The 113,527-nt window shown below is 64.4% G+C and carries 105 protein-coding genes, 2 tRNA genes and 1 pseudogene (1 of these 108 only partly in view); 55 read left to right on the forward strand and 53 right to left on the reverse strand.

Going from position 1 to position 113,527, the window contains the following annotated elements:
- Positions 1-124: 124 nt before the first annotated feature.
- Genes QQ977_RS01380 through mch form a run of 3 tightly spaced genes read left to right on the forward strand, consistent with a single transcriptional unit; the run spans position 125 to position 1,691 of the window.
- Positions 125-439 carry an MTH1187 family thiamine-binding protein gene (locus QQ977_RS01380; protein ID WP_285927092.1) on the forward strand — a complete coding sequence of 105 codons (315 nt, stop codon included), beginning with the start codon at positions 125-127 and terminating at the stop codon, positions 437-439.
- 54 nt (positions 440-493) lie between these two features.
- The gene (locus QQ977_RS01385) at positions 494-703 is read left to right on the forward strand and encodes a heavy-metal-associated domain-containing protein (protein ID WP_285927093.1); all 210 of its coding nucleotides are present in this window, start codon (positions 494-496) and stop codon (positions 701-703) included.
- 55 nt (positions 704-758) lie between these two features.
- Positions 759-1,691, forward strand: a complete 933-nt coding sequence (mch, locus tag QQ977_RS01390; protein ID WP_285927094.1) for a methenyltetrahydromethanopterin cyclohydrolase — start codon at positions 759-761, stop codon at positions 1,689-1,691.
- Between the two features lie 16 nt (positions 1,692-1,707).
- Here the strand turns inward: mch and QQ977_RS01395 are convergent, their stop codons facing one another.
- Together QQ977_RS01395 and QQ977_RS01400 are read right to left on the reverse strand one after the other, a co-directional pair.
- The gene (locus QQ977_RS01395) at positions 1,708-3,363 is read right to left on the reverse strand and encodes a GTPBP1 family GTP-binding protein (RefSeq protein WP_285927095.1); all 1,656 of its coding nucleotides are present in this window, start codon (positions 3,361-3,363) and stop codon (positions 1,708-1,710) included.
- Positions 3,364-3,408: 45 nt separating this feature from the next.
- A complete protein-coding gene (locus QQ977_RS01400; RefSeq protein ID WP_285927096.1) occupies positions 3,409-4,926 on the reverse strand; it encodes an amidase in 1,518 nt (505 codons plus the stop codon).
- A 268-nt stretch (positions 4,927-5,194) separates the two neighbouring features.
- Between QQ977_RS01400 and QQ977_RS01405 the strand changes: the two genes are divergently transcribed.
- The 4 genes from QQ977_RS01405 (at position 5,195) to QQ977_RS01420 (ending at position 8,039) form a co-directional block, all read left to right on the forward strand.
- Positions 5,195-6,277, forward strand: coding sequence for a glutamate-cysteine ligase family protein (locus QQ977_RS01405; RefSeq protein ID WP_285927099.1), 1,083 nt, complete (start codon positions 5,195-5,197; stop codon positions 6,275-6,277).
- 99 nt (positions 6,278-6,376) lie between these two features.
- Positions 6,377-6,556: a hypothetical protein gene (locus QQ977_RS01410; RefSeq protein WP_285927100.1), complete on the forward strand. Its 180-nt coding sequence runs from the start codon at positions 6,377-6,379 to the stop codon at positions 6,554-6,556.
- Positions 6,557-6,560: 4 nt separating this feature from the next.
- Positions 6,561-6,812: a hypothetical protein gene (locus QQ977_RS01415; RefSeq protein WP_285927102.1), complete on the forward strand. Its 252-nt coding sequence runs from the start codon at positions 6,561-6,563 to the stop codon at positions 6,810-6,812.
- A 117-nt stretch (positions 6,813-6,929) separates the two neighbouring features.
- Entirely contained in the window at positions 6,930-8,039 is a 1,110-nt protein-coding gene (locus QQ977_RS01420; protein WP_285927103.1) for a nitric oxide synthase oxygenase, read from the forward strand.
- 5 nt (positions 8,040-8,044) lie between these two features.
- On the opposite strand, the gene QQ977_RS01425 is transcribed toward QQ977_RS01420, so the two are convergent.
- The 5 genes from QQ977_RS01425 to QQ977_RS01445 form a co-directional block, all read right to left on the reverse strand.
- Entirely contained in the window at positions 8,045-8,518 is a 474-nt protein-coding gene (locus QQ977_RS01425) for a hypothetical protein (protein WP_285927104.1), read from the reverse strand.
- Between the two features lie 241 nt (positions 8,519-8,759).
- Positions 8,760-9,557 carry an orotidine-5'-phosphate decarboxylase gene (gene pyrF / locus QQ977_RS01430; protein WP_285927105.1) on the reverse strand — a complete coding sequence of 266 codons (798 nt, stop codon included), beginning with the start codon at positions 9,555-9,557 and terminating at the stop codon, positions 8,760-8,762.
- 93 nt (positions 9,558-9,650) lie between these two features.
- Positions 9,651-9,812, reverse strand: coding sequence for a hypothetical protein (locus QQ977_RS01435; RefSeq protein ID WP_285927106.1), 162 nt, complete (start codon positions 9,810-9,812; stop codon positions 9,651-9,653).
- 54 nt (positions 9,813-9,866) lie between these two features.
- Positions 9,867-10,226: a metal-dependent hydrolase gene (locus QQ977_RS01440; protein ID WP_285927108.1), complete on the reverse strand. Its 360-nt coding sequence runs from the start codon at positions 10,224-10,226 to the stop codon at positions 9,867-9,869.
- The gene (locus QQ977_RS01445; RefSeq protein WP_285927109.1) at positions 10,227-11,210 is read right to left on the reverse strand and encodes a DUF1616 domain-containing protein; all 984 of its coding nucleotides are present in this window, start codon (positions 11,208-11,210) and stop codon (positions 10,227-10,229) included.
- Between the two features lie 389 nt (positions 11,211-11,599).
- On the opposite strand from QQ977_RS01445, the gene QQ977_RS01450 reads away from it, so the two are divergent.
- The gene (locus QQ977_RS01450; RefSeq protein ID WP_285927110.1) at positions 11,600-12,190 is read left to right on the forward strand and encodes a DUF7344 domain-containing protein; all 591 of its coding nucleotides are present in this window, start codon (positions 11,600-11,602) and stop codon (positions 12,188-12,190) included.
- 6 nt (positions 12,191-12,196) lie between these two features.
- Here QQ977_RS01450 and QQ977_RS01455 read toward each other — a convergent pair whose 3' ends face one another.
- Both QQ977_RS01455 and QQ977_RS01460 read right to left on the reverse strand, forming a co-directional pair.
- On the reverse strand, positions 12,197-12,559 hold the full coding sequence (locus QQ977_RS01455) for a hypothetical protein (RefSeq protein ID WP_285927111.1): 363 nt from the start codon (positions 12,557-12,559) through the stop codon (positions 12,197-12,199).
- Between the two features lie 398 nt (positions 12,560-12,957).
- Entirely contained in the window at positions 12,958-14,688 is a 1,731-nt protein-coding gene (locus QQ977_RS01460) for an asparagine synthase-related protein (RefSeq protein WP_285927112.1), read from the reverse strand.
- Positions 14,689-14,930: 242 nt separating this feature from the next.
- On the opposite strand from QQ977_RS01460, the gene QQ977_RS01465 reads away from it, so the two are divergent.
- On the forward strand, positions 14,931-16,271 hold the full coding sequence (locus QQ977_RS01465) for a polysaccharide deacetylase family protein (protein WP_285927113.1): 1,341 nt from the start codon (positions 14,931-14,933) through the stop codon (positions 16,269-16,271).
- A gap of 108 nt (positions 16,272-16,379) precedes the next feature.
- Here the strand turns inward: QQ977_RS01465 and QQ977_RS01470 are convergent, their stop codons facing one another.
- The 3 genes from QQ977_RS01470 to QQ977_RS01480 form a co-directional block, all read right to left on the reverse strand.
- The gene (locus QQ977_RS01470) at positions 16,380-17,516 is read right to left on the reverse strand and encodes a sugar-transfer associated ATP-grasp domain-containing protein (protein ID WP_285927114.1); all 1,137 of its coding nucleotides are present in this window, start codon (positions 17,514-17,516) and stop codon (positions 16,380-16,382) included.
- A gap of 75 nt (positions 17,517-17,591) precedes the next feature.
- Positions 17,592-17,837, reverse strand: coding sequence for a PRC-barrel domain-containing protein (locus tag QQ977_RS01475; RefSeq protein ID WP_285927116.1), 246 nt, complete (start codon positions 17,835-17,837; stop codon positions 17,592-17,594).
- 452 nt (positions 17,838-18,289) lie between these two features.
- Positions 18,290-19,297: a glycosyltransferase family 2 protein gene (locus QQ977_RS01480; protein WP_285927118.1), complete on the reverse strand. Its 1,008-nt coding sequence runs from the start codon at positions 19,295-19,297 to the stop codon at positions 18,290-18,292.
- Positions 19,298-19,464: 167 nt separating this feature from the next.
- Between QQ977_RS01480 and QQ977_RS01485 the strand changes: the two genes are divergently transcribed.
- Both QQ977_RS01485 and QQ977_RS01490 read left to right on the forward strand, forming a co-directional pair.
- On the forward strand, positions 19,465-20,742 hold the full coding sequence (locus QQ977_RS01485; RefSeq protein ID WP_285927120.1) for a polysaccharide deacetylase family protein: 1,278 nt from the start codon (positions 19,465-19,467) through the stop codon (positions 20,740-20,742).
- A 67-nt stretch (positions 20,743-20,809) separates the two neighbouring features.
- Positions 20,810-21,868 carry a glycosyltransferase family 2 protein gene (locus QQ977_RS01490; RefSeq protein WP_285927122.1) on the forward strand — a complete coding sequence of 353 codons (1,059 nt, stop codon included), beginning with the start codon at positions 20,810-20,812 and terminating at the stop codon, positions 21,866-21,868.
- Between the two features lie 35 nt (positions 21,869-21,903).
- Here QQ977_RS01490 and QQ977_RS01495 read toward each other — a convergent pair whose 3' ends face one another.
- The gene (locus QQ977_RS01495; RefSeq protein ID WP_285927123.1) at positions 21,904-23,541 is read right to left on the reverse strand and encodes a flippase; all 1,638 of its coding nucleotides are present in this window, start codon (positions 23,539-23,541) and stop codon (positions 21,904-21,906) included.
- Positions 23,542-23,743: 202 nt separating this feature from the next.
- On the opposite strand from QQ977_RS01495, the gene QQ977_RS01500 reads away from it, so the two are divergent.
- The gene (locus QQ977_RS01500; protein WP_285927125.1) at positions 23,744-24,850 is read left to right on the forward strand and encodes a polysaccharide deacetylase family protein; all 1,107 of its coding nucleotides are present in this window, start codon (positions 23,744-23,746) and stop codon (positions 24,848-24,850) included.
- 172 nt (positions 24,851-25,022) lie between these two features.
- Positions 25,023-25,175 carry a hypothetical protein gene (locus QQ977_RS17305; protein ID WP_430540840.1) on the forward strand — a complete coding sequence of 51 codons (153 nt, stop codon included), beginning with the start codon at positions 25,023-25,025 and terminating at the stop codon, positions 25,173-25,175.
- Between the two features lie 192 nt (positions 25,176-25,367).
- On the opposite strand, the gene QQ977_RS01510 is transcribed toward QQ977_RS17305, so the two are convergent.
- The 3 genes from QQ977_RS01510 to QQ977_RS01520 all read right to left on the reverse strand — a co-directional run bounded on the left by QQ977_RS01510 (position 25,368) and on the right by QQ977_RS01520 (position 29,051).
- Entirely contained in the window at positions 25,368-26,027 is a 660-nt protein-coding gene (locus QQ977_RS01510; protein WP_285927127.1) for a helix-turn-helix domain-containing protein, read from the reverse strand.
- Positions 26,028-26,148: 121 nt separating this feature from the next.
- The gene (locus QQ977_RS01515; protein ID WP_285927129.1) at positions 26,149-27,828 is read right to left on the reverse strand and encodes an alkaline phosphatase family protein; all 1,680 of its coding nucleotides are present in this window, start codon (positions 27,826-27,828) and stop codon (positions 26,149-26,151) included.
- Positions 27,829-27,995: 167 nt separating this feature from the next.
- Positions 27,996-29,051: a hypothetical protein gene (locus QQ977_RS01520; RefSeq protein WP_285927130.1), complete on the reverse strand. Its 1,056-nt coding sequence runs from the start codon at positions 29,049-29,051 to the stop codon at positions 27,996-27,998.
- A 105-nt stretch (positions 29,052-29,156) separates the two neighbouring features.
- Between QQ977_RS01520 and aroA the strand changes: the two genes are divergently transcribed.
- From aroA to QQ977_RS01535, 3 genes are all read left to right on the forward strand, one after another.
- A complete protein-coding gene (aroA, locus tag QQ977_RS01525) occupies positions 29,157-30,452 on the forward strand; it encodes a 3-phosphoshikimate 1-carboxyvinyltransferase (RefSeq protein ID WP_285927131.1) in 1,296 nt (431 codons plus the stop codon).
- 87 nt (positions 30,453-30,539) lie between these two features.
- Entirely contained in the window at positions 30,540-31,622 is a 1,083-nt protein-coding gene (locus QQ977_RS01530; protein WP_285927132.1) for an Mrp/NBP35 family ATP-binding protein, read from the forward strand.
- Between the two features lie 47 nt (positions 31,623-31,669).
- Positions 31,670-32,302 carry a uracil-DNA glycosylase gene (locus QQ977_RS01535; RefSeq protein ID WP_285927133.1) on the forward strand — a complete coding sequence of 211 codons (633 nt, stop codon included), beginning with the start codon at positions 31,670-31,672 and terminating at the stop codon, positions 32,300-32,302.
- Between the two features lie 42 nt (positions 32,303-32,344).
- Here QQ977_RS01535 and QQ977_RS01540 read toward each other — a convergent pair whose 3' ends face one another.
- On the reverse strand, positions 32,345-32,566 hold the full coding sequence (locus tag QQ977_RS01540) for a hypothetical protein (RefSeq protein WP_285927134.1): 222 nt from the start codon (positions 32,564-32,566) through the stop codon (positions 32,345-32,347).
- Positions 32,567-32,707: 141 nt separating this feature from the next.
- Between QQ977_RS01540 and QQ977_RS01545 the strand changes: the two genes are divergently transcribed.
- The 5 genes from QQ977_RS01545 (at position 32,708) to QQ977_RS01565 (ending at position 36,539) form a co-directional block, all read left to right on the forward strand.
- Complete coding sequence (locus QQ977_RS01545) at positions 32,708-33,439, forward strand: hypothetical protein (protein ID WP_285927135.1); 732 nt, start codon at positions 32,708-32,710, stop codon at positions 33,437-33,439.
- Between the two features lie 94 nt (positions 33,440-33,533).
- A tRNA-Ser gene (locus tag QQ977_RS01550) sits at positions 33,534-33,617 on the forward strand.
- 213 nt (positions 33,618-33,830) lie between these two features.
- Positions 33,831-34,553: an SDR family oxidoreductase gene (locus QQ977_RS01555; protein ID WP_285927137.1), complete on the forward strand. Its 723-nt coding sequence runs from the start codon at positions 33,831-33,833 to the stop codon at positions 34,551-34,553.
- A 145-nt stretch (positions 34,554-34,698) separates the two neighbouring features.
- Complete coding sequence (locus QQ977_RS01560) at positions 34,699-36,243, forward strand: acyl-CoA carboxylase subunit beta (protein WP_285928730.1); 1,545 nt, start codon at positions 34,699-34,701, stop codon at positions 36,241-36,243.
- A complete protein-coding gene (locus QQ977_RS01565) occupies positions 36,243-36,539 on the forward strand; it encodes a hypothetical protein (protein WP_285927138.1) in 297 nt (98 codons plus the stop codon). The genes QQ977_RS01560 and QQ977_RS01565 overlap by 1 nt, the downstream gene beginning before the upstream one ends.
- A 14-nt stretch (positions 36,540-36,553) precedes the next feature.
- Here QQ977_RS01565 and QQ977_RS01570 read toward each other — a convergent pair whose 3' ends face one another.
- The 5 genes from QQ977_RS01570 to QQ977_RS01590 all read right to left on the reverse strand — a co-directional run bounded on the left by QQ977_RS01570 (position 36,554) and on the right by QQ977_RS01590 (position 44,926).
- The gene (locus QQ977_RS01570; protein WP_285927139.1) at positions 36,554-37,162 is read right to left on the reverse strand and encodes a hypothetical protein; all 609 of its coding nucleotides are present in this window, start codon (positions 37,160-37,162) and stop codon (positions 36,554-36,556) included.
- Positions 37,163-37,238: 76 nt separating this feature from the next.
- Entirely contained in the window at positions 37,239-39,257 is a 2,019-nt protein-coding gene (locus QQ977_RS01575; protein ID WP_285927140.1) for a SpoVR family protein, read from the reverse strand.
- Positions 39,250-40,578: a YeaH/YhbH family protein gene (locus QQ977_RS01580; protein WP_285927141.1), complete on the reverse strand. Its 1,329-nt coding sequence runs from the start codon at positions 40,576-40,578 to the stop codon at positions 39,250-39,252. The genes QQ977_RS01575 and QQ977_RS01580 overlap by 8 nt, the downstream gene beginning before the upstream one ends.
- Positions 40,569-42,854, reverse strand: a complete 2,286-nt coding sequence (locus QQ977_RS01585; RefSeq protein ID WP_285927142.1) for a PrkA family serine protein kinase — start codon at positions 42,852-42,854, stop codon at positions 40,569-40,571. Before QQ977_RS01585 ends, QQ977_RS01580 begins: the two co-directional genes overlap by 10 nt.
- Positions 42,854-44,926 carry a PrkA family serine protein kinase gene (locus tag QQ977_RS01590; RefSeq protein WP_285927143.1) on the reverse strand — a complete coding sequence of 691 codons (2,073 nt, stop codon included), beginning with the start codon at positions 44,924-44,926 and terminating at the stop codon, positions 42,854-42,856. The genes QQ977_RS01585 and QQ977_RS01590 overlap by 1 nt, the downstream gene beginning before the upstream one ends.
- 494 nt (positions 44,927-45,420) lie before the next feature.
- Between QQ977_RS01590 and QQ977_RS01595 the strand changes: the two genes are divergently transcribed.
- Entirely contained in the window at positions 45,421-45,813 is a 393-nt protein-coding gene (locus QQ977_RS01595; RefSeq protein ID WP_285927146.1) for a DUF5820 family protein, read from the forward strand.
- A gap of 56 nt (positions 45,814-45,869) precedes the next feature.
- Positions 45,870-46,316 (forward strand): UPF0179 family protein, encoded by a 447-nt coding sequence (locus QQ977_RS01600; protein ID WP_285927147.1) that lies wholly within the window; start codon positions 45,870-45,872, stop codon positions 46,314-46,316.
- A gap of 61 nt (positions 46,317-46,377) precedes the next feature.
- Here the strand turns inward: QQ977_RS01600 and QQ977_RS01605 are convergent, their stop codons facing one another.
- Positions 46,378-46,926 (reverse strand): hypothetical protein, encoded by a 549-nt coding sequence (locus QQ977_RS01605; RefSeq protein WP_285927148.1) that lies wholly within the window; start codon positions 46,924-46,926, stop codon positions 46,378-46,380.
- 438 nt (positions 46,927-47,364) lie between these two features.
- Here QQ977_RS01605 and QQ977_RS01610 point away from each other — a divergent pair, with 438 nt between their 5' ends.
- The 7 genes from QQ977_RS01610 to QQ977_RS01640 all read left to right on the forward strand — a co-directional run bounded on the left by QQ977_RS01610 (position 47,365) and on the right by QQ977_RS01640 (position 54,676).
- On the forward strand, positions 47,365-48,336 hold the full coding sequence (locus QQ977_RS01610; RefSeq protein WP_285927150.1) for an AIR synthase family protein: 972 nt from the start codon (positions 47,365-47,367) through the stop codon (positions 48,334-48,336).
- Between the two features lie 563 nt (positions 48,337-48,899).
- Positions 48,900-49,571 carry a metal-dependent transcriptional regulator gene (locus tag QQ977_RS01615; protein WP_285927151.1) on the forward strand — a complete coding sequence of 224 codons (672 nt, stop codon included), beginning with the start codon at positions 48,900-48,902 and terminating at the stop codon, positions 49,569-49,571.
- 78 nt (positions 49,572-49,649) lie between these two features.
- Positions 49,650-50,648, forward strand: coding sequence for a metal ABC transporter substrate-binding protein (locus QQ977_RS01620; RefSeq protein ID WP_285927153.1), 999 nt, complete (start codon positions 49,650-49,652; stop codon positions 50,646-50,648).
- Between the two features lie 60 nt (positions 50,649-50,708).
- Positions 50,709-51,461, forward strand: a complete 753-nt coding sequence (locus tag QQ977_RS01625) for a metal ABC transporter ATP-binding protein (RefSeq protein WP_285927155.1) — start codon at positions 50,709-50,711, stop codon at positions 51,459-51,461.
- Position 51,462: 1 nt separating this feature from the next.
- Positions 51,463-52,428, forward strand: a complete 966-nt coding sequence (locus QQ977_RS01630) for a metal ABC transporter permease (protein WP_285927156.1) — start codon at positions 51,463-51,465, stop codon at positions 52,426-52,428.
- Positions 52,429-52,512: 84 nt separating this feature from the next.
- Positions 52,513-54,096: an HTTM domain-containing protein gene (locus tag QQ977_RS01635; RefSeq protein WP_285927158.1), complete on the forward strand. Its 1,584-nt coding sequence runs from the start codon at positions 52,513-52,515 to the stop codon at positions 54,094-54,096.
- A gap of 130 nt (positions 54,097-54,226) precedes the next feature.
- Positions 54,227-54,676, forward strand: coding sequence for a thiol-disulfide oxidoreductase DCC family protein (locus QQ977_RS01640; protein ID WP_285927160.1), 450 nt, complete (start codon positions 54,227-54,229; stop codon positions 54,674-54,676).
- A 23-nt stretch (positions 54,677-54,699) separates the two neighbouring features.
- On the opposite strand, the gene QQ977_RS01645 is transcribed toward QQ977_RS01640, so the two are convergent.
- From QQ977_RS01645 to QQ977_RS01650, 3 genes are all read right to left on the reverse strand, one after another.
- Positions 54,700-55,800, reverse strand: a complete 1,101-nt coding sequence (locus QQ977_RS01645; protein WP_285927161.1) for an ion channel — start codon at positions 55,798-55,800, stop codon at positions 54,700-54,702.
- Positions 55,801-55,877: 77 nt separating this feature from the next.
- Positions 55,878-56,060 (reverse strand): hypothetical protein, encoded by a 183-nt coding sequence (locus QQ977_RS17310; RefSeq protein WP_430540841.1) that lies wholly within the window; start codon positions 56,058-56,060, stop codon positions 55,878-55,880.
- 162 nt (positions 56,061-56,222) lie between these two features.
- On the reverse strand, positions 56,223-56,963 hold the full coding sequence (locus QQ977_RS01650; RefSeq protein WP_285927162.1) for a fumarylacetoacetate hydrolase family protein: 741 nt from the start codon (positions 56,961-56,963) through the stop codon (positions 56,223-56,225).
- A 165-nt stretch (positions 56,964-57,128) separates the two neighbouring features.
- Between QQ977_RS01650 and QQ977_RS01655 the strand changes: the two genes are divergently transcribed.
- Positions 57,129-57,203 (forward strand) — tRNA-Glu (locus QQ977_RS01655).
- 309 nt (positions 57,204-57,512) lie between these two features.
- Positions 57,513-57,977, forward strand: a complete 465-nt coding sequence (locus QQ977_RS01660) for an SPW repeat domain-containing protein (protein WP_285927164.1) — start codon at positions 57,513-57,515, stop codon at positions 57,975-57,977.
- Positions 57,978-57,993: 16 nt separating this feature from the next.
- On the opposite strand, the gene QQ977_RS01665 is transcribed toward QQ977_RS01660, so the two are convergent.
- On the reverse strand, positions 57,994-58,239 hold the full coding sequence (locus QQ977_RS01665) for a hypothetical protein (RefSeq protein WP_285927165.1): 246 nt from the start codon (positions 58,237-58,239) through the stop codon (positions 57,994-57,996).
- A gap of 161 nt (positions 58,240-58,400) precedes the next feature.
- Here QQ977_RS01665 and QQ977_RS01670 point away from each other — a divergent pair, with 161 nt between their 5' ends.
- Together QQ977_RS01670 and QQ977_RS01675 are read left to right on the forward strand one after the other, a co-directional pair.
- A complete protein-coding gene (locus QQ977_RS01670) occupies positions 58,401-58,952 on the forward strand; it encodes a hypothetical protein (protein ID WP_285927166.1) in 552 nt (183 codons plus the stop codon).
- Between the two features lie 56 nt (positions 58,953-59,008).
- The gene (locus tag QQ977_RS01675; protein WP_285927167.1) at positions 59,009-59,401 is read left to right on the forward strand and encodes a nuclear transport factor 2 family protein; all 393 of its coding nucleotides are present in this window, start codon (positions 59,009-59,011) and stop codon (positions 59,399-59,401) included.
- Positions 59,402-59,605: 204 nt separating this feature from the next.
- Here QQ977_RS01675 and QQ977_RS01680 read toward each other — a convergent pair whose 3' ends face one another.
- From QQ977_RS01680 to QQ977_RS01690, 3 genes are all read right to left on the reverse strand, one after another.
- Positions 59,606-59,803: a hypothetical protein gene (locus tag QQ977_RS01680; protein WP_285927168.1), complete on the reverse strand. Its 198-nt coding sequence runs from the start codon at positions 59,801-59,803 to the stop codon at positions 59,606-59,608.
- A 114-nt stretch (positions 59,804-59,917) separates the two neighbouring features.
- A complete protein-coding gene (locus QQ977_RS01685; RefSeq protein WP_285927169.1) occupies positions 59,918-60,874 on the reverse strand; it encodes a zinc-dependent metalloprotease in 957 nt (318 codons plus the stop codon).
- Positions 60,875-60,995: 121 nt separating this feature from the next.
- Complete coding sequence (locus QQ977_RS01690; protein WP_285927170.1) at positions 60,996-61,325, reverse strand: hypothetical protein; 330 nt, start codon at positions 61,323-61,325, stop codon at positions 60,996-60,998.
- Between the two features lie 143 nt (positions 61,326-61,468).
- On the opposite strand from QQ977_RS01690, the gene QQ977_RS01695 reads away from it, so the two are divergent.
- Genes QQ977_RS01695 through QQ977_RS01705 form a run of 3 tightly spaced genes read left to right on the forward strand, consistent with a single transcriptional unit; the run spans position 61,469 to position 62,620 of the window.
- Complete coding sequence (locus QQ977_RS01695) at positions 61,469-61,696, forward strand: LSM domain-containing protein (protein WP_285927171.1); 228 nt, start codon at positions 61,469-61,471, stop codon at positions 61,694-61,696.
- Entirely contained in the window at positions 61,693-61,869 is a 177-nt protein-coding gene (locus tag QQ977_RS01700) for a 50S ribosomal protein L37e (protein WP_285927172.1), read from the forward strand. Before QQ977_RS01695 ends, QQ977_RS01700 begins: the two co-directional genes overlap by 4 nt.
- Positions 61,870-61,921: 52 nt before the next feature.
- Positions 61,922-62,620 (forward strand): MBL fold metallo-hydrolase, encoded by a 699-nt coding sequence (locus tag QQ977_RS01705; RefSeq protein ID WP_285927173.1) that lies wholly within the window; start codon positions 61,922-61,924, stop codon positions 62,618-62,620.
- Between the two features lie 9 nt (positions 62,621-62,629).
- Here QQ977_RS01705 and QQ977_RS01710 read toward each other — a convergent pair whose 3' ends face one another.
- The 3 genes from QQ977_RS01710 to QQ977_RS01720 all read right to left on the reverse strand — a co-directional run bounded on the left by QQ977_RS01710 (position 62,630) and on the right by QQ977_RS01720 (position 66,844).
- Positions 62,630-63,133, reverse strand: coding sequence for a hypothetical protein (locus QQ977_RS01710; RefSeq protein ID WP_285927174.1), 504 nt, complete (start codon positions 63,131-63,133; stop codon positions 62,630-62,632).
- A 75-nt stretch (positions 63,134-63,208) separates the two neighbouring features.
- Positions 63,209-64,300, reverse strand: a complete 1,092-nt coding sequence (locus tag QQ977_RS01715; protein WP_285927175.1) for a DNA topoisomerase IV subunit A — start codon at positions 64,298-64,300, stop codon at positions 63,209-63,211.
- A gap of 102 nt (positions 64,301-64,402) precedes the next feature.
- Complete coding sequence (locus tag QQ977_RS01720) at positions 64,403-66,844, reverse strand: DNA topoisomerase VI subunit B (protein WP_285927176.1); 2,442 nt, start codon at positions 66,842-66,844, stop codon at positions 64,403-64,405.
- 257 nt (positions 66,845-67,101) lie between these two features.
- On the opposite strand from QQ977_RS01720, the gene QQ977_RS01725 reads away from it, so the two are divergent.
- Entirely contained in the window at positions 67,102-67,869 is a 768-nt protein-coding gene (locus QQ977_RS01725) for an RNA methyltransferase (protein ID WP_285927177.1), read from the forward strand.
- A gap of 79 nt (positions 67,870-67,948) precedes the next feature.
- A complete protein-coding gene (locus QQ977_RS01730) occupies positions 67,949-68,263 on the forward strand; it encodes a hypothetical protein (RefSeq protein ID WP_285927178.1) in 315 nt (104 codons plus the stop codon).
- 4 nt (positions 68,264-68,267) lie between these two features.
- On the opposite strand, the gene gatE is transcribed toward QQ977_RS01730, so the two are convergent.
- From gatE to cobN, 6 genes are all read right to left on the reverse strand, one after another.
- The gene (gatE, locus tag QQ977_RS01735) at positions 68,268-70,136 is read right to left on the reverse strand and encodes a Glu-tRNA(Gln) amidotransferase subunit GatE (RefSeq protein ID WP_285927179.1); all 1,869 of its coding nucleotides are present in this window, start codon (positions 70,134-70,136) and stop codon (positions 68,268-68,270) included.
- A gap of 98 nt (positions 70,137-70,234) precedes the next feature.
- The gene (locus QQ977_RS01740) at positions 70,235-70,927 is read right to left on the reverse strand and encodes a cob(I)yrinic acid a,c-diamide adenosyltransferase (RefSeq protein WP_285927181.1); all 693 of its coding nucleotides are present in this window, start codon (positions 70,925-70,927) and stop codon (positions 70,235-70,237) included.
- Between the two features lie 40 nt (positions 70,928-70,967).
- Positions 70,968-72,332, reverse strand: a complete 1,365-nt coding sequence (locus QQ977_RS01745; protein ID WP_285927183.1) for a cobyrinic acid a,c-diamide synthase — start codon at positions 72,330-72,332, stop codon at positions 70,968-70,970.
- Positions 72,329-73,123 carry a cobalt-precorrin-7 (C(5))-methyltransferase gene (locus QQ977_RS01750; protein ID WP_285927185.1) on the reverse strand — a complete coding sequence of 265 codons (795 nt, stop codon included), beginning with the start codon at positions 73,121-73,123 and terminating at the stop codon, positions 72,329-72,331. The genes QQ977_RS01745 and QQ977_RS01750 overlap by 4 nt, the downstream gene beginning before the upstream one ends.
- Positions 73,120-73,872, reverse strand: coding sequence for a precorrin-8X methylmutase (locus tag QQ977_RS01755; protein ID WP_285927186.1), 753 nt, complete (start codon positions 73,870-73,872; stop codon positions 73,120-73,122). The genes QQ977_RS01750 and QQ977_RS01755 overlap by 4 nt, the downstream gene beginning before the upstream one ends.
- Positions 73,865-77,746: a cobaltochelatase subunit CobN gene (gene cobN, locus QQ977_RS01760; protein WP_285927188.1), complete on the reverse strand. Its 3,882-nt coding sequence runs from the start codon at positions 77,744-77,746 to the stop codon at positions 73,865-73,867. The genes QQ977_RS01755 and cobN overlap by 8 nt, the downstream gene beginning before the upstream one ends.
- 48 nt (positions 77,747-77,794) lie before the next feature.
- On the opposite strand from cobN, the gene QQ977_RS01765 reads away from it, so the two are divergent.
- Entirely contained in the window at positions 77,795-79,846 is a 2,052-nt protein-coding gene (locus tag QQ977_RS01765; protein WP_285927189.1) for an ATP-binding protein, read from the forward strand.
- Between the two features lie 19 nt (positions 79,847-79,865).
- On the opposite strand, the gene QQ977_RS01770 is transcribed toward QQ977_RS01765, so the two are convergent.
- Positions 79,866-80,861 (reverse strand): phosphate uptake regulator PhoU, encoded by a 996-nt coding sequence (locus tag QQ977_RS01770; RefSeq protein ID WP_285927190.1) that lies wholly within the window; start codon positions 80,859-80,861, stop codon positions 79,866-79,868.
- A 209-nt stretch (positions 80,862-81,070) separates the two neighbouring features.
- Between QQ977_RS01770 and QQ977_RS01775 the strand changes: the two genes are divergently transcribed.
- The 4 genes from QQ977_RS01775 (at position 81,071) to pstB (ending at position 85,044) form a co-directional block, all read left to right on the forward strand.
- Positions 81,071-82,126, forward strand: a complete 1,056-nt coding sequence (locus QQ977_RS01775) for a PstS family phosphate ABC transporter substrate-binding protein (RefSeq protein WP_285927192.1) — start codon at positions 81,071-81,073, stop codon at positions 82,124-82,126.
- Positions 82,123-83,046, forward strand: a complete 924-nt coding sequence (gene pstC / locus QQ977_RS01780; RefSeq protein ID WP_285927193.1) for a phosphate ABC transporter permease subunit PstC — start codon at positions 82,123-82,125, stop codon at positions 83,044-83,046. The genes QQ977_RS01775 and pstC overlap by 4 nt, the downstream gene beginning before the upstream one ends.
- Positions 83,043-83,951, forward strand: coding sequence for a phosphate ABC transporter permease PstA (gene pstA / locus QQ977_RS01785; RefSeq protein ID WP_285927194.1), 909 nt, complete (start codon positions 83,043-83,045; stop codon positions 83,949-83,951). The genes pstC and pstA overlap by 4 nt, the downstream gene beginning before the upstream one ends.
- Positions 83,952-84,174: 223 nt before the next feature.
- Positions 84,175-85,044: a phosphate ABC transporter ATP-binding protein PstB gene (gene pstB / locus QQ977_RS01790; RefSeq protein ID WP_285927195.1), complete on the forward strand. Its 870-nt coding sequence runs from the start codon at positions 84,175-84,177 to the stop codon at positions 85,042-85,044.
- 136 nt (positions 85,045-85,180) lie between these two features.
- Here the strand turns inward: pstB and QQ977_RS01795 are convergent, their stop codons facing one another.
- Positions 85,181-85,801, reverse strand: coding sequence for a VOC family protein (locus tag QQ977_RS01795; protein WP_285927196.1), 621 nt, complete (start codon positions 85,799-85,801; stop codon positions 85,181-85,183).
- Positions 85,802-85,943: 142 nt separating this feature from the next.
- On the opposite strand from QQ977_RS01795, the gene QQ977_RS01800 reads away from it, so the two are divergent.
- The 5 genes from QQ977_RS01800 (at position 85,944) to QQ977_RS01820 (ending at position 91,939) form a co-directional block, all read left to right on the forward strand.
- Positions 85,944-86,429: a metal-dependent hydrolase gene (locus QQ977_RS01800; RefSeq protein ID WP_285927198.1), complete on the forward strand. Its 486-nt coding sequence runs from the start codon at positions 85,944-85,946 to the stop codon at positions 86,427-86,429.
- Between the two features lie 144 nt (positions 86,430-86,573).
- Positions 86,574-87,305: a GNAT family N-acetyltransferase gene (locus QQ977_RS01805; RefSeq protein ID WP_285927200.1), complete on the forward strand. Its 732-nt coding sequence runs from the start codon at positions 86,574-86,576 to the stop codon at positions 87,303-87,305.
- Positions 87,306-87,522: 217 nt separating this feature from the next.
- Entirely contained in the window at positions 87,523-88,563 is a 1,041-nt protein-coding gene (locus QQ977_RS01810) for a DUF1616 domain-containing protein (protein ID WP_285927201.1), read from the forward strand.
- Positions 88,564-89,273: 710 nt separating this feature from the next.
- Positions 89,274-90,473 (forward strand): DUF6541 family protein, encoded by a 1,200-nt coding sequence (locus tag QQ977_RS01815; protein WP_345783345.1) that lies wholly within the window; start codon positions 89,274-89,276, stop codon positions 90,471-90,473.
- Positions 90,470-91,939, forward strand: a complete 1,470-nt coding sequence (locus tag QQ977_RS01820) for a flippase (RefSeq protein WP_285927203.1) — start codon at positions 90,470-90,472, stop codon at positions 91,937-91,939. Before QQ977_RS01815 ends, QQ977_RS01820 begins: the two co-directional genes overlap by 4 nt.
- Before the next feature lie 35 nt (positions 91,940-91,974).
- Here the strand turns inward: QQ977_RS01820 and QQ977_RS01825 are convergent, their stop codons facing one another.
- The gene (locus tag QQ977_RS01825; RefSeq protein WP_285927206.1) at positions 91,975-92,979 is read right to left on the reverse strand and encodes an FkbM family methyltransferase; all 1,005 of its coding nucleotides are present in this window, start codon (positions 92,977-92,979) and stop codon (positions 91,975-91,977) included.
- Between the two features lie 149 nt (positions 92,980-93,128).
- On the opposite strand from QQ977_RS01825, the gene QQ977_RS01830 reads away from it, so the two are divergent.
- Both QQ977_RS01830 and QQ977_RS01835 read left to right on the forward strand, forming a co-directional pair.
- Positions 93,129-94,412, forward strand: coding sequence for a polysaccharide deacetylase family protein (locus QQ977_RS01830; protein WP_285927207.1), 1,284 nt, complete (start codon positions 93,129-93,131; stop codon positions 94,410-94,412).
- Between the two features lie 416 nt (positions 94,413-94,828).
- Positions 94,829-97,156 carry a right-handed parallel beta-helix repeat-containing protein gene (locus QQ977_RS01835; RefSeq protein ID WP_285927208.1) on the forward strand — a complete coding sequence of 776 codons (2,328 nt, stop codon included), beginning with the start codon at positions 94,829-94,831 and terminating at the stop codon, positions 97,154-97,156.
- Between the two features lie 14 nt (positions 97,157-97,170).
- Here QQ977_RS01835 and QQ977_RS01840 read toward each other — a convergent pair whose 3' ends face one another.
- The 3 genes from QQ977_RS01840 to QQ977_RS01850 all read right to left on the reverse strand — a co-directional run bounded on the left by QQ977_RS01840 (position 97,171) and on the right by QQ977_RS01850 (position 100,272).
- Positions 97,171-98,268: a glycosyltransferase family 4 protein gene (locus tag QQ977_RS01840; protein WP_285927209.1), complete on the reverse strand. Its 1,098-nt coding sequence runs from the start codon at positions 98,266-98,268 to the stop codon at positions 97,171-97,173.
- Between the two features lie 82 nt (positions 98,269-98,350).
- Positions 98,351-99,301, reverse strand: a complete 951-nt coding sequence (locus QQ977_RS01845; RefSeq protein ID WP_285927210.1) for an NAD-dependent epimerase/dehydratase family protein — start codon at positions 99,299-99,301, stop codon at positions 98,351-98,353.
- Between the two features lie 2 nt (positions 99,302-99,303).
- A complete protein-coding gene (locus QQ977_RS01850) occupies positions 99,304-100,272 on the reverse strand; it encodes an NDP-sugar synthase (RefSeq protein WP_285927211.1) in 969 nt (322 codons plus the stop codon).
- Positions 100,273-100,449: 177 nt separating this feature from the next.
- On the opposite strand from QQ977_RS01850, the gene QQ977_RS01855 reads away from it, so the two are divergent.
- A complete protein-coding gene (locus QQ977_RS01855) occupies positions 100,450-101,664 on the forward strand; it encodes a glycosyl hydrolase (protein ID WP_285927213.1) in 1,215 nt (404 codons plus the stop codon).
- Between the two features lie 34 nt (positions 101,665-101,698).
- Here the strand turns inward: QQ977_RS01855 and QQ977_RS01860 are convergent, their stop codons facing one another.
- The 4 genes and pseudogenes from QQ977_RS01860 to QQ977_RS01875 form a co-directional block, all read right to left on the reverse strand.
- On the reverse strand, positions 101,699-103,057 hold the full coding sequence (locus tag QQ977_RS01860) for a sulfatase (protein WP_285927214.1): 1,359 nt from the start codon (positions 103,055-103,057) through the stop codon (positions 101,699-101,701).
- Between the two features lie 149 nt (positions 103,058-103,206).
- The gene (locus QQ977_RS01865; RefSeq protein ID WP_285927215.1) at positions 103,207-104,223 is read right to left on the reverse strand and encodes a GNAT family N-acetyltransferase; all 1,017 of its coding nucleotides are present in this window, start codon (positions 104,221-104,223) and stop codon (positions 103,207-103,209) included.
- 108 nt (positions 104,224-104,331) lie between these two features.
- Positions 104,332-104,511: pseudogene (locus QQ977_RS01870) on the reverse strand (glycosyltransferase family 1 protein); the annotation flags it as partial.
- Complete coding sequence (locus tag QQ977_RS01875; protein ID WP_285927216.1) at positions 104,508-105,770, reverse strand: antibiotic ABC transporter permease; 1,263 nt, start codon at positions 105,768-105,770, stop codon at positions 104,508-104,510. The pseudogene QQ977_RS01870 and the gene QQ977_RS01875, both read right to left, overlap by 4 nt.
- A 155-nt stretch (positions 105,771-105,925) precedes the next feature.
- Between QQ977_RS01875 and QQ977_RS01880 the strand changes: the two genes are divergently transcribed.
- Positions 105,926-107,041 carry a hypothetical protein gene (locus tag QQ977_RS01880; RefSeq protein WP_285927217.1) on the forward strand — a complete coding sequence of 372 codons (1,116 nt, stop codon included), beginning with the start codon at positions 105,926-105,928 and terminating at the stop codon, positions 107,039-107,041.
- 96 nt (positions 107,042-107,137) lie between these two features.
- Here the strand turns inward: QQ977_RS01880 and QQ977_RS01885 are convergent, their stop codons facing one another.
- The 3 genes from QQ977_RS01885 to QQ977_RS01895 form a co-directional block, all read right to left on the reverse strand.
- Positions 107,138-108,532 (reverse strand): hypothetical protein, encoded by a 1,395-nt coding sequence (locus QQ977_RS01885; protein ID WP_285927218.1) that lies wholly within the window; start codon positions 108,530-108,532, stop codon positions 107,138-107,140.
- The gene (locus tag QQ977_RS01890; RefSeq protein WP_285927219.1) at positions 108,529-109,575 is read right to left on the reverse strand and encodes a polysaccharide deacetylase family protein; all 1,047 of its coding nucleotides are present in this window, start codon (positions 109,573-109,575) and stop codon (positions 108,529-108,531) included. Before QQ977_RS01890 ends, QQ977_RS01885 begins: the two co-directional genes overlap by 4 nt.
- Before the next feature lie 92 nt (positions 109,576-109,667).
- On the reverse strand, positions 109,668-110,297 hold the full coding sequence (locus tag QQ977_RS01895) for a metal-dependent hydrolase (RefSeq protein WP_285927220.1): 630 nt from the start codon (positions 110,295-110,297) through the stop codon (positions 109,668-109,670).
- Positions 110,298-110,547: 250 nt separating this feature from the next.
- On the opposite strand from QQ977_RS01895, the gene purL reads away from it, so the two are divergent.
- Positions 110,548-112,698 carry a phosphoribosylformylglycinamidine synthase subunit PurL gene (purL, locus tag QQ977_RS01900; RefSeq protein ID WP_285927221.1) on the forward strand — a complete coding sequence of 717 codons (2,151 nt, stop codon included), beginning with the start codon at positions 110,548-110,550 and terminating at the stop codon, positions 112,696-112,698.
- 287 nt (positions 112,699-112,985) lie between these two features.
- Positions 112,986-113,129 (forward strand): hypothetical protein, encoded by a 144-nt coding sequence (locus tag QQ977_RS01905; protein ID WP_285927222.1) that lies wholly within the window; start codon positions 112,986-112,988, stop codon positions 113,127-113,129.
- A 26-nt stretch (positions 113,130-113,155) separates the two neighbouring features.
- Here QQ977_RS01905 and QQ977_RS01910 read toward each other — a convergent pair whose 3' ends face one another.
- Positions 113,156-113,527: the final stretch of a PAS domain-containing sensor histidine kinase gene (locus QQ977_RS01910; RefSeq protein ID WP_285927223.1), read on the reverse strand. It continues 1,503 nt past the right edge of the window; the window shows 372 of its 1,875 coding nt (coding positions 1,504-1,875); the start codon falls outside the window, past its right edge — the gene reads right to left on this strand; it ends in the stop codon at positions 113,156-113,158.

Genomic DNA, 113,527 nt, shown 5'->3' on the forward strand with positions numbered 1-113,527 from the left:
CCGACACCAGATGGCGTCGTGATACGTTCGTTCGGAACTGGAATCCGTCGAACTCGCCCCCTCCGGCGCCGCGACCCGGCAGTACATCCGACAGTATATTTTCCTCGCCGTCCTCGAGTCGCGTATGACAGTCGTCGCCTTTCTAAGCGTGGCACCGGTGATCGAAGACAGCATGTCGGGCGAGGTCGCGAAGGCCGTCGACGCCCTCGAGTCCTACGACGTTGCTTACGAGACGACGCCGATGGGGACGACGATCGAGGCCGACGACGTCGACGAGCTGTTCGCGGCGGTTCAGGCCGCCCACGAGGCCGTGGAGGCTGATCGGGTGAGCACGGTCCTGAAGATCGACGATAAGCGGACCGACGACGTCACAGCCGAGGAGAAAGTCTCGTCGGTCGAAGAGCACCTCGGACGCCCGGCGTCGAGTCGGGACGACTGAACCGCCTGACACAGAAAGCGGAACACTCACCAGACGGGTTCGCCAAGGGAGCGTATGAGCCAGCGTAGTTTCCAGGTCGAAGGAATGGCCTGTGCCGGCTGTGAGGACGCCGTCGTCGACGCGTTGACCAGCTTATCCGGCGTCGAGGACGCTGAAGCCAACCACGAGACGGGCTCGGTCACCGTCGACTACCGGGACGACGAGGGCGATGCCGAGACGATCGCCGACGCGATCGAGAACGCGGGATACGACGTTGCTGACTGACGCTGTCAGAAGCCGTCGACAAACTGTTTTATCCGGGGGGCCGAAACGACGGGACATGGACAGTCTCAACCGAACGGCGATCGAACTGGTCGACGAGGCCCTCGAGTACGCCGAAGAACTCGATATCGGCGCGTACGAACTCGAAAACGAGGCGACGGTGCTCGATCTCGGCCTCGAGTTCGACGGCGGCGTCGAGGCCGGGCTGTTGGCGACCGAGATCCAGACCGCCGGACTGGCGACGCCGAACCGGTACCTCGCCGAGATCGGCGATGCGTCGATCCCACACGTCGAGCTCTCGACCGACCAACCGGCGCTGTCGTTGCTCTGTTCCCAGAAGGCCGGCTGGGAGCTCGCGACCGAGGACTTCGAGGGGTTAGGAAGCGGCCCGGCCCGGGCGCTGGTCGCCGAGGAAGAGGAGTTTCACCGAGTCGGCTACACCGACGCGTTCGATCTGACGGCACTCGCCGTCGAGACCGACACCCAACCGACCGCGGCTGCCGCCGCACAGGTCGCCGACCTCGCCGGGGTCGAGACCAGTGGCGTCTTCCTGCTTGCGTACCCGACTGCGAGCGTCGTCGGCAGCGTCACGAACGCCGCTCGCGTGGCCGAACTGGCGACGTTCCGGCTATCAGAACTGGGGTACGATCCGCTGGATATCGTCTCCGCGAGCGGGCGAGCACCCGTCGCACCCATCGCAGGCGACGAACGCGGGGCCATCGCACGGACGAACGACGCCATCGCCTACGGCGGCAGTGCCCATCTGATCGTCCGCGAGGAGTTCGATCGGTTCGACGAGATCCCCTCGACGGCCGCCGACGACCACGGCGAACCGTTCCGGGCGATCTTCGAGGACCTCGAGTGGTCGTTCGAGGAGACGCCCGCGGAGCTGTTCGCGCCCGCAACCGTCACGGTAGACGTCCTCGGCGGCTCGACGTCCGTCTACGGCGAGAGAAACGAGGAGCTGCTCGTCGACTCGTTCGGTCTGTGAGTTGGCCGCGAGTGGCTCAGTCGGCGGGGTAGACGTCCGTGACGGTGCCGACGCCCTTGCTTCTGCCCTCCCGGAAGACGAACTTCTGGCCCGGCTCGAGGTAGTACGGCCGGAACTTGAACCGAACCCGCGTTTTGCCGGTGTCGCCGGGTAACAGTCGTCCCTCCTCGGGGTAGAAGGCGGCGGCCTCGCCGATCGTCTCGAGGTGGACGACGGGCTCGTAGCCGTCGCCGATCCGGGTCGGGTGGTTGAGCACCATCACCTCGGCTTCGAACTCCCGCACCGGATCGGGGTCGGCGCTTGCGGGTAGCAAGACCATGCCGCGCTCGAGGGCGCTCTCTTTGATGCCTTTGAGCGCGATGCCGACGATCCGACCCGCCCTGGCGCGGTCGACGCGGTGGTAGTGCATCTCGATCGAGCGGACCTCGACCTCCTCGAAGTGACCGTCGGGCATCGGCCCGAGCAGGAGTTCGTCGCCGGCTTCGACCTCGCCGGCCATGACGGTGCCGGAGGCGACCGCGCCGACGCCGGTCACCGAGTAGCTGCGATCGACGTACATCCGGAACGCGCCGTCGTCGCGTGCGGTCTTCGGGAGGCGATCGAACAGCTCGTCGAGCGTCTCGAGACCGTCCATCGTCACCGCGCTGGTCTCGACGATGGGGACGACGGTGTCGCTGATCTCCTCGACGGCGGCGTCGACGCCGTGGCGGTCGACCCGAAGCGGCGACTTGTCGACGTCACGAAGAAGCCGTTCGACTTCGCGGGAGACCTCGGCGACGCGGTCGTCGTCGACGAGATCGGTCTTGGTGATCGCGACCATCGTCGGCAGGTCGGTCGCGAGCAAGACGCCGAGGTGTTCCCGGGTGGTCCGGGTTGGGCCGTCGTCGGCGGCGACCACGAGCAGTCCGTAATCGAGTTTCTGGCCGACGAGCCCGCGAATCGTCGTGCGAAGCCACGGCTCGTGGCCGACGGTGTCGACGAACGAGACCAGCCGGTCTGCCTCCTCGACGACCTGTGCGCGATCCTGCTTGCGGTCCGGATTGGGCACCCGGATCGGACCGTCGTCGTCGAAGCCGTAGACTGCGTACGAGAGGTCCGCCGAGAGCCCGCGTTCGACCTCGTGTGGCTGGACGTCGAGAAAGGCACGCGTTGCACCGTCGCCGTCGTCTTCCGTACCCGTGATCAGCGAACCGACGAGCGTGCTCTTGCCGTGGTCGACGTGACCCGCCGTTCCGACGACGACGTGTTCGTCGTCGGTCTCGAGGACGGCCCCGTCACAGATCCGCGCGACGCCGACGATGCCGCCGTCTCGAGGCGTCGACGATCGGTCGTTCGGCGCACTTTCGCCTTCGTCCTCGCCCGGAACGCCCCACGTCTGGACATCTTCGATGTGGGCGTCTGCCTCCTCTGCGAGCAGCGAGAGGACGTCCATCGTCTCAGAGAAGGTGTCGGGGTCGACGCCGGCGAGTCCGCCGTCGTCCGTGACGCCGAGAACGTACGTCGCCTCGCCGTCGCCCGAGAGGACGCGGTGTCGAAGCTGTGCGGCCAGACTCTCCCGTCGTCCGCCCTCGAGGTGGACGTCTCGCGAGAGTCGTTCTTTGAACTCTACACTGCCGCCGTCCTGTTCGCCACGTTCCAGGGCCCGCTCGAGCAGGGCCCGGTCACGGCTCATATCTCTCGGTAGAGACTCACACTGCAAAAGGCTTCTCGTGGAATGCTAACATAAGTCACCGTTTCGAGACCGCTCGAGTGCGTACGCGCCGTTCAGGACCGTCGCGTCGTCGAAGCGAGCGCCGACGAGCTGTACGCCGACGGGGAGGCCGTCGACCTCGCCGGCGGGGACGCTGATCGCGGGGTGGCCGGTCCGGTTGAACGCGGTGGTGTTGGCGACGATGCCGGTCTCTCGCAGCCGGTCGAACTGATCTTGCTCGGGGTCGAGTTCCGGTGCGGTCACAACCGTCGTCGGCATCGCGAGCAGATCACACGTCTCGAGGCAGTCGTCGTATCGCTCGGTCAGCTCGACGACGAGGTTCATCCCGTCGGCGTAGTACCGCGAGTGGTAGGCCCGGTTGGCGTACGCACCCATCAGTAACGACAGTTTGAGCCGCGCCGGAAAGTCGTCTGCCTGCGCTCGCCGAAATTTCCCGAAGGCGTCGATCCAGGACGTGTTGTACCACGCTTTGAAGCCGTGGCCCAGTCCCTCGCCGATCATCGCGTCGAGCAACCCCTCGGCCGAACAGACCTTGTGGATCGCCTTCGCGTCGGCGTGCATCGGCACCGATACGTCCTCGAGTGTCGCACCGAGTGCCTCGAGCTGGTCGATCGACGTCCGGACCTCCTCGAGTACGGCCTCATCGGCCTCGGGTTTGTCGAACCCCTCGGTCAACACGCCGATCGTGAGATCCGAGACGTCGCCGTCGAGCATCTCCTCGTATCGATCGACGGGAACCGGCGCGTGGCTCCGGAGATCGCGTTCGTTGCTGCCCGCGATCGTCGAGAGGACGCGGGAGACGGTCTCGACGTCTGGCCCCATCGGACCGGGGTGATCGATCGCGTGCTCGAGGCCGACACAGCCCGTGTACGGGACGAGCTCGTAGGTCGGTTTGTGCCCGACGACGCCACACAGCGCGGCGGGAATGCGAACGCTGCCGCCCTGATCGGAGCCGATCGCGGCGTCGACCTCCCCGGCGGCGACGACGGCTGCGCTCCCGCCGCTCGAACCGCCCGCCGTGTGCGCCGTATCGCGGGGGTTTCTGATCGGGCCGACGGTGCTGTAGCCCGAGGTCGTCATCGCCATGTCGTCCATATTCGTCTTGCCGACGACGTCCACCCCTGCCTCGAGCAATCGCGTGACGATCGTCGCGTCGACGTTCGGGACGTACCCCTCGAGTACCTGCGAGCCACAGGTCATCTCGACGCCGGCAACGCAGACGTTGTCCTTGAGCGCTATCTCCCATCCCGCGAGTTCACCGTCGTCGTCGCCGGCGACGCGACACTTCGTCACCCACGCGTTGTGCGGATCTTCCTCGTCAGAGGGTCGTCTCCCGCCAGTTCGTTCGCGCGGTTTGCGTCCGCCGAGTTTCGGCTCGAGGTCGTACGACCGGACCGTCTCGTAGGCGTCGACGCGTTCGCGTGCCATCTCGGCGAAGAACGCAGCCTCGTCGTCGGTGAGGTCGAGATACAGCGACGCAGCCAGTTCGTGTAAGTCCTCCTCCGTCGGCGGTCGAATCGGCATACAGGCCTAGTCAGTCCTGTGGTTGAAACGCCTGTTTCCGGTCGATACTGACTATCACGACCGTGATCACGTCGATTGCGAGGACCTCCGACTTCGGGCAAGTACTGCAGGCGAACGCAAGCGCGGCGGCTACCCACGAACCGTCCCTACCCGGGAGTGGCCTTCCCGATACCGGTCTCGTCCGTCGATCGTCGCGCTCACTGCCGTCGAGGACGTTTTAGCGACAGGCATCACGGCGACCGGAAGGGTGGCGTCACCAACCCATATCATGCAAACAAGCATCGAAGTAGAGTATTGGGTCGTCGACGAATCCGGGGAACTCACCGAACCGGGACCTCTCGTCGACGTCTCGGACAACGTCGAGGAGGAGTTCGTCGGGCCGTTGTTCGAGTTGAAGACCCCACCCTGCGAGACGATGGCCGAGCTCAAACGCGAGTTCGTCGGCGAACTCGCCAACGTGTTGGCCGAAGCCGACCGCTGTGGAAAGGGACTCGTTCCGCTCGGCACGCCGATCAACTGCGGCCCGATCGATCAACACCCGGGCGAACGAAGCCACATCCAGGAGTGCGTCCTCGGCGAAAACTTCGGCTACGCCAAGTACTGCGCCGGCACGCACGTCCACGTCGAGAAGCGAAACGTGGTCGATCAGCTGAACGTACTCATCGCCCTCGACCCCGCGCTGGCGCTCTGTAACTCGTCGCCGTACTTCGAGGGGCGGCCGATCGCCAGTAGCGCCCGCGCGTACGTCTACCGGCGGAAGTGTTACGAACAGTTCCCGAAACACGGCCAGCTTTGGGAGTACGCCGACAACGTCGGTCAGTGGAACCGCCGCCTCGAGCGCCGCTACGAGGAGTTCAAGGACGCGGCGGTGACCGAAGGGATCGACGAAGAACGCGTCGACGAGCGGTTCACTCCCGACGACGTCGTCTGGACACCGGTCAGGCTTCGCCAGGAGTTCCCGACCGTCGAGTGGCGCTCGCCCGACGCCACCGTCCCGAGCGAGATCCTCCGGCTCGTCGCGGACCTCGAGGCAGTGATGGAACGCCTCCATCACACGAACGTCTCCGTCGCCGGCGAGAACGGCGCAGTGACCGAAGACGGGATCGCCCTTCCCGAGTTCGACGCCGTCTGTGGCCTCGCAGACGAGGCGATAATCGACGGACTCGCCTCACAGAACGTGCGAAACTACCTCGACCGAATGGGGTTTTCGGTCGCCGACTACGAGCCGATCACGGATCGAATCGCCGGACGCGAACACGTCGGACCGACGGACGCCTGCGAGCTTCGACGAACGTACGCCGACCTGCTCGCTCGGGACGTAGACGCTCTGCTCCAGACGGCGGACGCTTGAATCCTCCACACGGCTGAAGCCGGTGGGCTTTCGCCTCGCTACCGCTGTAACCGGCTCTGCCGGGACCGGTTTCAAGCACCTCGAGCCCGTATCGGTCGTATGAGCGTCAGCGGCCTCTGTCAGATCTGTGAGTCCCAACCTGCCGTCGAGCGGTGTGACAACTGCGGGACCCTGGCCTGCGAACAGCACTACGAGCGAAGCCTCGGGCTCTGTGCCGACTGTGCTGCACAGGCGCGACCGGGCCGGGGGTCGGACGAGACCGACGTCCACCGATTCTGACGAGATGACCTCGATCCGTGACCTCTTGGGCGAGTCGATCGCTATCGGCGAGACGTTCTGTCTCACCCTCGAGGAGGAAGACGGCCGTCTCGTCGCCGACCATCCCAACGACGCCAGCCCGATGGACGTCGCCGTCGTCGAGGGACTTGACCGACTCGAGGAGCGCCCGCCCGACGAGCCAGTCGCGATCGAGATCGTCGGCCGGATCGTCGACGGACGGATCGCGGGACGAGTAGTCGAGACGGAATGCGAGTAGCGACCGCGCGAGCCGGGGTCGAAGAGAACGTGGCCGATTCCAGCGTCTCGCGTCGAGAAACGGGCACGAACGTACACGACCGACGACGCTAAACGCGTCCAAGCCTCCGATCTGAACATGCACGCGCCCGTGCCGGAGTACGACCCGGACGACCTCTACGAGGCGGCCGAATCGTTCGTCCGGCAGTGCTACGCCGAACTCGAGCGAGAGGACGAGATCGACGACCGCCTGGCGGAGATCCGCGCGTCGATCGAGGAGACGGGCCACTACGAACACACGTACGACGAGATCGAACACGGCGCGCGGATGGCCTGGCGCAACAGCAACCGCTGTATCGGCCGGCTGTTCTGGGAGGCCCTCGACGTGATCGACGCCCGCGACCGCGACACCGCCGAAGGCGTCTTCGACGCGCTCTGTCACCACCTCGAGTACGCCACCAACGACGGCGACATTCGACCGACGATCACGCTGTTCGAGCCGATGGTCCGTGGCGAACGGCAGGTCCGGATCTGGAACTACGAGCTGATCAGGTACGCCGGCTACGAGACCGACGACGGGACCGTCGGCGACCCGGACGAACTCGCGTTCACGAACTACTGTCGGTCGCGTGGCTGGGAGGGGGAGGGCACCGACTACGACGTGCTCCCGCTCGCTATCCAGATGCGCGATCACGAGCCGGAACTGTTCGAGGTGCCCGACGACCTCGTCCTCGAGGTCCCGATCGCACATCCCGACTACGACTGGTTCGACGACCTCGGACTGCAGTGGTACGCCGTCCCCGTCGTCTCGAACATGCGCTTAGCGATCGGCGGCCTCCAGTATACGGCTGCACCCTTCAACGGCTGGTACATGGCGACCGAGATCGCCGCGCGGAACTTCGCCGACGAGGATCGCTACGACGTGTTGCCCGAGGTGGCCGAGGGCCTCGGACTGGACACGGACCGGAACCGCGAACTCTGGAAGGACGAGGCCCTCGTGGAGCTGAACCGGGCGGTGTTGCACTCCTTCGAGCGCGACGGGGTGAAGATCGTCGACCACCACACGGCCGCCGAGCAGTTCGAGGCGTTCGAACGCCGCGAAGCGAAGGTGGGCCGGGAGGTGACCGGCGACTGGTCGTGGCTCATCCCGCCGATGTCACCGGCGACGACCCACATATTCCATACGACGTACGACGATACTATCACCACACCCAATTTCTTCTATCAAGAGCCGCCGTACGAGGACTAGTATTATCAATAAATGTACATTCCGTGAGCAAGCTCTTCTGCCTGGGAGATAGTCGCCTCGATGGGGGCGTCGTCGGTTGGTTGGCCCGATTCAAAACGAATGATTACGTTTCCCACATCAGAGCCACTCCGAAATCTCACATCGGCGGCCTCTTCGAACTCGATACGGTCGCTATCGTACAGGCCGATCCCTCCATCAGCGATGTCGACATCCCGGACTTCTTGCCAGTCCGGACGCAGATCCTCCCCGACCGTGGCTTCTTCTTCAGTTTCGTATCGAAATATAGAGGAAACTACCAGTATCCACCGCTCCCTATGTAGCGTTTGCTCGTAGATGACTTCCTCGTCAGCATCCGTGTGATATCCCCAAACGAAATTGTCACCCCACCCTTCTCCGGGGAGAGCATCAGGCTCTATCAGGGTGATTTCGCGGTCTGTATCAGTACGATCTTCGTCTTGGTTCCCGGCAGTCCCAGTCATACCACCATCGGTTTCAGTGCTATCAGCATCGTCGTCGCCATTTCCAATACAACCTGCACACACACAAACAGCAGACGGTGCGGTAATTGCTAGTAGCTTCCGACGCTTCATGTCTCTATATCCTAATATATAGTAATGAGTTTTATGGTCTCTTTCGTCGACGGGTGCTGTTCCGGCACAGTCTCTCGTGAGCGCGATGTAAACGACAGTCCGATGAACAAACGACGGTACCTCGAGGTCGTTATCTGTACTGGTTTAACCGCTTCTTGAGTCGCTTCGCGGCCTGGCTCGACGCCTGTGCGAACTCCTCGCCCTGGTCTTCGCCGGCGAAGATGATCCCCCGCGAGGAATTTACCAGCCCGACGCCGTCTGCCAGCCCGTACTCGACGGCAGCCTCGACATCACCTCCCTGTGCACCTACACCCGGGACGAGGAAGGGAAGGTCGGGCACCTCCTCGCGCAGTTCCTCGAGTTCCTCGGGTCCGGTCGCACCGACGACGAGCCCGACGTTGTCGTTCTCGTTCCACAGCTCCGCGAGTGCCGCCACGCGCTTGTAGAGGGGTTCGCCCGAGGCGAGTTCGAGATCTTGCAGGTCGGCCCCACCCGGGTTCGAGGTCCGACAGAGGATAAAGACGCCTGCGGTCTCGTCTGCGAGAAACGGCTGCAGGGAGTCCCGACCCATGTAGGGGTTGACGGTGATCGCGTCGGCGGTCTCTAAGGCCGTCGCGTACTGGCGGGCCGTGTTCCCGATGTCCGCCCGCTTGGCGTCTAACAGGACGGGCACGTCCTTGCCGTGGGCGTAGGCGATCGTTTCCTCGAGGGAAGCCCAGCCGTCTGGCCCCTCGTAGAAGGCGGCGTTTGGCTTGTAGACGGCGGCGTGTTCGTGGGTCGCGTCGATGATCCGGCGGTTGAACGCCCACCGCGGGAGGTCGTGGTCGTGTAAGTGCTCTGGAATGCGATCCAGATCGGGATCGAGTCCGACCGAGACGACGCTGTCGACCGTCCGGATGCGGTCGTGGAGTCGATCGAAGAAGTTCATGGTCTCGAGTGAACGGCGACGGCCGAAAGCCTTGCTATACCGTCGACGATCGCTCGGACGATCTCGAGGCGGCTACCGGCGGATCCGGCGGGATCACCGAACTCGGTTGCGAACGAATCGCCAGGCGTCACTGGCGACCGGTGCGCCGTCGAACAGCCAGAGAACGAGGACGGCCGTTCCGAGCACGAGCTGAAACGCGACGTCGGTCGTCACCCCGCCGTTGATGAGGTGGGCGACGTGCCGGCGGGCATACACGACGAAGTGATCGACGAACCCGCCGTGATCGCTCGCTGGCGGCGACGTGACGGGCTAGGGAACGACGCGTAGCTCGGGCTCGCGTCCCATGCGCAACGGGTTGCGCACGTCCGTCACGAGGTGTGAGAGGTACGCGAGCGAGAACGCACCCGCGAGGCGAGGCGAACGACGTCGCCGGGCGATACCGTACGCGACGAGCCAGACGAACGGAGCGACGAATATCGAGTACCCGATGGCGTAACCGGTCTCTGTGATCCCAGCCATCCAGGCAAGCGGCTTGTCGACGAGGTCCGGAAGCTGGGAACCGAGGACGACGGCAACCGTTTCGTGAGCCGACGGCGACTCACGGACGACGACGTTCGTGATCAGCGAGTAGAGGACGTACGCGACCGCGAGGTGTTCCCAAGGCCACATCTACGTCGCCTCGATCGGGAGCGAAACGACGCGGTAGGCGTTCTCGGCTGTGGGCTCTTCCGGCGGCTCGTCGTCGTAGAGCAACAGCGTCAGCCGGAGCTGTTCGCCTTCCATCGTCGGGGTGACTTCGAGGGTTTGCCGATGCGTCGTGCCGTCGGGAACCGTTGTCGTCTTTCTCTCTAGCTCGTCCGCCTCCTGAACCGTTACCTCGTCGTCGCCGTAGCTTACTCGCTCGAGCAGGACGACGGTCGTGTACGTCCGTTCCTCGTGTTCGTGGTTCGAGATCGTTGTCTCTAGCTCGCGGGACTCTCCGACGTCGTACGTCGATTCGTACATCGTCTCGGTCTCGCCGGTCACGTTTTCGGTTTCGACCGAGAACTCGGTGAACCCGTCGTGCTGTGGTGGGTTGGCAACGGCGAACCCGGCGCTTGCGACCAGCAAACCCACTCCGATCGCCACCGCCACGGAGTATGGGCGTCGGTTCGTCCGTTCGTAAAGCGTCGACCGTGACCGAGTGACCGACGGGACCGAAACCGAGGGAGTGAACCGCTGATCGGGCGAGCATCGGTATCGAGAGCTGATCGCGACGAGTGCAAGGATGACGGTGAGGACTGCAAGCCCGGAAAGTACCGTCTTGACCGTCAAACCCCAGGGGGTAACACCCGAGAAAAGGGTGATCGCCGGAACGAGGGAAACACTAAATACGATTGATAGGATGAACCGTTCGACCGGCTCGAGTCCGCCGCTTACGAGCAGCGGATTGACGAGTCCGGTTTTCCCCTCGTCGAACGACTGGTAGTCGTCGTTTGGTTCGTCCGGAAAGAGAGCCGAGACGAGCGCATACCCGGGCAGAAAGAGAACGAGAGGGGCTGTCAACACTATTCGCGTGACTCCGCTCGCTCCGGCGAACACGCCGAACGTGAGGACGCCGGTGATCGCGATGACGGCTGCCTGATCGAGAAACCACCAGTGTGTGTCGCTCATTTCGGCGTCACTGCGCGGCGGCGACGGTTTATTATCGCCCCAGTAAGGGTCGAACTCAGGGGTCAGTGTGACGGATGTCTTGCACCATAGTATAATAAGCCTGATACTGAATTCGCTTAAGTACCTTCCGTCAGTTTTGAACTGTCCCAGAAATAGAAACGGAGTTGAATCCAGAGCTAGTATTCACAAGTGTCTATGTCTATACCTGCGTAACAAAGAGATAACTGGTTTCGAGATATTCGCCATACAGAGCCTATATGGGCAGAGATTCCGGTTTAGAAAATATAAAAAACGTCCGACGGGCCTGTGAAGATACCAAAACGGTACTGTTCACCAATGTACGGTTTCAATCCTTTATTACCACCTTCTGATTAGGGAAGACTGACGCAATGAAATCGACTCATGTCAGTCCCGAAGAACAGGATAGCCGGGGAGCGGAAGACGACGCTGGGTGTCCATCCGACGAGTCGGTAATTTCGAAGGACGAAATCTTCCACCTCCTGCAAAACGAACGCCGTCGAATGGTTCTTCGGTACCTACGGGACACTGACGGGCCCGTCCGCATGCGCGACGTCGCCGAACAAGTCGCGGCGTGGGAACACGATACGACCGTCGAAAAGCTCACGTCGAAGCAACGCCAGCGCGTTTACATTCCGCTGTATCAGTCTCATCTCTCGAAGCTCGACGAGGTAGGTGTGATCGACTACCAGCAAGACCGTGGGATCATCGAACGAAAGCCGCGTGCGGATCAGTTCGATACCTATCTCGAGGTAGAACCGACCGACGAATCGGACGACCGAGAACGCTCCGATGAGACGGGATGGGACGATTACTACCTCGGTGCGACGGTCTTCTGTTATGTAATCTTGCTCGGGGCAGTGATTGAACTGCCGTTCGTCTCGGTCCTCTCCGGGATCGGACTCAGCGCAGTTATCCTGTTGCTGTTTACGGTGCTTACCCTTAGCCGAACCTTCCGATGAGAGCCGCTACACGAAACTCGGGACGAACCAGACGGCGAACGTGGTCGTAATCAGCGTGACCGCCAGTGCGGTCAGTGCGGACGCCGACACGAGCGCGATGAGGACGAATAGTGCGGCGATCGAAATCGATCCGACCGCAGCCGTCGAGCGCAACTCACCTTCGACCGGATACGCCGTTGGTCGGTCGACGAGCCCTTGCGTGTCGTCGAACTCGATGTCACCTGCCGCATCGAGCGTCGGTAGTCGGTTTTGGTGCAGTCGTTCGTGTACGCCAGCCCACGTTTCGATCGACGGTCGTGCGGGTTCGGTTAGCTGATCGGCGATCTCGTCGACAGTAACGGGCGTGTTCATCTCGTCTATGAGAGCCAACAATTCGGCGTCGGACTCCGGAACGAACTCCGTTACTCGACGGTCGTCCGGTTCACCCTCCCCCGTTGAACTGGCTACCGACGTGTAATAAATCGCCACTTCTGCGGTGGATTCGGTCTCCCCGGAATGCTCTGTTGAGGTATCCGATGAAGAGCGAAACCACGACGGCGTCAGACGCATATTCCGCGGTAAAACCCCGTGGTATATAAGTATTCTCACGGTTTATCGATTCCGAGCAGGGTTTACACGTTTCACCAATCCAGATCGAAATAAGCTCTCGGTAGGGTCGGTTTCAACAGTGATAATGACGTCCATCGTAGTGGTTCACAGGGCCTGATCGGCAGAACCGAATCTGACTGTGCGGTCGGTTCACCTCCGTAGTCGACGCTTGAAGGGGACTAGGGGTTTCGAAGCGAGTCGGGACGGCGTTTCGACTCGGCGGTGGGGTCGTGTTCAGGCTGTAACCACGGGAGTGATCTGACTCGTGACGCTGCCCAGGACTGAACCCAGGAACGAAGATCGATGACTCGGAGCTTGTGTCGGGCTGGCAAGCCGTGAACGTTCTCGAGGTCGGCCAGCGAGTGTCGATCCAGCTCGTACCGGTCGAAAAGCGTCGTCCGATCCGGCCACGGCGGTTCGAACGACGAAAGAAGCGGCACCTTCCGTCGAAAGAATCCCTCGATCTCGTTGAGCAACGTCATGTCGTGTGGTCGATCGGGCGGTCTGTGTCGCAACACGTCGCTGTCCAGTAGCTCACACGCCCGTAGGAACGTCTCCGTCGTCCGGTGTGCCGGTGGCGTTCGGAGGTGCCAGTCGATCAGTTCGCGGTCCGTCGCCAGAAACGACGTCACGAAATGATCGGACAAGTGGGTGTGAAACGGTACGGACGGCTGGTTGGCGATGCCACAGCAGCTCAACGCGTTCTGTGCGCCGTTTGCCCGCGATTTCCTGGCGTCGAACTCGTCGGCGACCGCTTCGCTGACGAACGCTTCCGGATCGACGTCGAACGACGTCCGGTCGGCGAGCTCGAGACTCGCCTCGCGACTGTAGCCGAACTTCTCGAGGAGGGTCTCGACGGGATCCGGATCGGGATCGAGTCGTCCGGTCGGAACGCGTTTGCCGACGACGTCGACCGTCTCCGCTGCGGTGAAGTGGCCGCGAAAGAACGTATCACAGAGGAGTCCGTGATACATCGTCTCGGCGTCGATCTCGTCCGTGTAGCCGGCGTGGTGGATGTGCAACGATTCTTTGATCCCCTGTGAGTACCGAACCTTCGACTCGTCGGGACGGAGATAGCGCTCGTCGGGCGAAAAGGCCGTGTGATCCGTATCGTACTGGGAAGCGAGACACCTCGCGCCACGGACTTCCTGTGCGTCGGGCGATCCGACGGTGTAACTGTGTGCGATCTCGGGGAGCTGTGACAGGATGATTCGTGAATCGTACCCCGCCGACAGGAGCACGCCCTTTCGGCCGGGCAGTGAGCGTCGACGTTCGAGTGCGCGCTCGAGCCGGTCGGCGAGTTCGCCGACGTAATCGAACTCGGTCGGCTGATACCGAAACCGATCGAGCGAATCGACCGACGTCGGTGTGAGACGGCTGTCGATCGGGAGCCGACGTAGCTCCGTGACGGCCGTCTTCTCACCCAGCATCAACCCCAGATGCAGGAACTCGAGGATTCCGTCCCGATCGAACGTCGGCTTCGTGATGGTTCGAGCGACTTCGGCGGCGTCGGTTCCGAAGATCCGAACGTCCGGGTCGGTAGTATAGAAACACTCGCGTGAACGCACCGGATCAGTCACGACGAACGCGTCGCCGATCACCTCGTGGTCGAGTACGGCCAGGTACGACCCGTTGAGCCGTTCCAGCGCGTTTCGTCCATCTGTCTCGTACTGCTCGAGGAGCCACCGCGCCGCGTTCGAGTCGTCACCCGGCACGTACACCTCGCCCCAGATACAACAGCAACCGGCGTCGCCACTGTGGCAGGCGCTCCAGCCGGGCGTGCCGAGGTCGGGATCTCTGAGTCCGACCGTGACGGTCGATCCGGCGAGCACCGCGTCGAACTCCTCGCGCGATCGGAACCGTTCGAACGCCTCGACGTCGCCGAACACGCCGAAGAGTTCCCTGTTCATACGTGTCGATCACCCCGCAGCGGGCCTGTCTGATGGATGGGAATAACGGATTCGGTCATCGACAGAGCGCAATTCACGTAGCTCTCACCGACCCAGTGTCCCGAGGTCGTCTCAATAACTATGCCGTGGGTAAGCCTCGAGTGATCGCTTCCGCGGTGGCTCGATGGCCGACCGATACCCCGTCATCCGTCGACTATCGAATCTATAATAATGGTGTCACTGCCGATACCGTTGGTTCGCCAATGTCACGAAAGCGTACGAGGCGGACGTTCCTCACGCTGTCGAGTGCGGCCGGCATCGCCGGAATGGCGGGCTGTGTGGGACTCGAGTCGAGCGCTGACGAACCGAACGGACAAAACGGCAACGAGACGGCGACCGGATCCGACTCGACAGGGTCCGATGAGTCGACCCCTGCGGCACTCGTCGACGGCGTGCCACCGCTCGAGACCGAGTACAACAGTCGTGAACAGTACGGCCAGCCGGGCGAGTCCCTCGACGACTTCAGCGACCTCGACGCCTGGGAGATCGTCCAGGGATCGGGCGAGCCGGACGAGGACGTCGTCTTCACGGGTGAGCAGAGTCTCAAGCTCGAGTCGGACGGTGACGAGACCATCGTCGCAGAACGCAGTCTCACGGGCGAGGATCTGACGGCGACCGATCTATCGATTGCGGTGCGAACGACGAACCCGCACAACGTGACGATCAACCTTCGCGTCGTCGACCAGTTCGGGAGCGCACGGGTGTACTCGCTTCGCGAGATCAGGTACCGCACGCCCGACGTCGGCTGGTTCCGGTCGAGCCCCGGTGTCTACGACGAAGACGAGCACGAACCCGCGATGGATTACCTCGATCGCCTCGAGATCCGGGTGCTTCACTCCACGGACGGGGCGGAAGTCTGGGTCGACGACCTGCGAACCCACGACACACCCGACCAGGGATACGTCATGCTGGCCTGGGACGACGGCTTTCGTGACTACTACGAGACCGCCGCGCCGTTACACGACGAGTACGGATTCCGGACGGTACAGGCACCCGTTCCCCGGTGGACGGAGCAGGGACGAGACGGGATCATGTCGGTCTCCGAGCTGCAGGAACGACAGGACGAAGGAGATCAGATCGTCGTCCACGGTACGCACGAACCGATTCACGAGTACGAGGACGAAGAACGGATCGAGGCACGCCTCGAGCGCGACAAACAGTGGTTCATCAACAACGACTTCGAGGGGGCGAACTACATCGTCTACCCGCACAACAGCTTCGACCGGACGAGTCTCGAGTACACGGCCGAGTACCACTACTGCGGCGGCTTCAATCAGGCTGGCGACGTCAACACGACGGGCGTCTACGGCTTCGACCCGCTGGTGCTTCCGCGGACGATCGGCCACGACCTCGAGATTTCGAAACGGTGTGTCGACCTCGCGGCGGAGCACAACCAGTGTACGATCTTGAACTTCCATACGTTCGAGGCGGATAACACGATGCCCGAGGACGACTACGAGGCATTACTCGAGCACATAGACGACGCCGACGTGGAGGTCATCACCTTCGACGAGCTCTGGGAGCTGCGAGCGACCGCCGAGTGACTGTGTTACTGCCACACTCGCAATCGACTCCGTTCTAATTTATCAGACGTGCTGGTTCGGGTGTCGAGGCCGTTCGTTGGTACCGAAAAGCGACGCGAGACGGCGAGTTCACCGGACGCCGTGGCGTTGGTAGAACCGTCGGATGCGATCGTCGGTCAGCAACGGCCCATGGACCTGGATCGATTTGAGCCCGGGATAGCTGTTCGCCTCGATGACGGTGAACGACCCATCGTCGGTGACGATGAGATCCCAGCCGACGTACGGAACGAACGAACAGGCGTCTGCGATCTCGAGCAGCCGCTCTCGGATTCGACGCCAGCCGGGAATCCGTGTTCCCTCGATCGGTGTCCCGGTGTCGGGATGGGACGTATGCCAGGTGACGTCGTCACTGTCGGCGTCCGGTAGCTGTCCACCGGCACCGAGATCGCCCGTCCCGAGGTCGACGAGCGCGGAGAGCCCGCCCTGAGAGAAGTTATCGAGCGGGGCGGATCGCTCCGTTCCGATTCGGTGAATCGCGGCGGCGACGAACGGCTCGCCGGCTGCCTCGTCGTACATCGTAACGACGCGAACAGTATTCGGCGTCGACGGATATAGCTCGGCCGCGAACGACCCCTGTTCGACGAACTCGCAGACGAGGTACTCTTCGAGGTCCGAGACCAGCGACCGGAGCTCGCCTCCGGTGTAGTGGTCGCCGTTTACCCGATAGCCGTCGTCGGTTCGTCGACACAGAAGGACGTTGTTTCCGCCGCCGCCGTGTGTCCACTTGAGAACCAATCGCGGCTCGTTTTCGAGCCGTTCGACGACGCGCTGGGCGGCGTTGCGCGTGTCAGACGACTGCTCGGAACGGCCACCGGCTGGCTCGAGAGCGGTCGGACCGCCGTCGGCTATCTCCAGGCGGGACCCTCGCTCGTCGACCGGATGAAACGCGCCGTCACGAACCATCCCGTAGACGGCCATTCGGTGGTCGTCGAACGGCTGCATCACGCGATGAAAGAGGAGTTTGTTCGACAGCGCGACCGACCAGGTACCGTTGATCCGTTTCGTCCGTACGTATCGCTGGTAGTCGCTCACGTAGTCCCGGTAGGTATCCTCCTCGAGGTCGTAGAGAACGTCGGACCGGCTCAAGAACCCGCGACGCCAGAGCCAGAGCCGACGACGGATCGGACGCGTGATCGGGCTCTCTCTCTCGGTTTCCGTGAGTCCCTGTACTCCTTTGACCGTGTGATAGAGCTCTCGAACGTTCATCGTCGGGACTGTCCAGTCGTCGATGTTAGTTATCGATCCGTCAAGACCGTTGCAGGGAAGCGGAACGGGTGTCCTCTACACCGTCGAGTCGGTGTCGATGACGATCTGATCGCCCATCGTTTTGACCCGACTCACGGGAATCCGGACCCGACCGTCGTCGGTCTCTGTCGCTCCCGTCGACGAGCGTTCCGGATCGACGACGAGGTCACAGAGTCTGCCAGATTCACGGTCCATCGTGACGTCGTATAGCGTCCCAACGGTCGTGCCGTCAGTTCCAACGATCGACATTCCCTGAAGGTTCCGGGCCAGAACGGCATTCATACGATCACGGTGGTCTCACTATCCATTAAATTCGTGAGGTCGTTGCATTCGTGAAACCGTTTCACCTGCGCCCCGGAGACCGGAGACGGCACTCGAGGACGTCGCCGTGGCGTGGTGACGATGAGGCGCTGACAGCCGACGTCACGTCGAAGCTACTGATCGAGCGTTGCAACCGTTTATCGTCAGTATAACTATCCCGTAACCGCCGAATTACTCATCTGGCGGGAACGGACGACCGTCGTGCCGACGGCGTCTGTCGGATGAGATAGCCATCCCGTCGACAGGTAGAGACCAACCCAACCCAACGTCAGGTTCGAATCCGATCTCTATCCACCCTTCCCCACCCACCCCTATCCATCGTTTATCGGCATCGTCGAATCGCGTATCAGCATTCGCCACCTGCTCGCTCGAGCGACGAAACCGCGCCGATACCAGAGCCCTTCGTATCCGAACTACGATACCGACGTCGGCGTAGCCGCGAGCATGCGACGGGAGAGCGTACTCCAGCTCACCACAACCACGACCGCGAGGATTGCGATCGTCGCAACGACCGGGAGCGGTCGACGTCGGATTCCAGTGCCGACGGCCCAACAGACGCCGGGTACGTGTCGCAGCGACACCGACGCCGCTTGCGCGTGCCACAGCCCACGAGCGAGCCGTCCGTCGGCGAAGTACCGCTTCGCGAGGATGAGTTCGTGTGTCGATCTGATATCGTAGCCCGCCGCTTCGAACCGCTCGACGTCCGCTTCGTACGCCGTCAGATACTGCTCGCTTGCGTTCGCGATAACGTCCGCCGGCGGATGGCCAGTCTCCGCACGGCGGACGAGTGGTTCGTCGACGTAGGCGAGTTTGCCGTACTCGAGCACCCGAAGGCAAAACTCCGGATCCTGGAATCGATCGAGCGTCTCGTCGAAGCCGCCGGCTTCCCTGGCGACGCTCGTCCGAACGAGCAGCGTCGAGCCAGCGCCCGGCTGAACGTTGTCCGCGAGGACCTCGCCGACCAGTTCGTCGCCGCCTTCTCTCGTCGGTTCTGCGTCACCGCGGGCGAGTACGGACGCGGCGACCGACCGTACCGTTCCGCTCGTTCCCGACAGCTCGTGAGCCGAGTCACAGTAGACGCCGACCCAGTCGTCTGAACGACCCTCGAGGGCGGCGAGTTGCCGTTCGAGCTTCGCGGGGTGCCACTCGTCGTCGGAGTCGAGGAAAGCGACGTACTCGCCGTGTGCGTGTTCGATACCCGTGTTCCGGGCGACGTTCGCCCCTCGGTTCGTCGCGTGGACGATCGGCCGAACTCGCGGATCATCGTAGGTTTCGAGGACGGCCTCGGTCTCGTCGGTCGAGCCGTCGTCGACGACGATCACCTCGAGGTCGTCTACCGTCTGCTGGAGTGCGCTGTCGATCGCACGAGGGAGCGTCGCCGCTCTGTTGTACGTCGGAATCACTACGCTGACGAGAGTCATCTCCCGGCGAGTTTTTCGACGGATCAGATTATTATCGCGTGTATAACTGGCCGTTCATCACGTCCGCGTCCCTCGTCTCGTGCCGGCCGGAAGACAGCGGTCATCCAATCGGAGCGGCCGTACTAAGAGCCGTATAAGAAAGACCGAACGGTCCGTCGACGCGGCCGATGACGACCAGAAACCGACGATCGTTCGTATCTGCGGTCGCAACGACCGGAACGATCGGCCTTGCGGGCTGTCTCTCGAGCGTTCGCGAGTGGCGCGGTGGGGACGGTGAGCCGACGGAAACCCGGTCGCCCTCCCCAGAGGGCGACGACGGAGATAACACCACGGACGACTCGGAGCGCCCCGGAGAGCAGATCGACGCCTTCGAGACGCTCGACGACTGGACCGCGATGATCGACGCCGGCGACCTCGAGGCCGAGACGGACGATTCGTACACGGGATCGCAGTCGGCCCGTCTCAGGGCGGACGAAGAGACGGAGTACGCTGCCATCTACAGGACGATCACCGGCGGGATGGATCTGACCGACGCGAACCTCTCGCTCGCGGTCAATTTCGCCGGCCGCGATCAGCTTACGCTCACGCTCGAGTTGTTCGCTCCGAACTCGCGTGCCACACACGTCATGCGTCGGACGCTCACGGGACCGACCGATCGATGGGTACGCGTCGACTTCGGAACTAGCCGGATCGACGGCCAGCCCGATCTCGCCGACGTCCGCGAGATTCGGGTGACGGCCCGGCGTCGCGGCGACCTGACCGGTCCGATCGATTGTCGGATCGACGACCTCCGTGCGGTCGGCCGCCCCGGGACGGGACGGGTCGTGTTGCTGTTCGACGGGACACTCGAGAGCCACTACACGCACGCGTTCGACCTCATGACGGAGTACGGCTATGCGGGTGTCGAGGCAGTCATCCACGAGGCCGTCGGCGAGACGCGCAACGGCAGACTCACGATCGATCAGCTCCACGAGCTGGACGACGCCGGCTGGGATATGGCTTCCCGTCCCCGAACGGGCGCGCAGTTTCTCTATGCGTATCCGCCCGACGAACAGGAAACGCTGATCCGACGGAACAAGTCCTTCCTCGAGAGCCGCGGGTTCGAAGACGGTGCGAAACACTTCGTCACGCCGCGAAACGTACTCGGACCGAACTCGATCGATTTCGTCAGAGAGCACCACGAGCAGGCCTTCCGGTTCGGCGGCGGGCCAAACGCGATGCCGCTTACGGATCCCCACAACGTCGGGTTCTTCGCCGGGGACGGCGGTGACGAGACGAAAGCGTACATCGACTACGCCGCCGAGTACGGTCAGCTCGCCGTTTTGCACTTCGAGCACATCGGCGCAGACGGTACGAGCGAACGGGCGTTCGAGGATCTGCTCGCGTACATCGACGACCGAAACGTCGAGGTCGGTACCGCGACGGACCTGCTCGAAGGAGCATGACCGGGGCGGACGACGGGTCGGTCGGGGCGATCGATCGCGATACCGAAACAGGGGGTGTCGGCGACTGATGTACCGGGGTTCGACCGTCGGCGTCGTGATGCCAGCCTACAACGAGGCGGGGTTCGTCGGCGACGTCGTCCGCGAGATGCCCGACTACGTCGATCGGATCTACGCGATCGACGACCGATCGACGGACGACACCTGGAACGAGATACACGAGGCCGCACGCGAGGATGCGACCGCTGTCGACCGCCACCACGGCGAGGACGTCGGACCGCTCGTCTCCGACGGCGGGACGTCTTCGCTCGCGTCACGGGCCGCAGTTTCCGACCCGATCGGCCGGGTCGTCCCGATCCAGCACCGGGAAAACCGCGGGGCCGGCGGTGCGATCAAGACCGGGTATCTCGCCGCACGCGAGGACGGGATGGACGTGACGGTGACCGTCGACGCGGACGGACAAATGGATCTCACCCAGATGTCACGGCTGCTCGATCCGATCGTCGAGGGCGAGGCCGACTACGCGAAGGGTAACCGACTCCTCTCGAAAGAGTACCGAGCGGCGATGCCTCGGTTCCGGTTCGTCGGGAACGCGACGTTGACGTTCCTGACGAAGATCGCCGCCGGCTACTGGAAGACGATGGACCCACAGAACGGCTACACGGCGATCTCTCACGACGCGCTCGAGGCGATCGACCTCGAGAACCTCTACGAGTACTACGGCTACTGTAACGACCTGCTGGTGAAGCTGAACGTCCACGGGATGCGCGTCGCCGACGTGGCGATGCCGGCCGTCTACGGCGAGGAGACCTCGAGTATCCAGTACACACAGTACGTTCCGAAGGTTTCGGCGATGTTACTGCGAAACTTCCTGTGGCGGCTGAAGACGAAGTATCTCGTGGTGGATTTCCACCCGCTCGCACTGTTTTATCTCGTCGGAGCCGCGACGGCTGCAGTGAGCGTTCTCGGCGCAGGTCTGGCACTGATTGGGACGATCTCGGGCGTCGGCCTCCCGTCCGTCCAGGGGTCGACGAGCTTGCTGCTTTTCGTCGCCGGCGTCGTTCTGTTGCTGTTTGCGATGGTGTTTGACATGGCCGAAAGCGAACATCTGGAGACCCGGGTCCAGTAGTATCGAACCGTTTCGGCCGAGTCTTCTCTGCGCCGTCAGGGCAGCAGCTGCTGTACGTCGGGGCTCAGGACACCGAGTGCGAGCCCGGAAAGGAGCAAGGACAGCCCGGTGAGAAACAACAGGCTCTGCAACCAGTTGCGTCGCGGTCCGTCACCGTCGAGTGCCGTGAGCCGCTGATAGACTGCGTCTGCCGCCGATCCGATCGGATCCGGAAACGCAGACAGTACCTCGAACGGCTCTGCCGGATCCAGCGCGCCGACGAGTAGGGCGAATACGAGAAAGATCGCGAACCCGATCGGTGGAACGACGGCGAGAGCGAACCACGGATTCGTAATCGCCACAGCGAGGGTCGCGATAGGGACGGCCGCGAAGATGGTAGCAACGACGACGCGTCCGAGTCTCGCGTCCGCGAGCGGGTCGAATCCGATTAGGCGAGCACTCCAGCAGTGAAAGACGAACATCGTTCCGTAGCCGACACTGGTGGCGATAGCCGCGCCGTGCATCCCGTACGGCGGGATGAGCGCGAGGTTGAGCACGACGTTGATCAGGGCAGCACCGCCGGTCGCCGCGATCGGATATCGAAGGGTGCCGTTTCCCTGCGAGACCGCGAGGATCGGCCGTGCGAGCGCGAACCCGAGCGCTCCCGGGAGTAACAACAGAAGCGGCGTGATCGCCGGAACGGCCTCCGGGCCGAAGTAGATCGGTACGGCCACGTCCGCAAGCGCCGCGAGCCCGACCGCCATGACGGCCGTCAGGAGAAAGGTATATCGCGTCGTCCGGGAGGCGAGTTCCGATACCTTCTGCGTGCGATTCTGCGACCACAGCTCCGACGTCGAGTGGACGAACACCGTCTGGATCGCAAGCGGGACGAACCAGAGGAACTCGGCGAGCGTGAGCGCTGCTCGGTAGTTTCCGACTGCTGTGCTCTCTCTGAACCGCTGGAGCATCACGATGTCGATGTGATACAGCGACATCAGAAGGAAGATGAGAACGACGTTCAGCGAGTTGAACGTGAGCATTCGCTTGCGGGGAAACGTCCTCGACGGCCGGCTGAGCACACACGACAGCGACACTCGACGGTGGACGAGCGCCAGTCCGATGCCGGCCACGAGGAGGCTCGCGACCAGGTGGCCGGCGAGCGCCCCCATCACGCCCACGCCGACGTAGGTAAGCGGAATCGCGACCACGACGAACCCGACTTTGTCGAGGATCTTCAGCGGCTCCGAGTACCGCTCCAGGCCGAACCCCATGAGCGTCTTCCGGGCATAGTCACGAAACTGCGCCGAGATCACGAGGATAGCGAGGACGTAGAAGTAGATCGCCACGTCGGCACCGAACGCGGTAGCGACGAGACCGTACTGGGTCGCGACCACCAGCAGGGCCGCACCGACGATGGCGAGAACCACTGCGAGCCGAAAGTAAAAGCCGACGACGTATCCGTCCCAGCTCGGAGCACTGCGGTCTTCCGCGAGAAACTTCCTGACGCCGTCGGTAATTCCGGAACTGACGAAGATCATGTAGATGGCAAAGACCGACAGCAAGAACGCGTACTCGCCGAACGCCGACGCGCCGAGAAACCGGTACAGAAGCGGCGTCGAGATCGCCGTCACGACGAGAACGACGATCTTCGAACTGACGACCGAGAAGATGCCACTCGCGATGCTCCTGTTCACGGTTCATCCCCCAGCGACGGCACCCGACCGTTCCCGAGACCGTTCGGTCGGCCGCGTTCGCAAACGATATCCACGGTACCGACGTGATGTCCTCGAGTTGGCCTTATTATAGCGCCACTAAACGCCGATCGAGCCGACGGCCCGACAGCCGTTAACGACGGTATAAGTATTGACGCTCTCGCTCGAGGGATCCTCGAATACGATGAGTCAGGAACCGTCACGTCGTCGCTTCATCGGGGCGGCCGGCGCGGGCACGATCGGAACGACTGTGACCGTCGGATGTCTACGCGGATCGACCGACGACGAGACGTCGGGCGATCCGAACGGAGAGGGCGAGTCAGACGGCGACGACGCTGGAGACGCGGACGATGCTGTCGACGAGGACGACGTCGACGATCCGCCGGCGGGCGAGGAAGACGACGCTCCGAGCATCGACGGCGGTGCAATCGTCTTCGTCTACGACGACGGCCCTATCGAGGACTACGACGCGGCGTTTCCCGTCCACCAGGAGTTCGACGCCCCCGCGAGCGCGGGAATCGTCACCGAGTGGATGGGCCGCGAAGACTACAACGGCACCGACTGGATGGGCGTCGAAGAACTCGAGGAGCTCGCGGCCGCCGGCTGGGAGATCACCTCTCACACGACCGCCCACACCGCCCTCGGGGAGTTCGAACTCGTCGCGGACGCCGGGCCGGACGACGTCCGGGTCTACCCGGAACAGCGCAACCACGGCTTCCATCACGGACACGAGATTGAGGTCACCGACGGCGAGAAGAGCGTCCGCCGAACCGTCGTCGGTTCCGACCACGACGATACCGGCGGCTATCTCGAGTTCGACGAGCCACTCGGCGAGTCGTTCCGGGCGGGCGAGACGGTCGAACGACATCCCGAAGACGTCATGCACGCGTTTCTCGGCGAGTCGAAACGCGAACTCGAGGACCTGGGGTTCGAGGTCGACACGCTTCTGGCACCGTACGACATAGCGGACGAGTGGACGATCGAAATTGCACGCGAGTACTACGACGGCATCGCGAACGTCCGGCCGGGGTCGATGATCAACGATCCCGACACGTTCGATCCGTTCGAGACGCGACGCGACTATTTTATCGAGTTCACTAGCCCCGAGACCGTTCGAGACGAACTCGACCGGGTCGCCGAGGAGGAGGCGATCGGCGTGGTCGGTGCACATACGTTCAAAGAGGAAGTCACGTCGGATCGGATCCGTGAGACCCTCGAGTGGGTTGACGAGCGCGATCTCGAGGTCCTGACGTTTCGCGACGCGATCATGGCGACCGCCGGGAACGGCTGATACTGTCGGACACGTAAACGACAGAAGACGGCAACAGGACAGCCGACGAAACAGCGGGGTGAAGAACGGGGCTGCTGTCCCGTGATGAGCGCCCGGACACCGTCGTCTCGTCGCCGGTGACGACGAGTCCGTTCCGATCGGCACCGTCGCGGCCGGAGTGGTCGACGGTCACGTGGCTGAACCGACAGCTGTCCCGGTCACACCGAATCCCGTCGCGGAGTCCGACCGACGTGACGCCGGCTTCGCCCGACACGTCGAGGCGTTCGACGAGCACGCGACCCTGTTTGTCGGTCTCTCGAATTCAGAGCGGGTAGCGGACCTTTAAACCCGCTATCGACTCGAAGCGCCGGTTGACCCGCCATTGGTGTGAAAATTGCAACGGTTTCACGAGCTACAACTGTTCGATATGTGTGCCGCTACGATTCTGAACTGGTGTTTAACACACGTCTACGTGCTGGTCGAGGAGGAGAAAAGACAGTGGACGCGATCACGGAGTCGAACTGCGGAGGATCGACGATCAGCCGTGTCTATCGGCCGTGCGATCGTTCTCGACCATGGCTGCGATCAGCTCCTTGACGGCGCGACGGAGTCGCTGTGAGACGGCGGAGTCCGAGATGCCGAGTTGCTCGGCGAGATCGTCCTGGGTGATCGATCGCGGAATGTCGAAGTAACCGCCGTAGTACGCCATCGAGAGGATCTCGTGTTGTCGATCGGTCAGGAAGTACGCGCTATCGTCGGAGACGGCGGAGTCGTACAGCTGGCACATTCGAAACGAGACACCTTGGCCCCGGCAGTAGTCTCGAAACGCGGTCAGCGTCGCCCGATCCGGGAGGAGAACGCGGACGATCCAGCAGCCGTCGCCGCTGGTGATCGTGAAGACGAACAGTCCGTGTTCCAAACAGTGGGGAGGGACGATCTCGCGGTCGGTGTCGACGGTCACGCGATAGATCGCCCGGTTCTCGAAGCTCGCTACTCGCGTCGGATCAGAGACGGTCGGATCCGACTCCATCGTCTCCGCGAACGCCGTATACTCGTCGCTGAAGACGGAGACGAACCCCGTCGTCTCGTCGGTCCGGACGGTGTACTCGTACCTGAGCGTCACCCCTGGATGTCGTTCGATCGTCGGTATCAACGGCAGTCCGTCGTGGGCGACGCGAACCTCTGCGGTAAATCCCATATCGATACCCGTCAGCTGTGGAGTTCAGTCCGACCGCCCATACTTATAAGCCAGATAACGGTGGTTGTGGCACCTGCGATCGTCACGAGTCGGGGTATTCATCCACGCGTCGCCACAACGTTCAGCCCAGGTATCCGAGGTCGGCCAGTCGTTCGGTCACGTCCTCGTCGTGGCCCGGTCGCACGCTCTCGTCTCCGTCGTACGATGGATACGTGGTCGGCTCGACCGGATCGACGACTGGAACGACACTGCCGTCCATCCGATCGCTATAGGGCAGGCCCATCGCGGCCATGACCGTCGGTGCGACGTCGAAGACGTGAGCCCGGTCGACGGGGGCGTCCTCGTCGATACCGTCACCTGCCGCCACGAAGAGGCCCTCGAGCTTGTGGTTCCAGGGCTCGGCCGGGCCGAAGTAGTCGCCGTTGCCCAGCTGTTCGGTGAGCGTGTGCTCGAAGTCGGCAGGGATCGTCACGACGTCGACGGTCGCGTCCATCCGATCGCCGTGAAAGTACTGCTCTCGTGGTGCGACCGTTTCGAACACCGGTTCGCCGTCGGGCGTTTCGACAGCTCGCAAGGTACGGATGAGCTCGTCGCGAACCGACTCGTACTCCTCGGGCGAGACGACGCCTGTCGGATCCCGCCCCTCGAGGTTGATCCGGACGCCGAGTTCCGTGCGCGCCCGGACGTAGGCCATCGACGCGGCGAAGTCGACCTGTTCGTTCGCCGTCCGCGAGACGCCGTCCGGCGCGTACTCGATCGCGAGCTCGGCTAACCCGACTCGCTCGAGAATCGTCCTGATTCGACGAGCGGTAACGCCGAACCGGGCGGCGACCGACGCGACGCGTGCAGTCGCGCCGGGATCCCAGCGTTCACACTCCTCGCCCTCGCGAAGCCGTCTGCGCATCGGCGTCCACGACGGCATCCCTTTCCCGCTCGTGGTCGTCTCGAGGTAGCCCCGGTCGCGAAGGAACTCGTTGATCCGGAACTCGTAGCCGTCGTAGGGCCCCATCCCGTGATCGCTCACGAGAAAGACGCGGTCCGGATCGCAGGCCTCGAGAATCGCTGCGATCTGGTCGTCGGTCGCGTCGTAGACGCGTTCGACGTGTCGTTCGTCGCCGTCGAACTCGTGGAAGACCGTATCCGTCTTCTGGAACTGAACGAATCCGAACGCCGGCTCGAACTCGTCGACGAGGTAGCGAAACGCCTCGCCGCGCATTCGGATCAATCGTTCGTACTCCTCGATCTTCTCGGCATCGGAGAGGGAGTCGTCGTCACGCGTATAGTTCGGATAGACACGGTACTCGCCGATCGCCTCGCGGACCTCCTCTAAGAGTCCGTCGGGGTGACAGGGTGGATCCTCGGGACCGAGGAAGCCGGGAATCATCGCCCCGTCGAACTCGTCCGGCGGGTGTGTGACCGGGACGTTGACGACGACGCTCGAGCGGTCGTGGTAGTCGAGCAGCGTCCACAGCGGGTGTTCGTGGACGTCGTCGCTGTTCGTCACGTGCCAGTCGTAGCCGTCGTAGCCAACGAAGCCGATCGCGCCGTGTTTACCGGGGTTGACGCCGGTGTAGATCGACGGCCAGGCACTCGGCGTCCAGGGCGGAATCTGTGACTCGAGCGGTGCGGTTACGCCCGCAGAACAGAGTCGCTCGATGGTCGGGAGACGATCGGTGTCGAACAGTCGCTCGAAGACCGTCGGGCTGGCGGCGTCGATGCCGACGAGGAGCGTCTCGAGATTCGAGTCGCCCGTGGCGTTCGACGCCGGTCCCGTCTCGACTCGAGAGGTAGGTTGAGTCATCGGTCCGGCAGCGTCCGGTCGCGTCCGGGAAGCTGTTCGATCGCTATCGAATACGACGACAACACGACAGGTTGCATGGTCGACCGAGCGATCCGAGGTGGTTTTCTTATACTGACGATAAGCCAGACGAGTCGGCGGGTTTCGTCGCTCGAGTCGTGCCGGTCGTCTCACTCGAGCCGCGTCCACTCCAGGCCGAGCGGATCTGCGGGTGGCTCGAGCGGACTCGTCTGCAGCTCGGTCCTGACGTCCGGTTCGTTGTACGACCGCGGTGCCACGTCGTTCGGTCCGTCGGGATAGAAGATCGACGCGAGCAGCTGCGCGTGTGCGCGCCCGACGCAGAGTTCGAACTGACCGCCGCCGTACATCCTGACGTCGTGGCGTTCACAGTACTCGATCGTCTCGAACAGCGACCGGATCGTGCCGAACCGCGACGGTTTGATGTTACACCACTGCGCCGAAAACGGCCTGTCGCGAACGTCCTCGACGCCGGTGATGGGTGCGTCCCACGAGAGGCGATCCCGATTCGCTTCGAGCAGGTCCCGGACGCCGTCGTCGACGGCCGGATCCTCCACGACTGCGTCGGGGAACGTCTCGAACACCGCTCGATAGAGCTCGCGCGAGGGCTGCTGGCCGACCTCGAGGTCGTCGTAGTGGCCTTTCAGATCGAGCACGCTGACCGCGTCGGTCGCCGCAAGCGTCGCGAACGTCTCCTCGGTCCAGTCCTCGCTCGGATCGAGTTTGAACTCGCAGTCGGGATTGACCGCGAGGACGTCGGTCACTCGCGTGGGGTCTCCGTCCGGGACGCGATCGCTGGCGACGAACCGAACTGGGGACAGGTCGCGATCGAGAACCGACGCGAGGTCCGTGTCGTTTTGGGTGAGTGCCAGATCGAGCGCTGCGCTTTCGAGCGCCCACCGTCTGTAGTTTCGGAAAACGTCCCGCTCGGGCGGTTTCGTCGGGAAGAGATCGGTCTCCTCGAGTCGTCTCGAGAACTCCTCGACGGTGTACTCGCCCGCAAAATCGAACGCCGGGGGGTCGGGCATCGCCTCGTGATCGACGGCCTCGTAGGTGACGTCCTCGCCGGCCCCGAAGGCGTCGTCGGCGAGCAGGACGAACGTGGAGGTGACGCGGGTGGAACCGCCCGGTATCTCTCGACGGCGGCTGGTCCGCTCGTCGGTCTCGATCGCGAGCGGGAGGTCTGCGATACGATCGTACAGCGCCATTACTACTCTTGGTGGCCGAGCACTCGTGAATCTTCGCCCGTCCGATCGATCGGATATCGAACCCATACCGGTACCGTGATAGGCCGACCGAACGACACGACGCCTATGGACGTTACCATCTCCCCCTCGAGCGTACGTGGCGAGGTACGGGCACCACCCTCGAAGAGTTACACCCACCGAGCGATCCTGTCGGCCGGCTACGCCGACGGCGCGCTCGTCTACGACCCGCTCTGGAGCGCCGACACGCGCGCGACCGCTCGCGCCGTCGAGGCCTTCGGCGGCGACGTGACCCGTGACGACGACACCGCCGCCCTCGAGGTCGACGGCTTCGGCGGTCGACCCGAGGTTCCACCGGACGTCATCGACTGCGGCAATAGCGGAACGACGACGCGACTCGTTACGGCTGTGGCCGCACTTGCAGACGGGACGTCGGTGCTCACCGGCGACGCCTCGTTGCGCTCGCGACCTCAGGGGCCGTTGCTCGAGGCGATCGCCGACCTCGGCGGCGAAGCTGCGAGTACCCGCGACAACGGCCAGGCACCGCTCGTGATCACGGGACCGATCACAGGCGGTGAGGTCTCGATCCCCGGCGACGTCTCCTCGCAGTACATCACCGCGTTGTTGATGGCCGGCGCGGTCACCGATGAGGGGATCGAGATCGAACTCGAGACCCAACTCAAGTCCGCACCCTACGTCGACATCACGCTCGAAGTGCTCGAGGCGTTCGGGATCGACGCCACCCACACTCCCGAAGGCTTCGCGGTCGAAGGCGGCCAGCACTACGAGCCGACGGACGGTGAGTACCACGTTCCCGGGGACTTCTCGTCGATCTCGTATCTCGCCGCGGCCGGGGCCGTCGCCGGCGACGATTCCGTCACCATCCAGGGTGCGTATCCGAGCGCCCAGGGCGACACCGCGATCGTCGACGTCTTAGCGCGTATGGGGGCCGACGTCGACTGGCGTCGCGAGGACGGCGTTCTCGAGGTCGCCCGCTCCGACCTCGAGGGGATCGAGGTCGACGTCGAGGATACGCCGGATCTGCTGCCGACGATCGCCACGCTGGGGGCGGTCGCAGCGGGTGAGACGACGATCACGAACGCCGAACACGTCCGTTACAAGGAGACCGACCGCGTGAGTGCGATGGCCGAAGAGCTCGCGACACTCGGCGTCGAGACGACCGAACGACGAGACGAACTGACGATCCACGGCGACGAGTCGACGCTTACGGGCGGGACGGTCGACGGACGGGCCGACCACCGGATCGTCATGTCACTCGCCGTCGCCGGCCTCGCCGCCGAGGGCGAGACGATCATCGAGGGAAGCGACCACGTCGACGTTTCCTTCCCCAACTTCTTCGAAGTGCTGTACGAACTCGGGGCCGACCTCGAGCGCCACGAGTGATCGATCGCGTCGACGAAGCGACGACCCGTCCGTCGTGACAGGTGAGAGAGCACAACCCTTTTCGAGCGGCGGACGCCAGGGTTGAGCATGGACGAAACCACCGTTCGCGACCTGTTGAAAGAGATCGAGGACCCCGATCTCGACGACGATCTCGTCTCGCTCGGACTCGTCAACGACATCGACATCGATGGCGAGAAGGTGACGATCGACCTCGCACTCGGCGCTCCGTACTCGCCGACGGAGACGGCAATCGCCAGTGAGATACGCGAGACGCTCGCGGCCGAGGGGATCGAAGCCGATCTCTCGGCGACCGTCCCCGGCCGCGACGACTCCGTCGACTCGGTACTGCCGAACGTCAAGAACGTCATCGCCGTCGCCTCCGGAAAGGGCGGGGTCGGCAAGTCGACGGTCGCGGTCAACCTCGCGGCGGGGCTTGCAGACCGTGGTGCACGCGTCGGTCTCTTCGATGCGGACGTCTACGGCCCGAACGTCCCGCGAATGGTCGACGCCGACTCGCCGCCGATGGCGGCCGACGACGGGACGCTCGTTCCGCCCGAGAAGTACGGCACGAAACTGATGAGCATGGCCTTTCTCGTCGACGACGACGATCCCGTCATCTGGCGTGGCCCGATGATCGACAAGATCATCACCCAGCTCACCGAGGACGTCGAGTGGGGCCACCTCGATTACCTCGTCATCGACCTTCCGCCGGGGACCGGTGACACCCAGCTGACGATGCTCCAGACGATGCCCGTCACCGGCGCGGTGATCGTCACGACGCCCCAGCACGTCGCCCTAGACGACGCCCGGAAGGGACTCCAGATGTTCGCCCGCCACGACACCGTCGTGCTCGGCATCGCCGAGAACATGGCGACGTTCGTCTGTGACGAGTGTGGCAAACGCCACGACATCTTCGACGCCGGCGGCGGCGAGGAGTTCGCCGACACCCACGACATGCCCTTCCTGGGCTCGATCCCGATCGATCCCGCCATCCGGGAAGGCGGCGACGAGGGCCGACCGCTCGTCCTCGAGGACGACGCCGATTCGGGCACGGCCTTTCGCGAACTGGCAGCGAACGTCGCCGACAACACCGGCATCGTCCACCGCCGGAACGTCGCGAACTCGGTGTCGGCACGATCGCCGCCGGCGGAGCACGATATCGAAAAGTAAGTCGCCGCAGACGCGTCGCTTTTGTGCTCGAGTCCCCGAACGCGAGTGTGGACGCGAATCAGGACACCCTGGCGAACCCGTTCGGGATGGACGAGACGTGTCAGAACTGCCCTGTGCTCTGTGAGCGCCGCAGGCAGGTCGTCCACGGCTACGGCGACGTGAGCGCCGATTTCCTGTTCGTCGGCGAGGCTCCCGATCCCGACGCCGACGCTTCGGGCGTCCCGCTCGTCGGGGATGGCTGGGGGAAGACGTTGCGACGGCTCCTCGAGCGAGTCGGACTCTGTGCGATCGACGCCGATGCCGACCGGCCGACTCTCGAGAACGCCTACGTGACACACCTCACGCGCTGTCGCCATCCCGAGCGCCCGCCGACCGACGAGGAAATCGCCCGCTGCGAGCCGTTTCTCTCCGCCGAGATTCGCATGATAAACCCCGAGATAATCGTGCCGATCGGCGAGCGGGCCCTCGCCGAGGTCGCCACGGAGTACACCACCACGCCCGCCGACGACCTCGCGCTCGAGGACTCCCACGGCGAGCGCATTCGCGGCCGCGGCTTCGAACTCGTCCCAATGATCGATCCGCTCGAGGCAAGCGACGACGAGCGCCAGGCCTGGCTCGAGTCGTTCGCGGCGCTTCTGGCCAGCGATTACCGCCAGACGAAGGGACGGCGGGGACGGTAGTGTAGTCGAGTTCGCGGTGTTCGACGGGGCGGTTCGGCGTCGTTACCAGTACGTACTCGCCAGGCCGCCGCTCGAGCGCGAGCCGAGTCCGATCAGGACGAGCACGAAAAGCGTCGTGACGACGAGGGTCGCGATCGTCGGCACCGAGAGTCCGGCAGCCGGCGTCTCGAGGCCGTAGCTCGTGACGAACCCCCAGACGCCGACAGCGACGACGGCAACGACGGTAACGACTGCGAGCACTCCAGAGAGCGTGCGTCCGTTCATACGGACTGCCTCTGTGTGTGATCACATAACAGTTTTCGTGACCGACGAGTTCGGGACGGCGCCACGTCGTCGAAACCGCGGACGTGAGACTGACGGGTGCGGACCGCCGCGTTCAAGGTTGTCACCTCCTCACGAACACGTATGATCGTCGTCGTTCCCGTCGAGCCGCCCCGTGACGGACTCGTCCTGTCCACACTCGCCGAGACCACGCCGCTTTCGACCGCGGAGGCGACGCGGCTCTACGAAGCCGCCACGATGGACGTCCTCCACGCCGTCGACAGAAGCGGCGGCGACCTCCTCGTGAACTACCGCGACGGAGAGACCCTGCCAGAGAGGTACGACGACGGCGATCCGGAGGCCGAGATCAGGGCGCTCGCGGCCGACGTCCTCGAGGACACCGACGAGGTCCGGTTCGAACGCCAGGTCGGCTCGACGCGATCGGCCCGGATCGGCAACACCGTCTCTCACCTCTTAGAGCGCGAGGATGCAGGCGGCGTCGGCGTCGTCGAACCGACGGCCGCACTACTCGCCCGCACCGACGTCGACGGCGCGGCGATGTCGCTCCGGCGCAACGACGTCGTTCTCGGCCCCTCGACGGGCGGGGAGCCGTCGCTCGCCTGCTTCGCCAAGCCAATCGACTTCGAAGACGCGTACGCGGGGCCCGCACTCGGGACGTTCGCACGGCGAAGCGCCGACGCGGGCCACACGGTCGGATTCGCGTCCCGGATCCCCACGCTCGCGACCGCGGCCGGCCTCCGGGCGACCCTCGCCGAACTCGAGGCACGTCGTGTGACCGACACCTCCCATCCGGTAGCGACCGCGACGGCGGTCGACGACCTCGAGCTCGCCCTCGCCGAGGACGGGACGCTGTAGATCCATATCCGGTCGGCGACGGATCGCATACCGCCAGCGAGGGTTCGACCGAGACCGACAAGGATTTTTGAACGGGTGGCGAAGGCGTACTCGAGGTGGGGTGGCAGAGCGGCCCAACGCGCCTGCCTTGAGAGCAGGTGGCTGTCAAGCCTCATGGGTTCAAATCCCATCCCCACCGTATTTTGCCGCGAGCAACGTCGCGAGCGGCAAATCGTAACGGATGGATTTGAACGAGAGGCGTCACAGCGCGCGAACGCAGTGAGCGAGCGCCGTCACGTGGTTCGGATCCCATCCCAGCCGTGTCTCGATCGTTCCAGGCCAGCGGCCAGTCGAACCGGCAACAGCACGCCCGACCGTCGGGTTGATCACGCCAGCCGACCAACCATGGCCCATGGCACCAATACCCGCGTACGACCTCGAATTCGACGACACCGTCGCCGTGATCACCGGGGCAAGTGGCGCACTCGGCAGCGCCGCCGTCGAGCGATTCCGCGAGGCGGGCGCGACCGTCTGTGCCGTCGACGTGATCGAACCCGACGACGAGGAGGCCATGCTCGAACCCGATTCGGGGACGCAGTTCTATTCGGCCGACCTGACCGACGAAGGCGACGTCGAAGCGCTGATCGAACAGGTTGTCGACGATCACGGCCGGATCGATCACCTGCTGAACGTCGCCGGCACCTGGCGCGGCGGCGATCACGTGGAGGAGACCGACCTCGAGGAGTTCGAACTGCTCGTCGACGTGAACCTGAAGACGGCGTTTCTCGCCTCCAAACACGCCTTACCCCACCTACAGGACAGCGAGGGGGCGATCGTCAGCATCAGCGCCAGGTCCTCGCTCGAGGGCGGTGCGGGCGACGGACCCTACCGGATTACGAAGGCGGGCATTCGACTGTTGACCGAGACGCTCGCGGAGGAAAACCGCGGGACGGTGCGGGCAAACTGCGTGATGCCGAGCGTGATCGACACGCCGGCAAACCGCGAGATGATGCCCGACGCCGACCACGAGTCGTGGGTCGACCCGGGAGACATCGCCGACGTGATGGCGTTTCTCTGCAGCGAGGGGGCGTCCGTGACCAGCGGGGCGGCAGTCCCGGTCTACGGCGAGGCGTGACGGCGGCGTGACGACGCAGATTGGTTCGTTACAACGTATCAAACCAGCACGAGCGGCGCTTGCGTCGTCTCGTTACAGAACGTTTTTTGTGGCGGTGATCATTGCACCGAACAATGACTCGACACGGGAGGCCACAGCCATGACGATGGAAGATCGCATCGAGGAACTCGAGGAAATGCGCGCTGAGGCACTCGAGGCCGGTGGCGAAGAGCGTATCGAGAAACAACACGACAAGGGGAAGATGACCGCCCGCGAGCGGATCGATTACTTCCTCGACGACGGCACGTTCACGGAGTTCGACCAGCTCCGGACTCACCAGACGAGCCAGTTCGGGATGGACGAAAAGAAGATTCCCGGCGACGGCGTCGTCACGGGCTATGGCGAGGTCAACGGCCGGACCGTCTTCGTCTTCGCACACGACTTTACCGTCTTCGGCGGCTCGCTCGGCGAGGTCTTCGCCGAGAAGATCACCAAGGTGATGGACATGGCGATGGAGGTCGGTGCCCCCATCGTCGGCCTGAACGACTCCGCGGGCGCACGCATCCAGGAGGGCGTCAAGAGCCTCGCCGGCTTCACCGAGATCTTCCGGCGCAACCAGGAGGCAAGCGGCGTCGTTCCGCAGATCTCCTCGATCATGGGGCCGTGTGCCGGCGGTGCAGTGTACTCGCCGTCGATCACCGACTTCATCTTCATGGTGAAAGACACGAGCCACATGTACATCACCGGGCCGGGCGTCACCAAGACCGTCACCGGCGAGGACGTCACCCACGAGGAACTCGGCGGCGCGATGACCCACGCTGACAAGACCGGCGTCGCCCAGTTTGCCTGCGAGAGTGAAGAGGGGGCCCTGGACAAGATCAAGCGCCTGCTGTCGTACCTGCCACAGAACAACGTCGAGGATCCGCCACGCGTCGAGCCGTGGGACGATCCCGACCGCCGGGACGAGGCCCTCGAGGCGATCGTCCCCGACAGTCCACAGAAGCCCTACGACATGAAAAACGTCATCGACAGCGTCGTCGACGAGGGCTCCTTTTTCGAGGTTGCGGATAACTTCGCACAGAACATCGTCGTCGGCTTCGGTCGGCTCGACGGCCGTTCGGTCGGTGTCGTCGCCAACCAGCCGCGAGTCAACGCGGGTACGCTCACCGTCGACGCCTCGATGAAAGGCTCTCGCTTTGTCCGCTTCTGTGACTCGTTTAACATCCCGATCGTCACCTTCGTCGACGTCCCCGGCTACATGCCCGGCACCGACCAGGAACACCGCGGGATTATTCGCCACGGCGCGAAGCTGCTCTATGCCTACTCCGAGGCGACCGTCCCGCTGCTCACCGTTATTACGCGCAAGGCCTACGGCGGCGCCTACTGTGTCATGGCCTCGAAGAATCTCGGAGCCGACGTCAACTACGCCTGGCCGACCGCCGAAATCGCCGTCATGGGCCCACAGGGCGCGGTCAACATCCTCTATCGGGAGGAACTCGCGGAAGCGGACAACCCCGACGAACTCCGGGACGAACTCATCGAGGAGTACCGCGAGGAGTTCGCCAACCCCTACACCGCCACCGACAAAGGATTCCTCGACGACGTCATCCTCCCGACCGAGACCCGCCCGCGGCTGATCGACGACCTCGAGATGCTCGAGACGAAACGCGAGGACAACCCCGACAAGAAACACGGCAACATCCCGCTGTAATGAGCCGACACGACACCGACGACAGAGAGTCGAACCCGCTCGAGGGCGTCGAACTGACGCTTCCGGAGACTGCAAGCGAGGACGAGGCCGCCGCGATCGTCGCCGCGATCGGTGCACACGTCCGCGACCTCGAGCTCGCCGCCGTCGCCGCAGCAGCCGACGGCGAGGAGAGCTGGGACGGCAAGCGCTGGGCGTTTACCGGGCGGGTTCGAGGACAGCAAGGTCGCTCCGTTCGCGTTCCGATCGACGCACCGACGGATCCGTGGGCCGCGGCCGGTCGAACCGATCGCTTCTAACCCCTCGGTCGACGTCACTCGACGGGAACCCGACTCCGGCCCCCGAGTGCGAGTTCGGCTCGATCGCGGACGGTCGGCGCCGGATCGTTCTCGAGGACGGCCTCGAGCAGCCCGGTCGCCGGCTCGATCGCGGACGGATGCGTCGTCGAGAGCGTGGCAAAAAGCGTCACGCCCGCCGGGCCGAGCCCGGCGTCGGCGTCTTCCAGCGCGTCGACGAGGACGTCGATGTGACCGACGACGGTGTCGGGTCTCGCTTCGGCGATCCGCGCCAGACATCGAAGAGCGTGCGTCCGACCCGGATGAGACGGCCGTGACCGAACGAACCGAACGACGGCATCCGTCGACGGCGCGACGTCGGCCGGCGAGACGGCAGCGAGCGCTGCGAGACAGTACGCGACGCTTTCGTGACAGTCGAGCGACGACTGCTCGAGGAGTTCTCGGAGCTTCGGCACGGTCGGTAAACACCGTCTCGGATCGTTCTCGACGACTTCGCGGACGGTTTCGACGGCCTCGGCGCTGACGTCCGGGTCCGGGTCGTCGAGCCGGGCGAGTAACGTCGGTACGTCGACGTCCGCTCCCGATGTTGTCCCCCCGTTCGCTGACTGGTGAGTGTCCCCCGACATCCCATCAGATACGTTTCCTATCGGGAGCAAAAACGTTCCGGCCGAGAACGCCGGCTCGCGAGGTCGTTTGGCGGAGTTAGGCGAGCCACTCGTCGGGTTTCGTGTCGTAGTCGACGTCGTCGGCGGCGAGGTGGTCGACTTCCTCCCACGGTACGTCCTCGATCGTCACCTCGTCGCCGTCGTAGCGGATGCGCTTGCCCCGCTCTTCGGGTTCGGGTTCGCGGTTGCGGCGTTTCGCGACCTCGACGTCGTGTTCGTCGACCTCCTTGACGATCGTCAGCAGGTTCACGGGCCGACCCCAGAGTTTGAACACTCGCTTCAGAGTCTCTTTGGCCTGCTCGAGATCGAGCATAACGCCGTTGTACTGGTGGCCGAGCAACAACTCGCCGGCGTTGTTGTAGTTGCCGTCGTAGACCGCGATCGTCGGCTTCCCGAAGTTGGTAAACTGCAACAGCAGTTTCTTCTTGACGTCCGCAGCGTCGACACTCGAGACGTGGAAGCCGCCGGTCGCCTGGGAGTACTCGTAGGTGAAGTAGTCGTTCTCCGTGATGAACTCCTGGGTGAGAAACTCATCGAGGAAGGTCACGTCGTTGTGACTCTCACGGACGTCTCCCATCCGATCCCAGCCGGCGGTGTACTCGACGTCGGCGAGTGCCTCCTCGACCGACGAGTACCGTGCGTCGTCGAAGAGATACCGGCCGATGCGCTCGAGTTCGTTCTGGCCGACCCGGGAAAGGAAGCCCCGGTGCTGGCGTTTCACAAGCGAGTAATGTCGTCGAGCCAGTCCCTCGTAGGTGAGCACCTTCCAGGGGTAGCGGTCGACGTCGATCTCGCCTGCGCGGGCGCGCTCGAGCGCCTCGTAGTCGACGTAGCGGTCGTCGACGTCCTCGAGGGCCGAAAGCGAGTCCGCATCGACCGCAGCGATCGCCTCCGGCGGTTCGAGTTCCGCGAGGACGTCCTCGAAGTCGACGACGTCGGTGAGGTTGCGCCAGGAGATTCCTTCGACTCGCAACAACCGCTCGAGCACCTCCCGGCGATTCGTCGTGTTCTCGACGTACTGCCACAGCTCGAAGCCGAGGCTGTACGGGTTGAGCCCGCCGGAACCGAGCACTTTCGCCATGTGATCGGCGTAGCTCAGGAACTCGTCGTCGCCGGCGAAGGTCTCGTCGCCCATCATCAGCGACTCCCAGTAACTCGCCCATCCCTCGTTCATCACCTTCGTCATCTTCTGGGCGGCGAAGTAGTACGCCTCCGCCCGCATCATGTCCAGGACATCCCGTTGCCACTCCTCCATCTCGACTGCCTTGCCAACCTCCTCGTCGTACTGTTTGCCGTACTCCCTCGCGAAACCCAGGACGTCCTTCTCGGGTTCGTCGGGGAAGCTGACGGCCGCGTCCTCCTCGTCGAGTTTCTCGAGCCACTCCTCGTCGAAGACCTCGCCTTTGATCTCCTCTGAGAGCTCGAGTTCGTCGAGTTTCTCGGCGAGGTCCTCGTCGATGGCTTCCTCGGGTGCGCCGTCGAGATCGAGTCGCCGGCTGAACACCCGATGCTGGTCGACGTTGTCCTCGAGACAGAGCGCGTGGTCGATCCACTTCTCGACCTCTGCACGGTCGATCTCGGGGTCGGCCATGTACTCGTCGATCGCGCGGGCGTGTCGCTCGAGCATGGCCGCGGCGTCGACGGACTCCTCGTCTGCTCGACCCGCGGTGAACATGGCGAACCACTCGTTGTTCGCGAAGAAGTCGGAGTGGGCCTCGACGTGGGTGATCACCGCCTTCTGGTCGGCAAGCGCGTTCGACTCCTGTAAGAACGCGTGGGCGGGGTTGTCGTTGTTGACGATCTCGAATGCCTTGCCGCCGGTGTAGCGGTCCTGTTTCTGCTGGCGGTCGTACTGCATTCCCCACCGCCAGTGTGGGTACCGCGACTGGAAGCCGCCGTAGGCGATGAGCTCGTTCATCTCGTCGTGGTCGACGATCCAGTAGTTGACCGGATACGGCTCTAAGCCGAGCTTTTCGGCGAGCTTACGCGCCTCGAAGACCGGTTTCTCCAGATCGTCGGCGATCGCCTGTTTGCGGAATCTGTCCGAATTACTCATCCGTATCACTCTCCGTACTGAGAATTTCGTAGATCGCGTCGGTCACGTCCCCCTCCTCGTTGACGTAGGCCACCGCCACGTCCTCGTCGTCGCCGAAGTGACGTTCTAACTCCTCGGCGTGGGTGGCGTTGATCGCGTTGCCGCTTGGCTGGGTCTCGACGTAGGCGTGGAGGTTCGCCGGAATCGACTCCATAAGCGGGATCACCCGCTCTTCGGTGTCGTTGCTGGAGTTCTCGCTGTCGCCGGCGGCGAAGACGTACCGGTTCCAGTCGCTCCAGGGATACTCCTCTAACAACTCGGCGGCGAGTTCGTACGCACTCGAGATCTTCGTTCCGCCACCGCTTCGAATGCCGAAGAAGTTCTCGCGGGAGACTTCCCAGGCGTCGGCATCGTGGGCGATGTAGACGAACTCGGCGTTGTCGTACTTACCGGTGAGATACCAATCGAGCGGGGTGAACGTTCGCTCGACGAGTTCGCGTTTCTTTTCGCGCATCGAGCCCGAGACGTCACGGATGTTGACGACGACGACGTTTTTCTCCCGTTCCTCGACGATCTCGGGGTAGCGGTAGCGTTCGTCCTCTCGGCGGAAGGGGACGTGTTTGATCCCTTCCCGGCGGATCTTCTGTTGGACCGACTCGCGTTCGACCTCGGATTCGACCTCCTCGATCGAGGTCCACGTGCCGCGTTCGTCGTCGGGGATCTCTCGGAAGGCGTCTTCGATCCAGGCCATCGAAACGGGGAGGTTCTCCTCGCGTGCCCACTCGAAGACCTCGCGCGGGGAGATGTCTTCGACCTTGCAGACCTCCCGCAGAAAGTCTTCGTCGAAATCCATCGCGAGTTTTCGTTTGAGCCCCTCCTTGAACATCCGTTCGAAGTCGAGGGTGCTGTCCGGTCCCGACCGCGTGAGGTCGGTGAACGGGCCTTCTTTCTCCTCGATCACCTTCTTGCCCTTCGGCTCTAAGTCGAGTCCGAGTTCCTCGTCGAGTTCCTGGGCGAACTCTTCGGGATCCATCTCGTAGTACTCGTGCTCGCCGCTTTCTTCGCCTGGCTCGTCGCCGTCTTCCTCGCCGTCCTCGCCCGGCTGTGGCTGGGGCTGGCCGACGGGTTGACCGACGTCCGGCGTGTCGCCGTCGCCCTGGCCGACGCCACCTTGATCGCGCTGGTCGTACTCGAAACTCGGCAGCGAGACGATCTTCACCGGGACGTTGATCTCCTCGCGGCTGCTTCCGCCGAGGTCGCCGTATCTGATGAAATCGGCGAGATCCTCGCGGCGCTTTTCGCCCACTTCGCGGAATCTATCGAGGTCCTCTCTTAGTCCCATCTGTAGCTCACCTGTCCCATGACGTGCCTGCTGGTCAGTTCAGCGGACGCCCGCGAGTACTCGAACAGCTCGACCATCCGATCGATCGTCTCCGCTTTGACCGCCGCCGTTTCGGTGCCACTCGGCGGATCGTCCCACTGTTTGGGATCGAAGTCCTCGAACGTACGACGGACGTCGTCCCAGTCGTGGCTCTCTAAGACCGTCTTGATCACCGGGATCGCGGTGAGGTCGACGTCTTCGACCGTGAAGTCCTCGTCGCGTTGCTCCCAGGCGTGGCGGTTCAGCGCCGTGATCACCTTCTCCCGGCGGAATTTCCGGACGCTCTCTCGCGGCAGGTTACCCTGGTAGGCCTCCTCCGAGAATCGGCCGAGGTGTTCGATCTCGAACACCTTCATCGTCAGCGGATCGGGTTCGACGCGTTCGCCGCGGTCGTTGTACAGCGGTTCGTCCGTCTCCCAGGCGTAGACGTGCTCGACGTACTCGGCGACGGTTTCCTCGTCGACGCGTTTGTCGTGCATGATCGCCTCGATGACGTCTGCCTCCTGGCGGTCGAAGACGTGGTTTTTCACGGGCACCACGCGGGTTTCGAACTCGGAACGCTCGGCTGTAGAGAAGACGGGCGCATCGGCCAGCCCATCCGCCATCGCGTTCAACACGTCCCGCGGCATGATGACGTCCTCGACCGGGAGGTCGGGGTGGTGGCGATCTCTGTCCTCCTGGAGCAAGTCCGCGAGCACGTCCCGGATGTAGGTCACCGGAATGCCGTGGTCGCCGTCCGTACCGTCGCCGTCGAAGTCGAACTCGTCTTTCTCCCGACGGCTGTCGCCTTCCTGGAGGTAGCCCTGATCGAAGATCAGCGCCTTGTCGACGAGATCGAGCCCGGACGGCAGGTCGTCCTCGTCGAGTCGACTCACGACGGCGTACAGCGACGCCGCCTCGAGTGCGTGCGGTGCGAACTCGCGTTCCCGTACTGTCCCCTCGCCGTCTTTGACCGAAATCGCCACCGGTTCGCGGATCTTCTCTTCGAGTTCGTCGTACCTGTCTGCCTCCCAGACGGCAGTCTCGCCGGTCAACTCCCGGCGGATGAGTTCGGTCTCGAGCGAGAGGTTCGTCAGGTAGCCGAACTCGTGTTTGTCAAGGCGTCGTTTCAGCGCCTTCAGCGGGTCGGTGCCGTTGCGGTCGGCGTGTTGGTTGAGCTGGGCCTCGAGGTCGGGGTTCGAGATGATCAACAGCTGGGTGTCGACGTCCATCCCGATCCCTTTGTCGAGCTTGACCGACTGTTCGTCGGGGACGTTGAGCAGCTTCTGTAACAGGTCGGCGTGCTGGGCGGCGTCCTCGACGATCGTCAGCCCACCGTTGCCCTGTGAGAGGACGCCGTCGTAGCTGAACGCCTGCGGGTTCTTCCGGCCACGGGAGTCGAGTTCCTGAAGCATCCCGTGCATCCACGAGCCCACGAGTCGTTCCTTCGGCGGTCCCTCGTCCTCGCTGTGGAGGACGCCGACGCCCTGGCCGACGCCGACGACGTAGTTTTTCACCCGCAGGTGGCTCTCGTCGGTGATCGCCGAGAACAGCTCCTCGCGCCCCTGCCGGCGGTACCGCTCCTCGAGGAAGTCGTAGGCTTCCCGCGAGAACGGATCGAGCCGGGTGTCGACCTCGATCGGAGCGTGATCTTCGAGATCGCCGTTGAGTTCTGCGAGCAGGTCTTCGCGAATCTCCTCGGGGAACACCGACAGCGGATGCGCCTGGACCGGGCTCTCGAACCAGTTCTCGTCGTCCGTCGCGGTGGGGTCGGTGCCGTAGCTTAGTCCGCGCGATTCGGCGTCTGCCGTCCGGACGTTCCACTCGATGGTGTATCGCCGGCCCGCAGGCGTCTTCGAGTACTCGCGCAGTCCGTTGACAAGACACCGTTTGAGCTCGGATTTACCCGTCGCCGTGGGGCCCTCGAACCAGATAATTTTCTCCTCTTTCCCGCGGCCGGCTGCGATCGAACGCAGATCGTCGACGAAGCCGTTCAACACCTCGGTGTTGCCCAGGATCGCGTGTTCGCCGTCGTTGTGCGGATCGTCGAAGAACCGATAGCGCTGTTTCTCCTCGCCTTCCTCGACGACGGTGCGGGTGCCGGCGTCTTCGATCGCCTCGAGCAGGTACTTCGAGGCGTGGGAGGCAATCTGTGGGCTCTCGAAGATCCGGTCGACGTACGCCGCGAGGCTCATCGGCTCCTCGTAGGTCTCCTCGAGCGTGCGGTCGGCCGCGCTGACGTACTCCTCTCCGGTCATCAGTCTTCAATCTCGGCTTTGGCGACCTCCGCACCGGCGAACTCGAGGACCTCCTTTGCGCCGTCTTCGGAGTAGCCCTGCTCGGTGAGCGCGTCGATCCAGGAACTGCGTTCGTCGTCGTCGACGTCGCTCGCGCTGACCAGCGCGGAGAAGTTGATGTTGTGTTTCTTGTCCTCCCAGAGTTTGCGCTCTAAGGCCCGGCGGAGACGCTCGTTGTCCTGGGGGTTGAACGTATCGCCCTCGCGAGCCCTGCGGGAGACCCAATTGCTCACTTCCTGGCGGAAGTCTTCCTTGCGGTCTTCGGGAATGTCGAGTTTCTCCTCGACGCTGCGGAGGAAGGTTTCGTCCGGCTCCTGTTCGCGGCCCGTAAGTTCGTCTTCGATCGTGTCGTCGTCGATGTAGGCCATCACGTGGTCCATGTACTTCTCGCCCTGGCGTTGAATCTCGTCGACGTCGTAGGCGAGTGCGTGCCGGACGTCCTCGATCGCCCGCTCTTTGTACTCCTCGCGGACCGTCTCGAGGTAGCGGTAGTAGGTCTCGAAGTGTTCTTCGGGAATCGAGCCGTGGTGCTCTAAGTTCTCCTCGAAGAAGTTAAACACCGTAAGCGGCGAGAGGAAGCCACGCTGGCGGTGTTTCGAGTCCATGATCGCCTCGGCGATCTCGTCGCCGATAAAGCGCGGCGAGATGCCGATCATCCCCTCGCCGATCTCGGCCTTCTGTTCGGCCTCCTCGCGGAGTTTCTTGACGTCGATGTCGTCGCCCTCGTCGATCTCGCCGTTGTAGGCTTTGGCCTTCGAGAGCAGGTCGATCGTCTCGGTGTCGGGCTCCTCGACCCGGGTGAGGACGCCGAACAGGCCGGCCATCTCCAGGGTGTGTGGCTCGACGTTGATGTCGGGCACGTCGGCGTTTGCCAGCATCTTCTCGTAGATGCGAGCCTCGTCCTCGTAGGAGAGGACGTACGGGAAGTCGATCCGTTTGGTACGGTCGTTGAACGCCTCCATCTTCTCGTCGCCTTTCTTGTCTTTGTACTCGGGCATGTTCGTCCGCCCGACGATCACCTGGTCGATGTCGATCCGGGGGTTGTTCTTCGGCTTGATCGTCATCTCCTGGGTGGCATGCAGGAAGTCATAGAGGAACTCCCGCTGGAGTTTCAGCAGTTCCTCCCCGGAGAAGACCCCGCGGTTGGCGTTACAGAACGCCCCCGAGTAGTCGAACGCGCGAGGGTCTGACTCGCCGTAGATGGCGATCTTCGAGTAGTTGACGTCGCCCGTGAGCTCGGTCTCATCCTGGTTTTTCTTGTCCTTGGGTTCGAACGTCTCGAGGCACTGGCGTTTGTTCTCGTCGGCGACGAGCCGGACGATCTCGACGTGGTTTCGCAACACCTGCTCTAAGTCGTCCTCGTAGTGAGCCAGCAGCCGGTCCATGTAAAACTCCGACTCGGGATCGAGGCTCTGTTCGTTTTGAATCGTGTACGGGGCGTCGAGCCGGTCGTTTATGTCCTCGATCACCGACTGGCGCTGTGCGAGCGGGAGGAGGACGAGCGGATCCTGGTTCATCGGCGACCGGACGGTGTCGTCGGCGGGATCCTGGTCCTCGATGACCTCACAGAGGTTGGTCCATCGGAAGGTGTACATCCGGCCCTCCTCCCGGAGCGTGTAGTCTTCGAAGTAGGTCCGGACCTGCCGGTCGAAGTGAGATTTCCCGGAGCCGACGGGGCCGAGCAGGAGCTTGATCCGGCGTTCCGGCCCGAGTCTGCGCGCGCCGGATTTGACCTTATTGACGAACTCGTGGATCGACTGGTGGATCACCTTCCCGTAGAAGGTGTTCTCACCGTCGTTGAGTGGGTCCTCGCTCGCGAGCTGGTACTCGACGACGCCTTCGGTCTCGTCGTAACTGGTCCCGTAGTAGTCGAACATGTCCGCGACGCGCTGATGGGCGTTGCGGGCGATCTTCGGATCCTCGTACACTTCCTCGAGGTACCAGTCGAACGATTTGGTCTCCCGCAGGTCTGCGGGCATCGACTCCTTGTATTCGCTGCTTAAGTTTTCGAGCGTCTCGATGTCACCGTTCATGGTATCGTGATGGTCGTGATGGGGTCTGTCCGTTCTCGGATCCGACGGCGGGGCACGTGCGTTCGGACGGCGGTCGATCCTATCATATGTTGGCACTTACCACTCCACCGGACCGTGAGCCGACGTCGGGCGAGGACGTCGCGGCGGGAACCGGCGGCGAGTGGCTCGGTCCGTCGAACGGATACCGATAGTATTTAATGTGTGAGTGATGCACATACTTAAGGCTTTACCCAAAAGCTATTTACCAGAAGCAAATTCCAGCCCGCCTCCGGCAGAATCGTATGCTGTCGGTCCACATCGCACCGGGTCCACGGGTCCCTGACGGATAAACTGTCGGCCGGAACACTCCGGTTGCAGTCATACGGACTGCTGGAACTGTGTACCGGCGCGGCCGCGGGACGGTCCCCGGTCGCGGCGGTACTGACTTACAGCAGTCCGTATCGGTCCGGACCGTATGCGACGAGGATTTAGGACTTCCTCGCGTAGCGTTTTCCATGGCGGAGTTCGTGAATCTTCCCGACGGTTGGGTCGTCTGGAGCGACGAGGACGACGGCAGATGCGTCCTCGCGTACCGGCCCGACGTCTTCGACGCCGACACGTTTCCGGCCGTCTGTCTTCCGACGCTGTATCTCACGCACGGGCGTCGATCACGCCGACCGGGACGAAACCCGACAACGCCCGACGACGACTGGTACGTCACCGTCTACCTCGAGCCCGACGTCGTCCTCGAGCAGTGCCGACTCGACACCCGCGAGGCGGCCGTCGACCGTGCCCGTTCGCTCGTCCGACGTTTCGCCGACGGCGAGCTCGACTACCGTAGCGCCTACCAGGTCCCACGCGAGCGATACCTCGACCGGCTCGACGACCTCACCGGGAGAGACGGCTGACGACGGACCGAGCGCGGGAAGCCACGCTTAACCGGACACGCCACCAACACCGGAGTATGTCGACCGTCACCCTCATCGGCACTCGTCTCGCAGAGCCCGGCACCGAGTTCGTCTACCACGGCGAAGCCGACGCCTGCACCGGCTGTCCATACCGGAGCCAGTGTCTCAACCTCGAAGCCGAGACGCGATACCGCGTCGTCGACGTCCGTGAGAACGCCCAGACGCTCGAGTGTGCCATGCACGACGGCGGCGTCCGCGCGGTCGAGGTCGAGCCCGTCGCGGTGACGGCGAACGTCTCCTCGCGGGGCGCATTCGCCGGCAGCAAGGCCTCGCTCGAGGGCCCGTGTCCCTACGTCGAGTGCCCGAGCCACGCGTACTGCGAACCCGACGGGATCGACTTCGGGACGGAGTACCGGATCGCGGCGGTTCTCGGCGAGCCGCCACACGAGCGGTGTCACCTCGATCGCTCGCTCGAGCTGGTCGAACTCGAATCCGACTCGTAGCCGGCCGTCTGCGAATCTCCGAACGGACGAGTCGACGGGACCGCGACCGCGCGACGAGCGATCAGTCGTTTTTCAGCTCACCTCTCTCGACGAACTCCTCGACGTCGATCTCGTCCTCGACGAGTTCGATGGCCCACTCGACGTCGATTCCGAACACGAGGACTTCGGTATCGTTCTCGTCGGAGACGGTGAGTACGATCGTATCGACCGCCGTCTGGAACTCGTACGGATTGTCGATCGAATCGGCGACGGCCTCGCCGACGGGCTCGAGTTCCTCGGCCAGCTGTGCCGGGTCCGGCTCTCCTTTCGTCGTGACGACCTCGATGTCGAGGGTACGGTCGTCGTGTTCGACGCCGTCGATCGTGACGTCGTAGCCGTCGAGGTCCAGTTTCGTCTCGTCGAATCCGGGAACGTCGTCGACCGAGTCCCCGCCGGTTCCGTCGCTGTCCGTCCCGTCGTCTCCGGTAGTGTCGTCGTCGCCGGTATCGTCGTCTCCACCGCCGACGTCGTCGTCTCCGCCGTCGCCGTCTTCGTCGCCGGCGCTGAGACAGCCGGCCAGCGCGGTCGTGAACGCGACACCACTGCCGTACAGGAGGGCACGTCGCTCCATATCAGCGAGGTTGAATTCCACCCCGATTAGTAATTAGCAGCTACCGAACCGATGGCTCGACCTCCCGTCCGAATGCCGTCACGTCGGGCGATTCAGGGACCATCTTCTGAACGGCTCCCGGCTCGAAACCGAGACGACGATGCAGTAGGCGACCGACTACCGCCGGCTCGGCTCGGGTATCTAGCCCGTTTCTCGACGCCGAGATGGGTCTCCTCAGGTCCGCGACGGGAGTGAGGTACGTGGCCCGTACCCGAGGCTCGGTCTCGGCTCACGCCGGTTCGTCCGTGACGCCGTCGAGAACTCACGAGAGCGTTCGCGCCCGTGGGGGTCGTGATACGAGTACCCACGGAGACGGATAGTGGTTCGGAACCGAACCGGGCGTGTCGGCAGGCGGACGAACCCGACAGGTACAAACCGCGAATCGACGCAGTTCGTGGTATGCCCGGCAAAGTACCTCCGGACGAACTCCTCTCGCACGTCTTCGACCGAACGGGGACGACGGACGAGACGGTGTTGCAGGGGCCGGCGATCGGTGAGGACGCCGCTGCGATCGACCCACCCGACGGAACGCTCGTCGTCAGTTCCGATCCGATCTCGCTCGCCGCTTCACAGATTGGTCATCTGGGCGTCCACATCGCCTGTAACGACGTCGCCGTCTCCGGTGCGGATCCGCGATGGCTCACCGTCGTCGTCTTGCTCCCCGACGAGAGCGACCTCGAGGTGATCAGCGCGGACCTCGATCGGGCCGCCCGCGAGGTCGGCGCGACCGTCGTCGGCGGCCACAGCGAGTACGTCGACGCCCTCGAGCGGCCGATCGTCTCGCTGACCGCGATGGGCGTCACCGACGCGTTCGTCCCGACCGGCGGGGCAGCACCCGGCGACCGCGTGGTGCTCACGAAGGCGGCCGGCATCGAAGGAACGGCCATCCTCGCGTCGGACTTCGGCGCCGACCTCGAGGTCGCGACCGACGTCCGCGATCGCGCCGAGGAGTTTCTCACGGAGGTGAGCGTCCTCGAGGACGCCCGCGTGCTGCGTGAGTACGCGAGCGCGATGCACGACCCCACGGAAGGCGGCGTCGCCGCTGGCCTGTACGAACTCGCCCGTGCGTCCGACGTCCGCCTCGAGATCGACCGGGACGCGGTTCCGATCCGGGAGGCGACCCGACTGTTGTGTGATGCCGCCGGCGTCGATCCGCTGCGGATCTTCGGCTCTGGCGCAGTGCTCGCGACGGTACCCGAATCTGACGTCGACGCGGCACTCGACGGTCTCGAGGCGACGGGACACGAGGCGGCGGCGATCGGGACCGTCCGCGAGGGCGATGCGGTACTCGAACTCGGCGACGAGACGATCCGCGACCCCGTCGAGGACGACCTCTATCCCCTCTGGGCGGACGCCGACGCCGAAGCGTGATCGTCCGTCTCGCAGTCGACGCCACCACCTCTCCGGCCTGGCGACCGGTGAGTACGCCGACGTCGTTTCGCGAAGATTGATTCAGTGTAGTGAGTTAGACGACCCTAAAAAATTTATTTCTAATGGCAAATTATAAGTGGTTCTGTTGAGTATCTCACAAACGCGCTTCGAGAGAGGCGCAAGATCGAAACCATGTGTATCGTCTCGTGTTCCGGTTTCGCTGGAGCGCTGAACTGCCCCCAGGTGAGCTCCTAACACAGGAGCGGTCGTGATGACTCGTGGTCCCGTACCCGGATCACCCTCTTCGAAGACGGCTGCAACTCGCGTCGTTGCCTACTCCGATCGGGTGATACTGTCAGTCATACAGACGTGAACGCGACGAGTGACACCAGACACGCGTTCACCGGCCGGCTCACCCGGACGCCAATTCACCGGTCCATGACCGACAGTACGAGCACCGGCCCGTCCTCGACGACGCGATCGAGATACTTCTTTAGCTAACTCTAACTAATTTCTTATCCCTACCAACAATCTTATAATGTTTCTATAGTAAGGACAATTGGATGGAGCTCAGTCCGGTCGCACAAGACTACCTGAAGGCGATCTTTCACCTCGAGGAAGAGTACGGTCGGCCGGTCCGTACCGTCGAGATTGCCGACGCCGTTGGCGTTACCTCGCCGTCGGTGACGAATATGGTGGAGACGCTCGACGAACGCGACCTCGTGGAGTATACCCCGTACAAGGGTGTCGAACTGACCGAAGAGGGTGAGACGGTCGTGTTGAATCTCGTCAGGAAGCACCGGTTGCTCGAGACCTTCCTGACGGAGTGTCTCGACGTGCCCTGGACCGACGTCCACCGGGAGGCCGACCGCCTCGAGCACCACGTCAGCGACGAACTGGCCGATCGACTCGCCGACTTCCTCGGCGATCCGGCGACCGATCCCCACGGCGATCCGATCCCGGGCGCGGATCTGACCGTCGCCGACGAGCGATCGTACACGCCACTGACCGCGTACGACATCGGCGAAACCGTCGTCGTCGAACGGGTTCCCGACCGCGATCACGACGTTCGCGAGTACCTGTTCGAGCACGGACTCGAGCCGGGGACGGAACTCGCCCTCGAGGCGGTGACGCCGGTCGGGATCGTCGACGTCGTGCCCGACGACGCCGACAACTCGGTGGCTATTCCGACACAGGTTGCACGACGTATCGGCGCTCGAGCGACGTCACGCTGATCGTAAGCAAATTAGCTCTATCTAATCTATAATATAGATACCAAAAACTCAAATAGAGGAGTACCGAACGGGGAGGTAATGAGATCCGACGAAAACGATTCACGTGTCGTATCGCGCCGGAGTTTTACCGCGCTCAGTGTGGGGGCGCTTGCTGCAGGGTTCGCCGGCTGTCTCGGGGACGACCCACAGGAGAATAACGGCGGAGGCAACGGTGGCGCAGGAAGCAACGGTGACGCTGAGTACACCGTCTTCGCGTCGATGCCCGCAGTCTGGGACTTCGTCCGACAGACCGCTGGCGATCACATGGAGGCGATCGACCTCGTTCCGATCGGCGAGCACGGCCACGACTGGACGCCCGAACCCGGGACGGTCGAGGAACTCGACGAGGCCGACGGCTTCGTCTATCTCCGTGACTTCGCGACCTGGCAGGACGACGCCGCAGATCAACTCGAAGAACGCGACGACGTCGTGGTGATCGAGGCCACAGAAGGGATCGAGTTCTTCGACAGCCCTGCGGAGGACAACGACGAGCACTTCTGGATGGACCCAGTCGAGTGCCAGGACGGCGTCGAGAACATTGCCGACGGCCTCGCCGAGATCGACCCGGACAACGCCGACGACTACGAGGCAAACGCCGCGGCGTTCAACGACGAACTCGAGGCACTCAACGACGACATCCACGACATCGTCGACCGGGCGGAACTCGAGGACATCGTCGTCGCTACCCACGACTCCTTCCAGTGGTGGAACCGTCGCTACGACATCAACATCCACTCGCCGGTCGGGACTTCGCCCGACGACGCCGCTTCGGCGGCCGATGTCGAGGAAATCGAGACCCTGATCGAGGACATTGGTATCGAGCACGTCCTCTACGACGTCGGCGAACCCGCCCCGCTCGCGGATTCGCTCGCCGACGAGGTCGACGCAGAGATCCTGCCGCTCTCGCCGATCGAAACCCAGATCGACGGCAGCCCCGAGGTCGACCCCACCGTCGAGATGGAGCCTGACTGGGGGTACGTCGAGCACTTCCGTGAGATCAACCTGCCGACGCTCGAGACGGCACTCTGGGCGGAGTAGAATTAGCCCAATCAAAAGGTTTGGGTAGGTAGAGCGAATAAACGCCGCTAACTGACTACTATGACCCGCGCAATAACCGTCGACAACGTCCACTTCGCCTACGACGAGCAGCCGGTGTTGAGAGACGTCTCGCTGTCGGTCGAGGAAGGGGAGTTCCTGGGATTGATCGGTCCGAACGGCTCGGGCAAGACGACGCTGCTGAAGATCATGCTCGGCCTGCAGACGCCCGACACCGGCCGCGTCGAACTGTTCGGGACGCCGTCGACGGCGTTCTCGGAGGGGACCCGGCTCGGGTACGTCTCACAGCAGTCGACCGAGGCCGAGACGATGATGCCCGTTACCGTCCGGGAGGTCGTGACGATGGGACGATATCCACACGCCGGACTCCGGCGGCTGAGCGCCGACGACCGTGAGATTATCGACGACGCACTCGAGGAAGTCGGGATCACCGATCTCGCCGACCGACGAATCAACCGTTTGTCGGGTGGCCAGCGACAGCGGGCCTACATCGCCCGGGCGCTCGCCTCCGAGGCGGACCTGCTGGCACTCGACGAGCCCACCGTCGGCGTCGACGCGGGCTCGGTCGAGCAGTTCTACGACCTGCTCGAGGAGCTCAACGACGACGGCATCACGATCGTCCTCATCGAACACGACCTCGGCCGCGTCACTGATCACGCCGACACGATCGCCTGTCTCGACGGGGAACTGTACGAACACAGCGCGACCGAACAGTTCCTCGAGAGCGACACCTTGGATCGGGTGTTCAGCTCGACTCGAGCGGTCGGAACGGCGGCGAGCGCCGGTGGGGATTGAGATGGCCGTTGGAACGAACACCTCGAGACGACAGCTCTCCGCGCTTGCCCTTGCCATCCCGCTCGTCTTGCTTGCACTCGCCGGCTTCATCATCTGGGTGTTTCCACCGCTGTTCGAGCGATTCTGGGGGGCAGCGTGTTCGGCGACCGACACGTGGCTGGTCTGTAGTGGCTTCCTCCAGCGAGGGTTCACTGCCGGCGTCCTCATCGGGATCACCGCGCCGATCGTCGGCACCTACCTCGTCAACCGGCAGATGGCGCTGATCGGCGAGGCGCTCGCGCACACGGCCTTCGGCGGGGTCGCGATCGGCCTGTTCATCGGTGCGGCCGTGCCGCGGTTCGACTATCCGCTCCTGTTCGCACTCGTCGCCGCGGCGATCTCCGCACTCGGCATGCAGTACATCGCCGTCAAGACCGACGGCTACGCCGACATCCCGATCGCGATCATGCTCACGGGCGGATTCGCCGTCGGAATCGCCGTCATCTCCTACGGCGTCGTCTTCAGTGCGACCGTCGAGAGCTACCTGTTCGGGGACATCCTCTTTGTCCCCTTCGAGAACGTCCAGCTCATGGTCGCGCTCACGATGCTCGTCCTCGGGACCGTCGCGCTTACGCACAAACAGCTCCTGCTCATCACCTTCGACCGCGAGGCTGCACGGCTCGCACGCATCAACGTCTGGTTCTACGACACGCTGTTGATCGTGCTGACCGCGCTCGTCGTCGTCGCGGCGATGCAGATTCTCGGGGCGATCCTTGTCGCCGGGATGCTCGTGATCCCCGTCGCCGCGGCGATGCAGCTGACGACCGGCTTCAACCGCGGGTTAATCATGTCGGTACTGCTCGGTCAGGTCGCCGTCTTCGGTGGTATCTTCCTCTCGTACTACTGGAGCGTCGCGACCGGTGCGATGATCATCATCGTCGCGATCGTCCTCTACATCTGGTCCGTAGTTGGTGAGCCGATCTGGTAGCCCTCAAGACGTCTCACCATCCAGGACGCCTCCTCGGGGACTGACCGAAATAAATATGTTGATCAACGGTATGAACGGTAGCAGATGGTGCCTGCTCCGTCGCTCGATTCGTCCTCCCTCTCGAGAGCTCGGACCTACCTCGAGCGCCGCGTCGCAATCGATACGCGGACGCTTGCTGTGTTTCGCGTGTTCGTCGGCCTGTTAGTCATCGCGGACCTCCTGCTTCGGGCCCGTAATTTCCCGTTTTACTACACGAACGACGGCGTCGTTCCGCGATGGCTCGCGATGGAACAGACCGCAGACTACGCGTTCTCATTCTATTATCTGACGACAGATCCGTATCTCATCGCCGGACTGTTCGTCCTCCAGGGGCTGATCGCCGTCCAGCTCATCGTCGGCTACAAGACCCGGATCGCCTCGATACTGACGTTTCTGTTCGTCGTCTCGCTCGATCACCACAACCCGCTGGTGTTGAGCTACGCCGACACGCTGTTTCGGCTGCTTCTGTTCTGGGCGATGTTCCTCCCGCTCGGGGAGCGGTGGTCGATCGACGCCGTCCACCGCGGTCGGGAACCGCGCGCGTCCATTACGAGCTTCGCGTCCGCGCTCATCCTCGGCCAGATGGTCTACATGTACGTCATGAACGGCTATCACAAGTCCAAGGACGAGTTATGGACCAGCGGGGACGCCACGCCGCTTATCATGGGGCTCGACAATACGACCTTCCTGCTCGGGGAGTTCATGCGGAACTTCCCGACGCTGCTTCAGCTCGGGGGACTGACCTGGTACTACATGCTCCTGTTTGCCTGGCTTCTCATCCTCCTGCCGGGCCGAGCCCGGATGGCGTTCGCCGGGATGTTCCTCGTCGCACACGCCTCGTTCGCGGTGACCGTCCGCATCGGCGCGTTCCCCTACGTCGCCATCGCCGGCGTGTTGTTGTTCCTACAGGCCCAGTTCTGGGACGACACGGCCCGGCTCGCACGACGGCTCGGAATCGACCTCGACCGACTCCGGGCGCAACTCACCGACCTCGAGGATCTCGCCGCTCGCGTTCCGGACTACCGGTTCGATTCCGACCGACAGCGCCAGGTCAAAGACGGCCTCTACACGTTCACGATCGTCGTCGTCGTCGTGACGATCGCGATGGTCGCCGGCATCTCGGCCCTGCAGCTGGGCGGCGTCGTCGACGACGACATCGGCCACGACCAGGAGGTCGAACGCGTCGCCTCGAGTCTGTCGATCGACCAACCCGACTGGAGCGTGTTCGCGCCGACGCCGCGGACGACTGACCGCTACTACGTCTTCCCGGCCGAGACCGCAGACGGCGAGTACGTCGACGTCTACAACGAGCGGCCACTGACCTACGATCGACCGGGAGACGAACTCCAGAAGCAGTACGATACGTACCGCGAACGCTTCTTCATGGGCGACATTCGCCGTGCGAACGACGGCGATCCGGAACCAGAGCTCCTCGCGGAACACCTGTGTACCACCTGGGAAGAAGAACACGGCGACGAACTCGTCCGGATCAACATGTACCTGATTTCCGAGGACGTGACGATGGAGACGATCGACGACCACGAAGACCGTGATCGATCGATCCGGCTGCTGTCCAAACACGGCTGTGGCGACAACGAACCGGAGCGTATCGATCCGCCCGAAGACTGATACCCGTCGGGCGGACACTGGCCTGCCTCCCGTCGTGTTTCCTGGCCTGCCTTCCGTCGTGTTTCCTGTACCGCGTACGCGAACAGCGAAAAGCCAACACTGATTGGGACGGCCACCGTCGTGGCCGACAATGACCGAAGACGCGACCGAGCATCCGGTGATCCTCTTCGACGGCGTCTGCAACCTCTGTGCCGGGTCGGTCCAATTCGTCATTCGCCGTGACCCCGAGGGCGTCTTTCGGTTCGCACCGCTGCAGTCGTCGGTCGGAGAGCAACTCCTCGCCGAGCACGGCCTCGAGGACCACGACCTCGATTCGGTCGTCCTGCTCGAAGACGGCGAGGTCTACGTAAAGTCCGACGCCGCCATCCGCGTCGGTGCCCGTCTCGGCGGCGTCTACAGACTGCTCTCGCCGTTTCGATACCTCCCGCGTCGGCTCCGGGACGCCGTCTACGACGTCATCGCCGATCGACGGTACGACTGGTTCGGGCAGAAAGACCAGTGTATGATGCCGTCGCCGGAGATCGAATCGCGGTTTCTCGCCGGCGGACCGGCGTCGGGCTCTCAGCCGAGTGACGAGTAACGACAGTCCTCGCTCTCGGTGGCTCATCTCCGCTCGAGCGTCGCGTCCGCAACTGCATCCGCGACCACCCGCCAGGGATCGACGGCGACGTCGACGCCGGCTCCCTCGAGTGCGGCGACGTTGCCGTCCGGGGCGAGTGCGAGGAGGAAGACGTCGGCGTCGGCTGTCCGCACCGCGAGCACGGTGGCCCCTACCCGTCCTGGGTCGTCCATCGCGACGACGGCGGCGTCGGCTCGTTCTAGCTCTTCGAGTGCGGTCGCATCGGTCGGATCGCCACGACGGGTTTCGACGCCGCGAGACTCGAGCCACGCTGCCGTATCCTCGTCGTCGGTCACGACGAGCACCGACGCGTGGCCGATTAGCGTCGCGAGCATCGGAAAGGTGGCTGCGTCACAGCCGAGGACGACGATCCGCTCGGCGTCGTCGCCGTCCGATCGGTCGGCCGACTCACGTTCCGTCCGGCCGAGGCGCGTCTCGAGTGCGGGGCCGACCAGACTACTGACGACGACGGCGACGGCCGTCGGACCGAGGACGACGAGCGAGACGGCGAACAGCCGTGCACTCGCCGTCGTGGCGTGGACGTCGCCGTAGCCGACCGTGCTCGCGGTCACGAAGGCGAAGTAGAGGGCATCGAATCCGGTTGAGACGCCGTCGAACCCGTCGCGAAGCTCGTACGCCCCTGCGGTGCCGTACGCGAGCACGCCGACGATGGCGAGTGTCGCGCCGAGTTGGGTCGCATCGAACGGGGCCGGCCTGTGGAACCGCCGGACCGTGAGCACGAGGACGACGAGCGCGACGAGCGAGAGCACCACGAGGGGGATCGAGAGCACTCGCGAGTGAGCGAGGCCGTGGACGGCTGCGAGCACGACCAGCACCGTCGCAGCGATGGAGGCGATCCGATACCCCCGGCGCATTCCCCAGGCGGCCACGAGCAGGGCGAACCCGACGATCGTCGCGCTGAACTCGGCGAACAACCGGACGGGCTCGAGGGCTCCGTCCCACGCGAGCATCGGCTCCGTGACGATCGAGCCGACGCCGGTCGTGATCGAGACGAGCGCAACGGCGACGACGAGTCGGACGGCGACTCGAGGACCGGGACGACGCGAACGGAGGGGGTCGAGCATGGGCTATACAGGACGGGGATCGGAATAAAGCCGGACCGAGGGTCGACCGCGCCGACACGACGACTAGCAATCGGTGTCTAACAGTAGTAGACCCAGAAGGGATGGTCATTCGAGCACGCAACTTTCGTGTGATCGCCGAAGGCAGCGACGGTGGATCTGATCCGTAGCTCCGTATCTCGTTCGGGAATCGACACGGTGATGCTCTCACCACACTTCGGGCAGTTCACGTACGCTGTATCCGGCGGTGTTGTGGTTGTCATGGCAACAGTTCACTGTATTCGAGGGTGAGTCACATAACGGCACCTGCTACCGAGCCGTCACTTCCTGATCTGGATGCACCGTCTGACGACGGTGCACTGTCCGACTCGAGAACAGCGCCCGACGGATCGGTCCGTCGATCAGGACGGAACGTCTAGCGTTTGCTACGCTTCGCGAGGAATCCGGATCGAGTGCTCGAGCGTTCCGACGCCCTCGACGTCGATCTCGACCTCGTCGCCGTCCTCGAGGGGGCCGACGCCCTCGGGCGTGCCGGTTGCGATCACGTCGCCGGGCTCTAAGGTGAGATAGGTCGTGATCTCTGCGATCAGCTCGGGGACGGAGAAGATAAGCTGCTCGCGCGAGCCATCCTGTCGCACCTCGCCGTTGACCCGCGAGCGGACGGCTGCGTCCTGGGGGACCTCCTCAGGCGTCGCGAGGACGGGCCCGATCGGCGCCGAACCGTCGAAGGCCTTCCCACGGACCCAGTTCTGTTCCTCGCGCTGGTCGTCGCGATTCGAGATGTCGTTGACGCAGGTGAAGCCGGCGACGACGTCCATCGCGTCGCCCTCTGCGACGTGACGACACTGCTCTCCGATCACGACGCCGAGTTCTCCCTCGTGGTCGATCCGATCTTTGCCCGCTGGCGCGGTGACGGTGTCGCCGTGGCCTGCGAGAGCGTTCGGCGGTTTCAGAAAGAGCATCGGGCGATCGGGAACGTTCGAGTCCATCTCGGCTGCGTGGTCCGCGTAGTTGCGGCCGATACAGACGATCTTCGACGGCTCACACGGCGGGAGGACGTCGATCGCCTCGAGGTCGTAGCTCTCGTTTGCGAAGCGGACGCGGCCGTTCTCGAGTTCGCCACGTCGGGTCGCACCTGCGGGATCGCGGAATCGTACCGTTCGCATGCGAGGGGAGTCGCGTTCGAACCCGAAAAGCGTTGAGAAGACGGCGAACGAGCGGTGCGTGAGGTGGTGCCATCGCCGTCGCGGAACGGAACGTTTTTTACTAGCCCCTGGCAACCAACGAGTGAAGCGTCACGGGCCACAGACGTGGTGAGTGACGTGGTGTCAGCTCCGTTGGTGTAGTCCGGCCAATCATTTCGGCCTTTCGAGCCGATGACCTGGGTTCAAATCCCAGACGGAGCACTTTTCCGCGAACAAATTCGTGAGCGGAAAATGCGACCCTGGATTTGAATCAGACCAGTCACGCGCAGCGTAGCGAGCACGTCTGGGCGTGGTTCAAATCCCAGACGGAGCACTTTTCTGAGGAACGACGTGACGACGATCGTTCCGATCCGACGCCCGAACTCGAGCAGACGTCCATCACCGCTAGCAGCTCGGGTGCTGCTCAGAAGCCGGATCGCCGGTAATCGATGCTTACTCGAGAATCGCAAGACGGCAGTGCCGTAACGGTCGTCGGTCCTTTTGTCGGCTCGAGTCGAATTGATAGCTGCTATGAGTGACGCTGTAGACGACAGCGACACCGGTGTCCCATCGGAGACCGAGAGACAGGACGAGTCGACCCTGATCGCCAACGACGAGCGGCGGCGGAACATGTCGGCCATCAGTGGGATCGCGGCCATACTCGGCGCGTGGGTCGCCCTCTCGGTGTTGATCTACGACGTCGGCGAAGCGACGCTGTGGAACAACGTCCTGATCGGGGCGGTCGTGTTCCTCGCTGCCGGGTACAACTTCTACCGGCTGAACAACGACATCCCGTTGAGCGTCGGCGTCTCGGCGCTCGTGGCGGTGCTTGGTATCTGGTTGATCGTCGCGACGGCCGTCTTCGGGATGGCAGCGGGTGCGTTCTGGAGTACGGCCATCTCGGGGCTTCTCATTGCACTCCTCTCGGGATACAACGCCTACGAAGCCCGTGAAGCCGAGACGGTCGTCACCGAGGGCGAAGCCGAACCGCCCTGACTCTACCTCTACTGGTCTACTGGCTGAGATCGCGCTCGAGTCGGCGCAGGCGGTATTCGGCGGCGTGGTGGCCGGTGGCGACGATCGCGAACGCGACCATTACGATCGCGAACGCGAGCGAGACGAGCGGCGAGACACCGTTGACGTAGCTGTTTACCAGCTGGCCGAGTGCCAGTACGAGCGGACCGATAGCGAGCAACGAACTCTGTACGGGCGTGGCGAGAAAGAGGTCGACGGTCGAGGTGATTCGGCGGGCGGACATGGATCAAACGTCGGTTACCAGTTCTCGACCGGCGGGTCGTAGCCTTTTCGGTTCCGACGTCGCGAATCGATCCGACGGAAATCGGTCGTTTACTCGGGCGAGACGTCGCTGGACCGTCGCCGATCGATACGTTCTTTCCGTCCGACTCGAAACGAGTACGTATGCGGATTCGCGAGTGGCAGGACGTACTCGAGGACGTCATCGAACGGGACGTCGACCCGGACGACTGGCGAGCCGTCGCCGGCGACCGCGCAGGTGGCGTCGGCGAGGACATGTATCTCGCGCATCCCGGCGTCGGCGTCTACTTCCTGAAGACCTACGCCAAGAATCCCTTCGAGGTCCGCGGCATCGGCACGCAGGTCGCCCGGAACATAGACGACGAGATCGGATCGTTCATGCCCGAAGACGACGCTTGTGGACGGTTTGCCGTCCGCTCGCCGCCCGAAGACGAAGACCAGGCCGAAGACCAGGCGACGAAACTCGAGCAAGTCGTCAAAACCCACGCCGACGCGCCGACCACGCCCGACGCGTTCTTCGAGGACGTGATGGACGCCCTCGAGAGCCCGGCCTTTGGCCCGATGGAGTACGATCAGTACGACCGCCCCGACGAACTCGAAGAGCTGTCGAGCCGGTTCGAGGAGGCCGACGAGCTGTTGAACGCCGAACTCGACGACCTGATCGAGACCGACGAGGTCGACCGCGGATTCATGTAACCGCAAGCGTCGACGCCGTCGGTGAGCCTTTACCCTCGGCGCACGACCGTTCGAGTATGTGCGCCGAGGCCAAAGCCGAGGTCGAGGCGGTTATCCGGGACTACTACGAGGCATTGCGCCGTGGTGAACCGCTTTACCCGTACTTCCTCGAGGGCGAGACGACGGTCAAAGTCGGCGTGAGCGAGACGCTGTACGGCTACGACAACGTCGTCGACGGCCTGCTCGAGCAGACGCGTACGACCGACGATTGGACTGTCGCGAGTCACGGTCTCGTCGTCGACGACCGCGACGGCTACGCCACCTTTGCCGACGAGGTGGGGCTTTCCTGGACCGACCTCGAGACGGGGGACCGTCACGACTTCGAGACGCGCTGGAGCGGCATGCTCGAACGTCGCGACGAGGAGTGGTTGTTCGTCTCGGTGCACGTCAGCGCGCCGCACGATCTCTGAAGGGGCGACACGCCCCGGCACGGTCGCCGCCGTGGACGGAGAAACCACTTAGGACGACAGTACGCGCGTGGAAGGGTAATGCGTTGTATCCTCATACTGTCGGTCAAATACGTGAACACGATGAGCGACAGAACATCCAGACACACGCTAAACGGACGAATTAACCAGACCCACGTTCACAGATCCATGACCGACAGTATAACGTCACGCCGCGCGTTCGCCGTGCGAGGACGCGATCGACGGCGGGACTTCCACGGCGACGACGGCGTGGTCGGTCTCTCGTCGGTGATCGCTTCCGATCTCCGTCGCTTCCTCGCGCCCGTCGGCCGTCCGTTCGAACGTACAGCCCTCGCACGTTATGAGATACTGTCTCGTCTCTGCTCGACCGAGTGTCGTGGACATACCCCTCTCTTCAGTGGCGCAGTACTTGAGCCGTTTTCCAAACGGGTTTGGGACTCACAGTCGTCAGTGTGACGCGACGGCCCAGAAGTCACAGCCAAGTCGCGCTCGCTACGGTCAGGGATCGACCCGACGGAGCCACTGCCCGGGTTCGTCGAGTTCGTCGTGAGTCGGCAGACACTCAGAGCCCTCCCAGACCGCGCCAGCAGCCTCGAGACCGCGGGCGTCTGCGACCTCCTCGAAGAAGGTCTTCCCGCGTTCGTACTGGCGGCGTTTCAGGCCGAGCCCGAGCAGCCGGCGAAACAGCTCCTGTAACGGACCACGTCCCTGTCGGCGCTCGTCGAGTTTCCGACGGAGGTCGGCGTACTCGTCGTCGAAGGCGTGGTCCATCAGTAGTTCGGCGTACCCCTCGACGACGGTCATCGTCGCGTCGAGTTCCCTGAACGCCTTCTTGTCGAAACTGCCCTCCGCGAGGGCGTCGATTCCCGCCTGCATGTTGGCCTCGAGGTGACTCGAGAGCCACGGGGCTGCGCCGAACTCCGCGGCGTGGGTCACCTCGTGGAAGGCGATCCAGCGTCGGAAGCGAGGGTACTCGACCTCGAGGGCCTCGGCGACTCGCAGGATGTTCGGTCGCACGAAATAGAGCGCGTGATCGTCCTTGGGCGTGTCTGCGAGCAAGAGCGGATCGTACTGGCCAAGGACGTTCCGGCCGAGAAAGGCGAGCAGGACGGTCATCGTGCCGGTGTTTATCGTCCGGGCGACCCCGTGGAACGCGTTAGCGTGGTCCTCGACGGGGGCCATCACCCGCTCGAAGGTCGCGATGTTGGCGTCCATCCAGTGGTGGCGGTTCTGAATCTCGACGACGTCGGGGACCTCGAAGGCGAGGTCGGCGGTCGCACGTACTTCCCGACGCGCGTCGCGAACGTCGCGGGCGTAGCCCTCGCGCTCGCCGGGTTCGAGCGAGATCGATCCGGGCTCGGTCGACGCCTTGGCGGCCTCGGCGGCGGCCGCCCAGTCGACGGCGTGATCGCCGGAGGCCCCGGCGACGGCCCGGGCGCTACGATAGATATTCACGAGAAGACGTAGGCGAAGGAAAGCCAAAAGCGTTCGGCTCGGCCGGATGCGGGCGACCAACCGTGCCGGCGTGGCTTCGACCGCCCGTCCGGTCGAACCGTTGGTATCCGGCCCCGTCCCCTCAGTTGACGACGACGTCCGGCTCGTCTCGCTGTGGGGACTCTTCGTCGTCTCCCCCGCGGAACTTCTTCACCGCGACGCCGAGTGCGACGAGTACGACGAGTGCGACCACGAGCCCGACCGCGCCCTTGCCGCCGGAGTCGTCTGCGGCCGTGGCCGCGCCGACGTCTTCGTCGGTTTCTATTTTCGTCTCCGTCTCCGTTTCGGGCGTCGTCGACTCGTCCTCGGCCTCGGCCGACTCACTCCCGAGAATGTCTGTCAGACGCGCCGGTCCGAGCTGGGTGTCGCCGTCGAGATGCAGTTCGATGACGGTGAATTTCTTGTCGCCCATACGACCGGTGTCGACGAGCGCGTACTTAGGGGTTGTGCTGGCTCGCCTCGAGTGCGACACACCGGGGCGGCGTCCCCCAACCGGCGTCTGACGGAGACGCTTCGACCGGTACGGTTAAGTGTCCGTCACAAGCGGTGTTTCGTATGAGCGGACGACCGCTTGACGTCCTCGAGGAATCTCTCGGCGAACGCGTCACGGTACGCCTGAAAAGCGGCGAGGAGTACGCCGGCGAGCTGGCTGGCTACGACCAGCACATGAACCTCGTCCTCGAAGACGTCGGCATCTCGGCCGAGACGGACATCGAATCGGAATCGCCGTCTGAAGACACAACCATTATACGCGGCGATAACGTCGTGTCGATAACTCCATGACTGGTGCAGGTACCCCGAGCCAAGGAAAGAAAAACACGACGACCCACACCAAGTGTCGCCGCTGCGGAGAGAAGTCCTACCACACCAAGAAGAAAGTCTGCTCGTCGTGTGGCTTCGGCAAGTCGGCCAAACGACGCGACTACGAGTGGCAGGGCAAATCCGGCGACAACTGACGCTTTCTTCTCGAGCCGAACGCTTTTCGCCCTCGTCGGGCCAACTGTCGGTATGACCGTCAGCTACGATGCGATAACGGTCGACTGGCTCGGCTACGCGACCGTCCGACTCGAGGGCCGTACCGGCGTCGTCGTCTACACCGACCCCGGCCGCTACGGCGTCCTCGAGGACTACGACGCCCGCGACGGCGACCTCGTTCTCATCACCCACGCACATCACTATGACCCCGACGGCATCCGGCGGGTCGCCCACGAAGACGCCATCGTGCTCGTTCACGACGCGATCGACGCGAGCGAGATCGACCGCGTCGACGAACGGCCGGAGGACCTTCCCTACGAGATCGAACGCGTCCGAGCCGACGAGAGCTTCGTCCTCGGACCGCTCGATCTGTTCACCACGCCGGCGTACAACGATCCCGACGGACCACACACCCGACCGGACGGCACGCCGCACCATCCACGCGGCGAGGGATGTGGCTACGGCGTCACGATCGACGGCGTCACCGCCTTCTGGGCCGGCGACACCGACGTACTGGCGGCCCACGAGGAGCTCGCTATCGACGTGGCGATGCTCCCGATCGGCGGGGCGTACACGATGGACCGTCACGAGGCGGCCGATCTCGCGGCGGCGATGGATCCCGGTCTCGTCGTGCCGATCCACTACGATACGTTCGCGGAGATCGAGACGGACGACGAGGCGTTCGTCGTCGACGTGGCGACCCGAGGGGTACCCGTCGTGCTCGATCGGTGAGGGAGCCGATCACGCGGTTTCAGAAAAGAGCGCAGCTGAGCTGTCGCCGTCGGTCCAGCGAACCGTCACCTCGTCGCCGCGGTCGACGTCGACGATTGAGATCGCATCGCCGTCTGTCACCCGGTCGACGTCGCTGTGGCTCGCCCACGATCCGCGCGAGGTCCCGTCGACGGCCACGACCAACGTCTCGGCGTCGATTTCGTCGCCGCCGTCGTGAACGATCGTCGCCTCGCCGTCGGTCGCGTCCAGATCGAACGTCACCGACGGCGCGCCGGCCGGCAGCGACCGACGGTAGCCCCGACCGAGGAATGCCGCGACGACGATGGCGAAAAGCACCAGAATGAGAGCCGCCACCGATGCCGGTAACGGACCGCCGACCCCGGCGGCGGTCGCGACGAGCGTCCCAAACGCGAGCAAGCCGATCGCCACGAGCATAAACGCGAGTATCGCGACGAAAATCACGGCGAGAAACCCGGTGAGTGCCGCTCGCAGTCCTCGCAAGATCTCGCTCATGGATGGACCAACGAGAACGGTCACAAAAAGGGATCCGATACGTCGGTGTCTCCCTGCAGGGAGCGTAGAGACGGACTAAACGACGTCCATCTCCTCGAGTCGCTCGGGAAGGTAGGTCTCGGTGACGAAATCGAGCCCGTAGGAGGCGAGCGACTGCTGTTCCGATTTCTTCCCGATCTCGAGCTGTAACTCGATCTGTTCTTCCCAGTACTCCGTCTGGAATCGCGGATCCTCGAGTTCGCTCTCTAAGGCGTTCTCGTCGGAGTCGCTAAGCGGATCGGTCGGCAGGTCGTACTCGACGATGTCCTCGGGCTGGATGCCGACGAACTGCGCTTCGGGCGTCGCGAGATACTCGGAGAGGTGGGCCGATTTGATCGAGCCGTAGGCGACCGAGCCGTAGATGCGGTACGACCACGGATCGCCGTCGGTAAAGACGGTCACCGGGAGCTCGAGTTCGTCGCGGAGGCGTTTGGTGATCCGCCGGGTCGCTCTCGCTGGCTGGCCCTTCAGATGGACGATGAGCGCGTCGTAGGCCTCGTCGAAGCCGTTCTCGACGAGCCGGTCGCGCATGCCGCCGGTTTCGACGGCGAGGACGAACTCGGCGTCACAGTCGAGAAACTCGATCGTGTCCGGGTTGTTGGGGATCTGGTAGCCCCCCTCGCCGACGTCTTTCTGACAGTGGATCTCACGTTCTCCACGGCGGGTCTGTTCGCGGAGGTACAACGGTCCCATGATCGTCGCGCCCGACTCCTCGGGGCGCATGTGAAAGTCCTCGCGGGTGACGCCCGTGACGATCTCCAGGTCCTCGACCAGTCCGTTCGACTCGTCCTGGCTCGAGAACTGGGCGTGTTCGTTGTCCCAGGACTCAGAGAGGTAGTACAGTTCACGCAGCGTCGAGGAACGATCTTGCTCGAGTTGGTCTGCGAGAAACTCGATCGTGTAGACGGCTTTCAGCAGTTTCCGCGCGCCCCGGACGGAGTTTGCAGACCGAGTCGAGGTCCGGTCGCCGTAGACCCAGACGCCGGCGTCCTCATCGTACTCGATGTTGCTTTTCGTCCGCGTCGGCACCGACATCTCGGGAATCTCGCCCAGTTCGAACTGGTCGTAAAACTGTGCCGCGAGGTCGATCAACTGCGCTCTGGCCTGCTCGTTCGTGTCCGTGCTCATGCTGACACCGTGATTTCGCTTCGCTCATCACGAGCAATCATTCGCGTGCTCATGATGACACCGTGATTTCGCTTCGCTCATCACGAGCAATCATTCGCGTGCTCATGATGACACCGTAAGCTTCTCCGCTTCGACACCTTTCACGTCGAGGTCGAACGACGCGTCTCCCCCCAGTTCGTACTCGAGGACGGCCTCCTCGCCGCTTTTGACTTCGGGCTCCCAGCTGACGAACCACTCGCCGTCCATCTCGACGACGCTCGCATCCTCGGGGAGGTTCGAGGGCTCGGCCGTGACGATGTCGGTGACCTCGAGCGACTCGTTCGTACTCGAGTTGTTCTCGACGACGAGTTCGACGCTCGTTGCATCGCCGTTTTCCCCGAGGCGGCGCTCGACGAGGACGTTGTTCATGATGCGGGCGACGGCGTCGTCGATGTCGGGGTCGGGCCGGTCGGTGACCTCGGCGACTTTCCGTGCCATCTCTGGGAGGATCTTGCCGAGGACGTTCTGTTTCTTCCGGCGTTTTTCCATCGAGCGCCGTTTGTTGAGATAACTCTTGAGGTCGCGGGCGGCCTCCCGGATGGCGAGTTCGATCTCGTCTTCGATCTCGGGAACGTTCGCGACCGCGTCTTTCGACTCGCTGGTGAAGGGCACGTTCGTCGAGGCGACGTGGACCATGATCACCGCCGGCCCGTTCGGGAGCCCGGAGCCGCCGGGCTGGTCGAGCCCGTAGTTGCGCCAGCCGATGGACTTCACGACGTCGGTCGTCGCACACGCACCACGCTGGTAGACCAGCGGGACGCGATTGGCAAAGCGAAGCACGTCGACGCCTCCCTCTGCCTCTACCTCGCCGCCGTAGGCGATGCCGGCCTCGACGACGAACGGATCGCCGCCGTGTACTTCGGCGTTGCGACTCGCCGCAGCGTAGAAGTCGGCGTCGAACTCCTTTCGCAGCCCCGTCTCGATGAGGTCTGCAGAGATCGGCGAGAGACATCGCGTCGGCGGTGCCATGATGTCCGTTTCCCGCATCGCGTCGACGAGGTCGCTCGAGGCGTCTCTGTCGTCGACGAGTTCGCGAACGAGCGGCGGGTCGTCGGGGACGGTCGCCATGACCGTCCAGATCACCTCCGTGACGTTCTCGCGGGCGGTGTCGCCGAACGTCGCACCGTCGTACTCCTCGGTGAGGTCGGCGGCCCGGTCGACGTGCTCGCGGAGCCGACCCCGGGTGAGCCGATGTCGGACGTCGTCCTCGTCTGTGAATCTACCCACGAGCCGGCTCGCGAACGCGTGGATCGTTTCGTCGTCCTTTCGCGTGCTCGTGGCCTCGTCGGCGAGAGCGTAGAGGTCGGAAACGGTGCGTGATTCCTCGCGTTCGCCGTCGGTGTCCTCGTCTTCGCCGCCGACGGCTGCGACTTCGTGCCAGACGGCTTCGACTGCGTGTTCCTGGACGGTGTCGCCGAACGTCGTGTCGTACTCGTCGGCGACCGACTCGGCCGCGCGTTCGACGAGTTCGCACAGTACGTGGTGGGCGATCCGCTCCCGATCGACGACCGCGTCGGCGACGGATGCGGCGAACGCCGCCGTCGCGTCGGGACCCTTGTTCGCGGTCGCCCGCGAGACGGCGTCCTCGAGATCGCTCGTCGTCTGTGGCGTCGTCCAGGTCATCTCACGGCCGTCGTGGCGGTCCCGGAAGGCGTCGACGATCGAGTCCGCGGTCTTCTTCCCGACCCGGGTGAACTCCTCTTGTACGAAGCCGGAGACGGTGTGTGAGTCCGTCGCGGCGAGCATCTTCATCACCGTCCCGAGCTCGACTCCGTGGGGGTGGGGACGGATCTCTTCGGTCTCCTCGGGAAGCTGATCAGTCGCGCGCTCGAACTTGAAGTGGGCCTGGGGTTCGCGAAGCTCGAGGCGGGCGTGGGGGTTGACGACCGCCGTGTGCTTGATGTAATCGTGAAGCTGGGAGCGAGCGCGCATGTTTGCCTCCATCTCGAGTTCGATGCGGGTGCCGTGGGGGCGGTCCCAACTGGTCGTCTCCTCGACGCTGATCTCCGGTTCGTTCTCGTCGGTGTCGACGATGAGTTCGAAGTACTGGGCCTCACTCGAGCCCTGGGTGCGGCTGGTGATCTTCGCGGGTTTGCCACTCGTCAGCTGTGAGTAGAGCACGGCAGCCGAGATACCGATCCCCTGCTGGCCACGTGCCTGCTCGCGGGCGTGAAACCGCGAGCCGTACAGCAGTTTTCCGAAGACTTTCGGCAACGACGCTTTGGTCAGTCCGGGACCGTTGTCCTCGACGATCAGTTTGTAGTAGTCACCCTCTTCCTGAATCTCGACGTAGATATCGGGGAGAATGCCGGCCTCTTCCGTGGCGTCCAGGGAGTTGTCGACGGCCTCTTTGACGGCCGTGACGAGCCCCCGGGCTCCACTGTCGAAGCCGAGCATGTGTTTGTTCTTCTCGAAGAACTCGGCGATCGAGATCGCACGCTGGCTCTCGGCCAGCTCCTCGGCGATCCCCGGCTCCTCGCCGAGCGTCGACTGGAACGACGTCATCGTCCTCCCATACTGGGGGCGGGATTAAAAGGGGTGCGCTACCGGCCCGGAAGTGGAACTGGTGTGCACGGAACCGTCTTCGGGACGGACTCTCGCTGACGCAGCCGCGCGCTCGGGTGACGAGAGCCGAGGGTTCCATCGATAACGCGTCACTTTTAGTTTCGCGGTCGGTAGACTCCCCACGTGCGGTTCGACGGATCCGAGACACGCAGACGCTCGAGCGGCCGAAGCGGGATCGTCCCGTCCCGGACGACACCATGACCGACGACAAACATCCCGAACCAGATCGACAGCGATGCCCTCCAGCCGTCGCTGTCGTCGACGCCAGCTCGCCCGGCAACGTCGGTACCATCGCGCGGGCGATGAAGAACTTCGGCTTTTCGGAACTTTTGCTCGTCGACCCGCCCGAACTCGATCCCGACGGCGAGGCCTACGGCTTCGCGGGCCAGGCACGCGAGGACATCCTCCCGAACGCCGAGGAGCTCACATTCGATCAGCTCGTCACGAACTACCACACGATCGGCTGTACCGCCGTCACCAACGAGGACGACCGCAGTCACGTTCGCTTTCCCTACTCGACGCCCGCCGACCTCGCGATGCGACTGCCGACCGTCGACGCACCCACTGCACTCGTCTTCGGTCGCGAACGCGTCGGACTCACCAACGAGGAACTCGCCCGGATCGACGAGATCTGTTCGATCCCGGCAAACGCCGACTACCCCGTCCTCAACCTGGGCCAGGCCGCGACGATCACCCTCTATGAACTCCGCGGCCTCGCACTCGAGGAAACCCAGCTGCCAGACGTCCAGCGCGTCCGTGCCCCAGAACCCCTGCTCGAGCGACTCTACGACGACTGGGAGGCGTTGCTCGAGACGATCAACCATCCCGAGGAGAAACGCGAGAAGACGATGCGGATGATCCGTCGGATCTACGGCCGCGCGGACCCGACCGAACGGGAGGTGAACACGCTGCTCGGACTGTTACGCCGGACGAGAGAGCGCCCCGACCGAGACGACCGGTCATGAACCCTGGGTTACTTTCACCACTACACCTCGAGGTACGAACCCAAACGATTAATCGAGATGCCGGTGCATACGAGCCACGATGGTCGAAACGCACAAGCCGGAACTCGAGGGAGAAACGCTCCAGTACAGAGACGATGCGTGGGAACTCACCGGGACCATCGAAATCAAACGAAACGGCGAACTCATCGCCGCGGAGGCGCGAAAGACGGACCGGGTCCGCGGCGAGACCGGACGGCTCGCGTTTACGGTCGCGAACGGTGCCTCCTCGATCAACCCCGGTAACCCAGAGAACTTCGTGGCAGAGATCGAACCGCAGAATACGGGATACGCTCTGATCGCGTCCAGAGATCACACGACGGACCGCTACGAACTCAACAGCATGCAGTACGGCTAGCGCGTTAGGCCCGTTTCTGGATCTCCTCGCGGAGCACCTGACTCACGAGGTCGCCGTCGGCCTTTCCGCGAAGTGCGCCCATACACTCTCCCATGAGTCCGGAGAACGCCTGCATCCCCTCTTCTTCGACCTGCGTTTCGTTTCGTTCGACGACCTCGCGGACCGCCTCGCGGACCTCGTCCTCGCCGACGCCGCCTAAGCCCGCCTCCTCGGCGGCGTCTTCGGCCGAGCGGTCGGGGTCGTCTGCGAGCGCTGCGAGCAGGTCCGGGACGCCCTCGTTGGGCAGGTCACCGTCCTCGACCATCGCGAGCACCTCCCGGAAGTGCCGGTCGGTCAGGTTCTCGACGGGGACGTCGTCGCGTCGTAGCTCGGTGACGGTCGACTCGAGCGTGGTCGCAGCGAGCGTCGGGTCAACGCCGTCGGCGACGACGTCCTCGAACAGCGGCATGTACTGGCCGTAGGCGACCTGCTCGGCGAGGCCGGCGTCGAGGTCGTACTCGTCCTGGTAGCGGTCGACCTTCTCGGTGAGCAGCTCGGGTTCGGGCACGTCGCTCGGATCCGGCTCGACCGGCGGGACGTCGGTCTCGGGGTACATCCGGGCTGCGCCGGGCAGCGGCCGGAGGTACCGCGTGGTGCCGTCGTCGTTTGCCCCGCGGGTCTCCTCGGGGACGCCCTCGAGGGCCGTCTCGGCACGCTCGGCGACGGCCTCGATCGCCTGTGTCGCGACGTCGTCGGCCGCGGCGACGATGGCGACGGCGTCGTCCTCGCCGGCACCGACCGCTTCTTTCAGGTCCATGACGTCGCCCTCGGTGACGCCATAGGCCGGGAGCTCGTCGGTGTGGAAGATGCCGCCCGCGCCGTGGCGCTTGGCGTGGTCGGAGAACTCGGTTCCGAGTCGTCGGTCGGGAGCGATCTCGCGGCCGACGAGTCCGTCGAAGCCATACAGCGGCACTGCCGTCACCGCGCCGCCTGCCTCGAGTGCGCCACGGATGACGCCGCTGTCGGTGTCCTCGAAGACGTCGGTCACGTCCGTCGTCTCGCCGACCGACGCGTCGCGTTCGGCGAGCTCCGCGGCGAGCTCGACGAGTGCGACCTGCCGGGCGACCTCGGTGCGGACGATGTCGTCGATGTCGTCGAGGCTCTGGACGCCTTTAATCTCGACCCGGGCACCGTCTTCGATCGAGACGTTGACGTCCTGGCGGATGGTTCCCAGCCCGCGCTTTACCTTCCCCGTCGAGCGAAGCAACATGCCGATCCGCTCGGCTGCCTCGCGGGCCTGTGCCGGCGTTCGGATGTCCGGTTTCGTCCCGATCTCGACGAGCGGGATACCCAGGCGGTCGAGGCTGTAGACGACGCCGTCGTCGGTCTCTTCGACGCGCTGGGCGCTTTCTTCCTCGAGCATGAGGTCTTCGATCCCGACCCCGCCGTCGCTCGTCTCGATTTCCCCGTCCGTGGCGATCAGCGACGAGCGCTGAAAGCCCGTCGTGTTCGAGCCGTCGACGACGATCTTTCGCATGACGTGGGCCTGGTCGACCGGCTCCATCTCCAGCAGCTGGGCGATCTCGAGGACCGTCTCGAGGGCTTCCTCGTCGAGTTCCGTCGGCGGCTCGTCGTCTTCCTCGACGAGACAGGTCGAGTCGTACGCGAGGTACGTGAACTCTCGTTCGACCTTGCTCTCTTCTAAGGCGGCCTCGTCGATCTCGCCCAGTTCGCTTCGCGTCGGGTGGAGATACCGGGCGAACTCCCGCGTCGCCGCCTCGGGGTCGCGCAGTTCGGTCGGACAGTTACAGAACAGCTTCGTCGCCGTCTCGAGTTGCTGGTGGATCTCCAGCCCGGCGACGAGTCCGAGGTCGTCGTAGTCGTAGTCGGCCATTGCCGTCGTCTCGGAGGCGGAGGGGTAAAAAACCGTTCAGTTGGGCGTCGTCTCGGCCGCGCCGATCCGTCCGTCGACAGCGGCCGACGAGCTCGTCGTTAGTACTCGGTGCCTTTCCGTGCCCGCTGGCCGGCGTCGATCGGGTGTTTCTCCTTGCGGACGTTCGTCACGAGGTCGGCTTCCTCGAGCAGATAGTCGGGGCGCTCGTGGCCGCCGGTGAGCACGAGCTCGAGGCCGTCGGGTTTTCGCTCGAGGAGGTCGAGGACGTCCTCGGGGGCGATCAGCTCGCGGTTGGCCGCGTAGATGATCTCGTCTACGACGAGCATGTGGACGCCCGCTTCGGGGCCTGCCTCGAGCGCCAGTGGCTCGGCCAGGTCGGCCTCGCCGGCGGCGTCGACGAGCTCGCGGGCACGCTCGAGAGCCCCTTTCGCCTTCGCCTCGTGTTCGTCGTCCTCGGAGCCGTCGAGAAAGCCGTGCCAGCCGTAGCTGCCGGTGTTCTCGTAGCTCAGTCCCGGGATCTCGGCGATGGCGTTGTACTCGCCGCGGACGTCCTCGACGCTGTCGGCTCCGCCTTTCATGAACTGCAGCAGGTGGACGCGGTAGCCGTGGCCGGCCGCCCGAAAGGCCATCCCGAGTGCGGCCGTGGTCTTGCCCTTGCCGTTTCCCCACCAGACCTGTGTCAGCCCGAACTCCTCGGGAGCGCGTGGCTCGATTTCGCGGGCGTCTGGCGTACGGCCCTTGCCTGGCGTGCGTGCGATCGGATCGGTGTCGGTATCGGTGTCGTCTGTCATGGTTGTGGTGTCTCGGCCGGAGCCCTTCGTCGCATCGGTTTCACAGCCGCTCGAGGAACGTATCGAACGCCCCACTGTCAGCGTGGACGTGGACGTACGTGCCGAGCGCGTCGTACTCGGTCAGGCCGTCGTGATCGCCGTCGATGCCGTCGCCGCGGACGGTCTCGAAGGCAAAGCGGGCGTCGCCGTCGACGTCGGCGCTCGAGTAGTGAAACTCGTGACCGCGGAGTCGCTCGCCCGCCTCGGCCGTCAGCGTTCCGTCCACGGCCTCGAGTTCGACGTGATCGAGCGCCTGGTAGCGGTCGTGCATGGTCACGTCGGCCGGCACGATCCCGGCCATCTCGTGGGTGTTCCCCTCGGCCGTCGTCAGCGTCTGGGACATCGCCATCAGGCCGCCACACTCCCCGAGGACCGGCAGGCCCTCGCTCGCCAGCCGGCCGAGTTCGGACAGTGTGCCCGCAGACTCGAGTTCGCCGGCGTGGAGTTCGGGATAGCCGCCCGGCAGGTAGACGCCGTCACAGTCGGGGACGGGGTCGCCCGCGAGCGGCGAGAACGTGACCAGGTCGGCTCGCTCGCGGAATCGCTCGAGGGTGGCCGGATACCGGAAACAGAACGCGGCGTCGTCGGCGACGGCGACGCGAGCGTCGACTGTCGGGCCGGGTTCGGGGCTCGAGGCTGGTTCCGGAGGTTCACGTGCTACGTCGGCAAGCCGGTCGGCCTCGAGCGTCTCGGCCGCCTCCGAAAGCGCCGCCTCGGGCAGGGCAGCCTCCTCGCCCATGTGTAGCCCGAGGTGGCGGTCGGGAATCTCGAGGTCCGGGTTCGGGGGAATCCGGCCGAAGTACGCGAGGTCGTCGGGCAGGGCGTCACGAATCCCCTGTTCGTGGCGGCCGCCGTGGGCGCGCTGGGCGATGATCCCCGCGACCTCGATCTCGCGGCCGATCTCGGCGGCGTACTCGCGAAAGCCGAGCGCGGTCGCGCCCACGCTCTCCATGCCGGCTTTCGCGTCGACGACGAGGACGACCGGCAGGGAAAGCGCTTCGGCGACCATCGCCGTGCTCGAGCCGTCGCCGTCGTACAGTCCCATCACGCCCTCGACGACACAGATAGCGGGGGACGACGTCCCCCGGGAAGACGGGTGTGAGCCGTCGATGCCGCCCTCGCCGCGGGCGTAGTTGCGCCGGACGCCCTCCTCACCGCAGAGCCACAGGTCGAGGGTACGGGAGGGGCGGCCGGCGACCGCCTCGTGGTGGCTCGGATCGATGAAGTCCGGCCCGGCCTTGGCGGGCTGGACCGCGTACCCGGCGTCCTCGAGCGCCTGTATGATCGCCAGCGTCGCGACGGTCTTGCCGACGCCGGAGCTGACGCCGCCGAGGACGAACCCCGGCGGGCCACACGTCCCGGTCATTCGATCGCTACCTCCCGGCGAACCGCGAGCACGACCAGATCAGAAAACGGCGTGTCCCCCTTCCCGTCGCCGCCAGCGTGTTCCGCGAGCTCCCCGAGCGTGAACCGGTGGATCTGTTCGTCCTCGTGGGTCAGTTTCTCGAGTACCAGCGCCTCGAGGTCCGGGTCCGCACCGTTTTCGAGCAGAAACTCGGCGATATCCCCGGGCATGATGTCGTAGGGCCGTGGGAGCACGAGCAGGTGACGGTCGCCGACGACCGAAGCGAGGCGATCCACGTCCGCAGAGACGTCGCCGCTCTTGTGGAGGGTGACGAACGTCGAATCTTCCTTGGGCGTCCGAGCTCGGCTCGCAGCCACCTGAATCGAGGAGATGCCGGGGATCACCCGCACCGGAACGTCGGGGTCTTCGCGCTCGACAGCGTCCTGGACCTTCCCGACGAACTGGTAGCCCGAGTGGTTGGGATCGCCCATCGCGACGGCCGTTCCCGACTCGCCGTTTGCGACGCGTCTGCCGAACTCCTCGAGCGCCTCGGCCTCGTCTTTGTACCCACAGGTCAGCAGGTCCGCGTCGGTACACTCCGCGACGAACTCGACGACAGTGGTGAAGCCGACGACGACGTCCGCCTCGCGGATGGCGCGTTCGCCACGCGGGGTCAGATACTCGAGGTTGCCCGGCCCGACGCCGACGGCGTAGACGGGGTCGTCCGTCGCTTCATCTATGTCGGACTCTGCCGCCGCAGCAGCGAACGTCGCCGGATCGGGGCCGGCCTCGAGGTCGTACTCGCCGCTCATTTCTCACCCTCGTCCGCTCTTCGGTCGTCGGCCACACGCTCGAGCTCGAGCTCGTCCGTCCGGACGTCCTTGGCGACGTGAATCAGTTCGTTCGTCAGCGCGGCTGCGAGGCCGCTTCCGCCGCGACGGCCGACGTTGGTGATCGCGGGCACGCCGTACTCCTCGCTGACCTCACGGATCCGCTGGCGGCTCTCCTCTGCCTTGACGAAGCCGACGGGGGTCGCGACGACGACCGCGGGTCGGGTGCCGTTCTCGATGCAGTCGGCCAGTGCGAAGGCAGCCGTCGGCGCGTTGCCAACCGTCGCGATCGAATCCTCGTAGATGCCCTGCTTGTCGAGCTCGAGCACCCCCGAGGCGGTCCGGGTCATGCCCGTCTCCTTCGCCAGTTCGGCCCCGTGGCCGATCGCCTTGTGTTTTGCACAGTCGTGGCCCCGACCGGTGATGCCGGCCTGGGGCATGGTGATGTCTGTGACGATGTTCGCTTCCTCGAGCACGGCCCTCGCGCCCGCCCGGACGGGGGCGTCCTCGTCGTCGTCCAGCTCGTCTCCGCCCGTAAAGCGGATCAGGTGCTGGAACTCGATGTCACCCATCGAGTGGACCGACTTCTGCCGCATCCTGTCGGCCAGGGTCTCGTCGGGGACGAACTGCCGGACGATGTCCATGCTCGTCTCGGCGATGTCCATCGCCTCCTGGGTCGTTGCCCCTAAATCGGCGTACTCTTTCTCGTATTCGCCGTCGGTGTCAGTCATCGGTGGTCACCTCCGCCATCTCGTTCGTGGTTCGCGCTTCCAGGTCACCCTCCACGGAGAGGGTGATGTCCCGGAGTCTGTCCTCTATCTCTTCGCTCGCGTCCCAGAGATCCCGGTCGATGGCCTCGAGCAACGTCGCCGTGATGGACTCGAGTGCCCACGGATTGACGTCTTTCATCCACTCCTGGCGATCCTCGTCGAAGGCGTAGGCTTCGGCGACGTCCTCCCAGAGCCGGTCGCTGATGACGCCCGTCGTGGCGTCCCAGCCGAGCGTGACGTCGACCGTCGTCGAGAGGTCGCCCGCGCCCTTGTAGCCGTGTTCCTCCATGGAGTCGAGCCAGTCGGGGTTGAGTACGCGGGCGCGCATCGCCTTGCGCACTTTCTCCTCGTTGGTGTAGACTGAGACGTTGTCCGGGTCCGACGAATCGCCGACGTACGAAGCTGGCTCCTCGCCGGAGACCTCCGAGACAGCGGAGATGAAGCCCCCGTGGAAGGCGTACCAGTCCGAGGAGTCGAACTCGTCCTGTTCCATCGTGTCCTCGATCTTGACGGTGGCGTCGACGTTCGAGAGCCGCCGCTCGAAGGAGTCGTGGGCATCGGAGACGCGTCCGCGCGAGCCCATCGCGTAGCCGCCCCACTGGACGTAGACGTCGGCGAGGTCGGATCGATCGTCCCAGTTGCCCTCGTCGACGGCCTTGTTCGTGCCGGCTCCGTAGCCGCCGGGTTTGGTGGTGAACACGCGATCCATGACGGCGTCGCGAGCCTCGTCGGCCTCGAGTCCCTCTTCGTCCTCGAGTGTCTCCGCTTCTTCCTCGACGTGCTTTTTCACGTAGTTCATCTCGTGGGGCTCGTCGAGATCGACCACCGCATCGACGGCGTCGTGGATGACGCCCGCCGCGGCGGGGAAGGCGTCGCGGAAGAGTCCCGAAACCCGGGTCGTGACGTCGATCCGCGGCCGGTCGAGTTCCTCGAGGGGGATCGGCTCGACGTCGTCGATCCGGCCCGCGTCGGTCCAGACCGGCTCGACGCCCATCATCGCGAGCACCTGGGCGATGGTCTCCCCGCGGGTGCGGATCGTGGGGGTTCCCCAGGCGACGACGCCGATCTCTTCCGGATAGTCGTCGTTCTCTGCGTAGTGGCGCTCGAGGACGCCCTCAGCAACCTCCCGACCGACCTGCCAGGCGGCTTTCGCCGGCACCTTGCGGGGGTCGAGCGTGTAGAAGTTCCGTGCAGTCGGCAGCAGGTCGACGCCGCCGCGGGTCGGCGCGCCCGACCCGCCTGGTGGGACGTACTCGCCCTCGAGGGCGTCTGCAGTGCGCGGAATCTCGTCTTCCGCGCCGTGGACGCGCGGGGCGGCTTCCTCACAGATGAACGCCAGGGCTTCCCGCAGGTCGTCGTGTGCGCCCGGTTTCGCGCGCGCGTCGCCGATCGTCTCGAGGTCGACGATCAGCAGGTTGATGTTCACCTCGTCGTCGGGACCGCCCTCGAGTTCGGAGACGGGGACGTCGAACTCGTGCTCGGCGAGCGTCTCGATCAGCTCGACGCTTTGTTCGTGGACGACGTCGGCAGCCTCGGCGTAGGTCATGCCCAGATCCCCGTCGTAGGTTCCAGGCGAGGAGAGCATCGTCTCGTAGTCGACGCCGAGTGCGCCCGCGACGCTCTCGCGGAGGCTCGGCGCGCCGGGGTTTTCCAACCTGGTCAGCGCGACCAGGTACTCGACGAGCCGCTCGCCCGCCGGGGGTTCGCCCATCGTGTGCAGCCCCATCCGGATCTGGGTGGTCTTGACGTCGGTGAGGTACTCGTGGATCCGCTCGACGAGTTCGTCGATATCCACCTCGTCGCCCTCGACGTCGCCCTCCGCCAGGCTCGAGCCGGCTTCGTCGGGGCCGCGGACGTCCGCCTTCTCGTCGATCGTGCCCGCAACGCCGAGCTCGACGGCCAGGTCCAACTCTTCGACCTTCTCCCGCAGCAGGGCCTCGAGCTGTTCGCCATCGTCGCTTCGGGCGTCTTCCATCCCGGCCTGGCGGTACTCACTCGCCAGCTCCTCGAGTTCGGAGAGGTCGTCGTAGGTTCCCGCCGCCCGCATCACGGGCGTGAGGTAGTCGACGATGGCGGCGTAGGAGCGCCGTTTGGCCTGGGTTCCCTCGCCGGGGTTGTTGACGATGTAGGGGTAGACGTTCGGCAGGTCGGAGACGAGCGCGTCGGGGGCGCTCTCGCCGTTGAGTCCGACCGTTTTCCCGGGGAGCCACTCGAGGCTGCCGTGGGTGCCCAGGTGGACGACCGCGTCGGCCTCGTAGGCCTCGCGCAGCCAGGCGTAGAAGGCGTAGTAGTCGTGTGGGGGCTGCAGGTCGGAGTCGTGGTAGACCTTCGAGGGATCCATCCCGAAGCCACGCGGGGGCTGGACGGTGACGAGCACGTTGCCACACTCCATGCCGGGGATGGCGAACGGTCGCTCGGGCGGTTCGCCCCACTCCTCGACGATGTGTTCCTGGAAGCGCTCGTCGGCGTCGGCGAACCACTCGGCGTACTGGTCGGGCGAGACGGTGTCGACGCTTAACTCGCGGACGTCCTCGGGGGCGACCCAGCGGTCCTCGAGGGTGAGCTGGGCGGTCAGCTCCTCGATCAGCGCCTGGCCGTCCTCGGGGCGGTCCTCGAGGTCGTAGCCCCGGGCCTCGAGTTCTTCCAGCAGGTTGATCGTGCTCTCGGGGCTGTCGAGCCCGAAGGCGGTCCCGATGCCGTCGTCGCTCGGCGGGTAGTTGTGGAGGACGACGGCGACGTTTTTCTCCTCGTTCGGGGTGTACCGAAGCTCGGCCCAGTTGACCGCGAGACTCGCGACGTGCTCGACGCGATCCTCGATCGGGAAGTGCTGTTTCGGCGCGCTGCCGAGCCCGGCCTCGTCGTCCATGCGCTCCTTGCCACTGATGGGGTGGGTGACGACGTTGCCGTCGAACTCCGGCAGTGCCACCGAGAGAGCGAGTTCGAAGCCCATCACGCCCGTGTCACTCGCCTCGTAACGCGACCGCGAACGCATCGTCGTGATCGCCTGGAGGACCGGCACGCCCAGTTCCTCGAGGAAGATCTCCTCCGTCCCCCCTTCGTCACTCGCCGACCGGCCGCGCTCGCTCATCCCCAGCGAGAACATGAAAGAGCTGACGACGGCGTCGACGATCGGTCCCTCGTCGTCGCTGAACCAGTTCTTGGCGACCCACTCGGCGTTCTCCTGTCCTTCCTCGTCGGTCGCGGGGTTACAGAAGGCGGGGAGAACGTTCACACCCTCTGCCTCGAGCGCCCGGACGAGTGCGTCGACGTAGCGGGTGTTGGCGTGGGTCCAGTGAGATTCGTAGAACCAGACGCCCACCGTCGGCTTCCCGTCGTCGTGGGTCTCCAGCAGTTCCTCGTACTCGACGGCGGGATAGTCTGGGTGGTAGACGCCCTCCGTCGGCAGGGAAACGGGGTCGTCGACCTCGCCGTCGTACTCGCCGTACTCGCCGGCGAGGTAGCGACAGCAGTGCTCGAGGTTGACGATCCCGCCCCGTTCGAGGTAGTCGTAGACCTGCTCGCGGTCGTCGTCGGCGACCGTCGTGTCCTCGAGCGCGTAGGCGTCGCCCGTCGATTTTACGACCAGCGGGACGCCCGCCTCGGCGAGGCGGTCGGTCGCCAGATCGTAGCCCGGCATGCTGTCTTCGGCCCCGTGCAGCCAGAAGACCGCCGCGTCGGCGGATTCGAGCGTCTCGACGAACGCTTCGATCTCGGTTTCGTCCTCGAGGTCGCTCTCGGAGCGAACCACCAGGTCGATTCCCTCGAGTCGGCTCGCGGCTTCCTGCAGCGCGCCCAACTCGTTTTCAGTCGCGGTGTATAGCCCGATCGTCGGCATCGATAGTAAAGCATTATTTCGGTACTACAAATAAGATTTCACATCGACATGGAGCGCCACCGCACGCCGTTCCCGGCGATCGTCGGACAGGAGGAACTGAAGCGGGCGCTGTTGGCCGTCGCGGCCAACGACGCGCTCGACGGGCTGCTCGTCCAGGGAGAGAAAGGGACCGCCAAGTCGACGGCCGTCCGCGGGCTCGTGGACCTGTTGCCCGACCAGCGCGTCGTCGCCGACTGCCCCTACGGCTGTCCGCCCGACGATCCGGCCGGCCAGTGTGCGGAGTGTCGGGAGCGCGACCGCGAGGACCTCCCGGTCGAGAGCCGCCCCGTCCCGCTGGTGACGCTCCCGCTCGGGGCGACCCGCGAGCGCGTCGTCGGCACGCTCTCCGTCGCTGACGCCCTCGAGGGGGAGGCCGAGTTCGACCCCGGCCTGCTCGCGCGGGCGAACCGGGGCATCCTCTACGTCGACGAGGTGAACCTGCTCGAGGACCACCTCGTTGACGTCATCCTCGACGCGGCCGCGAGCGGGGTCAACCGCGTCGAACGCGACGGCGTGAGTGTCGAACACCCGGCCGACTTCACGCTCATCGGAACGATGAACCCGGAGGAAGGCGAGCTTCGGCCACAGCTGCGGGACCGCTTCGCGCTGCAGGCGACGGTCGTCGGCTGTCGCGAGATCGAGGATCGCGTCGAGATCATCGACCGCGCGCTCGCAGCGGGCACCGATCCGGACCGGCGCGCGGCGTACGCCGAGGAGACGGCCGCGTTGCGTGACCGACTGCTCGAGGCCCGCACGCGCCTGCCCGACGTCGAACTCCCGGCGGCGTTCAGACGCGACGCCGCCGAACTCTGTCTCGAGGCTGGCGTCGACGGCCACCGGGGCGACATCGCCATCGCCCACACGGCACGGACGCTTGCGGCACTCGACGGCCGGGAGAAGGTCATCGAGCCGGACGTCGAGGAGGCCGCCCGGCTCGCGCTCCCACACCGGCTGCAGAGTCGCCCGTTCGAGGACGAGCCCGACCTCGAGGACGTACTCGAGGACCAGTTCGACGACGAGAGCGATCGCGAGGACGAGGAGACGGACGCCAGCGATACGGAGGCGGGGGAAGAAGGCGACGACGAGAGGGGATCCGGGTCCGACGACGCCGGGGGCGACGACCGACGGGACGGCCACGACGGGGACGGCTCCGGCGGCGGCTCGAGCCAGCCGTCAGGCGAATCGCCGGCTGACGACGATGGCGATGGCGACGACGACAGTGATGGGCCAGACGAGGGCGAAGAGGAAGACGAGGCGACGCCGCTCGTCCCCGGCCAGCAGCGGGCCGACATCGGCGACGCCGAGACGCCGCCGGTCGAGGAGGTAGACGCCGGCGGCTCCCCGGGTGACGGCTCCCGGGCACGGGTCGACGCCTCGAGGCAGGGTCGGGGGTCGCGGGTCCGGACCGAACGTGCCGGACGCGACGACACGGTCGACGCCGCCGCCTCGATCCGGGCGGCCGCGGGCGAGGGTCGAACCGACCTCGAGAGCGAGGACCTCCGGACGTCGGTCCGGACCGCGACGGCCGGGACGCTCGTGGTCTTCGTCGTCGACGCCAGCGCCTCGATGGGGCCCGCGATGTCGGTCGCCAAGGGAACGGTCATGTCGCTGTTACAGGACGCCTACGAACGCCGCGACGAGGTCGCGTTCGTGGCCGTCGCCGGCGAGGAAAGCGAGGTCCTCCTGCCACCCACCGACAGCGTCACGCTCGCGGCCCGTCACCTCAAGGAGCTCCCGACCGGCGACCGGACGCCGCTTCCGTCCGGCCTCGAGGAGGCGACCCGGCTGGTCACACGGTCGGAGGCGGACGCGAGCCTGGTCGTCGTCGTCACCGACGGCCGGGCGAACGTCGCCGAGGGAAGCCCGACGGCGGCCACGCGCGAGGCGGCCGGGCGGCTGGCGCGGACCAACGCCGAGGTCGTTCTCGTCGACGCGAGCGAGGCCGACGACCGGACGGGACTGATCGGCGTCCTCGAGGCCGAGACGGACGGCCGGACGATACCACTGGCGTCGCTGTCGGCAGAGAAGGTCGCCGAGGCGACACGCTCGGCACACGAATAGGCTGCTCGAGTCCCCGCGATCAGGGCCGTGGCGCTGCCTTCTGGAGTGCCGTCTCCGCGATGTTGCCGCCGTAGTCGGCGCTTCTCGAGAGCGAGTCGACGATGAGCCCGAGCGACTGGGCCTGGACGGGCTCGAGGTCACGAAGCATGTCGTCGATCGTGCGGGTGTGCTGGTCGATCTCGAGGACGGACTCGAGGGCTTCGTGGCCCAGCCGGTTCGCCTCGGCACCGTCGTCGGCAAACAACGCGTCCATCGACTTCTCTAAGACGTCCGCAGCGTCGTCGTGCAGCGCCTGGAGGGCGTCGGCGACGTCGCCGGGTATCTCCTCGAGTTTGCGTGCGAGCGTGGCGATCTTGGCGGCGTGGTCGGCGACGCGTTCGAGCTGACGGGCGCTCGAGTGGTAGTCGAAACAGTCCTCCCGGGAGACGCCGAGTTCTTCGGCCGCCCGCGGCGAGCGCAGCGTCGCCCGAAAGATCCGTGAGACGACCAGCCAGAGGCGATCGACGTCGTCGTCACGGTCGATCACGTCGCGGGCGATGTCGTCGTCGTTTTCGATCAGCGCCCGGAGGGCGTCCGCGAGCATCGAGTTCGCGATGAGACGCATCCGGGAGACGGCGTTGACGATCGACAGCTCTGAGGAGTCGAGCAAGTCCTGGATGACGACGCTGTCTGTCGTCTCCTCGAGTACTTCGACCCCGACGAGCCCCTGGGTGGCGTCGCGGATCGCGCTTCGCTGGTCGGTCGTGATCCGGCCGGCCTCGAGGGCGATGACGTCGAACCCGCTTACGTACATCGTCATCACCGCCCGGGTGAGCCGTTCGCCCTCGAGGTCGGAGACGTCCAGGGTTCCTCGCTGGCGTTCGGTGTCACTCGTCGGCGTCAACAGCAAGGCATCGTCTTCGGGATAGAACTCGACTGTCGTGCCGGCGCTGACGTCGTTCTCGGTCGCCCAGGACTTGGGCAGTGAGACGGTGTAGGTCGACCCACCGGTGACCTGGACCTTTCGCGTCTCCATGCACCGGTCTTGTTGCCGGTCGAATATAAATTCGACCGTATCTATAGAGCCAGAGATGGTTCCGGATTGGATCCGCTGTAACTGACGGTATCGGGGTTTCGATAGTGTATATTTCGTCGTTAAGTGGTATGTGCTAGCTGGCATCGAACATAGAGATATATAGAGAACATAGTAGAGTATTTAGACCGAATAGACACAACCAGGCGGTGATGGGAAACAAGCCGACGTCCGGCCGTGACACCACGACGACACGGCGTCGCGTCCTGCTCGGTACCGTGGGGGCGGTCCTGACTGGACTGTCGGGGTGTATTACTCGCGGCTACGAGACCGACCTCTCGGGGGAGGTTTTAGTCGACGGCAGTAACACCGTCCTCCCTCACGGTGCTGTCGTCTCCGAGGAGTTCCAGTGGCGGAACAACCGCGTCATCATCCCCGTCCGGGGTTCCGGAACGGGAGCCGGCTTTCAGCGGTTCTGCGCGGGCGAAACCGACGTCCAGAACGCGAGTCGACCGATCCTCGACGGCGAGTCGGAGATGTGTTCGGCAAACGGGATCGAGTACGTCGGCCTCGAGACGGCACTCGACGGACTCGCCGTCTTCGCCCACCCGGACAACGGCTGGTGTGACGACCTCACCGTCGAGGAACTCCACCAGATCTGGCAGTCGGGGTCAGACGTCGACACGTGGAGCGACGTCCGTGAGGAGTGGCCCGACGAGGAGATCGAACTCTACGGTCGCGATCCGGCCTCGGGGACCTTCGATTACTTCACCGAACAGATCAACGACGAGATCGGTGACATCCGGTCAGATTACTCCGCGAGCGCGGACACCAACGTCATCGTCCGTGGCGTTCGCGGCAGCGAGTACGCGCTCGGCTTCGGCGGAGCCGGCTACTACTACGAGAACGAAGACGACCTGAAGCTGATCGGCGTCGACGACGGCGACGGACCGGTCGAGCCGACCCGAGAAACGATCGAGAGCGGAGAGTACACGCCGTTGACCCGGCCGCTGTACACGTACTTCCGGGTCAGCGCGCTCGAGCGAGACGTCGTGCGGGCGTTCGCCGAGTTCTACTTCGAGGAGATCGACGGCGAGGCGACCGAGGCAGACATCGTCGAAGACGACGAGACGCTCGTCTGGACCCAGTGGGCCGCCCGCCGGGTCGGCTACTACGCCCTGCCCGACGAGGTCGACGATCCGGACGAGCCAAGCGTCGCAAAGAGCGAGGCGACACTCCGGGAGGCACTCGAGGAGGTGACGGCATGAGCACCGACCAGGACGTCGGCATTACGGCCCGTGGCAGCAGCGTCGACGACCGGAAGAACGACCTCATCCGGCTGGTCTTTTTCTCCTGTGCGGCTGTCACCGTCCTGACGACGCTCGCGATCATCCTCGTTCTCGTCGACGGCTCGATCGACTTCTTCCAGCGGGTCTCGATCGTCGAGTTCTTCACCGAGGCCAACTGGTCGCCGGTCATCCGACCGCGCAGTTACGGCGTACTCCCGCTGATCTGGGGGACTCTCGCCGTCACGGTGGGGTCGGCGATCATCGCGATCCCCGTCGGTACGGCGACCGCGGTCTATCTCAGCGAGTACGCCGATCCGCAGGTCCGGAAGGTGATCAAGCCGACGCTCGAGATCCTCGCCGGAGTCCCGACGATCGTCTACGGCTTTTTCGCCCTCTCGTTTATCACGCCGCTGCTCCAGCGGGTGTTCCCCCAGACGGGGACGTTCAACCTGGCCGCGGGCGCGGTCGTCGTCGGGATCATGATCATCCCGATGGTCTCGAGTCTCAGCGAGGACGCGATGAGTTCGGTGCCGGACGAGCTTCGCAACGCCGCCTACGGCCTGGGTGCGACGAAGTTCGAGGTCTCGACGAACGTCGTCGTCCCGGCCTCGCTGTCGGGCATCATCGCTTCCTACATCCTCGCGCTCTCGCGAGCGATCGGAGAGACGATGGCCGTCACCCTCGCCGTCGGGATGACCCCCCAGATCACGGGCAATCCCCTGGAACCGATGCAGACGATGACCGCCTACATGGTCCAGATCGGGATCAGTGACGTGTCGGTCGGATCGATCCAGTACCAGAGCCTGTTCGCCGTCGGACTGACGCTGTTTGCGATGACACTCGCGATGAACCTGTTCAGCCTGTGGGTCAAAGCGCGCTACCGGGAGGAGTACGAATGAGCACGGATACACGGACGCCGTTTGGCGAATCGACCGAGGACATCGAGCGAAAGCGTAAGATCGGCCGCGCGTTCGTCGCGGTCTGTTTCGCCTCGACGCTCGTTGGTATCGTCGCACTCGTGGCCTTGCTCGCCGACGTCGTCTACGAGTCCTGGGGCTGGGTCACCTGGGAGTTTCTCACGTACCCGCCATCCCAGACGATCGAGTACTACCTGCCCGGCGCTCGCGGTGCTGGTATCTACCCCGCGATCGTCGGCTCGATCTTCCTCATCGCGCTGACCGCCGTCTTCACCATCTTCCTCGGCGTCGGCGCGGCGGTCTATCTCGAGGAGTACGCCTCCGAGAGCCGGCTGAAGTCCTTTATCGAGGCCAACATCGCCAACCTCGCGGGCGTCCCCTCGATCGTCTACGGGCTGCTCGGGTTGGCGATCTTCGTCCGCGCGATACAGCTAGGCTCGAGTCTCATCGCCGGCGCGTTGACGTTGACGCTTCTGATTCTGCCGATCGTCATCGTCTCGACCCAGGAAGCGTTGCGTGCGGTGCCGGACTCCCAGCGACAGGCCGCCTACGGCGTCGGCGCGACCCAGTGGCAGGTAATCCGGGATGTCGTCCTTCCCCGTGCACTGCCCGGCATCATGACGGGGACGATCCTCTCGCTATCGCGAGCGATCGGCGAGACGGCCCCGATCCTGATGGTCGGTGCTGCGACCTCGCTGTTCGTCGGCCCCGACAGCCTCACCGCCCCGTTCAGCGCGATGCCGATGATGATCTTCGAGTGGGCGACCCTGCCCGAACCCGGGTTCCAGCACGTCGCCGCCGCGGGGATCGTCGTCTTGCTGTCGATCCTGTTGCTGATGAACGCCGTCGCGATCTTCATCCGCAACAGGTACGATCCCCGGTCCTGAGCGCACGACACCCTCGATCTACATACCGATATATAGACCACATAGCGCCCTATTTATTCGACGACGTCGACGATCAACGTGATGACGGGGAGACGACTGATCTGCACTCGTCGCGACGCTCCAGTCCGACCGGCAGTGGACGACCGCTCGGGGACGCCGACGACACGAGCGAGCACCGATTCGCAACAGGTAACTGCCCGAAGCGTCACGTATCGATAACTGCATGACCGCAAACCAGAGCGGGTCGGGGACCGTCTCGGAGACCCGGATCGAGGGCTCGGCACGGGAGGAAGTGGGGGCGGTCGATCGCGACCGCGTCGCGGGTTCGCCCCAGGTGGACGACGCGGTCATCGAAGCGCACGATCTGAATGTGTTCTACGGCGACGACCAGGCCTTGCAGGGGATCGACATGCAGATCCCCGAACGGAAGGTGACGGCGCTCATCGGCCCTTCGGGCTGTGGGAAATCGACGTTCCTTCGCTGTATCAACCGGATGAACGACCTGATCGACGTCGCCCGCGTCGAAGGCGACCTCTACTTCCACGGGAAGAACGTTTACGACGACGACGTCGATCCCGTCGCCCTCCGCCGGAAGATCGGGATGGTCTTCCAGAAACCGAACCCCTTCCCCAAGAGCATCTTCGACAACGTCGCCTACGGGCTGCGCGTCCAGGGCAAAGACGACGGCAATCTCGAGGAGAAGGTCCGAACGGCACTCGAGCGTGCCGCCTTGCTCGACGAAGTCGACGGTAGACTCGACGAGTCCGGACTCGATCTCTCTGGCGGCCAACAACAGCGACTCTGTATTGCCCGTGCGATCGCGACCGACCCCGAAGTGATCCTGATGGACGAACCTGCCTCGGCGCTCGACCCCGTCGCGACCTCCCAGATCGAAGACCTGGTCGAGGAACTCGCCGAGGAGTACACCGTCGTGATCGTCACCCACAACATGCAACAGGCTGCCCGGATCTCCGATAAGACCGCCGTCTTCCTCACCGGTGGCCACCTCGCGGAGTTCGACGACACGGCGAAGATCTTCGAGAACCCCGAGAGCCAGCGCGTCGAGGACTACATCACCGGGAAGTTCGGATAGTCGTTCCCTCGTTTTCAGATCCGTCGGTACCGATAGCATCGTCGCGAACGCGACGAGCAGGCGGTAAATCGTCACGCCAGCACGGCCAGCGCTCGCCCGTACTGTTGACAGGACGAACGGGTGTGTCGTCGGCGTCTCACTCGATGCCGCCGACGCCACGTTCCGAGTCGGGGAGATCGTATCGCTCGACCTCGAGACCGAGTTCCTCGAGGGCGGCCTCGAGGTGTTCGTCCTCGGCGTACTCCGCACCGTCTTCCTCGCGGAGCCGCTGGGCGGTCGCGAGCACTTCCGCCCGGCGGTCGTCGGGGACGTCGTACTTGTCCGTCGAGAGTTCGATCACGAGGCCGTCGTTGTCGCGGGTGTAGATCGAGTGAAAGATCCCCCGGTCGAAGACGTTGTAGCCACGGCCGTCCTCCTCGAGAGCGGCCATCACTTCCTCGAAGCGGTCGGGCGCGATCCGGAACGCGAGGTGATGGACGCCGCCGACCGAGGTACGCTGTTGTCGCGGGTCGGCGTCGCGGTCGTCGCTGACGAAGAAGGTGAGGAGTCGGCCGTCGCCGGTGTCGAAAAAGAGGTGCGTCTGTGAGGGGTCGTCGAGATTGGGCTGGCGAAGGACCAGCGGCATGCCGAGCAGATCCCGATAGAACGAGATCGTCTCCTCGGCGTTGCTTCCCCAGATAGAGACGTGGTCCGTACCGACGGTGTGGGCTGGACTGTCCGGACGGTCGGCCGTAACGGGTTCGCGGTCGCCACTCATACCCGGTCGAACGGCTGACGAACGAATATACCTTGTTCCGGACCGACCGGTATCGTCCGTCTCTTCCCGCGGCGTGACGTTCCGACCGTGTCGGGAGAAAGAGAGAAAGCTATTCCACCCTCGAGTGAACAGTCACGAGGTAATGAACAAACGGGGGCACGTGCTGAACGCGGTACTGCTCGGCGTCGGTCTCGGTATCCTGCTCGAGCCGACGGCCGACGAACGAATGATCGCGACGATCGTGATGATCGCCGTCCCTGTAACACTCGGTGCAATGGTCCCCGACATCGACACCGAGTTCGGTCGGCATCGCAAAACGCTACACAATCTCCCCGTACTCGTCGGCTTCGTCGCCTTTCCGTACTTCTTCGGCAACCTCGAGTACGTCTGGATCGGCGTGTTGACCCACTACGTCCTCGACGTCGCAGGCAGCAGACGTGGGATCGCGCTCTTTTATCCGCTGTCGTCTTCGGAGTACGGGCTGCCGCTCGGCGTCCCCGTCAGCAGCAGCCGTGCCGGGATAGTGACGATCGCCATTACAACTCTCGAGCTCGCCCTCGCAGGGCTGCTCATCTACAGCGTCCCCCAGTGGGGCCTCGAGCTGGGACGCCAGGCGCTTGGAATCTAGGCACCGATGCGACTGTCCTGTCCGCAAACGACGGCGACAGGGCGGCAACGACGCTCGTTCGTCGATGATGAACCGGCCGACACTCGATATGTGAATAGCTACCAATGGACAAGAACTAAGCGACTTCCCGTCCTACGCGCAGTCATGAAGGCCGTCGAGCGTCCGACGTTCGAGTCCGAGACGAGCAAACGCATCTACGAGTACGTCGAACGACACGGCACCGCCAATCGGCACGCGCTTCGAGACGCCCTGTCGCTGTCGGCCGAGACGTTCCAGGACCACCTCGAGCGGCTGACCTCGGAGGGGTATCTGGAATCAGAGGGCGGAACGCTGCGGATCGCACTCGAGTTCGGCGCGATCGAGGAGTTCGAGACGGACGGAACGACGGTCATCATCCGCCCCGGCCGTCAGAGCGATTTCGAAGGACTCGTCGAGACGATCCGGGACGTGACGGCCGAAGAGACCTACGTCGTCGCCGAAACGGTCGCCGAACAGCTCCTCTACGAGGACGCCGTCACGCGACACAACGCCGTCGAGTCGCGGGTGTTCTTCGTCGCGACCGTCGACGGCGCAGTCGTCGGCTGGACCCACCTCGACCTGCCACATCTGGACCAGGTCAAAGAGACCGCCCGCCAGACCGTCGGCGTCCGCGAGACCTACCGCGGCAAGGGGATCGGCAGCGAACTCTTAGAGCGTGGCCTGGAGTGGGCCAGAGCCAACGGCTATCGGAAGGTCTACAACAGCATTCCGACGACCAACGATCGCGCACTCGAGTTTCTCACAGAGCACGGCTGGAACACCGAGGCGATCCGCCGGAACCACTACACGATCGACGGCGAGCACGTCGACGAAGTGATGATGGCCTACGAGTTTTGAGTTTCAAGAGGTCGTAGGAACGTGTTACCTCGAGCGAAGAGGGCCCTAGATATCTACCGGACTGACCGTTTGCGACCGTTTCGAGGGCGGTAGTCGGCACTATTGGACACGCGTCGTACTCGAAATTGCCGGCATTCGTTCCGTTCGTCGTGACTGTAGGGGTATGCGACGAGTAACAATGAGTGACACTACGCGAGCAGTCAATACTACTGGATCGATGACAGACCGCTCGACACGACTGATACAGCCGTTCACGGCCGTCCGCCAGGGAAGCAAACGACTCGTCACGGAGATGCCGACGGATCTGGCTGGCGTGGCGGGATTCGTCTTCGTCGCAGTAACAGTGTTGGCAGTCGTCGACGTCGGTTCGACGCTGGTCCGGGCGGCGGTCGGATTCCCACTGCTGTGTTTCCTGCCGGGATACGCGACCGTCTCGGCGCTCTTTCCGCGTGCGTCCGACACACGACTGGCGACGGAAACTGCTGTCCCGGCCGGAACCAGCGGCATCAGTGACCTCGAGCGGCTGGCGCTCGCGTTCGGCCTGAGCGTCGCCATCCTTCCCCTGCTGGCACTGGTCATCGCGGCCGGCTCGTGGGGCTACTCGACGGGTGTCGTGGTGACGGTCCTCGCCGGCTACGTCCTGGGGCTCGTCGCGATCGCCACCGTCAGACGGCGTCGCGTCCCGCGGGCCGAGCGCTATCGCATCCACCTCGGCCGACGCGTCGAGACGGCCCGCACGGCCATCTTCGACACGAACTCCGCCGTCCACACGGCGATCAACGTCGCGCTCGTCGTCAGTATGGTACTCGCGTTGACGACCGTCGGCTACGCCCTCGTCTCGCCCCAGTCGGGCGAACAGTACACCAGCCTTGAGTTGCTCACCGAGAACGACTCTGGCGAGTACGTCACCGGGGAGTATCCGTCGACCGTGGATGCCGGAGAATCGGTCCCCGTGACGATCGCCGTCGAGAACTGGGAAGGTGACGATACCGAATACACGGCCGTCGTTCAGGAGCAACGGCTGACCAACGGCGAGGTCAACGAGCGAACGGAGATCGACCGTCTCGAGTATGCCGTCTCCGACGGTGAGACTGCATACGGCGAGAGTGACGTGACGCCAGTCGCCGACGGCGGCACCGTCCGGATCACCGTTCTCCTCTACGTCGACGACGTTCCCGAGACGCCGACCACCGACAACGCGTATCGATACACCTACTTCTGGATCGAAGTCACCGATGGCGGTTTTGAGAATCCATAGATGTGTGAACCAACAGACGGTGAACACTTCCTGTCCGAGGGTATCTTGCGTATAACAAGGTCACGAACGACAGAACTTCCTGTGAATATATGAGGTCAGAACCAACGACATGTAGACAACAGCACCGTGATTCACTCCTGGTTTCGCTCGGGTTCTTTGCGGTTGTCGGCGCGACGTTCACTGCCGTTACCTCGCCAGCGACGGGATACGAGGTGTCGCTGTATACCGCGACACCAACTGGAACGTGGATCGGGCTAGGAATTGGATTTCTCGTCTCGCTGTTCGTCGCGACTTCGTCGGTACTAGATGAGGGTAGGTTGCTTCGGATTGATGCCCTCGTACTCGGGGGGTTGTCGACCCTCGTCTTCGCAGGCCTCCCCATCATTCGTGGCTATCGGTTCAATGGGCAGACCGACTCGTTAACCCACTTCGGTTGGGCGAGCGCGATCCGCGACGGATCGCTGTCTCCGTTCGAGTTACTTTACCCCGGAATACACACCGTCTCGGTACTGATCGAGTCTGTGATTGGAGCACCGCTAACCCAGTCGATGATGTTTGTTGTTCTTCTCTCAGTAGTGGTGTTCATTGTCTTTGTCCCGCTGGCTGTCCAGACAGTCGTTCCGACACCCACGGCGACCGTCGTTGGGACATTTTCGGCGTTCTTGTTATTGCCGATCACGACCCTCTCGACGCACATGCATCCACACGCGATGACACAGACAGTCCTGTTTTCCGCGCTGGTAGTTTACGTACTGCTGAAGTACGTCTTCGCCGGCCGTGAGAGCGGCTCGTTCTCTGCGGTCGGGGTTGTCCTTGCGATTCTCTCGATCTCGACGGTCGTCTTCCACCCACAGTACGTCGCACATATGATCGTCGTCTTTCTCGGTATCTGTTCCGTCCAGCTCGTCGCACACCGAACAACGGACGGCGCGATCACGGACCACCGCCTGCTGTACGGACAGACGCTGTTTCTGATCGCGGTCTTTTTTGCCTGGGCGTCGAAGCACGGTTTTTTCGCCGAGTTCGCCGAACGAGCCGTCGTCTCGACGGTGATGTACGTCTTCGGTGACGGCGGCACCGCTGGCGAATCGATCGCTGACCAGGGCGCGTCGCTGGCGGCAGTCGGCGGCGGAATCGGGGAGATATTCTTCAAACTGTTCACTCCACAACTGATCTTCGCACTTGCCACCAGCGGACTCGTTCTCGCTACCCTGGCCCGGCGATCCGGCTGGAACTGCCGTGACGTTTCCGCCGTGACCGCATATTTCACGCTCGGACTGATCGGTCTGGCAGCCCTGTTCGTGCTGTATTTCTTCAGCGACACGTCGGAGATGTACTTTCGCGTCTTCGGACTCGCGATGGTTCTCCTGACGGTTCTCGGTGCGCTCGCCATAGATCGGGTAGTGACGTGGCGGACCCGTCGGGAGGGGACGGGATCGTCCGTTCGGTCGCTGCTTGCCGTCGGGTTCGGTATCCTGCTCGTCGTCTCGTTGCTCGCCGTCTTCCCTTCGCCGTACATCTACAGCCAGTCACAGCACGTGACCGACAGTCAACTGACCGGATACGAGTCGGCCTTCGCAAACAGCGACGACGACGTCGAATTCCTGGGGATCCGGGATGGTCCGAACCGCTACGACGACGCGATCCACGGCAACCCCGAGCGAAGCCACGCCCACGGAAGCATCTCCGAGGATGCGTTTGACGAACCGCTCTCGAGCCAGTACGATACCGACCACTATCTCGTGATTACACGGACGGATCGCGACCGTGAGACGATCGCATACAGGGGACTTCGGTACACGTCGGCAGGGTTCGACTCGATCGACGGTCAGCCTGGCGTCAACCGGGTCCAGTCGAACGGGGAGTTCGAACTCTATCACGTTGTTCCGGACGAACCAGCATCGTCATGAGCCTGCCGGAGCAACTCGGGTCGCGGTTCAGAGCCGAGTTCGTCGGCCTGGTCGTCGCCACCGTTGCCGGCGGGCTCCTCGTGTTTCTCCTGGCCCGACTGCTCGAGCCCGACGCCTATGGAACCCTGTTTCTCGCGATATCGATTCTCACCGTCGTAGGGATATTCAGCAAACTCGGCATCGCGAAATCGGCAGCCAGGTACGTCGCAATGTACCGGGAAGACGATCCCGGACAGGTTCCACACATCCTCGAACGATCCGCGTTGGTGACGGTTCTCACACTCGGGATCGTCTCGCTTGTACTCGCAGTTGGCCACGAACACATCTCGGAACTCGTCGGCGAAGCCGGTATCGCGACGTTGCTCCTGTGGGGAGCGCTGTTCGTCGCGTTCGAGGCGACGACGACGTTCACCCGGTCGATCGCCCAGGGGTTCGAGGACATCGAGCTCGCGGCGACGGTGAAAGCGATCGACATGGGCGGTCGGCTGCTGTTCGCCGTCGGGTTCGTCGCGCTGGGCTATGGAGCGCTGGGAGCACTCGGTGGGTACATCGCCGGCTCGCTCGTCGCGTCCGCCATCGGCATCGGCGTCCTCTACCGGCGTCACTACCGACCGTCGCCACGGGCCGCGCGGATGGAGTCCGGACTGACACGTCGCATTCTCGAGTACAACGTCCCGCTCACCGTCACTGGAGTGGCGGGCAAAGTCGACAAAGACGTCGATACGATTCTCGTCGGGTTCTTCCTGAACCCGGCCGCGGTCGGCTTTTACGTCCTCAGCAAACAGATCGTCGAGTTCGTCCAGATGCCCGCCTCGGCACTCGGGTTCTCGATCTCGCCGACGTACGGTAAACAGAAGGCTGCCTCCGAACTCGACACCGCCGCGTCCCTCTACGAGGCGTCGCTGAAGTACTCGCTCCTGTTGTACGTCCCGGCAGCGGTGGGGATCTTCGTCGTCGCCGAGCCGGCCGTGACGGGAATCTTCGGCGCGGAGTTCGCCGGTGCGGTGGCGGTGTTGCAGGTCCTGTCGGTGTATGCCGTCCTCCAGGCACTCACGAAGATTACCGACCACCCACTGAACTACCTCGGCAGGGCACGCGAGCGTGCGATCGCCAAGGGGATCGCATCGACCGCCAACGTCGGGCTGAACGTGCTGTTGATACCGACGGTCGGCGTCGTCGGTGCCGCGATCGCGACGGTCCTCACACACTCGTTTTACGTGGCCGTGAAACTCTACATCGTCGCCACCGAACTCCCGCTGGATACCGGCCGCATCGGCTCCGATCTCGGCACCGTCTGTGTGGTCACCGGCGGGATGTCCGTCGTCCTGTGGCTTGCGTTTCCGTACGTCACGGGGTTGCTCTCGCTGGCTGCCGTCGTCGGACTCGCGGTCGCCACGTGGGGATCACTCGCGATCGCCGTCGGAGCCGTCGACCTCGAGATGGTGAGACGGACCGTTCGCTCGTGACCTCCCCTCTCGGCTCAAACCGCCGGGCGGCGTCGCTACACGCCTTTCCTGACGAGCAGGTTGTACCCTCCGGACAGCGACCGCAACGACTCGAACGACTCGTACTGGCGAGGAGCGACCAGCGGCTTCGACGTGATCTCTTCGAAGACGACGGCGACGATCTCGAACCCGTGCCGGTCGAAGGTCCGGAGCACCCGCTCGGTGTCGGCTGTCGTGAGGATGTTCGGATGCATCTCGACGAGCACGAGCAACGGCCCAGGAGCGCCGAGCACCGATTCCATCGCGGGGACGAGTTCGGCCTCGTACCCCTCGAGGTCCATCCGAACCGCGTGGATCGACCCAGCCGGGATCTCGCGGGATGTCAGGTACTCCTCGACCGACCAGACGTCGACGCGCTCGGAGTCGTCGGCGTCACGACGGTCGCCGTCCGTCGACGCCGACTCGATCCGGTTCAGGTTCGTATGCGTCGAGAGCCGTAACTCGGCCGTGCCGCTCTCGGGACCGACCGCCGCCGGCTCGATCGTGATCCGGTCCTCGTAGCCGTTCAGCCGGACGTTTTGCTCGAGATACCGGACGTTTCGGTCGTCGGGTTCGAACGCGAGCACCCGACCGTCGGGTCCGACCGCCCTGGCTTCGGCGAGGGCGTAGTAGCCGATGTTCGCCCCGATCTCGAGGACGGTGACGGGCGCTGCCGTCATCGCGTCGATGCGTCGCAGGGCACGCTCGAAGAGTTCGATAGTTCGTTGCTCTCTCGTCCCGTATACCAGCAGATCCCGGGAGAGGCCGCCGTCCTCGAGGTTTAGTACCATCTCGTGGCCGTTGATCTCGCGGGAGACCGTCCCACCAGTTCGTCCCGCGAGATATCGGATGTAGACGTCGTACGGGCTCCGGCCGGTCGCTCCGGCGGCGATGAAGCTTCCGATAGCGCCCGGACGACGGGTTCGAACCAGCCGGAACAGTTCGTTTGCACCCTGTTTGGCGTGCCTGAGGACCTGTCCCGGCCTCGAGACCAGGGCGGACGCTTTACGAAGGAGTTCCATCTGTCGATGTCGCTTCGCGGTTCGGAACGTTCTCGGTTAGTTATACTGTGGTTTCTGCGCCGTGTCACGTCGCCGGGCTCTGCCAGAAGTATAAGACGAGGAGAAATAGGTCACTACCTAACTGGTCGCATCCGATACTGGTTCACTCGATGAGACGACGAAATGCACTCTATTACACAGCTATCGGGATCGGAACGGCGCTTTCGGGGTGTCTCTCTCGTGACGGGGACGGCTCCGCAAGCGAGAGCGAGCCCAGAGAGCGTGCAAGTGCCGTTGATTCCTCCCCCGAACCCGAATCGGAGTGGCGGTCGTGGCCCGCTGGAACGGCAATAGAGACCGTCGAGGATGTACGGACCGAGGATATCGACGAAAACTGGGGTGTTACCGGGACTGCAGCAACAGGTTCGCAGTCTATCTACTACGCCGGTTCGACGAACGGATCCGTCGCATTCGACTACGCCGACGACCCGCTCGACCTGACAGAATCGGGGATGGCACTCATCGTCAAGGCGAAGGACTACAGCACGGGCGCCTCGCCGTTCGTCGAACTCGAGGACGGGGACGGTAACCGATGGCGGTTCAGACAACGGGTGTCCGCGGCTGCCGACGGGTGGATCCGGATCGACCTCGCGATCGATGACCCGGCGGTCGACGGCGTGGAGCCGGACCTGAGCGCGATCGAGACGATCAGGCTCCGGCCGTCGCCATCCAGCAACGAGTCGGGACGTCCGCGGTTGTATTTCGATTCGCTCTGGCGGACGCCGTCGTTCGACACCGCAAAAGTCGTTCTCCAGTTCGACGACGGACACGAAACACAGTATACCGAAGCGTTTCCCATCCTGTCGTCGTATGGCTGGTCCGCAACGACGTACGTGACCACGGACTGGATCGGAAACGATGACAGGTGTGACCTCGACCAGCTCGAGGAGCTACAGGACGACGGCTGGATCGTCGGTAACCACACGGTAACACATCCGAATCTCCGAGGGCTGTCGGTCGAGGAGGTCGAAGCCGAAGTCGAGGGTGCCAGAGAGTGGCTCATCGAACACGGCTTCCAGGAGGGAGCGAACCACTTTGCCTATCCGGAGAACGGGTACTCTCGCGACGCGATCGACGTCGTCAGGGAACACCATCAGACGGGTCGAGTGTCATCGCTCAGCTACCCGGTCGTGTTCCCGACCAACCCACAACTCGTCAGTGGCGATGGCGATCCGGAATCATCGCGGGTCGAACGCATCGTCGACCGCACGATCGAGCACGGCGGCATCTACGCGCCGTACTGGCACCGTCTCACCGGGGAGACGGTCGACGACTTCAGGAACAGCATGGAGTACATCCGTGCACGCGAACGCGACGGCGACCTCGAGGTAATCCGCATGGACGAACTGCATCGACAACTTGGCGGTGACGGATCGACGGCGACTCGCGGCTGAGTTCGGGCTGTCTGGCACGAGGTTGTTAGTCCGTCGATACTGGCGACCACCGTCACGACGGCCGTCGAGGGGGCCATCTATCAAAGATTCTTTGAGTAATATTCTTTCATACAAGCTATTTTAACCACGATTTCATGAACTTCTGTTAATTTTATAGTAAGGGAAACAGAAAGTTTATCCAGTTATTCTCTCTCTACACAGAGTGCATGGCACGCGAACATCCGGAACAACTGAGAGACCGATCTCCTGTCACATGCGACAAGACTGACGAACAGCACGGTAGGAACCGCGTACTGCGACGACGGTCCTGTCTGAAATTAGCCGGCATCACGGTGGGTGCCTCCCTGCTGGGCGGTCACGCAGCGGCGACGTCGGGGACGGCACGGTCGGAGCCGGAGGCAGCCGACCCGTCACGAATGGACGAGCGAGTCCTCGACGTGAGCGACGGTGACGACCTCGCTCCGGTGGTGTCGAACTCGAGCGACGGCGAGTTGCTCGTGGTCCCGCCGGGGACCTACGAGTGGAACAGCCAGCTCTCGATGTCGAGGCGCAACTGGGGGATTCGCGGCGACGGCGACGTCACGATTTACGTCCCCGGCTCGTGGGGAACCGACAACCAGAGCGATCGCGTTCTGAACGTCTCGGGTGACAACATCCTCCTCGAGAACCTCGTGTTCGACTCCGACGGGCGGCCGGGCACCGGCTTTCGCTGTATCGTCGACACCGTCGGGACGATCCGGGACCTGGAGATCGCCAGCGACGGCCCCCGGACGTGGACCGATCACACCTACGCCTTCGCGGTCGGTGCCGAATCGAGCAACGGACACTTCGAGATGGACGGTATCGTCTGTCACAACAACGGCGACCTCTCGAACTACAACGGTGGCAACGGCCGGGTCGGCATCTGGTGCTCCCGGGACGGCACGCTGACGGTCCGCAACTCGGTGTTCTCCGGGTTCCCGAACAACGCCATTTACACGCGGATGCGCGGCGCAATGGAGATCGAAAACTGTGTGTTCGCCAACAACAGTCCGACCGGCGTCCGCCTCGGCGGCTCGAACGAGGTGATCCGGAACTGTACGTTCTTCACGGACCTCTCGCTCGACGGGACGACACACAGCAACGACGAGCGCCGGATCAACGCCTCGGCGATCATGGCCGACAATCGATCGAACGCCTCGAGTGGCGGCTACGTCGAGAACTGCTCGTTCGTGGTCAGGGACGCCCCGAGAGCGTCGGGTGTCGTCCGGTTCCTCGAGAACGACTGGGTCGAGTTCAGCGACTGTCAGTTCCTGCTCGAGGAGTCACACATCCCCGCGTTCGCGTGGCACAACTCCGGCGAGGCGATCCTCGAGGACGTCTCCTTTCACACGCCGTCCGGCTCCGGCGCGACGGTCGGACGTTCCGGCGGTCGATACGACACGTCGAACGTCGGGATCGCCACCGGCCTCGACACCGGATCGATCACTCCCGACTACCGGGACACCGACTTCGACTGGGATCGCGTCCACGACTACCCTGGTCCGTCGTTCGACGGCGGGTCCGACGGGTCACAGGGCGACGAGGGGCCGTCGATCGACGTCGTCGGGCTCGAGACGGACGCACCGCTCGAGGGTGGGCAGTACCTCACCGTTCGGGCAACGCTCGTGAACCCGGACGAGGAAACGGCCTCGAGCGACGTTACAGTCCGCGTCGGAAGCGACTCACAGGCCGTCGACGACGACGCGGTATCGATCGCTCCCGGCGAGACGGAGACGGTCGAACTGGGCTACGAGACCGCATCGGTACAACAGGACGTCGAGGTTCCGGTCCGCGTCGAAACCGACGGCGACGAAGGGTCGACGACCGTCGAGGTGACGGCCACGGATGAGGACGACCGACACACGCTCCAGTTCGACGGCGAGGGGAACGACGACGTCACGGCGTACCGGTTCACGGTCGACGGCGAGATCGAACGTAGCGACGAGCTCTCGGAGTACGGCACCGGCGGGGAGTTCGTCGACGAGTCGACGATCGACGGCTGGGTTCGTGGCGGCGTCGACGGCTTCGAGTTCACCGGCGCGCTGACCGCCCTCGAGATCGACGGCGAGGCGACGTCCTACGTCGACGGCGAGGCGGTCGATCCCGCCGAGTACGGCGGCGAGACCGACAGCCAGCACACGCTGCAATTCGACGGCGAGGGAAGCGACGACGTCACGGAGTACCAGTTCATCGTCGACGGCGAGATCGAACGCAGCGAGGAACTCTCGGAGTACGGCACCGGCGGGGAGTTCGTCGACGAGTCGACGATCGACGGCTGGGTTCGTGGCGGCGTCGACGGCTTCGAGTTCACCGGCGAGCTGACCGCCCTCGAGGTCGACGGCGAGGCGACCCCCTACCTCGACGGCGAGGCGATCGACCCCGCAGACTACGGCGGCGAATCCGAGTCCCCAGAGCCGGAGCCAGCATCGGTAACGCTCCTGGATACGAACGCGCCAGTCGACGGCGGCGAGTGGCTAACCGTCACCGTCGAACTCGACAACCCCGGCCCGGTCGCGACGACGGCGGACGTCGACCTGGTGGTCGGGACCGATCCCCAGGTCGTCGACGCGGCGTCGGTCACGATCGACGGCGACGCGACCGAAACGATCGAGCTGGGTTACGAGACGTTCCCCGTCCGTCAGGACGTCTCGTTCCCGGTCGCCGTCGAGAGCGACGAGGACGCCGACTCGACGACCGTCGAGGTCTTCGGGATCGACGGCTGATACCGCAGGGCAGCTCACGCGGCGGGTTCCGGGGCGATAGCGGGCTCGTCCGGTAGCTCCCGGGCGTAGAGTCGGAGCAACTCCTCGATGATCTCCTCCCAGGAGTATCGCTCGAGGACGAGCTCGCGGTTGCGTTCGGCCATCCGGCTCACCCGATCGGGCGACTCGAGAAGCGTCTCCAGGGCCGCACGGAGGTCGTCGGCGTCGCCCGGTTCGACGAGCAGTCCGTTCTCCTCGCCGATGACCTCCGGGATCGCTCCCACGGTGGTCGAAATCACCGCGTTTCCGCCGGCCATCCCCTCGAGCATCGCGATGGGGAGCCCCTCGGCGTACGTCGGGAGGACGTAGATCGACCCTTCGCTGAGCAACGACCGTTTCCGTTCCTCCGAGACGTATCCGTGGTAGGTCACGGTTTCGTGTCGCTGCGCGAGTGCTTCGACCGCCCCGGACCGCGGGCCGCTGCCGGCGAAACTCGCTCGAAACTCGAGATCGGGTCGGTGCTGGAGGTCGTCGATTGCCTCGACGAGTTCCGTGACGCCTTTGCGATCGATCATGTTCGAGACGAAGACGACGTGTGGAACGTCGTGGCCCGTCTCCGGGTCGTAGTTGGCCGGCTCGACGGCGTTCGGGAGGACGACGATCCGCTCCCGGTCGGCACGCGTTGTGACCACCTCGCGCCAGTACGCCGAGAGGACGACGATCCGATCGCTCGCACCGAAGACGACCGACTGGTACCAGGCGAGGATCCGCGAGTCCGTGTCGACGAACTCGTCGAACGAGGAGCCGTGCACGTGCAGTACCACCGGCCGTCGCCACACGTAGGCGGCAACGAAGACGTACAGCGAGGAGCGATAGAACGAGAACCGATAGGAGGTGTGGACGTGAACGACGTCGGGTGGCGACCGGAACGGGAACCTGATTGCCGCCCACAGCCCCATCAGCACTGCCGTGAGGAACCATCTGATCCCGCTTCCCGCCGGCGGCATCGCCATATCGTAACTCTCGACGTCGAGTCGATCCGCCAGCCGGCGGTGTTGTTCCTCGACGTACTGGTGAACGCCGCCGCCACCGTACGTTCCGACGATCAACACGCGTGTCGAATCCGGTGCCATCGCGACGCTGGTTCGGTTCAGACGGGGTTTGTTATGGACCAACTGAAAGAACACACACGGCGAATTCGGGGAAGCGACCCCGTCACCGGAGTTCCTCGAGCAGGTCGGCCGTCGCCGTCCGGACGGCCTCGTCGCTCGAGCGGTCCGGTTCCCAGCCGAGCGCGTCGAGTTTCTCGATCGAGAGGCGCATCTTCGGGACGTCACCGGTCCAGCCGCGATCGCCGCCGGTGTACTCGTAGGCCGGGTCACAGCCCAGTTCGTCGCTGACGATGTCGGCGATCCGGGTCACGGAGGTCGTCGTACGTGTTCCGAGGTTGTACGTCGAGACCGATCCGGGCGCGTGCTCGACGACGTGGGCCATCGCGTCGATGCAGTCGTCGACGTACAGGTAGGACTTTTCCTGCCGGCCGTTCCCGAGGATCGTCAGCCTCTCCGGGTCCGCCCGGAGCTTTTCGATGAAGTCCGGGACGACGGCACCGCGAAGCCGGGGACCGACGACGTTCGCGAACCGGACGACCCACGCGTTCGTGTCGTAGGAGTTGGCATACACCGACAGCAGTCCCTCGTCGGCGAGTTTGCTCGCCCCGTAGACGCTGATCGGCTCGAGGGGTGCGTAGTCCTCGGGCGTCGGTCGGGGTGCCTCACCGTACACCGTCGACGACGAGGTGTACACGATGTTCGAGACGCCGACGTCGTGCATTCGCTCGAGGACGTTCCGGGTCATCGCCGTGTTCGCCGCGAGCTGTTCGCGTGGCGTCTCGTCGTCGACGGCCGTCCGTGCCGCGAGGTGAAACACGATATCGACGTCGGCGGTGATGACGGACGCGACGTCGGCCGGATCCGTCAGGTCGGCTCGGACGAGCTCCGGCCCCGGAGGGAGCCACTGCTCGGAGCCGTTCGAGAGGTCGTCCGCGACGACGACCGCGTTCTCCGCTCGGAGTCGCTCCACCAGATGGGAGCCGACGAACCCGGCACCACCGGTCACGACGATGCGCTTGCCACGGAGGTCGACCGGACCGCTGGGAGTCGACACGGTTACCCCCCGTTGTGAATCCGCGTGTGTGCCCCGATGAGGGCGTCTTGTACGTTCAGTTCCGCGATGGTCGTCTCGCGGTCGACGATCGACGACCGGACCTCACAGTCCCGTACCGTCGTCTCCGGGAACACGATCGATCGCTCGAGGTGGGCGTCGACGACCTCGGCTCCGGCCATGATCTGGACGTCGTCCCCGAGCGTCGATCCCGTCACCGTCGCGGTCTCGGCGACGTGGATTCCCCCATCGAGGTGCCAGGCCAGCGCGTCCAGGTAACTCTCGGGCGTCCCGATGTCGAACCAGGCCTCCTCGAAGGGAAACGCGAACACGTCCTCGCGATCCTGTAACCACTCGATGAACCAGCCGGGCTCGTCGGGATTGTGTCCGCCCTCGAGATAGGTCTCCAGGCGCTCGAGGGTCGCAGCCGGGAATCCATAGCAGGCAATCGAGACGAGCGTACTGTTCGGGTTCGCGGGCTTTTCCTGGAAGTCGACCACCCGCCCGTCCTCGAGGGAGACGACGCCGTAGGACGTGGCACGATCGGTTGTTTCGACGTCGTAGGCTGCGATACAGGGCGTATCGGTCCGCTGGAAGAAGTCGACGAACTCGCCGACGTCGAAGCTCAGCAGGTTGTCCCCCGCGATCACGACGGTGTCCTCGTCGATCCCCTCCCGCTCGACGAGCTGGGCGAGTGCACCGACGACGCCGAGTTTCTGACTCTCGGCGGTCGTCTCCTCGACCGTGAGCGTGAGCTTCTCGAAGCGGCTGTCGGCAATATACTCGCGAAAGCGACTCGCGAACCGCTGGTTCGTGCTCACGAACACCTCCGAAATCCGGTCGTCAGCCTCGAGGTCGGCGACGATGCGATCGATGACAGTGGTGTCGCCGATCGGCAGGAGCATCTTCGGTCGATGCTTCGTGATCGGCCACAGCCGGGTTGCGTACCCACCTGCGAGAACGATTGCCTTCATTGACTCGTTTCAGGCCACCTGACGGTCTGGGATAGTTATGAAATCGATACCGATCCGACGGTCGTGGTAGCGACGGTGTACTCCAGGGACACGGCGTGTGACGCCGACCGCGCTCGAGTGCGACGAGAGAAATGGGCGGATAACCAAAGCCGAGGTATCCAAAGCGTGGGTAGCGATGTGTCACGCACCGTCCCGATTCGTGTGGAAGCGACCGGTGCCGGCCGACCCAGGGCCGACGCCGTGGGGATCCCGCCACGGGTACCGACGGTGACCGGGGTGCGACTCCACGGCTTTCACGACGGAACGCTGTATGGAACGCGGTATCGAACGCTGCTCCGGGAGGGGCCGACGGGCTCGTTTCGGCAGGTCGGCGAGCTTCCCGTCCCGGCCTCGGGACGAGACGGGCTCTCGTATCGGCTCAAGACGACGCGGGGGTGGAAGTCGACTCTCTGCAGGCTCGTCGGTCGGTTTCCGTCGACCAACGTCTGGCCGCTCGGCGACACGGCGCTGCTCGCGACCGCGGACAACTACGTGTTCGTCTCACGCGACCGTGGCGACACCTGGACCGTCAGCCGAACGCTTCCGGACTCCTCGAGTCCGATGGGCGTGTTGCCGACGGGCGTCTGCGTCCACAACGGCGCGATCTATCTCGGCGAGTATCCACTCGCCTCGTCGGCGACGCCGCGGCTGCTCCGGTCGACCGACCTGGGCGAGAGCTGGGAGACGATCCTCGAACTCGAGGGAGTACGTCACGTCCACGCGGTGCAGACGGATCCCTACACCGGCGAGCTGTGGGTGACGACCGGCGATTCCGGCACGGAGTGTCGGATCGGCCGCGTGCGAGACGGGAACCTCGAGGTCGTCGGCAGCGGCAGTCAGCAGTGGCGAGCGGTCGAGCTCGCGTTTACGCCGGACGCGATCGTCTGGGGCGTCGACAGCGTCTATCGGGAACGGAACCCGATCCTGCGACTCGAGCGGTCCGATTTCGGGGACGGCTCGCCGGAGACGCTCCACGAGGCCTCGAGTTCGATCTACTACGCGACGTCGCTCACGGTCGGGTCCGAACGGTGGATCGTCGTGTCGACGGCGATGGAAGCCGGCACGGACAGCACGGGGCCCGACGACCAGACCGCCCACTCCGATCGAGCGTGTGTCCTCGCGGCGTCGTCGTCGACCGACTTCTCGCGGTGGCACGAGGTCGCCACCTACGAGAAGCGACGGGTGCCGGTCGACCGGTGGAACCCGGGAGCCAGCGTGCCGGTCGCAAACGCCTACGTCTTCCTGGATTCTGACCCGGACAGGGGCGTCGTCACGAACCCGTACAACACCGCCCGTGACGGTGGGGCGGTCCGGCTGTATCCGCCCGCGTACTTCGCCACGCTCGAGTCGTGACCGGGCCGACTCGTCACACGGGAGACGGGCCGTCTCAAAGGTAGCCGAGGTCCCTGAGCTGTGCCTGGACGTCGGCGTCGATCGTCCCCGATCGTGAGTCGTCTCGGTTCCCGTCGAACCCCCGCACTCGATCGGAGAGCGTCTCGCGACACTGTTCGAGGACGACGTCGCCGGGGTCGGGGACGACCTCGTTTCTCCCCCGGTCGAACAGGTATTCCGCACCCGCGTCGTTGCGGACGTACTTGTAGTCCCGGTCGGCGGCGACGCGCCACCGAACCACGTCGTCGGGGCGCTCGTTCCCGGCGTGGGGGACGAAATCCTCGGCGACGGCAACGTCGCGAGTGTACCGACCGGCGGGCGGATCGCCGTCGCGGACGACGTCGAACAGCGACGTCAACTCGAACATCTCCTCGAGCGCGTCGCCGTCGCGCTGGCCCGGTCGCTTGATCCACAGCGGGACGGTGAGGTTGACGTCCCGGACGTAGTGTGGCGGCTGCTCGTCGCGGGGGTAGTCGCCCAGCGTCTTCCCGTGATCGGCACAGACGATCACGAGAGTGTCCTCGAACAGCCCCGCCTCTTGCATGCGTGTGAACAGCCGGGCGACCTGTTCGTCCTGGTAGCGCACACAGGCGTCGTAGTACTCCATGATCCGCGCTCGCGTGTCCGGCTCGAGGTCGGTTTTCCCCATCACGTAGGCAAGCAGTTTGGTGTTGAGGACGCGTGGCTCGATCGGGTTCGGCGGCTCGAGCCCGAGTTGCTCGAACGACCGCGCCGGCGGGAAGTAGGGGCTGTGTGCCTCCATGAGGTTCAGGAACGTAAACGTCGGCGACGGGTCGTCGGCACCCTCGAGCAGCCACCGGTTCGCCCGGTCGACGAGGCTCTCGGTGAAGAACGGACGTTTCAACAGGAAGGCCGGCTGGCGGGCCGCTTTTCCGAGTACCGGATGCAGCCGGGAGTACAGTCGCTCCCGGGGCGCGTGGATCTCCTCGTCGGCCGCGCTCGCGGAGATTTCGAGGTCCCACTCGACGAACTCGTCGAACCCCCGGTCCAGTCCCGAGAGCTGGCCGACCCAGGGGTTGTTCGAGAAGCCGGCCGTGCGGTACCCTGCCCGGGAGAGTCGTTCGGCGAGCGTCGGCCGTGATTCCGGGAGCCGGCTCATCCCGTCGGAGAAGCCGTTGGTCACCCCGTGCTCGGAGGGAAACTGACCCGTAAACATCGACGCGTGCGATGGCAGCGTCCACGGGGCCGGCGTGAACGCGTTCTCGTAGGTCGTCGCGTACGTGGCCAGTTTCGAGAGCGTCGGCGTCGTCTCCCGGTCGTGACCGTAGGTGGAGACGCGATCCTTTCGGAGCGAATCGAGTACCAGGAACAGCACGTCCGGATCGGTCGACATACCTGTCACTACGGGAATACTGACTTTGTTACCGCCTCGCTACTCCATCGAAACCGCCGATAGTCGTTGGTTCGCCTCGCGAGTACGCTCCCCCCGCTTTCGGTTCGCTATCGTCGACAAGCTACACATCTGTCATCGATGTCCCCATTTCACTTCATACCCGAAAGCGTCTTGAAGGCCGACTTCGCGACGGTCATCTCGAGTCCCGCAGACTCGATCACGTAGTACGGTCGAAGTTCGCCGTTGAACTTCCCTTTGTACTCACAGAGCCGTTCGGTGTTCGCCCCGACGAGGTCGTACGCTGTCACCGACTCGAGGCCGGGGTCGGTAACCAGATCCTCGAGGATGGCACGGTGGAGGAGGGTGTTGACGCTGACGTTCTCGTAGGTGGCTGTGACTCCTCCCTGCCAGTAGTACGCCAGTTCGGTCGAAAAGAGCGTGACGATGCCGCTCTCGTAGCTCCCGTCCGGTGTTCGCGCTACGTACACCCGCCATCGGTCGTCGTCCAGACTCGAAAGCAGGTCCCGGAGAACCGATCGAGAAAGCGGCGCAGCGTCGCCGTGGCGCTCGTACTGGTCGACGACGTCGTCGTAGACGCGAACGGCAGCGTCGATTCCCTCGGTTTCGATCGAGAGGCTCACGTCGTCGTACCGTCGCATCTCGTTCCGGAGAGTCTTGCTGAACCCCGACATGGCCGACGCCACGTCGTCACAACCCTCGAGGTCGACGACGTAGGTGAACTCCGGTTCGACCGTGAGACCGTTCCAGACGTACGGTCGCGGATCGTCGTAGCTGAGCGGACAGTTCATCCGAAACAGCGTCGATCGCCGGTCGGCGCCGGTGGCATCGATGACCGCCTCGGCAAGCCGGTTGTTGATTCGTTCTCGCTTGCGACGCTTCGGGCTGATAGGGTCGATGATCGGACCGAGACGTGGGACTCCGAGCGAGGGTGCCGGCGAGAGGACCGTTCGTCCGACCGGTTTCTCGTCGACGAACACCGGCAGGAGTCCGACCGCCTGGCCACCCTTGTACGCTCCGAACAGCTGTAACTCGGCATCCGTGTGGTTCTCGAGGACGGCGAGCGCGTCCGGATCGTGAAACGGCTCGACTCCACTCGTGGGCAACGCGTCCCCCCACTCCTCGAGCGTCAGTCGTTCGACGTCCATGTAGGTTCTCCTGCGGTGACTGTTCGGTTTGTTATCCCGTCGCTACTCGACGGTAAGCCGGCTCCTATCGGCCGTCTCCCGATGCAAGCGTCACCAGAATGTGCCGCCAGTCGTCTCGCCGGCGGCGTCAGCGAGCGGCCCGTAGTGACGGTCGTTCTTGTGGCCGAGCCCCGTGACGACGAGCACCCGCATCGTCGCCGGATCGGGCGTGCGATCCGCCGGGTCGGATTGAGACGCGTCGTCGACACGGCCTGTCGTCGGGCTCGAGCTGGCGGCCGACCAGCTCATCGTCGGTCCGTAGCCGGCACCCGTTCGACGGTCGACGCCGGACGATCGCGCCGGGCGAGCAAGAATTCGGAGAGTGCGTACGCCATCCAGGCCTGGCACCATCGCATTAGCGTCACCCGTTTCGTGTGGTGGCGGTACTGCCGGTAGTAGAACTGTCCCTTCGACGTTTGCAGGTTCGCAAGCACCCACCGGAGGATCCGTTCTGCCATCTCGAGGTCGCCCTCCCGGGTGAAGACCAGCATTCCCTGCGTGCTGGCGTGGATGTCACGCGGGTAGGTGCTTTCCTCGTCGAAGTTCGGCGCCCCATCGAGCTCGAACAGCTCCTCGCGGTAGAACGCGAGGGCGTCCGCGAGCGTCTCGGCGTACCGATCCTCGTCGACGAGATCGCGGTATCGCTGGAAGGACTCGATGACGAATCCGTTGTGGTGGCTGTCCATCGAGAGATGTGACGCCGAGGCCGGGAGCCGGTACGGCCAGCCGCCGCGGTCGGTCTGGGTGGCCGCGATGTGATCGAGGATCTTCGTCGCACGTTCGCGGAACGCCTCGTCGCCGAAGTGATCGTAGAGGTCGACGAGCATCCCGGCACCGAGTGCGGCCGCGTTGATCGTGTAGGAATCGTCGGGATGGTTCATGTGGTAGTCGATCTTCGCACCCTCCGGGACCTCCCGGTAGTTTAAGTCCTCGACCAGAAACTCGTTCGCCGTTCGGGCTATGTCGGCGTATCCGTCCTCGAGCTGTGCGGCTCGAAGGAGCGCCCGGACCGCGAACGTCGTCGAGACGATGTCGGGATCGCTCGGGACGCCTTTCGTGTGCAGGTGTTGCATCTCGTGGCGATGGCCGCCACAGAAGCCGCTGTAGCCGCTGATTCGCTCCTCGACGAGCCAGTCGGCGAGCCGGGTGGCTTCCTCGAGCGGATCGAACGCGAGCGTTCCACTGTCGGCCGTTAGCTCGTGGTAGTTCAGATTGGCCATCGTAAACAGCGCCGCCCCTTTGTAGTTGCGCCGGTGTTCGACGCGAAACAGCGGTCTGACGTCGACCGGCGCGCGCTTGACGACCTCCTGGACGACCAGGTTGAGGGCCCTGCTCTCGAACGGCAGTGCCTGGAGCAGCTGACTGCTCATCCCGTCGCCGTAATCCGGGCCGACGTAGTCCCGTCGCCGGGCGTAGGCGAGCGTCGACTCGAGCACGGGGAGGTAGCGCTCCTGGTGTCGGTCCGTCGTCCCGACGCCCGTCTCGACCGAACGTCCGTGTGGCTGCATCGACGGACACCTGGGGACGCGTCCCCATTACTATCCGGCGGCTACCGACGACGTCGAACCCACAGATGACTCGTTTCTCGCCGCCGTCGTCGGGTACGACCCCGATAACAAACCTCTCCGACCGGTATCGTCCGTCCGAAATGGGTGCTCGCCAGATGAGTTATCTGTTCTTCACGAACACGCCGGCGCACGTCCACCTGTACAAACACGCCATCGAGACGCTACGCGAGCGCGGCCACGAGGCCCGTGCGCTCGCCAGAGACTACACCTGCACCGTCGACTTACTCGAGTGGTACGACATTCCCCACGACGTTTACGGTGCCTGTGACACCTCGAAGGGGTCGCTGCTGAGTCGCCTGCCGGGTCACTACGCCCGCGCCATCCGACGGGTACGGCGGTTCGATCCGGACCTGATCTTCGGGATGGGTGGCTACGCGGCACACGCGGGGGCGGTGACCCGGACGCCGACGGTGTTGTGCATCGACTCCGAGGTGTCGTCGTTCGATCACACGATCTCGACGCCGTTCGCTCGAGCCGTCCTCACGCCGAATACGTTCCGCAAGGATCTCGGGGAGCATCACTACGTCTTTCCGGGGCTCAAAGAGTGTGCCTACCTCCATCCCGAGGTCTACGAGCCGAACCCGTCGATCCGGGACCGACTCGGAGTTGGCGAGGAGCCGTACGCCATCCTCCGTCTCAACGCCTTCGGCTCACAACACGACGTCGGGAAAGCAGGTATCACGCCCGCAAAACGCCGTGCCATCCTCGAACGCCTCGGCGAGGACGTGACCGTGTTCGTCTCCGACGAGGGAGGTGACGCCGACCTCACGGGGTTGTCGGCCCGGCATTTCGACCTCCATCCCGCCCTGTTACACGACGCACTCGCCGAGGCCGACCTCTTGATCGCCGACACCCAGACGATGGTCACCGAGGCGGCGCTTCTGGGAACGCCAGCGATCCGATCGAACTCCTTCGTGGGCGAGGACGACATGGGCAACTTCGTCGACCTCGAGCGCCATGGATTGATCCGCAACGTCGACTCCGCCGACGCGATCCTCGAGCACGCGACGACGTTGCTCGACGATGAGCGCGTCACGGAGCGATGGCAGCGACGACGGACCGATTATCTCGCCGACAAAGTGAACCTCACCGACGTGATCGTCGACGTCGCGCTCGCCCACGGGCACGTCGACGACCTCGAGTCGGTTCGCCGGTTCGGTCGGACCGCGCGGACCGACCTCGGCCAGCCCGTCGGCGTCGGCGGCGACTGAGACTGCCGGACGTCCGTCGTGAACGAGTCTCGCCGCCCCGGGATGGCGAGAATTGTCACACAGTTACGTCCGATAGTATGACGACACCGGCTGTCGCTATCGACTGTACGCTCTCACGGCCCACAGGGTGACGAGCGACACGGCGGCGACGACGACGAGTATCCCGAACCCGGGGATCGGGTTCGCACGCTGCTCGCTTGGCTCGGACCCACTGGTACCGCTGTCGCCGTCGCTATCGTCCGACGCGGGCTGGGCCTGTGCGACAGCAACGTCCGTGAGCGACGCACCGTCTGCACTGAACCGGTACGTGTCACCGTCGTCGTGAACCGTCGTCTCCAGCTCGCTCCAGTCGTCTCCATTCCCGTCCCGTTCGTACAGTGCTACTTCCTCGGGCTCGAGGTCGGCGTCCTCGAGAACGTCGCCGTCGACGCTGAACGTGACGGTCGCCGACGCGTCGTGGTCGCCGGTGACTGCCAGATTCGCGATCGAGGCGTTGTTTTCGGGCGACTCCGGTATCGGCTCCGGACTCGAGTTCTCGACGGTGACCGACGCGTCGCCGTCGACATCGGTCACCTCGAGACGCTCGAACTCGACGCCGTCGGTCGAGCCCGTCGTCGGCTGGACGGCGACCGAATCATCGGGCGTCGCGGCACCGATGCTGGCCGTGATGGCGTCGTCGGTTCGGTCGTACGTGATTGAGGGGTCGTCACACGTTCCCGTCCGGATCGTGACCGGCTCCTCGAGCGACGGCAGCGTCGTCCGGTCCGGCTCGTCGGCGCTTCCCGAAAGAACGTCCCACGATTCGACCTCGCCCTCGCCGTAGAAGTCCGGGTTCGGATGGCCGTGGTTCTCGTGGGTCAACGTGGCGTCGTCGTTAAACGCCGGTTGTACCGTCACGGCGAACTCACCGTCGAGTCCGCCCTGGATTGCGCCACCACCGGTCCGATCACCCCGCTGGATCCAGGATGCATTCGCCCAGCCGTCGCCGCGGTGGAACTCGTCGCGGTTCGTCTCGGACGTGTAGGCGTCGTTTCTGACGACCCACTCGGCCTGGCCGGGAAGTCCGACGATGTCGAACGTCATGTAATTCGGGTCACCGTTCCCGTCGAGTTGCCCGTGAACCATCACGAGACTCAGACCGTCCGGTCCGTCGTGGAGAAAGAGGATGCTCGTGTCGTCTTCCTGAAGGTGCGTCGTCCCGTACGAGCTGTACAACCTCTCGCCGTCCTCCGGATGTGTTTCGTGATCTCGATAGTCGTAAAACTCGTCGATCGGGTCGCCCGACTCCAGTGGCTCGATCGGTTGACAGACGGACCCCTGCTCGAAGACGTATCCGTCGGCGTCGGTTTCGTTCGCGTGCGTCTGTGTCTGTGCCTGCGTCTGTGAATCGCCGTCGCCGACGGTAGCGGTCGACTGGACGGCGAGTCCGCCGGTGCCAGCGAAGACCAAGAGCCCGACTACGGCGAGGACCGAAAGCGGTTTCGCGTTCATGCTTCCCCCCCGGTCGACGGCCGAACCGCTGACTGACGCTCTCGGACGCGATTGCAGTCGGTCTCTCGACCCTCGCGTTCTTCGGCGAGGTCGACCTCGAGTTCCCGCCGAAGGTCACGCGGCGAGCCGACCCAGGCACCGAGCGACAGCGCCCGTTCGACCAGCCATCGGTACAGCTTTCGGTGGCCGGGGAACTCCCGTTCGCTGAAAAAGCGCGGGTGCCAGAGGACCGTCATGACAGCGTCGTTGGCCGCGGCTTCGGTCAGCAACTGCTCGCAGGTCCGGCGTGCCGCCTCGAAGTCGGCTCCCGGATCCGGCAGTGCCTGGTCCATGATCGTCAGCGGGAAGACGAGAAATTCGTCTCCGAACGGACACAGGGGTCGATAGCTCGCGTGAAAGCCACACTCGGTCGGCGAGCCCAGACTCGCGTCGTACGAGAGACCGATCGCCCGGTGGTGTCGCCACGTGTCGGGTACCGTAAGGCGGAGGTGATGCTGACGACCGCCGATTACGGGCCGGCCAAGGACGTCCTCGAGGACGGTCTTCTCCTCGGACAGTCGTGCCGGATCGTCCGGGGTGTGATACGAACCGTGGAGGCCGACCTCCCACCCGCCGGCGTCGAGGTCCCGGATGACGTCTTCGATCTCGGGAGCGGTGACGTCGTACCGACCCAGATGCTGGACCCAGTTCGCAGGCGAGACCCATTCGGTGAGCGGGCGATCGAGCAGGTGCTGTTCGTTCAGAAAGTAAAACGAAGACCGCACGCCGAGTTCGTCCTCGATGGCCATCAGCTCCTCGAACTGCCAGTAGGGGTTCGACGACGACAGCGCCGTTTGCAGGTGATAGTCCGGCCGTTCCTGTGTCGCGTAGTACAGCGATCGCAGTCCCTTGTACGGCCGGTCCACGTCGTGGGTCAGACAGAGCGCGAACTCGGCGTCGGGCGGGAGGCCATCGACGCGTCGTGTGGTATCGACCGTCGTGTGTCGCGGTCCGTCGTCGCTCGACCTCGCAGTCGAGGATCGGCTCCGAACTCGTTCGCTCATTTCGTCTCCACTATCACAGGAATCGATACGATAGTAAATGACGACGTACTTCGGCACTGATCGGTTTTCGTCACACTCCGTGAGGAGTCCCGTCACTCGTTTCGGTTTCTGGAGGGGGCACCCGGTTCGTTGTCGCCGCCTATAGCGGCGACGCACCGCCCGATACCGAGACCCAGCTCCCGAAGGACCGGCGCGCCGTCGGCGAGCCACAGCAGGAACGCCCCTCCCGCGAGTCCGAACTGCAGCCACAGATACGTCGAGAGCTCGCCTGCGAGCAGCTGGTGGTGATACTGTCCGAACAGTCGCCAGAACTCCGCGACGAAGCCGGTGTGTTTGCCCGCCGACTCGACCGGCGCGACCGGCCAGAGCATCACGTCGAGATGGACCTCGCCGCCCCGAGCGTAGCCGTCGAGCACGTCGGCCGGCGGATGAAGGAGGTAGCCGATGCCGAACGCGACGCCTACCCTCTGTCGTCCCCTCGAGTGTGCGATCGCCCCGACGACGATCGCAAGCGGTACCGCAACGAAGATCGAGTGCCCCAGTGCGTATCCCGACTCGAAGACGCCAAACTCCCAGGCCAGTGGCTTGTCGATTACGTCCGGCAGCACCGAGGCGATCACGACCACGACCGTCTCGAGGGCGGTCGGCGACGATCGGTAGTAGAGGTGACTGAACACCGAGTACGCGAGATAGCCGACGATCGCGTGTTCCCACGGCCACATCGGTTCCCGACAGCAGTCCCGGAGCGTTAGTTATGCTTTCAATACCGGATGGACGGTCGGTTGTCACTGTCGAAATCGAGCACGTCCAGGGGGGCGGCTGGCTCTCAAACGCACAGCAACCGAGAGACGATAGGGTACGGCGCTCGAGCAGTCATCCGCGACACGATCTGTACTGACGAGAACGCCCTCACCGATACACGAACGTGCACATGGAAACCCATTTACCGGCCGGCTTTCACCACCTAGATGAATGAGTCTTCCCGATTCGGACCGCGAACTCGTCGTCTCCGAGCTCGAGCGCGAGCCCACGCAGGCGGAGGCGGCGCTGTTCGAGAACCTCTGGAGCGAACACTGTGCGTACCGCTCCTCGAGACCGCTGCTCTCGGCGTTCGAGAGCGAGGGCGAGCAGGTCGTCGTCGGGCCGGGTGACGACGCGGCGGTCGTCGCCGTGCCGACGGACGAAGAGGAGGACGACGTCTACATCACGATGGGGATCGAGAGCCACAACCACCCCTCCTACGTCGACCCGTTCGACGGCGCGGCCACCGGCGTCGGCGGCATCGTCCGGGACACGATGTCGATGGGGGCCTACCCCATCGCGCTCGCGGATTCGCTTTACTTCGGCGAGTTCGACCGTGAACACTCGAAGTACCTCTTCGAGGGCGTCGTCGAGGGGATCAGCCACTACGGCAACTGCATCGGCGTCCCCACCGTGGCAGGCAGCGTCGACTTCCACCCCGATTACGAGGGCAACCCACTCGTCAACGTCGCCTGTGTCGGCCTGACGAACGAGGAGCGCCTCGTCACCGCCGAAGCCCAGGAGCCCGGCAACAAACTCGTGCTCGTGGGCAACGCCACGGGTCGTGACGGCCTTGGCGGGGCCTCCTTCGCGAGCGAGGATCTCGACGAGGACGCAGAGACCGAGGACCGCCCCGCGGTCCAGGTGGGCGACCCCTACGCCGAGAAACGACTCATCGAGGCAAACGAGGTCCTCGTCGAGGAGAGCCTGGTCGAGGCCGCACGCGACCTCGGTGCCGCTGGGCTGGGTGGGGCCTCGAGCGAACTGGTCGCGAAAGGCGGGCTGGGTGCCCACATCGAACTCGCGTCTGTCCACCAGCGCGAGCCGAACATGACCGCCCTGGAGATCCTCATCGCCGAGTCCCAGGAGCGGATGTGCTACGAAGTCGAACCCGAGAACGTCGACCGCGTCGAGGAGATCGCCGAGAAGTTCGACCTCGGTTGCTCGGTCATCGGCGAGGTCACCGACGGTAACTACGTCTGTACGTTCGAGGGCGAGACGGTCGTCGACGTCGACGCCTACTTCCTCGGTGAGGGTGCGCCGATGAACGACCTGCCGACCACGGAGCCGCCCGAACCGGACGTCGACGTCCCCGAGGTCGACCTCGAGACGGCGTTCGAGACCGTCCTCTCGAGTCCGAACACGGCCTCCAAAGAGTGGGTCTACCGGCAGTACGACCACGAGGTCGGCACGCGCACGAGCGTCGGGCCGGGTGACGACGCGGCCATCATCGCCCTGCGAGAGGCCGGGACGGGGCTGGCGATCTCTGCCGGTGCCGCACCGAACTGGACTGACACGGCCCCCTACGAGGGCGCGAAGGCGGTCGCGCTGGAGAACGCGACCAACGTCGCCGCGAAGGGGGCAACGCCGCTTGCCGCGGTCGACTGTCTCAACGGCGGCAATCCCGAGAAGCCGGACGTCTACGACGGCTTCACCGGGATCGTCGACGGCCTCGCGGAGATGTGTGCCGACCTCGAGACGCCGGTCGTCGGCGGGAACGTCTCGCTGTACAACGACTCCGAGAGTGGACCGATCCCGCCGACGCCGACGCTCGCACTCGTGGGTACGAAAGGCGGCTACGACGCACCCGCACTCGATGCCAGCCCCGACGGCGACCTGTTGCTCGTTGGCGACCTCGGGCTCGAGTCCGGCGAGCCCCGCCTCGGCGGCTCGGAGTATCTCGCCCGCTTCGACGGCAGCGATCGGTTCCCCACGCTGCCCGAAAATCCGGCCGACATCGTCGAGACGCTGGCCGAGGTCGCCGACGACGAGGCGACGCTCGCGGCCCACGACGTGAGCCACGGCGGGCTCGCAGTTGCACTCGCCGAGATGGTGACCGCGGAGGCCGGCCTCGAGGTCTCTCTGCCCAACGGCGTCGATGCGGCCGGCGCACTGTTTCACGAACAGGCGGGTCGGGCGCTCGTCCAGACGACCGATCCCGACGCGGTTCGGGAGGCGTTCGACGACGTCGCACCGGTCGTCTCGATCGGGACGGCCACCGACGACGGTGAGTTGACGATCGCGGTCGGCGACGAGACGGTCGCGACGGACGCGGCGGCGATTCGTGAACACCGGTCGGTCATCGAGGACACACTCGAGTAGTCGGTCGGACAGCCACGTTTCGACGAACCGGTAGTACTCGACGCTGTCACACGTTCATCGCCGGCTGTCTCGGCGGTGGCGGCGACAGCGAGTACGAGGTTGACGTCATCGACCGGAGCACCGACGAGGAGGTCGCGGATTACCACGGCCACTGGCACGGCGAACTCCCGGCGATTCCCCTCGAGGACAACGTCTCCCTCGGTGCCGTCTTCGAAGACGAGGACGGCGAGGAAGTCGACCTCGACGGGGAGTACAGCCTCGACGTCGAATCGGCGGACGAAGACGTCGTGAGCACGGATTCACACGGTGACCACGTCCACCTCTACGGAGAATCGACGGGCGAAACGGAGGTCACCTTCCAGTTGACCCACGACGACCACGTCGAGTGGGAGACCCCGGACGCGATCGGCGTCGACGTTCTCGAAGAGTAAGTGTGCCAATGATGGGATCTTGACAGCTACGGTCGGTCATCGGCTGGCTCGAGCGTCGTTACGTCCCTGACCTCGAAGACCGTTCCACCGTCGTCGCCGCTCGAGATCGACACCGACCAGCCGTGGGCCTCGGCGATGGCCCGTGCGACCGCGAGCCCGAGCCCGAGCCCGAGCCCGAGCCCGACCCCGACCCCGGCGACCTCGCCATCGTGTGTGGGCTCGAGTACGTCTTCGTGGGCGGCCGCCGGAATCTCGGAAGCGTCGTCGTGCAGGTAAAAGCCCCGCGAGCCGTCGTCTCCGTCCTCGAGAAAGAGACCGACCCGGACGGTGACGTCGCCGGTCGAGCGGTCGGCGGCGTCGTCGAAGACCCGCTCGAGGAGGTGTGCGAACCGTTCGGC

The sequence above is a fragment of the Natrialbaceae archaeon AArc-T1-2 genome, from assembly GCF_030273315.1.
In the GTDB taxonomy this organism is placed as follows: domain Archaea; phylum Halobacteriota; class Halobacteria; order Halobacteriales; family Natrialbaceae; genus Tc-Br11-E2g1.

Excerpts from the sequence above, each read along its gene's own strand:
- QQ977_RS01545 (WP_285927135.1), top strand. The coding sequence starts at position 32,708 with ATGATCGTCGTCGTTCCCGTCGAGCCGCCCCGTGACGGACTCGTCCTG.
- QQ977_RS01695 (WP_285927171.1), top strand. The coding sequence starts at position 61,469 with ATGAGCGGACGACCGCTTGACGTCCTCGAGGAATCTCTCGGCGAACGC.
- QQ977_RS01625 (WP_285927155.1), top strand. The coding sequence starts at position 50,709 with ATGACCCGCGCAATAACCGTCGACAACGTCCACTTCGCCTACGACGAG.
- QQ977_RS01865 (WP_285927215.1), bottom strand. The coding sequence starts at position 104,223 with ATGGACGTCGAACGACTGACGCTCGAGGAGTGGGGGGACGCGTTGCCC.
- QQ977_RS01385 (WP_285927093.1), top strand. The coding sequence starts at position 494 with ATGAGCCAGCGTAGTTTCCAGGTCGAAGGAATGGCCTGTGCCGGCTGT.
- QQ977_RS01705 (WP_285927173.1), top strand. The coding sequence starts at position 61,922 with ATGACCGTCAGCTACGATGCGATAACGGTCGACTGGCTCGGCTACGCG.
- QQ977_RS01640 (WP_285927160.1), top strand. The coding sequence starts at position 54,227 with ATGACCGAAGACGCGACCGAGCATCCGGTGATCCTCTTCGACGGCGTC.
- QQ977_RS01515 (WP_285927129.1), bottom strand. The coding sequence starts at position 27,828 with ATGACTCAACCTACCTCTCGAGTCGAGACGGGACCGGCGTCGAACGCC.
- QQ977_RS01765 (WP_285927189.1), top strand. The coding sequence starts at position 77,795 with ATGGAGCGCCACCGCACGCCGTTCCCGGCGATCGTCGGACAGGAGGAA.
- QQ977_RS01570 (WP_285927139.1), bottom strand. The coding sequence starts at position 37,162 with ATGTCGGGGGACACTCACCAGTCAGCGAACGGGGGGACAACATCGGGA.
- QQ977_RS01400 (WP_285927096.1), bottom strand. The coding sequence starts at position 4,926 with ATGCCGATTCGACCGCCGACGGAGGAGGACTTACACGAACTGGCTGCG.
- purL (WP_285927221.1), top strand. The coding sequence starts at position 110,548 with ATGAGTCTTCCCGATTCGGACCGCGAACTCGTCGTCTCCGAGCTCGAG.
- QQ977_RS01665 (WP_285927165.1), bottom strand. The coding sequence starts at position 58,239 with ATGTCCGCCCGCCGAATCACCTCGACCGTCGACCTCTTTCTCGCCACG.
- QQ977_RS01840 (WP_285927209.1), bottom strand. The coding sequence starts at position 98,268 with ATGGCACCGGATTCGACACGCGTGTTGATCGTCGGAACGTACGGTGGC.
- QQ977_RS01630 (WP_285927156.1), top strand. The coding sequence starts at position 51,463 with ATGGCCGTTGGAACGAACACCTCGAGACGACAGCTCTCCGCGCTTGCC.
- QQ977_RS01830 (WP_285927207.1), top strand. The coding sequence starts at position 93,129 with ATGAGACGACGAAATGCACTCTATTACACAGCTATCGGGATCGGAACG.
- QQ977_RS01715 (WP_285927175.1), bottom strand. The coding sequence starts at position 64,300 with ATGAGCACGGACACGAACGAGCAGGCCAGAGCGCAGTTGATCGACCTC.
- QQ977_RS17310 (WP_430540841.1), bottom strand. The coding sequence starts at position 56,060 with ATGACAACCACAACACCGCCGGATACAGCGTACGTGAACTGCCCGAAG.
- QQ977_RS01415 (WP_285927102.1), top strand. The coding sequence starts at position 6,561 with ATGACCTCGATCCGTGACCTCTTGGGCGAGTCGATCGCTATCGGCGAG.
- QQ977_RS01465 (WP_285927113.1), top strand. The coding sequence starts at position 14,931 with ATGTCACGAAAGCGTACGAGGCGGACGTTCCTCACGCTGTCGAGTGCG.
- QQ977_RS01730 (WP_285927178.1), top strand. The coding sequence starts at position 67,949 with ATGGTCGAAACGCACAAGCCGGAACTCGAGGGAGAAACGCTCCAGTAC.
- QQ977_RS01590 (WP_285927143.1), bottom strand. The coding sequence starts at position 44,926 with ATGAACGGTGACATCGAGACGCTCGAAAACTTAAGCAGCGAATACAAG.
- QQ977_RS01560 (WP_285928730.1), top strand. The coding sequence starts at position 34,699 with ATGGAAGATCGCATCGAGGAACTCGAGGAAATGCGCGCTGAGGCACTC.
- QQ977_RS01380 (WP_285927092.1), top strand. The coding sequence starts at position 125 with ATGACAGTCGTCGCCTTTCTAAGCGTGGCACCGGTGATCGAAGACAGC.
- QQ977_RS01720 (WP_285927176.1), bottom strand. The coding sequence starts at position 66,844 with ATGACGTCGTTCCAGTCGACGCTCGGCGAGGAGCCGGGGATCGCCGAG.
- QQ977_RS01620 (WP_285927153.1), top strand. The coding sequence starts at position 49,650 with ATGAGATCCGACGAAAACGATTCACGTGTCGTATCGCGCCGGAGTTTT.
- QQ977_RS01680 (WP_285927168.1), bottom strand. The coding sequence starts at position 59,803 with ATGTCCACGACACTCGGTCGAGCAGAGACGAGACAGTATCTCATAACG.
- QQ977_RS01420 (WP_285927103.1), top strand. The coding sequence starts at position 6,930 with ATGCACGCGCCCGTGCCGGAGTACGACCCGGACGACCTCTACGAGGCG.
- QQ977_RS01410 (WP_285927100.1), top strand. The coding sequence starts at position 6,377 with ATGAGCGTCAGCGGCCTCTGTCAGATCTGTGAGTCCCAACCTGCCGTC.
- QQ977_RS01810 (WP_285927201.1), top strand. The coding sequence starts at position 87,523 with ATGACAGACCGCTCGACACGACTGATACAGCCGTTCACGGCCGTCCGC.
- QQ977_RS01405 (WP_285927099.1), top strand. The coding sequence starts at position 5,195 with ATGCAAACAAGCATCGAAGTAGAGTATTGGGTCGTCGACGAATCCGGG.
- QQ977_RS01605 (WP_285927148.1), bottom strand. The coding sequence starts at position 46,926 with ATGGAGCGACGTGCCCTCCTGTACGGCAGTGGTGTCGCGTTCACGACC.
- cobN (WP_285927188.1), bottom strand. The coding sequence starts at position 77,746 with ATGCCGACGATCGGGCTATACACCGCGACTGAAAACGAGTTGGGCGCG.
- QQ977_RS01440 (WP_285927108.1), bottom strand. The coding sequence starts at position 10,226 with ATGTGGCCTTGGGAACACCTCGCGGTCGCGTACGTCCTCTACTCGCTG.
- QQ977_RS01745 (WP_285927183.1), bottom strand. The coding sequence starts at position 72,332 with ATGACCGGGACGTGTGGCCCGCCGGGGTTCGTCCTCGGCGGCGTCAGC.
- QQ977_RS01860 (WP_285927214.1), bottom strand. The coding sequence starts at position 103,057 with ATGTCGACCGATCCGGACGTGCTGTTCCTGGTACTCGATTCGCTCCGA.
- QQ977_RS01510 (WP_285927127.1), bottom strand. The coding sequence starts at position 26,027 with ATGGGATTTACCGCAGAGGTTCGCGTCGCCCACGACGGACTGCCGTTG.
- QQ977_RS01520 (WP_285927130.1), bottom strand. The coding sequence starts at position 29,051 with ATGGCGCTGTACGATCGTATCGCAGACCTCCCGCTCGCGATCGAGACC.
- QQ977_RS01885 (WP_285927218.1), bottom strand. The coding sequence starts at position 108,532 with ATGAACGCGAAACCGCTTTCGGTCCTCGCCGTAGTCGGGCTCTTGGTC.
- QQ977_RS01565 (WP_285927138.1), top strand. The coding sequence starts at position 36,243 with ATGAGCCGACACGACACCGACGACAGAGAGTCGAACCCGCTCGAGGGC.
- QQ977_RS01490 (WP_285927122.1), top strand. The coding sequence starts at position 20,810 with ATGTACCGGGGTTCGACCGTCGGCGTCGTGATGCCAGCCTACAACGAG.
- QQ977_RS01805 (WP_285927200.1), top strand. The coding sequence starts at position 86,574 with ATGAAGGCCGTCGAGCGTCCGACGTTCGAGTCCGAGACGAGCAAACGC.
- QQ977_RS01595 (WP_285927146.1), top strand. The coding sequence starts at position 45,421 with ATGGCGGAGTTCGTGAATCTTCCCGACGGTTGGGTCGTCTGGAGCGAC.
- QQ977_RS01725 (WP_285927177.1), top strand. The coding sequence starts at position 67,102 with ATGACCGACGACAAACATCCCGAACCAGATCGACAGCGATGCCCTCCA.
- QQ977_RS01555 (WP_285927137.1), top strand. The coding sequence starts at position 33,831 with ATGGCACCAATACCCGCGTACGACCTCGAATTCGACGACACCGTCGCC.
- QQ977_RS01395 (WP_285927095.1), bottom strand. The coding sequence starts at position 3,363 with ATGAGCCGTGACCGGGCCCTGCTCGAGCGGGCCCTGGAACGTGGCGAA.
- QQ977_RS01875 (WP_285927216.1), bottom strand. The coding sequence starts at position 105,770 with ATGCAGCCACACGGACGTTCGGTCGAGACGGGCGTCGGGACGACGGAC.
- QQ977_RS01895 (WP_285927220.1), bottom strand. The coding sequence starts at position 110,297 with ATGTGGCCGTGGGAACACGCGATCGTCGGCTATCTCGCGTACTCGGTG.
- QQ977_RS01800 (WP_285927198.1), top strand. The coding sequence starts at position 85,944 with ATGAACAAACGGGGGCACGTGCTGAACGCGGTACTGCTCGGCGTCGGT.
- QQ977_RS01835 (WP_285927208.1), top strand. The coding sequence starts at position 94,829 with ATGGACGAGCGAGTCCTCGACGTGAGCGACGGTGACGACCTCGCTCCG.
- QQ977_RS01575 (WP_285927140.1), bottom strand. The coding sequence starts at position 39,257 with ATGAGTAATTCGGACAGATTCCGCAAACAGGCGATCGCCGACGATCTG.
- QQ977_RS01750 (WP_285927185.1), bottom strand. The coding sequence starts at position 73,123 with ATGAGCGGCGAGTACGACCTCGAGGCCGGCCCCGATCCGGCGACGTTC.
- pstC (WP_285927193.1), top strand. The coding sequence starts at position 82,123 with ATGAGCACCGACCAGGACGTCGGCATTACGGCCCGTGGCAGCAGCGTC.
- QQ977_RS01850 (WP_285927211.1), bottom strand. The coding sequence starts at position 100,272 with ATGAAGGCAATCGTTCTCGCAGGTGGGTACGCAACCCGGCTGTGGCCG.
- QQ977_RS01670 (WP_285927166.1), top strand. The coding sequence starts at position 58,401 with ATGCGGATTCGCGAGTGGCAGGACGTACTCGAGGACGTCATCGAACGG.
- QQ977_RS01445 (WP_285927109.1), bottom strand. The coding sequence starts at position 11,210 with ATGAGCGACACACACTGGTGGTTTCTCGATCAGGCAGCCGTCATCGCG.
- QQ977_RS01740 (WP_285927181.1), bottom strand. The coding sequence starts at position 70,927 with ATGACAGACGACACCGATACCGACACCGATCCGATCGCACGCACGCCA.
- QQ977_RS01645 (WP_285927161.1), bottom strand. The coding sequence starts at position 55,800 with ATGCTCGACCCCCTCCGTTCGCGTCGTCCCGGTCCTCGAGTCGCCGTC.
- QQ977_RS01585 (WP_285927142.1), bottom strand. The coding sequence starts at position 42,854 with ATGACCGGAGAGGAGTACGTCAGCGCGGCCGACCGCACGCTCGAGGAG.
- QQ977_RS01770 (WP_285927190.1), bottom strand. The coding sequence starts at position 80,861 with ATGGAGACGCGAAAGGTCCAGGTCACCGGTGGGTCGACCTACACCGTC.
- pstB (WP_285927195.1), top strand. The coding sequence starts at position 84,175 with ATGACCGCAAACCAGAGCGGGTCGGGGACCGTCTCGGAGACCCGGATC.
- QQ977_RS01700 (WP_285927172.1), top strand. The coding sequence starts at position 61,693 with ATGACTGGTGCAGGTACCCCGAGCCAAGGAAAGAAAAACACGACGACC.
- pyrF (WP_285927105.1), bottom strand. The coding sequence starts at position 9,557 with ATGAACTTCTTCGATCGACTCCACGACCGCATCCGGACGGTCGACAGC.
- QQ977_RS01500 (WP_285927125.1), top strand. The coding sequence starts at position 23,744 with ATGAGTCAGGAACCGTCACGTCGTCGCTTCATCGGGGCGGCCGGCGCG.
- QQ977_RS01710 (WP_285927174.1), bottom strand. The coding sequence starts at position 63,133 with ATGAGCGAGATCTTGCGAGGACTGCGAGCGGCACTCACCGGGTTTCTC.
- QQ977_RS01635 (WP_285927158.1), top strand. The coding sequence starts at position 52,513 with ATGGTGCCTGCTCCGTCGCTCGATTCGTCCTCCCTCTCGAGAGCTCGG.
- QQ977_RS01485 (WP_285927120.1), top strand. The coding sequence starts at position 19,465 with ATGACGACCAGAAACCGACGATCGTTCGTATCTGCGGTCGCAACGACC.
- QQ977_RS01755 (WP_285927186.1), bottom strand. The coding sequence starts at position 73,872 with ATGACTGACACCGACGGCGAATACGAGAAAGAGTACGCCGATTTAGGG.
- QQ977_RS01675 (WP_285927167.1), top strand. The coding sequence starts at position 59,009 with ATGTGCGCCGAGGCCAAAGCCGAGGTCGAGGCGGTTATCCGGGACTAC.
- QQ977_RS01650 (WP_285927162.1), bottom strand. The coding sequence starts at position 56,963 with ATGCGAACGGTACGATTCCGCGATCCCGCAGGTGCGACCCGACGTGGC.
- QQ977_RS01530 (WP_285927132.1), top strand. The coding sequence starts at position 30,540 with ATGGACGAAACCACCGTTCGCGACCTGTTGAAAGAGATCGAGGACCCC.
- pstA (WP_285927194.1), top strand. The coding sequence starts at position 83,043 with ATGAGCACGGATACACGGACGCCGTTTGGCGAATCGACCGAGGACATC.
- QQ977_RS01615 (WP_285927151.1), top strand. The coding sequence starts at position 48,900 with ATGGAGCTCAGTCCGGTCGCACAAGACTACCTGAAGGCGATCTTTCAC.
- QQ977_RS01825 (WP_285927206.1), bottom strand. The coding sequence starts at position 92,979 with ATGGAACTCCTTCGTAAAGCGTCCGCCCTGGTCTCGAGGCCGGGACAG.
- QQ977_RS01540 (WP_285927134.1), bottom strand. The coding sequence starts at position 32,566 with ATGAACGGACGCACGCTCTCTGGAGTGCTCGCAGTCGTTACCGTCGTT.
- QQ977_RS01690 (WP_285927170.1), bottom strand. The coding sequence starts at position 61,325 with ATGGGCGACAAGAAATTCACCGTCATCGAACTGCATCTCGACGGCGAC.
- QQ977_RS01820 (WP_285927203.1), top strand. The coding sequence starts at position 90,470 with ATGAGCCTGCCGGAGCAACTCGGGTCGCGGTTCAGAGCCGAGTTCGTC.
- QQ977_RS01880 (WP_285927217.1), top strand. The coding sequence starts at position 105,926 with ATGAGTTATCTGTTCTTCACGAACACGCCGGCGCACGTCCACCTGTAC.
- QQ977_RS01425 (WP_285927104.1), bottom strand. The coding sequence starts at position 8,518 with ATGACTGGGACTGCCGGGAACCAAGACGAAGATCGTACTGATACAGAC.
- QQ977_RS01470 (WP_285927114.1), bottom strand. The coding sequence starts at position 17,516 with ATGAACGTTCGAGAGCTCTATCACACGGTCAAAGGAGTACAGGGACTC.
- QQ977_RS01580 (WP_285927141.1), bottom strand. The coding sequence starts at position 40,578 with ATGGGACTAAGAGAGGACCTCGATAGATTCCGCGAAGTGGGCGAAAAG.
- QQ977_RS01890 (WP_285927219.1), bottom strand. The coding sequence starts at position 109,575 with ATGAGCGAACGAGTTCGGAGCCGATCCTCGACTGCGAGGTCGAGCGAC.
- QQ977_RS01600 (WP_285927147.1), top strand. The coding sequence starts at position 45,870 with ATGTCGACCGTCACCCTCATCGGCACTCGTCTCGCAGAGCCCGGCACC.
- aroA (WP_285927131.1), top strand. The coding sequence starts at position 29,157 with ATGGACGTTACCATCTCCCCCTCGAGCGTACGTGGCGAGGTACGGGCA.
- QQ977_RS01775 (WP_285927192.1), top strand. The coding sequence starts at position 81,071 with ATGGGAAACAAGCCGACGTCCGGCCGTGACACCACGACGACACGGCGT.
- QQ977_RS01610 (WP_285927150.1), top strand. The coding sequence starts at position 47,365 with ATGCCCGGCAAAGTACCTCCGGACGAACTCCTCTCGCACGTCTTCGAC.
- mch (WP_285927094.1), top strand. The coding sequence starts at position 759 with ATGGACAGTCTCAACCGAACGGCGATCGAACTGGTCGACGAGGCCCTC.
- gatE (WP_285927179.1), bottom strand. The coding sequence starts at position 70,136 with ATGGCCGACTACGACTACGACGACCTCGGACTCGTCGCCGGGCTGGAG.
- QQ977_RS01480 (WP_285927118.1), bottom strand. The coding sequence starts at position 19,297 with ATGACTCTCGTCAGCGTAGTGATTCCGACGTACAACAGAGCGGCGACG.
- QQ977_RS01475 (WP_285927116.1), bottom strand. The coding sequence starts at position 17,837 with ATGAATGCCGTTCTGGCCCGGAACCTTCAGGGAATGTCGATCGTTGGA.
- QQ977_RS01450 (WP_285927110.1), top strand. The coding sequence starts at position 11,600 with ATGAAATCGACTCATGTCAGTCCCGAAGAACAGGATAGCCGGGGAGCG.
- QQ977_RS01460 (WP_285927112.1), bottom strand. The coding sequence starts at position 14,688 with ATGAACAGGGAACTCTTCGGCGTGTTCGGCGACGTCGAGGCGTTCGAA.
- QQ977_RS01795 (WP_285927196.1), bottom strand. The coding sequence starts at position 85,801 with ATGAGTGGCGACCGCGAACCCGTTACGGCCGACCGTCCGGACAGTCCA.
- QQ977_RS01660 (WP_285927164.1), top strand. The coding sequence starts at position 57,513 with ATGAGTGACGCTGTAGACGACAGCGACACCGGTGTCCCATCGGAGACC.
- QQ977_RS01815 (WP_345783345.1), top strand. The coding sequence starts at position 89,274 with ATGACACAGACAGTCCTGTTTTCCGCGCTGGTAGTTTACGTACTGCTG.